The organism is Fibrobacterota bacterium (assembly GCA_019509785.1).
Lineage (GTDB): Bacteria > Fibrobacterota > Fibrobacteria > UBA11236 > UBA11236 > Chersky-265.
Genome location: JAEKLQ010000052.1, coordinates 1 through 88,279 on the forward strand (window position 1 = coordinate 1; position 88,279 = coordinate 88,279).

Sequence of the window (88,279 nt, forward strand, 5' to 3'; positions counted from 1 at the left end):
CGATGCGGAGCCAATTGCGCCACCAGGCTGCCGCTACCCAGGATGACCATGTCGGTGGGCCCTGCCTTCAGCTTCCGGATCGCGCCTAGGAGATCCTCCTTGATCAAACGGGTATTGGCCCAATCGACCTTGGGCAGAGTGCGCGAGAAGACGATCTTGGACCGCGAGTTCATGCGCTCGGCGACCACGGGCATCATCTTGGCCGCCATGGGCGTGGGCCAGAAGGCGGCCATCTCCTGATAGGTGATCCGGCCGAATACCAGCATCCCGCCCCCGCTGGCATTGCCGGAAACGAAGTCGGTCCATTCCTTGTCGTTGGGATCCTTGCGCGCGAATTCCATCTTCCCGTGCACGTCGGTGAAGAATCCGTCCAAGGAGATGTTTTCGAAAACCTTCAAGGTGGCCATAGCGTTCCCTTTCGTCCGGAGAGCAACCAGGCGGAAAATAAACTTTAGGGAGTAAGGCCGCTATCGCGGGTCCGGGATCCTGGGCCGAGGGGAGTATCGCGCCCCGGTCGCGACGGCTTAGCGGAGTTATGGGGAGTGGGGCCGGAATTCAGGGTCTTTGGGGGATAGGTCCGGGTCGAACGCGCAGGATACGGGCGATAAGGGCGTTTCGATTTACCTACGGCCGGCTTTTTTTTATCATGCACGCCCTGCTTCGCCCGGAAGGCTTGCAGCCATAGCCGGGAGTCTTATGTCGAAAGTCCTTTTCACCGAGTTACCCTTGTCCCGCGAAGTGCTGAAAAGCATCGAGGAAATGGGATTCGAAACCGCCACCGCCATCCAGGGCGAAGCCATTCCGCCCATCATGGAAGGCCGCGACGTGATCGGCCAATCCGGCACCGGCACCGGCAAGACCATCGCCTTCGCGGTTCCGGCCGTAGAGAAAATCGACGGCGCCAATTCCGCCCCGCAAGCCCTTATCCTTTGCCCCACGCGGGAATTGTGCATCCAGGTGGCCGAGCAGGTGGGCAAGCTGGGGAAGCATACCAAGGGCCTGCGGGCTTTGCCCATTTACGGCGGCCAGGCCTACGATAGGCAATTGTTCGGATTGAAGCGCGGTGCGCAAATCGTCATCGGCACGCCCGGGCGGCTCATCGATCATCTCGAACGCGGTTCGCTAAAGCTCGATCAGGTAAAGCTGGTGGTGCTGGATGAAGCCGACGAAATGCTGGATATGGGCTTCCAGGAAGACATGGACAAGATCCTGGAACGGGTTCCCGAGGATCGCCAGACCCTGCTCTTCTCCGCCACCATGCAGCCGGGCATCCGCCGCTTGGCCCAGCGCTATCTGAAAAATCCCCTGGCCATCAAGTCCACTCCCGAGAATCTGGCCATGCCCGCCATCGAGCAGGCCTATATGGAAGTGCGCGGGCCGCTCAAGCTGGAAGCGCTGGCGCGCGTGCTCGACTTCCATCGCGTGAAGCTCGGCATCGTGTTCTGCAATACCCGCATAGGCGTGGACGAACTGGTTCAGCATCTGCAGGCGCGCGGCTATTCCGCCGAAGGCCTGCACGGCGAGCATAAGCAGGCCATGCGCGACCGCATCATGGCGCGCTTCCGCAGCCGGGCCGTGGAAATCCTGGTCGCCACCGACGTGGCGGCCCGCGGCATCGACGTGAAGGACATCGAGATGGTGGTCAACTACGATCTCCCCAAGGACGAAGAGGATTACGTCCACCGCATCGGCCGCACGGGCCGCGCGGGCAAGAGCGGATTGGCCCTGAGCTTCGCGTCGGGCAAGGACCTGTTCCGGCTGCGCAACATCGAACGCTTTTCCAAATCCAAGATCACCCGCCGCGCGGTTCCGACCCTGGACCAGGTGGAATCGGCCCAGCATTCCGTGCTGCTCGACAAGGTGCGCGAGACCGTGGCTGCCGGCGGGCTGGAGCGCTATGCGGCCCTGCTGGATACGCTTTCCGAAGGCGAGATCTCGGCCTCGGACGTAGCTTGCGCGTTACTGAAGATGGCTTTGCCCGATGCGCCCGCGCGCGCGACCAAGGGCGAGGACGCCTTTCAGGGGGGCGGTTTCCCGGGCAAGTGGGAAGGCAACGGCAGGAGCGGCGGAAGCGACCGTGACGACCGCGGCGACCGTTTCGGCAAGGGCGGCAAGCCCTTCAAGGCTCGCGACGCCCATACGGGCCCGGATTCGCGCTTGTTCTCCGGCGGCATTCCGGCCCAGGTTTTCCTGAACGTGGGCCGCTTGCAAGACGTGCGCCCCAAGGATATCCTCGGCGCCATGGCGGGGGAGACCGGTTTGCCGGGAACCGCCTTCGGCAACATCAACGTGCAGTCCAAGCATACCCTGGTGGAAGTGCCGGAAGACCAATTGGAAATGATCCTGGAGAAGCTCAAGAAGGTGCGCATCAAGGGCGTGCCCGTTAAAGCGCGCAAGTCGGAGTTCTGAACCGGCTTCCGCCGTTTCCGGAGCCCGCCTTTCCGCTTTGCCCCTGCGCACGCACGGGAGGCGAGGGTGGCGAAGATCCTATATCGGCGCGAATGCCCGGATGGACTCCCACAAAAACCGCCCCATCTCCGGCGTGTAGATATCGCTGTGCGCTCCGCCGCCTTTCCCGTAGGGCCGCTCTTTCACGATGCTGGAAACGTCGATGGTGAATATCCTCCCCTTGACGTCCTTCGCCTCAGGGTTCCATCCCCGCTTCGGATCATATTGCCGTCCCTTCTCCCGGTAAGGCCAATCCCAGGAATTCATGCCGTCGGCGCCGTCCTTGTAGATGACGGGCCAGAAGGACTCCTGGTGCTGCAAGCAGAATTCGTTCCCGATTTTCCCCCCCATATGGTGGGCGCCGGTGACGTAGGCCGCGACCGGATTGGCCTTGTCGTTCTCGGCCCATGTGAAAATGAATCGCGTGGGCCGCTTAACCAATTCGGAATAGGGCGAACCTTCCTGCCATCCGCTGGTGAGCGCGCCCGTAGCCACGAATCGGTTGGCGCTGACGGCCCCCTGCAACCCGACGAACAGGTCGATTTTCTTGGCCGTCGTGTCCGCCAGCGAAGCGTGAACGATTGGGTCGTGAGGCTCCGGAACGCCCTTGATCCAATCGGGGTCGCTCGCGACGGCGCGGGTCAGAACGCGGGACCCGAAGCTATGGCCGATCAGGATCAGGGGGACCTTATGCCGGACCTTCAGCGGCTCCAGCACCCGCTTCAGCAGATAGGACCCCCAGACCAATCCGGTTTCGTCTGCATCCCCGGCCTTGGAAACGTAGCTCAGCGGTTTCAGGTAGCTCCATTCCGAAGGCCAGCTTATCCCGATGACGAGGGGACGGAACGGCTTTCCGCCGCCTAGCTTGTCCGCCGCTTCGGCCAGATACCCCATCAGGCTGTTATAGTTGCGGATCGATTCCTGCTGATCCGTATTCCATCCCATGCAATAGACCAGGATATGGGTATACGGCTTGGCTTTCTCCGGATCCGCCGACGTACCTGGTTCCGGAGGCGGAGCCTCCGCTTCCGCCATCTTCGATTCCAACCGCTCCCGCAGGGCATTTAGTTCGGTGAAACTGCGTGTGAATGCATGATCATATCGTGCGCTTTCATAGATGTTGTAGAGCATATTGGTTCGCACCATTTCGGCATTCGGGGCGGACTTGGCATCCCGGGTGCCCGGATCGCGGTCTTCGAATTCGACGATATGGGAAACGAAGGTACGCCGTCGATCATTCAGCAAGGCCGCGATTCCCTTGACGCCCTTTCCCGCCGCCGCCACGTTGTCGCCCGGAGGCACGTCGATCAGATACCGGTTGGTCTGTTCCACTCCGATCAAGTAGCCGGGAAACCGGAACGCCAGCCCGAAGGGCTCATCGGCCATGCGGTGGAAGACCATGGCGTTCCACTCGCGGGTCCCCAGGCGGTATTCCACCAATCTGCGATAGCGGCTCAACAAGGTATCCTTGTCCAAGGAAGCGGTGTTCTTCAGCTGCGCGTCCCGGCTTTCGTTTTTCCGCATGGCTTCGATCTGAATCGTCTTCTGCTGCAACTCCGAGCGCTTCTCGCGAAACAGGACTTCATACCAAGCCCAGGATCCCACGATAATCACCAATCCGGCCAAAGACCCGAACAGCATCGGTGAGATGAACCCATAAGCCTGGACGGCCAGGATGATGAGCCAAACGCATAACGCCGCGGCCAGGATTGAGCCATAGAAGACCGCGCAAGGCAGAACCACCTGGGCGTTCGGAAACCATTGGGGTTTGAAGTCGATCCCCAATAGATGGGGCAAGGCTTTCTCGCCCAATTGCTTGGGGAGGGCGTATAAGATGAGGACGGCAAGGGCCAGTATCAGCGTCTGCGCCCCCACCTTGATGAGCGTGGTCCAGATTTGGCCCCATGCGAATGCGGCACTCCGCGAATCGGAACCGACATGGGCCACTCCGGATCCCGCGTAAGCCGTCTTCCACCAAAAGCACAGGATCCCAACCGAGATGAACGCAAATCCCCCCCAGGCGATCACTTTGTACCATGCCGGCGCCTGCTGGGAAAATCGGTACGCAAGCACGCACATGAATGCGAAAACAATCCACCCGATAAAGGTCGCGATTTGGGAATAGTAGGATGTCATTTTCATGAACCAACTTTCTCCGGAAGCATCCGGGGGAGTTCAGCCAGTATCTTCCCATACTCGGACCGTCTTATGCAGCAGGATGACGCGACCTGGAGGCGATTCGACGACCCCTTTGCGTGGCGCGGACGCTCCCTTTCTGAGAGCAGAATGCAGCCTCATCCTCTTTTCCTTCCCCGGCCCTATCGTTAGGTTTTAACGGAAGGAATCGGGAGGCTTCCGGTCTCCCGCGAATCATGCCCCGGAATCGGGCGAGCGAGGAGGGAAGATGGACGCGAAACGGATACGGATGACGGCGGCGGCCCTGGGCGGAATTCTGATCGCGGCAGGGTTGGGGGCCTGCGTCGAAAGCGGTAAGGAGCCGGAGCAATGGATGGGCGTGGCGCGGAACACCTGCGGCCCCGCGGACGGGCCCGCGCTCGAAGTAGTGATCCGCGAAACAGGCACCGGCGGCTGCGCCGACACCGGAACCATCCAAGCCCGGCTCTTTCTGGATCGGCAACAGGTCGATTCCCTCGGTTCCGGCAAAAGTTTTCTGGATAGCGAGATGGTTTGCCAGTCAGGCGCTTGCCAATCGGCGGCGCTATACCGCCTCCAAATCGAATCCGCGGATGGAAAATCCGCCCAGGGAATCCTGGAGGTGCGCGAAAAGGCGGCGACCGGTAGCGAGACGGTGAAGCGGGTTCATGTGGATCTCACCAAGTGCCCCTCCACGATCCAGATGTGCGGATAGGGACGGCCGCGACCCTATAAGGCCAGCCGGGGTTCTTCTTCGTCGGTAAAGAGGCGGGGAATGCGGATGTCCAGGCCCGTGCGGGCTTTGAGACTGCGCAGGAAATGGACCGCCAGGTCGGCCGTTCCGTCCACGGGATCGAAATGGGGAAAGAAGTAGGCTTCGCGTAGGCCTTTCCCCATCCAGGCGGCGATCCGCTCCGCCCAGTCGTCCAAGCGGCGATGATCCGATTCGCCGCCATCGTGGCCATTGACGCGGATGAAGGCCCAGGGCGCCGTCAGCCGCATGTGGATCACGTCGCGGCGGCCCGGCGCATCCGTGATCACCATCGCGGCTTTATTTTCTTCTAACAAGCCGGCCAGCCGATCGGTCCAGGCCGGGTTCCGGAACCAAGCCGGATGGCGCACTTCCACCGCCAGGGGGAAGGATGGGCGCGCGATCGCCAGCAGGTTCGCGAGTTCGGGAAAACGGCTGGGGCCTAAGGCTTCCGGGAATTGCAACAGTACGGCGCCCAGGCGATCGTCGAAGGCGGCGAAGTCGCCGCATTGCCGCGTGAAGATCGCGTGGACGGCATCGAGGTTGGGGGCGAGGGTGACGTCCCTCGTGAACTTGGGGCAGAAGCGGAAGCCGGCAGGAACCGCGGCGGCCCAGGCCCGCGCCCGCCCGGGATCGAAACCGTAACCCGTCGAATTCAGTTCCGTGGTATCGAACGCCCGCGCGTATGCCGCCAGCCGTTTTGCCTTGGGGGTGCCCGGCGGGCAAACCTTTCTGGCCAGGGCATCGTCCTGCCAGACCGGGCATCCCGCGTAGATGCGAGGCGAGCCGAACGGGTTACCGGGCAGGATGCGCGCGTTCCCGGGGGCATCCGCAGGCAGGCGGAGATCCATCCCGGGCGAATCGGCGGACTTTCCGAATTCCATCGGTAGGTAAAATGCTTAATCCCGCGGCGGAATGGAATCGGATAATGCGCTGGGGAGCCTTGAGACTCTGGAATCGCCGGAAATACGGGAAGTCATTGTGCGCTCCAATCGGTCCACGGTGCAGGCTGGGCCTCCGCGGAAAATCGGATTACCTTCACCTGCGGCCGCCACGCCCGGCCGAAGGAGCCAGATGAATACCGCCGTCAAGTCCGCCACCGCCTCCGCCGGCCGGTCCACCGTCATTCCCCATCGCTGGGACGATAAGGCCGCCCAAGGTTTCACCGAAGAGCAACTCCTGCTCTACCGCAGCAATCTGCTCGGCTCCGACTTGCGGGTGACCAATTACGGGGGCGGCAACACTTCGGCCAAGGTGGCCATGAAGGATCCCCTCACGGCCAAGGAAACCGAAGTCCTATGGGTGAAGGGTTCCGGCGGCGACATCGGCAGCATGAAGCTGGACGGCTTCTCCACCTTGTACATGGATAAGCTGAACGCGTTGAAAGCCCTGTACCGCGGCCTCGCCCATGAGGACGAAATGGTCGGCTACCTGCCGCATTGCACCTTCAACCTCAACACGCGCGCGGCCTCCATCGATACGCCCCTGCACGCCTACGTTCCCCAGAAGCACGTCGACCACGTGCATCCGGACTCGGTGATCGCCATCGCCGCCAGCAAGAACGGCGAGGCCCTCACGCAGAAGATCTTCGAGGGCGAACTGGGCTGGATCCCGTGGCAACGTCCCGGTTACGATCTGGGGCTCAAGCTGGAAGCCATGTGCAAGGCCAAGCCGAACCTCAAGGGCATCATGCTGGGCGGCCACGGGTTTTTCACCTGGGGGAAGACTTCCAAGGAATGCTATCAGAATACCTTGCGCGTGATCCAGAAGGCGCAGGACTACATCGACGCCAAATCGACGGCGGCCCCTTACGGCGGGCCCAAGGTGGCGGCCCTGGCCCCGGCCGCCCGCGCCGCTTTCGCGTCGCGCATCATGCCCGCCCTGCGCGGCAAGCTCTCGAAGCTGTCCCGCAAGGTCGGCCATTTCAACGACTCCCCCGAAGTGCTCGACTTCGTCTGCTCCAAGCAAGGCAAGGCCCTGGCGGCCCTGGGCACGTCCTGCCCGGACCATTTCCTGCGCACCAAAATCTTCCCGCTCTTCATCGACGTGGATCCGGCGCAAGCGCCCGTCGATATCCTAATCGCCGATTTGGATAACCGCCTGGAAGGCTATCGCAAGGAGTACGAAGCCTATTACGACCGCTGCAAGCGGCCCGCTTCCCCCGCCATGCGCGATCCCTATCCGGTCATCATCCTGGTGCCGGGCGTGGGGATGTTCTCCTTCGCTTCCGACAAGGCCACCGCCCGCATCGCGGGAGAATTCTACGTCAACGCCATCAACGTGATCCGCGGGGCCGGCGCCATCGACGAATACGTGGCGCTGCCGGAGCAGGAAGCCTTCGACATCGAGTACTGGGCCCTGGAAGAAGCCAAGCTACGCCGCATGCCGAAGCCGAAATCCCTGGCGGCCCGCATCGCCCTCATCACCGGCGGGGCGGGCGGCATCGGCATGGCCTCGGCCAAGCGCTTGCTGGACGAAGGCGCGGTGGTCTGCCTCACCGATATCGACGCCGAAGGCTTGCAACAGGCCCAAACCGATCTGGCTGCCAAGTACGGCAGGGACGCGGTGCGCGTGGCCGTCTGCAACGTGACGGACGAGGGTTCGGTGATCGAGTCCCTGGCGGTTTGCGCGCGCGAATTCGGCGGCGTGGACATCCTGGTCAATAACGCCGGCATCGCTTCGGCCGCGGCTTACGAAGAAACCTCCCTGGAACTCTGGAACAAGAACCTTTCCATCCTCGCCACCGGCTACTTCCTCGTCTCGCGCGAGGCCTACAAGGTGATGCTGGGGCAGGGGATGGAAGCCTCGCTCATCTTCATCTCCAGCAAGAACGGATTGGCCGCGTCCCAAGGCGCATCCGCCTATTGCACGGCCAAGGCCGCGGAGATCCATTTAGCACGGTGCCTGGCTTTAGAAGGCGCTCCCAAGGGCATCCGCGTCAACGTGGTCAACCCGGACGCCATCATCCGCGGGTCCAAGCTTTGGCATAGCTCGTGGCGCAAGGAGCGCGCGGCCGCCAACAAGATCAACGAAGATCAGATCGAGGAACATTACCGCCAGCGCAGCATGCTGAAACGTAACGTCTTCCCCGAGGACGTGGCGGAAGCGGTGTATTTCTTCGCCAGCGATGCCAGCGCCAAGTCCACCGGCAACATCCTCAACGTGGACGCCGGCAACGTGCAGTCCTTCCCCAGGTAAGCGGCCATGGAAAAGCATTACCTCGCCATCGATCTGGGGGCCGAAAGCGGCCGCGTCATGCTGGGTTCCCTCGCGGAGGGTAAGCTGAACGTGGAGGAAATCCACCGCTTCCCGAATACGCCCGTTTTCATCCGGGGGACCTTACGCTGGGATCTGCTCGCCTTGTTCCACGGGGCCAAGGCCGGCCTCAAGAAGGCCGCCGATCGGGGTATCGCCATCAGCGGGATCAGTACCGATGCCTGGGGGGTCGATTACGTCTTGACCTCCAAGAACGAGCCCATGGTGGGCCAAGCCTTCCATTACCGCGACGAACGCTTGGACGGGGCTCCCGAAAAGGTTTTCACGCAGGTATCCGCGGATCGCATTTTCGCCGAGACCGGCATCCAGTTCATGCAGATCAACACCCTGTACCAGCTCTGGACCGACGCGCGCACGCGCCCGGAAGTGCTGGAGTGGTCCGAACGTTTCCTCATGATCGGCGACTTCTTCAACTATCTCTGCTCGGACCGGTTGGTCGGGGAAGCCACGCTGGCCAGCACCTCTCAGCTTTATAATCCCGTGAAGCATGACTGGGCCTGGGATCTGATCGCCGCGCTCAAGCTGCCGCGGAAATTGTTCCCCGAGTTGGTGCGTCCGGGCACGCGCCTGGGCCCGCTCTCCCGCGAGGTCGCCCTGGAAACCAATCTCAAGCAGGTCGAGGTGATCGCCGGCTGCTCCCACGACACCGCCGCCGCCGTAGCCGCCATTCCCGGCCAAGGCGAGGATTGGGCCTTCCTGAGCTCGGGCACCTGGTCGCTCTTGGGCACCGAGCTTCCGGCCCCCATCATCAACGCCGACAGCCGGCGTTACAATTTCACCAACGAAGCCGGCTATGCCGATACCATCATGTTCCGCAAGAACATCGTGGGGCTATGGATCGTGCAAGAGTGCAAGCGCGCCTGGGAAGCGATGGGCAACGCATACGGCTACGACGACCTCACCGCCATGGCCGAGGCCGCCGCGCCTTTGCGCAGCCTGATCCGGCCGGAAGACGCGCGTTTCGGGAAACCGGGCCGCATGCCGGGGAAGATCACGGACTATTGCCGCGAAACCGGCCAGCCCATCCCCGATTCCCCCGGAGCCTTCATCCGTTGCGTGCTGGAAAGCCTGGCCCTGTTGTACGGGAAGACCCTGGCCGAGTGCGCCGCGGTCACCGGCCGTTCCTTCCGCACCCTGCACGTGGTAGGCGGAGGCAGCCGCAACCGGCTCCTCAATCAGCTCACCGCCGACGCGGTGGGACTGCCCGTGCTGGCCGGCCCGGTGGAAGCCACCGCCATCGGCAACCTGCTCATCCAAGCCAAGACCCTGGGGCATGAGGCGGGGGACATCCGCTCGGTGGTACGCCGATCCTTCCCCGTGGAGACCTTCGTCCCGGGCGAATCGGGGCCCTGGAGCGGTGCCGCCAAGCGCTTCGAAGCCTTGCCGGTGGACGGCACGGTTTAATCCTTCCGGAGAGACGGCCTCCTTTAAGGCGGCCGCCTCCTTTCCGACCGCCGGTAATTTTTCAACGGCCGAGATCGCGGTCGATTTCCATCGGTAAACGAATTCTTTCCGACTCCTCATGCGAGGGATTTGCTTTTGGAGTAAATATGTAACTTGATATAATACGGTGTTTCCGTGATTCCAGACCCGGAGTAATCGCCTGTTCACTAAGACCCATCCGGCCGTGCAAAAATCCCTGGCCTACGTCCGCGGAGAGATCAAAGGCGGAGCCTGGTCTTTAGGCGATCGCCTGCCTCCCATCCGCATGCTGGCCCGTCAGGCCCAGGTTTCGGCGGCGGCCATGTGCGAAGCGCTGGGGATGCTTAAGGGCGAGAACCTGGTGACCATCGTCAAGAACCGCGGCGCCTACCTGGGCCATCCCCCCGCGGACGGGCGCAACGGTTTCCAAGCCGCGCGCCCGGGGGAATCCCAGCGTTGGCAGCGGCTTAAGATCCAGATCGAAAAGGATATTTTCAACGGCCAGTTCGCCCCCGGCGAAGCCATGCCTTCCCTGCGCGATCTGCAAAAGGCGTACGCCGTATCCTACAAGACCTTGCGCAAAGCCATGGAGGCAATCGCCTTCGAAGGCGTGGTCGTGCCCCACAAGAAGACCTATATGGTACCGCACCTGCGCCGCGCGCACGGCACCCTGGTATTCATCAGCGCCCCCGAGGCCGCGACCAAGATCATCTGCGGCGGCTATCCCGTCACCGAATTCCTTTCCACCCTGCGCCGCGAAGGCGGCAAAAGCATGATCAACGTCACGGTGGTTCCTTTTGATCCCGAGCGCCGCCGTGCCGTGTTCGGCAACCAGTTGGCTTTGCTGAGGGAAAAGCATTCCGTGGTGGGATACATCCTGTGGGCGTCCCTGCTGCCGGAACGGAAGCTGGAGCAGGCCCTGCAGACCTTGCGCGAGGCGGTGCGTCCTGAGCCTTTGCCGGTGGAAGGCCCCCACTTGCGCAGCGGGGACGGCAAGGCCGGGATGGAAAAGCCCGTGGCCGTGGTGGACACCACTTGGGACATGGCGGTGACCAACACCCTCCATCATCAGGCCGATCTGGCGGGCTGGGCCTTCCGCACCTTCACGGTGGCGGGCATCGCGGGCGGGCGCCAGGTGGGGCAATACCTGCTTAAGCTCGGGCACCGCAAGGTGGCCTTCCTCTCTTACTGCCATAAGGAACTCTGGTCCCAATACCGGTACCGCGGCCTGTTCCAGAGCTTCCAAGGCGCCGGCTTCGGCGACGGGGTGCGCAAGTTCGTGATCGAAGAGGTGGACGATCGCTTCCACGCCTTGCCCGGCCCGGATGATTTGGAAGAGTTCCGCAAGCAGGCGGACGGCTTCATGGCCTCCGCCCTGGCCGCGGGGACGGGGTATTACGCCGGTTACGCCTTGGAGCAAATGTCCGGTTCCATCTGGAACTACATCCATCAGCTCAAGATGGCCGCCCGCGTGGAACCCATCCTGGCGGCCGCCCTGCAGGAACCGGGCCTCACCGCCTGCGTGGGGGCCAACGATCGCATGGCCTTGCTGGCCCGGGATCATTTTTCCAAGCGCGGCTTGCGCATCCCGCGGGACATGTCCTTGATCGGTTTCGATGACAGCAAGGCCGCCACCGACAACGATCTCAGCAGCTACAGCTTCACCTTCTCCGAAATCGCGCGCAAGATCCTGGCCTACGTGCTTAGCCCGCGCCAGCGGGTCCATCAGCAGGAGGGGAACGTGGTGGAGTGCGATGGGCTCCTGATCGAACGCGGCTCCAGCGGGCCGGCCCGGGGCTAAATAAACTCTCACTCCTTAACTACCTGACTTCCCGCCTTGGCCTGCCGGATCGGATTCGGTGAAAACGGACGCGGGCCCAAGCTTCCCTAACGCGAGAGAAACGCCTTAGATGCGCTTTATACGCCGATTAAAAATCCCCGTGCGCCCTATATTAGGACTGTCCATCCGACATTGACAGAGCTCGGCTCCCAGCCGGGCATCGGAACGGGCACGGAGGTCGACCGGTGAAAGCTCGCATCTTATTCTTTGCTGCCTCGATATTGATCGGTTTCAATTTCGGGCGGGGGCAAGCGGTCAAACGTTGCGACCTGCTGATCAATTCCACGCCCGGCGCCGGCGCCGATACCGCGTGCCTGGACTTGGTCGCCCTCACCCAAACCGGCGGGCCCGCCATCCAGGTCGGGAACAACGTGACCCGCATCAGCAATGCGGGCCTGAAGCTATGCGCCAACGCCTTCAAGGTCAGCTCGGGCGGCTCGGCGGACATCGTGTTCATCTACGATAACAGCGGCAGCATGTGGAGCAACCGCGCCACCATCGACACCGTCGCGAAGGACACCACCTTCTGGGACGCGACCGGTTGCAATGGGACCGGCACCCCGATTAACTATGCGGTCCAGGATACCGATTTTACCCCTGTGGCCGGTAATCCGCCCCAGACCCTGGTGAAAACCATTCCCGTCCTATCCAGCGCAACGGCTTGCCGCGAATACGCGGGCGATCCCTACAATGCCCGCGGAGTGGTAATCCGCAATGCCATCAAGTACCTGGCCCAGAAGGCCCCCACCTCCACGGTGGGCTCGGTGGGTTTCGCGCAGACCACCGCATTCGAGCAGCCACCTTTACAATTGAACGACCCGGCCCGGGTCGCCCAGGCTACAGGCATGATCCGGTTGGACAGCATCCCGACCACGAACTACGCGCCGCCCTTAAAGCTCGCGAAGACCTGGCTTAGCGATACCACCCTCGTCAAGAACACCAGGCACGCCATCGTCTTCATCTCCGACGGCATCGCGTCGGATGGAAACTCAGGCTTGAATCTCGTCGACTCGACCACGCCGGTTTACAGCATTTTCCTGGGCAAGAAACCCACCTCGGATACGGTGAGCCTGAAGCAGCTTTCGGATAAATCGGGCGGGCTCTTCTTCCGGGTCGATCCCAGCAAGCCGGCCGCCATCCAGGTGGTGATGGACAGCATTATCCGGAAAATCACCGAGACCAGCATCCCCAAATCCATCGCCATCACCAACACCACCCTCGGGCAAACCTCGGTGGCGGGACCGATGTCCATCGGCGCCGGCGGGAATCTCGTCATCACCCTGGATAGCATCATCGCCTTGACCCAGGGGAAGAACGATTTCTCCGTGACGGTGACGAAATCGGACGGGACCGTAGGCAAGTACGCGTTCACCGTCAAAGCCGACGGCGCCGCCGAGCCCCAGACCACGAAAACCACCCAATGCTACGATCCCCCGGCCCTGACCATGCTGAATTCCCAGGGGCTAACGGACCCGCAGTATTCCCTCACCGCGACCTCTTATACCATCAAGCTCACGCGCTCGCCCTCCGACGTGGGTCCCGTAATCGTTACGGCTATCACGAAAGATTCCCTGGCGACTCCCGGCTGGGGCGACGCGGAATCGGTGACCTTGGCGGCCGCCGGCGCTTCCGGAGGCGCGTCGGTGTACCAAAGCCCGTATCCGTTCAATGGCTTAAGCGCCAAGCCCACGGCTGCCAACGGGACCTTGGAGGCCGCCGCCGGGGGGCAAATCGTATTGAGCTGGGTTTATCCCCGGGATACCCGCGACTTCGCCACCTACACCTTGCCCGGAAGCAAGATGCTGGTGACCCAACCGCCCACCGCCAATCCCCCCGGGGCCACCTTCACCAGCTTGGATCCGGATATCCCCGTGACCCTCGTCCCCGGGGAAGCGGGCTCGGTCATCCATTACACCCTGGACGGATCCATTCCCACCGCCAGCAGCCCGGTGTACGCGGCGCCCATTCTCGTATCTACCACGATGACCATCAAGGCCATCGCGATCAAGCCCAACCAAATCAACAGCGCCGTCATGGTGGCGGTCTTCACCGAAACCCAGGCCGCCAAGGTCGCCATGCCGGTCGCGACTCCGCCGGGGGCGTCGAACGCTTCGCCTAACGTGTATACGATTTCGCCCTTGGCGGTAAGCCTGACGGACGCCACACCCGGGGCGACCATCCACTATTCCCTGGACGGAGCGGCATGGGCGGACGGCGCGGCCTTGAACGTGACGAAGAGCTCTACCTTGAGGGTATACGCCACCAAAGTGGGACTCTACCCGAGCGATACCCTGACCCTCCGCTTCGATTACCAGGCGCCCAGCGACGTGACCGTGCTGTTTCCCGACGGGGGCAAAAACCCCGGAGCCACGGTTATCCCGGTGCCGACGTCCCCTGCGAACGTCATATTCATCCCGGTCGGTAGGACCGGCACGGCCTTACCCGGTAACGCGAACGGGAAGTGCGGGGGTTGCGTGGCGGGGAACGGTACGACCATCGTGGGGCCCATCATCAACCTGGACATTCCCGGACCCGTGGACTATGAGTTCAAGATCTTTTCGAACCTGGGCGAGTTCCTGGTCGGCGGCGCCGGCAAGGTGGAGGCGGCGGACATTCCCTTGCTGGCCTCCGCCGCGGACGGCATGCGCTACCGCCTACGCATCATTTGGACCGGCCGTTGCCAGAATCAGGAAAAAGCCGGCACGGGCGCTTACATCCTGAAAACCCTCATCCGCAACTCGGAAAATCCCAAGACGGCGGCGCAGTCCCCGCTGCAGAAAAAGCTCATCGTTTTCGGATACGAAAGGCACGGCATCTAGGAGCCCTCCTTTCGAAGGGGGGTACGGCTTGCTTGCGGCTGAGAGGGCGCGGCTAAGAAATTCCGGAATTACCTTCTCTCCGGAAGGCAAAAATCCCTGGACGAACGCTGGATTCGCATCGTTCGCGATTGGATACCTTTGCCCCGTGCCCTCGTCCTGAAAGCGCGGGCCGCATCCCATGCCCAAGCCTTCCAAAGTCCAACTCTTCCATACCTGCATCATCAACGAAGTCTATCCCGAGGTGGGCTTGGCGGTGGTCAACGTGCTGGAGCGACTCGATATCGCCGTCGAGGTGCCTTTGAACCAGACCTGTTGCGGCCAACCCGCTTTCAACGGGGGCTTCCATGCGGACGCCCGTAAGGTGGCCCGCCTGACCGTGGACATCCTCTCCGCCACCAAGGGGCCCATCATCATCCCGTCCGGGTCCTGCGGGGATATGCTTACGCATCAATACCACATGCTCTTCGCCGACGAGCCCGCCTACCTGGAAAAGTCCCATGCCCTGTCCGAGCGCTGCCATGAGTTCTCCATGTTCCTGGTCGATGTGCTGGGGATCCGCGATCTGGGGGCGCACCTGCGGGCCTCGGGACCCGGCGTGGCCGCCCCCAAGTCCGCCTATCATCCTTCCTGCCATCTCCTGCGCGGGCTGGGGGCCAAAAGCCAGCCGCAGACCTTGCTGGCCCAGGTCAAAGGCCTTGCCTGCGCCGAGGTGAAGGATCAGGAAGAATGCTGCGGCTTCGGCGGGATGTTCTCGGTGAAGAACTCGGCCATCTCGGGCGCGATGCTGGAGAACAAGATGCGTAACCTGGAGGCCTCCGGGGCGGAGACGGTGATCAGCTGCGATATGGGATGCCTGCTCCACCTGGCGGGCGGACTGCACCGGAAAGGCTCTACTCTCAAGGTAAAGCACCTCGCGCAAGTACTGGACGAGGGGATGTCGGGACGATGAGCTTCCCTGGGTTTTCCATGGGCTTTCTATAAGCATTTTATGAGCATCTTATGAGCCATTTCCTCGACCGCGTCGAAACCGCCCTGCGCGATCCCGACTTGAAGACGGCCCTGGGTAGGGCCACGGAGCGCTTGGGCTCCCGACGCTCGGTTTCCCTCGACTCCTTGCCCGACTCCGATGCCGTGCGCGACATGGCGCGCCGGGCCAAGCTTGGACTATTGCGCGATCTGGCCGGCAACCTGGAGACCTTCGAGAAGAACCTGATCAAGAACGGCGTCCAGGTGCATTGGGCCGAGGATGGCGCCGCCGCCAACCGCATCATGGTCGATATCGCCAAGAGCCGCGGCTGCAAACGCGCGGTCAAGTCCAAGTCCATGGCCACCGAAGAGACCCATCTCAACCACGACCTGCTGGAGGCGGGGCTGGAGGTGCTGGAAACCGATCTCGGCGAGTACATCGTGCAATTGGCCGAGACCACGCCTTCCCATATCATCCTGCCCATCATCCACATGACCAAGGAAAGCATCGGCAAGGTCATGCACGAGAAGATCAAGGTGCCTTATACCAGCGACCCGGAGAAGCTGGCCAAGATCGCGCGGGCCAAGCTACGGGAAGCCTTCCTGTCCGCCGACCTGGGGATCACGGGGGCCAATTTCGGGGTCGTCGATTCCGGCGCCCTGGTCCTGGTCAGCAACGAAGGCAACGCGCGCCTGGTCACCACCCTGCCGCGCGTCCACGTGGCCGTGATGGGCATCGAGAAGCTGGTGCCCTCGCTCTCCGACCTGGATCTGATGATCAAGATTCTGGCGCGTTCGGCCACCGGGCAGAAGATCACCACCTACACTTCCCTGGTCACCGGGCCGCGCCGCGAAGGCGAAGCCGACGGTTGCCAGGAAATGCACGTCATCCTCCTCGACAACGGCCGCAGCCGCATCCTGGGCGGCCCGCTCGCCGAAATCCTCGGGTGCATCCGCTGCGGCGCCTGCCTCAACGCCTGCCCGGTCTATAAGAACGTGGGCGGCCACGCTTACGGCGACACCTATCCCGGCCCCATCGGATCCATAGTAACTCCGGGGTTACGGGGGATAAAAGCCTGGAAGGAACTGCCGGACGCCAGCTCCCTATGCGGCGCCTGCCGCGACGTCTGCCCCGTGCGCCTGGACATCCCCCGCATGCTATTGGAACTGCGCAAGCAAGCCGTCGACGAGGCGAGCATCCCTTGGGCCTTGCGCATCGGGCTATGGGGATTCGGGGTGGCCGCCTCACGGCCCTGGCTGTACCGCGCCGGCGCCGGGCTCTTCCGCTGGGCCTCAGGCCTGATGGCCAAGAGCGGCTGGATCCGGAAGCTTCCGGGCCTGGCCGCGGGTTGGACCCGCTCGCGCGATCTGAAAGCGCCCGCGCCCAAGTCCTTCCAGGAACTCTGGCGCCAACGTCCCGTACGTCCGGCCCCCGCCGGCAAGGAGGCCGCCCCTGTCCGCTGACGCCCGGCTCGCCATCCTGGCGCGCGTGCGCCAGGCCCAGATCCGCGCCTACCTCCCCGAATCGCCGCATGGGCTGCCGGCGCGCCTGGCTTATCCGGCCACGGTTCCCGCGGCCCGCCGCGCGCGCTTTCTGGAAGAGCTCAAGCTGCTCGGGGTGGAAGCCTTCGTCGAAGAGGACGATGCGGGCGTGCGCGACCGCGTCAAAAACCTGATCGCCGGCAAAGCCATCCTCAGTTGGGATCCCGATCAGCTTCCCTATGGGGCGGGAGAAGCCTTGCAAGGGGAGGCGGTCTCCTTCGGCCGCGATCCGCGGGAACAACAGGCCCAGGCCGATATCGGACTTACGGGCTGCGAAGCGGCCTTGGCGGAGACCGGCAGTTTGGCCATGGTGTCAGGACCCGGTCGGCCGCGCACGGCTTCCTTGCTGCCGTTAACCCATATCGCCCTGATCCGCCAGGCCGATCTTATGCAAGGCATGGGCGAATTCTTCGAACGCTATCGGCAAAGCGCCGTTCTGCCCTATCTGGTTTTCATCACCGGGCCCAGCCGCACCGCCGACATCGAGTTGTCCTTGACCTTGGGCGTGCATGGTCCCGGAAAGCTGATCCTGATCCTGGGCCCGTAATTTTCCGTCCCCAGTCCCGTACTTGGCCCGATCGCAGTCTTGACTCGCGGCCCCGCGCTATGCGGAAATGGACCATGCCTTCGCAGCCCGTCCTCCGCATGGCCGCGGTCCTGGCCTTGGCCCTCATTGCCCTGAGCGCCTTGGCTTTGGCATCGGGCATGGCCCTCTCCGGTTGCGCGGCTTCGGGGTCGAGCGCTTCCGATTCCCATGTCGAGCCGGAGTGGCGCCTGGTCCCCGAGGGTACGGCCCTGGGGCAACGCAGGCAGTTCTTCCTCTATGGGCGCCACCTCGATAGCGTACGCGTTTCGGCCCCGCCCAGCGTAAGCGTGGAGCAGGGCGCTCCGCGTTCGGGAGGCCACGCCTTGCCCATGTATCTGACCGTAAACGCTTTATCCAAGGATTCCCTCGCCAAAGGGGAGTCGGTGGGCGGGCGCGAAATCCAGGTCAAGACCGCGGACACCTCCCTCACCTTCAAGCTCAAGATCGTGGACGAGAGCCTGCCGCGTTGATCGCGTTGAAGGCGTTAATCGCAGTCAGGCAAGTTTTCACCTTCGCCAGATCCTTCTTCCCCGGCGCGAACTCCACCTTGCTGTTCAGGTCCACCGCGAAGGGCTTGGCCTGCAAGGCGTCGGCGAGATTTTCCGGCCCTAACCCGCCGGCCAAGATGACGGGCAAGGGCAGGGGATGGGCCTTGAGCAGATCCCAATCGAAGGCCTGGCCGGTCCCGCCGAACGATTTGCCCGCCGCGGTATCGACCAGGAAATAAGCCAGGGGCGCCGCTAAGCCCCGCTCGCCTGCGAGCGCCCGCTCGCCTGCGAGCGCCGCTTCCAGGCCAGCTTTAAGCCCACCCCAATCGGCCAAGCGCGTATGCGGAATGGCCTTGATGACGGGCAGGGGCATCCGCCGTACGTAATCCCAATCTTCGCTCCCATGCAGCTGGATCCAAAGAATTCCGGTTGCTTTCGCGACGGAAATCACATGATCGACAGGCGCGTCCACGAAAACGCCCACCGGCTGGGAACGCGCCAGAGCCCGGACCATGGGCGCGGCGGCCTCCGGCGTTACATAGCGGGCGCTGCCGGGGTGGAAATTGAATCCGATCCAATCCACGCCCAGGGCATCCAAGGCGGCAGCCTCGCCGGGTTCGCGAACGCCGCAAATTTTTACTCGAACAGGGTCGGTTTCGGAGTGCATAAGCCGTTTGCCAAACTAACGAATTAATGGATTTTTTCCTAACTTTCCCCTAGGTTAGGGCTCCTATGGGGCATTTCGGGGGAATTCCGGCTATGAGCGAAATGAAGAAGATTGCGGCCCTGGAAGGCGTGGTTTTCAACTACCCCGCGGGGAACAACGCCTTAGACAAAATCACCATGGATTTGCGCCAAGGCGAAATCATCGGCTTGGTGGGGGCGAACGGCGCGGGGAAAACCTCGCTCATGAAGATCCTCGCCGGCTACATGGATAAGACCGACGGTAGCATCCTGTACAACGGCCGGCCCATCGAGGATTTCTCCAACAAGCGCCTGCACGAATACGTGAACCTGGTGGAACAGAATCCCGAAAGCCAATTGGTGGGCCCCACGGTCGAGGACGAACTGGCCCGCGCCTGCCGCTTGATGGGCTACGAGGGCCGCGTCATCCGCGAGAAGGTGGACTTCGTCCTCAAGCTGGTGCGCATGAAGCAAGCCAAGGAATGGTACTTGGACGAGATGTCCGCCGGCGAACGCCGCCGCATCGCCCTCGCGCTGGCCCTCATCGCCGATCCGTCCATCCTGCTTTTGGACGAGCCGCTTTCCGATCTGGATTTCGTGGGGGTGAGGGATGCCATCGCCACCCTGAAGGAACTCAAAGGTCGGGGTCTGTGCGTGGTGGTTTCTTCCCATCGCCTGGAGGATATCCTGGAGCTGACCGATCGCGTGGCGGTTCTGGGAGAAGGCCGGCTGCTCATGATCGACGAGCCGCAGAAGGTATTGACCAACGAAGAGATCCTCAAGCTCGCCGCCTTGACCTTGCCGGCCTTGCCGCGCCTGTTCCTGCGCCTGAAGGCCGAAGGCATCCTCGCCTCCGATAAGCTGCCCTTGAACATGGACGAAGCCGTGGCCCGCATCAGGGAAGCGGTGGACCTCCGCCTGGAAGCTTCCCAGGGCTTCGCGCCCGGTAATGAATTGGATAAGACCCAGGTGTTGCCGGCGAAGATCGTCGCCGCTGCCGCCGCGACTCCGGCCCAAGCGCCGATGGCAGAAGCGCCCGCTTCCTCAGAAGCGCCCGCTTCCTTGGAAGCGTCGGCTTCGGAATCCGCATCGGACCCCTCGGTTTCCGGCGGCCAGCCGCAGGCTCAGGATTCGGCGAATCCCATTACCTCCAAACTCGCCATTTGACCCTTTCCATTTGACCAGAGCCCGGCGCGCCGGGCATATGGGATCGCAACTCCACCGGGGCCCGCATGGAATCGCTATACCTCATCGACGTGATGGCGCTGGCCTACCGGTCCTTCTTCGCCTTCATCAACAATCCGCTTAAGAAGGGCTCCCAGGAAACCTCCGCCCTATTCGGCTTCGCATCGCATAGCTTGCGCCTCATCGCCGAATGCAAGCCGACCTATCTGGCCTACGTCCGCGATCTTCCCAAGCCCACCTTCCGTCACGAGCTTTACAAGGAATACAAGGCGCATCGCAAGCCCATGCCCGATTCGCTCATCAGCCAGTTGCCCCTGATCGACGACTTCGTGGCGAAAAGCGGGCTCCGCACCGTGGCCCTGGCCGGCTACGAGGCCGATGATTTGATGGCCGCCTTGGCCTGCACCGCGCGCGAGCGCGGCATCAAGACCTATATCGTCACCCGCGATAAGGACATGATGCAATTGGTGGACGATCGCGTGTTCCTCTTCGAGCTGGGCAAGGCCAAGCAGGATTCCATGATCGTCGGCGCCGAGCAGGTGAAGGAAAAGATGGGCGTGCCGCCCGAACGGATCGTGGATTACCTGTCGCTTATCGGCGACGCGTCGGACAACGTGCCGGGCGTGGCCAAGGTGGGCCCCAAGACCGCGGTGGAATTGCTGGAAACCTACGGCACCTTGGAGCGCATCTACGAGAACGTGGAGAACATCTCCAAGAAGGGCCTGCGCGAGAACTTGAAAGCGGGCCGCGAGAACGCGTTCCTCTCGAAGAAGCTGGTGACCCTGGATTGCGACGTGAAGTCGCCGGTGGCCTTGGAGGATCTTCGCTACCAAGGGGTGAACGCGGAAGCCACCACCGCTTACCTGATGGAATGGGAATTGAAATCGCTGGTCCGCTTGGTACCGGGCGGGGCGACCGCCGCAAAGTCCGCCACTGCCGGCCAAGCCGCCCTGGATCTGCCCAACCTCGCCACCGCTCCCGGCACCGCGCCCGCGGCCGCCATCGCGCAGGAAGTCGCCGAAGCCGCGGCCGATTATCCCGAGGAGCGGCCCGAGCCGGAGGCCCGCTATGAACTCGTCGATACGCCGGAAGCCCTGACGGCCCTGGCCAAGCGCCTGGAGGCCGCCGGCCGCATCGCGGTCGATACCGAGACCACCGATTTGGACAATAAGGTCGCCGCCTTGGTGGGTCTGTGCCTGTCCATCGAAGCCCATGCGGGCTATTACCTGCCCGTCGGCCACGTGGAAGGCCGCAACCTGCCCCTGGCCCTGGTGAAGGACGTTCTCGCTCCCATCTTCGCGGAGCCGACCAAGCTGCTGCTCTTCCATAATTCCAAGTACGACATGCCCATCCTGCGGCGGAACGGATTGCTGGCGGCCGATTTCGCCTGGCCGGGCACGCCCGAGCGCCGTCTGGCCGACACCTTGGTGGCCGCCCACCTAGCCAATCCCGGCGAGCGCAATCTATCCCTTGACGATCTCTCCCTGCGCCTGTTCGGCCACGAGATGATCCCCATTGAAGCGCTGATCGGCAAGGCCGCGCGCGGCCAAAAGCAGAAGAACTTTTCCGAGACCGCCATCGCCGACGCCTGCAAGTACGGGGCCGAGGACGCCGACATCACTTTCCGTCTGTGGGAGTATTACGAAAAGGAATTGCGCGAGAAGGGCCAGATCGATCTCTACTTCGACGAGGAGATGGCCCTTACCCCCGTGCTAGAGGCGATGGAGGGAAAGGGCATCACCCTGGACGTGGAGACCCTCAACGTGCTCTCGGGAAAGTTGGATACGGAGATCCACCGCCTCGAGAAGGAGATCCATGCGGCTGCGGGGGAGGAGTTCAACATCGGTTCGCCCCAGCAATTGCAGGTGATCCTTTTCGAGAAGCTGGGGCTCAAGTCGGGCAAGAAGACCAAGACCGGATTTTCGACCGATGCCGACGTGCTGGGCCGCCTGGAGGGCGAGCATCCGATCATCTCCATGCTGCTGGACCATCGCGAGTGCACCAAGCTGCAAAGCACCTACGTGGAGGCGCTGCCGCAGCTGGTGCATCCCAAGACCCATCGCGTGCACACCAATTATTCCCAGGTCATCGCCGCGACCGGACGCCTATCCAGCATCAATCCGAACCTGCAGAATATCCCCATCCGCACGGAACTGGGGCAGGCCGTCCGCAAGTGCTTCACCGCCTCCGCGCCCGGCCGTCTTTTGCTTTGCGCCGATTACTCCCAGATCGAGCTACGCCTCTTGGCCCATCTGTCTGGCGATCCCGCGCTTCGCGACGCCTACCAGCGGGGGTTGGACATCCACGCCCGCACCGCCGCCAGCCTTTACGGGGTTACGGAAGACAAGGTGACCGCGGACATGCGGCGTAACGCCAAGGTGGTGAACTTCGGGGTGCTTTACGGCATGGGCGCGCATCGCCTGGCCAACCAGCTCCGCATCCCCCGCGCCGAAGCCGCCCGCTTCATCGAGAATTACTTCGGCGCCTTTACCAAGGTGGATCAGTACATCACCGATACGGTGAACAAGGGCCGGCAATCGGGATACGTGGAAACCCTTTCGGGCCGCCGCCGCTACCTGCCCGATCTGCATTCCGAGAACCGCATGTTGCGTGAGAACGCCGAACGCATCGCGGCGAACACCCCCATCCAGGGCAGCGCCGCCGATCTCATCAAGCTGGCCATGATCCGGGTTCATAAGGACCTTTCCGATTCCGACCTCGACTGCGACATGCTGTTGCAAGTACATGATGAATTGGTCTTCGAAGTGGCTGAGAAGGACTTGGACGCCGCCTCCGCGCTTATCAAGCGGGACATGGAAGGCGCCATGCGGTTGGAAGTGCCCCTGGTGGTGAGCTTCGGCAGGGCGTTCAATTGGTTGGAAGCGCATAGCTAGCCCCCCAGGGGCACCATAACCGCTGGTCCTTGACCGGAGCGCTCCTCCGGGTTGCCTCTGTGATAAGGGTGCTGCCTTTCCAGGCAACCTGCTATTACTTACCTTCCGACCCGGACCCGATTCTTTCCGAACACTTCCGTTTTTCGAGGGTATTTTGCGCCTTTCGCGCTATTCCTTGCCTACGCGGGTCCTCCCATTGGCCCTGGCGCTGGCCGTTTTCCCTTTCCGGACCGCCTCGGCCGCCGAGGAAACCGGCGAAGCCTACGGGACCGGCCGCAATGCCGTGCTGGATCTGTACCAGGATTTCGTGTCCCCCGCCCGGGGCAGTCGCTGCGGCATGCATCCGTCCTGCTCGCAATACGCCAAGCTCGCCTTCGCCAGCCTCAATCCGGTGGATGCCTACCTGGCCACCATGGACCGCCTGATGCGATGCACCCAGGATGCCGGTACGTATCCGGCGCGTTATGTGGGCGGCCAGCGCCTGTCTTACGATCCCGTTTCCGCGCCCCCGGCCTTGGAGGAAGCCATCGTTCCGCCCGCTTCCCCGGCGGCCGCCTCGGCGCCCGCGGGCGAAGCCGCTCTCCCCGGCTGGCTGGAAGGCCTGGATTTCCCCTCGGACGCATTCGCCGTCTATGCCCGGGCCTACGCATCAGCGGCCGATCCGCAGGGCCGGGAGGCGGCGTTGCGGGGAATGTCCCGTTGCCTGCGCCACCGCGGCGACTACCGGGGGTTGGGACGCTTGCACCGGTTCGTGTTGGCCCACGAGCCGGGCTTGGCCTCGTTAGGAAAGGATCTTTACGCGGAGGAAGCGGCCGCCCTCTTCGATGCGGGCGAATATGAACGCTCCCTGTCCGTGCTACGCTTGCGCGCCTCCCGTCCCGAGGACCCGGACTTCGCGCGCGTACAATTGCTCCGCTGCCTGGACCTGGCCCGCCTACAGCGCATGCATGATCTCACCGCCGCCACAGCCCCGCTCTCGGGCCCCGATTACGGCAAGGCGGCTGAGGGCCTGCGCGCCCTTCCCGCGGCCGTCGACGCGTTGCCGCGTAAAAAGCCTGCCTTGGCCGGCATGCTGTCGGCGGTGATTCCGGGAGCGGGTTATGCCTATGCGGGTCGGCCCGGCGCCGGATTCGCGTCCTTCCTCATCAACGGCCTTTTCTTCTGGACCGTTTCCGAAGCCGTCCTCCATCGCAACTACGCCATCGCCGCCACGGCCGGGGCGTTGGGAGCCGGATGGTACGCGGGAGGGATCCGGGGAGCCTACCATTCGGCCCAGCAGGAAAACTACCGCGCCCGCCAGCAGGCGGCCGACGGCCCCGTGCAAACGGGCTACGATGCCTTCGAGCGCAATGAACCCACAAGGAGCGAATTATGAACCGGAAAAACCGCATCTTTTTCTTCCTCTCCCTGGCCTGCGCCGCCTTCTGCCATGCGGAAGGCGGAAACCCGGTCCCGGGAAAGGTGACCGTAACTCAAGTCGAGGCCGCCGACGGATCGGGACGGCATTTCGCCTTGGTCGACGCCGATGACAAAGCCATCAAAGCGAGCCTGCTCCAGGCGATGAGCAAGGAGTTTCCCGGGCAAGTGTACGTGGAAGCCGCGAAGGACGGGCCCCGGCAGGGACCGATCCTTTACGCGGAAAGCCATAGCGGATCCATGCAGCATTCCAAGGCCGGTCGCGATCTCGGGATTGGCGTGGCCATGTGCGCGGGAGCCTGCCTCTTCGTGCAGGCCGCGGGCGAGGATGCCGATAAGGTTCATGGGGATGGCTTGTTCGTCCAGGCGGGGAGCAAGGTGGTCACCGGCGGCGCCGCGGTGATTCCGTGCGCCTTGGGGGGCTTGGGCCTGGTTTTCCTCGGGCGTAGCGCCATCGAAGCGTTCCTCCCGGGGGAATCGGAGAGCCAATCCCCGAAAACCACCGAGACGATCCTGGCGGAAGGACGATTCCGGAAACTGGGAAGCTACGCTTTCGACGCGTCCCTCCCGGCGGAGGATCTGAAGTCGCAGGTCCTGCTCTACTGCGCCTCGACGATTTAGAATCCCTAACTTAAGGGGACAATTAGGCCGAAGGCCGTCCCGCCGAATCCTTGCTAGATTTTCCCGCTCGCCGCGGATGCCTTAGGGCCGCGGCAGCGAGGACGTTCCGTTTGGCCTGCATTCCCCATTCGCGTTCGCTTCGTCCGACCCCCGTGGAGGAGCCATGAGCCGATTGATTCTCGGGGTGACCGGGAATATCGCCAGCGGAAAATCCGAGACCGCGCGCCTTTTACAGCAGAAAGGTTGCGCCCTCGTCGATGCGGACGCCGTGGCCCATGAGCTATACGGCTACGATCGCGCCCTGGTGCAGCAAATCGCCGCGGAGTTCGGGCAAGACGTGGTATGGACCAACGGGAGCCTTAACCGCGGCAAGCTCGGCAGCCTGGTGTTCGGCCGCCCCGAAGCCATGGCCGCCCTGAACCGCATCGTCCATCCCGCCCTTATCGCGGCCATCCGGGAGCGCATGCGCTCCTCCATGCGCGTCATGAACCGGGTGGTGCTGGATGCCGCCCTCATCGTGGAGCTGGGCTTCGCTACCGAGGTGGATTACCTGGTGCTGGTTTCGGCCTCGGTCAAGGTGCGGCTCGCCCGCCTGATGGAGCGCAGCGGCCTCACCTCCGAGGAGGCCATGCGCCGCATCGACAGCCAAATCCCGGAAGAAGCCAAGCTGCAATACGCGGATTTCGTTATCAAGAACGAGACCACCAAGGAATACCTGCACGACCAGGTGGATGCCCTTTGGGAAGAGCTGATGGAACGCGAACGCGAGGAGAACGCTCCCTCGGAGCGCGATCCGGAGCAGCCGGAAGATCGTTAGAGACGGGCCGGCGGATTCGGCCCGGTTACCTTGATATCGTAACGGAGGAATCGTGGATAAGAAGATATGGATCCTGGGGATACTGGGCATTCTCGCCGGACTGGGCCTGGGTGTTTTCCGCACCATGAAAAACGGCGCGGTCGCCGCCAAAGCGGCCCAAGATCTGTTCCCGGCGGAGAAACTGAACGGCTACGTCCAAGGCACGCATATCGAGGTCCGCGGGGACGATAAAGGCGGCCGTCCCGTGATAGCCGTCGCGGTGACGCCATACGGGATAAAGCCGGATCAGGTTTCGCCCACCGGCTACGGGGCCCTCAAGGCCCTGCGCCGTTCCTTCCCGAAGGCCGATTGGATCTCCGTTTTCATCGCCGAGGATTCGGCCATGGCCGAGGCCAGCGAATGGGTGGGCGTGGCCGAAATGCGCGGGGGCAAGGTGACCGTAACCGGCGGGATACCCTCCGGCCGCGGGCTCGATTCCATTTCCCTACCGGGCGAAAAAGCGCATCGCCCGACCAAGGCTGATCTCAAAGCCGTCGCCGCCCTGTTCGATAGCACCAGCGGCCTTTCGGCCGAACGCTGGGACGAGTCCCAAGCCTTGCTCGGCGCGGGCTCGGGCCGGGTAGACAAATCCCGGTTCCTCACCCTGGATCTGCAAACCGCCTCCCTGCATGCCGCCGCCAAGTCCCTGGGCATGGATCCCAAGCAACTCCAGTCCCTGGCCCTCGGGGTAAACCGTTTCTATTGGTCCAAGGCCGGGGATCCCTTGTGAGCCTTGCGGCCGGCGCCTCCCGCGCGCCGGTTCCCGCGCGCCCCCCGCGCGGTCCTTTTCCCGCGGTCCGCGGGCCCCGGGAACTTTTCCGCGGATGCCATGTCTAAACCCGTTATGGGCATAATCCCATGACCTTGTCCCCGGGAAACGGGGAAAGCCTCGGGACGGGCGCGCCATCCGGCCCCGAGCCGGCCGAGGCGGAGGACAATGCATGGATCCGGGAATTCCAGGCGGGCCGCGAACTGGGTTTCAACCGCCTGGTACTCAAGCACAAAGATCGCGTTTACGGCCTATGCCTGCGCCTCCTGTCCGGCGACGACGCGGAGGCGGAGGACGCGGCCCAGGAGTCCTTCGTGCGCGGGTACCGCGGTTTGCGGGACTTCCGTATGGAAGCCAAGTTCTCGACCTGGATGTACCGGATCGCCGTGAACGTGTGCAAGAACAAGCTGGATTCGCGTTCCTGGCGGGAGTCGCGGCGGACCATCGCTATCGATTCGGACGAAGCCGGCGCGTCGACGGAAGCCTCTTCCCCGTCGCCCTCCCAGGTCCTGGACGCCAAGACCCGGCGGGTGCGCATCGAATCCGCCATCGCCCGCTTGCCGGACGATCAGCGGGAATTGGTGGTCTTGCGGGACGTGGAAGGCCGATCGTACGAGGAAATCGCCGCGGCGACCGGACTCAATCCCGGCACGCTGAAATCGCGTCTCAACCGCGGGCGGGGGCAGCTGCGCGAATGGCTCAAGGATATGCTATTGCCTTTGCTGCTTTTGGCGGCTGCCTGGATTGCGAAGAACCATGGATAAGCACCTCGACGTCGAAGCCTTAAGCGATTACGCGGAAGGCCTGTTGGACGGGCCCCGCCGCGCGGCCGCGGACGCGCACCTCGCGGGCTGCGCCGATTGCCGCCGCGGCCTTGCCGCCGCCCAGGCTTATTTCCGCGAGCTCGGAGGGCTCGAACCCGTGCCTGCGCCGGCCGATTTCCTGGCCAAGGTGCGCGCCCGCCTGCCGCAAAGCGCTTCCCCATGGAGACGCCTCTGGTCCGATCTTTCGGCGGCGATTCGGGTGGTTCCCACGCCCATCGCCGTCGGATTGATTTTGGGCGTTACGGCGATCACGGTTTACTTAAGGCATGGCGGGCCGGACCAAAACCGTTTGGTTCCGTTGTCCGCGACGAGTCGGGATGCCGCCCCCATGGCCGACCTTCCCAGGGCCCCTCAGGCCGCCCCGGCGCCGCTCCGTCCCCCCGCCCCCGTCGCTCGCAAAGTGCCGATGGACCTTTCCCGCCCGAACCAAACGCGCATCGGGGGAAGGAGAGAGCGATTTCCATCCGAGGAGGCCGCGCCGGCTCAGCCGCCGGCCTCGGAGCCAGCGCTTGTGGCCGCGCCCGGCCAAGGCGGCCAGGCCGCCAATGTTCCGGGAAATGTCCCCGCTCCGACCGAAGCGGCGGCTGACCGCATGCAGGCCGGGGCGGGGGAGGGAGTCGCGTCCACGCCTGAGCGCGGGAAAGCCACGTCCCCGCTTGCCGCCGCGAAAGCACAGCCGCGCCCCGCGGAAAAAAAGGCCGTTCGCGCCGATGACGAAGCCGCCGTTTCCCCTTTCGGATGTGCCTTGACCCTCAAATTTCCAGGGGATAGCGCCGCCATCCTTGCCGGGCTACGGTCCATGGGCATCCGCTACGAAGCCGGAAGCGGGGATCGGGGACTGCGCCAATACTTCCTGATCGTGCCCGCCCCCATGCTGCGCGGGCTGGTCCCGTACCTCTCGCGTTACGGGACCTTGATCCTGCAAGGCGAGCCCCCGGCCGCGCGGACCGACAGCATCGCCGTCCGCTTACGGCTTCGTCTTCCTGTCCCCTGATTGACCCCAAAATCCCCAATCATTCCTCGGCCCTCGGCTCTCTTTTCCGCCACCGGACCGGGGCAATATTTTTTTTCGCGATTCGTCGGGAACTTTTCCCGCGGGCTCCGGTCTTAAAGCCCGAACCCGCGGCCATCGCCGCCGGGGACCGCTCCGGGTCCCCGCAACGAGGAGAACGCCTATGAACCGACACGCCGCCTGCCTTTCACTAGCCGCCGTCCTGCTCTCCGCTTGCACCTTGAAGCGGGCCGAGCCCGAAGCCGTGAAAATCGTGCCACTGTCCTCGACTACGGCTTCCGATGCCGCTCCCGTTTCCGAAACCGTGGCCGCCGCGCCCGCCGGCGCCCTTAAGCTGAACGCCCCGCAACCCGCGGGAAAAAAGGCGGCCCTGGTTCCTCCCTCGGCGCTCTCCAATACGCGGATCGGGGGCAGGCGAGACTTTCCGGAAGGATCGGCTGACGCCTATAGCCTGCCGGTAATCCCGGCGGCCCCGGCGCCGCGAAGCCTGCAGGCCCCTTCCCGGAAGGAATACCGCGACGCCGAACGTTGCGCGCGCTGCTACCCCGAGCCTACCGTTCCCGCCGAAGCGTCTCCGACGCCGAACAGCGAAGAGTATGCCGCCATCTATGAGAACCCCTTCCTGGAATCGCGTAGCAATCCGTTATCCACGTTTTCCATCGACGTGGACGGAGCATCCTACTCCAACACGCGACGCTTCATCCAGGAAGGGCAGCTGCCGCCCGCCGACGCCGTGCGCATCGAGGAATTCGTGAACTATTTCGATTACGATTACCCGCAGCCCACCGGTTCCGATCCGTTCTCCATCTCCACCGAAATCGCCTCGACCCCCTGGAACGCATCGACCAAGTTGGTCCGCATCGGCCTGCAGGGGCGGCGCATGGAAGCCTCGCGTTTGCCGCCCAACAATTTGGTCTTCCTCATCGATGTTTCCGGCTCGATGAATACTCCCGAAAAGCTGCCGCTCCTCAAGGACGGCTTCCGCATGCTCATCGATCAACTCCGCCCCCAAGATAAGGTCTCCATCGTGGTCTATGCCGGGGCCGCCGGCATGGTGCTTCCTCCGACCCCGGGTTCGGACAAGGAGTCGATCCGCGAGGCCCTCGATCGCTTGGAGGCGGGCGGATCGACGGCGGGAGGCGCGGGCCTGCGCATGGCCTACCAGGCCGCCCAGAACGCGTTCATCCGCGGCGGGAACAATCGCGTGATCCTGGCGACGGACGGGGATTTCAACGTGGGCGTATCCAACGATGCCGACCTGATCCGGCTCATCGAATCGGAACGGGGCAAGGGCGTTTTCCTGTCGGTGCTAGGCTTCGGGACCGGCAATTACAAGGACGCGAAGATGGAGCAACTCGCCGACAAGGGCGACGGCAACTACTACTACGTCGACAACATCAACGAGGCCCGTAAGGTGTTGGTGGAAAAGCTGGCGGGAACGCTGTTCGCCATCGCCAAGGACGTGAAGCTGCAAGTCGAGTTCAATCCCGCCGCCGTGAGTTCTTATCGCTTGATCGGCTACGAGAACCGCGCCCTGGCGGCGGAGGATTTCAACGATGATCGCAAGGATGCCGGCGAGTTGGGGGCGGGCGCGAGCGTCACCGCCCTCTATGAAATCGTTCCCGCCGCCCCGGCCCGCCCCAAGGTCGATCCCCTCAAATACCAGGACAAAGGCGGATCCGGTTGGAATTGGGGATGGGGCAAGGCCCGCGACGCCGAGCTGCTGACGGTCAAGTTCCGTTACAAGCAACCCGGCGGCTCTACCAGCAAACTGATCAGCCGCAGCCTTAAAGGGAACGACGCGGCCTGGCAAGACGCTTCGGAGGACTTCCGTTTCGCGGCGGCGGCCGCCGGCTTCGGGCTGGTGCTGCGCGGATCCCGCTTCCGCGGGGACCTTGACTTCGATAAGGTGGCGGCCATGGCCAACGGCGCGCGCGGACGGGATACGCAAGGCCGCCGCGCGGAATTCGCGACCTTGGTGGACCAAGCCCGCGCCCTGGCCGGCAACGGCCGGGTGGGCTACCGCGGATACGGCGAATGAGGCCCGGCTTTCCATTGAGCTTCCCCGGGCCGTGAATTATATTTCCCCGTCCGGGTCGCTTAGCTCAGCTGGTTAGAGTACATCGTTCACATCGATGGGGTCGAAGGTTCAAATCCTTCAGCGACCACCACCCTTCTTCCTCCCCCGGGGGGAAGCATCCAGAACCCCTGCAACCGCGGGGGTTCTTTTTTTACCCCCCCACGCATTGATTCGATCATGGCCCGCCCACGTTGTTGCCCCCGCTAGAATTGTCGCCCACCCGGGTTACCCCTCCGGGAAGCGCCGTGACCGTCCTCACCCGATTCCTCCCTTCGCTTGTGATCGGAATCATGCATCTGGCTCACTTGGGAACTTAGCTTCCCTGTCACCATCAACCGGGAGGATCCCATGACCGCTACGACAGTTTCTGCCCCCGCCGCCGACCGCCGCCTGGCGGCCCTGGAAACGGTGGACTTGTTCTCCGTGCTTTCCGAGGAGGAATCGCGACGCTTGGCCGCGGCCCTGCTGGAGCGCTCCTACCCGGCCGGCTCCCCCATCGTGCATGCCGACGACCCGTCGGGCGGGCCTTTCTTCATCGTCGCGGAAGGGGAAGTGGCCGTGGTGCTGGAAACCGGCGAAGGCAAGGAGTCGGTGCTCGCGACCTTGCAACCAGGGGAGTTCTTCGGGGAGATGTCCCTGATCGACGAATCGCCGCGCGCGGCCACCGCCCGCGCCGTGCGTCCCTCGCGCTTGATGCTGCTGCGCCGGGAGGACTTCCGACGCGTGATGGCCGATTGCCCGCGCATTTGCCTGGCCCTCCTGATCGAGATGAACCGCCGCCTGCGCCAGAGCAACCGCCGCGTGGCGGGCTTATCCTACCGCTCCATGCGGTCCCGCGTGGCGGGGGCCTTGCTCACCTTGATGGATGAAAAAGGCCTGCGCCGGATGGACGAGGGCGGCATGCGCGTGGTGATCCGGGAAAGGCCCACCCAGAAGTACCTGGCCGAGATGGCGGGGACGACGCGGGAATCGGTCTCGCGCACCTTGGCCGCCTGGGAGCGGGAAGGCTTGCTCAAGCCCAAAGGCCGTGACTTGGTCATCCTCCAGGAGGAGGCCATCCGCTCGCAGCTCGGGTGAGGGGCGCCTCGGTGGGCGTGGGAAGCGGGTCATGGAAATGAAAGCGGCGCGCCAGGGGGGACCAGCGCGCCGCCGGGAGGGCGAAACCCGGGGGGAGGGTTTCCGCCGATTCAGGGCCCCGCAGGGGAACGGGGCGGCCCGGGTTCCCGGGTAAAGATCCCGCGGCCAGGCTATAATCTATCGCTTTCGCGGGACTGGTTTTGTCATGGGAAGGTAAGAGAAGGGTCCCGGGTTACCAATGACGCGGGCTTCCCGAAGGGGATCCCAGGGGCCAGGCCTCAATCGCAACGGAACTTGGTGCTGCCCGCGGGGATGTCTTCCGGGTAGTTGCCGGTGAAGCAGGCGGCGCAATAATTCTCCGGCCCACCCGGCGCCGTGCCCAAGAGGCCCTTGCTGCTCAGGTATTCCAGGCTATCGGCGCCCAGCAGCTTGCGGGTCTCTTCCTTGGTGAGGTTGCTGGCGATGAGCTCGGTCTTGGAGGGGAAGTCCATCCCGTAGAAGCAGGGGTTCACCACCGGCGGCGAGCTGATGCGGATGTGCACTTCCTTGGCTCCGGCGTCGCGCAGCATACGGGTCAGGAACTTGAGGGTCGTCCCGCGCACGATGGAATCGTCCACCAGAACCACCCGTTTGTTCTTGAGCACGCCGGCAATGGTGTTGAACTTCAGCTTCACCTTCTGCTCGCGCACGTTCTGCGAAGGATCGATGAAGGTACGGCCCACGTAGTGGTTCCGCAAGAGGCCGATGTCGAAAGGGATGCTCGCCTCCTGGGCGTAACCGATGGCGGCGGTGTTGCTCGAATCCGGGACGGAGATCACGACGTCGGCGGTAACGGGATGCTCCTTGGCCAGGGCCTTGCCGATCTTGCGGCGGATCTTGTCGCAGCTTTCCTCGAAGATGCGGGAATCCGGGCGCGCGAAGTAGACGAACTCGAAGACGCAGTGGGCCTTGTGCGGCTTGCTCGTGAACTGGGACGATTCCAGCCCGTTGTCGTTGATGCGGCACAATTCCCCGGGCTTGATGTCGCGCACGTAGCTGGCCCCGAGCAAATCGAGCGCGCAAGTCTCCGAAGCCACCACCCAGGTCTTGTCCAGGCGGCCCAGGCACAGGGGCCGGATGCCGAAGCCGTCGCGGGCGACGTAGATTTCGTCCTTGGTGAGGAACACCAGGCAGAACGATCCGGTGAGCTGGGCCAGCGTGTCGGAGATGGCCTCCATGAGGCTTACCTTCTGCGAGCGCGCGATGAGATGGAGGATGATCTCGGTATCCGAAGTGCTTTGGAAGATGCTGCCTTCTTCTTCCATCCGCTTGCGGATCTCCGGGGCGTTGACGATGTTCCCGTTATGCGCCACCGCCAACGGGCCGCGCTTGGTGGAGACCAGCATGGGCTGCGCGTTGTTGATGTTGGAATTGCCGGTGGTGGAATAGCGGACGTGGCCGATGGAGGCGACCCCCGTCATGGACTGGATTTCCTTTTCCTCGCGGTTGAGTTCGGTGACGAGCCCCATGCGCTTGAGGGCGTGGATCTTTTCGCCGTTGGAAGTGGCCACGCCGACGCTTTCCTGGCCGCGGTGCTGGAGCGAATACAGCCCCATCACCACCCGGCGGGTCACTTCCGGCCCGCCGAAAACGCCCATCACGCCGCATTCATCATTGATCCGTTCCAACTTAGGCCGCCTTTGTTCCCGGGCCGCTAAATATAGGTTCTGGGATCCCGGCCGCCGCCCGCAGCGCCCCGGAAGGCCAGACAAATTAAAAAACGGCCGGGTCCGGGCGAATCTCGTGGAAGGGAGCGATTGCCGCGCGTTATCATCCGGGGCGGAGCCGCCATGCCATTAACCCCAGAATCCCAAAGCGAATACGCCGGCCCCGGCCGCATCCTGGCCATTGGCGATTTGCACGGGAACCACGCCGGATTACGGCGTATCCTCCTGGATACCGGTCTTATCGACGGGAAGGACCGTTGGGTGGCGCGGGACGTCCATCTGGTGCTGATGGGGGACGTTCTGGGGCGGGGCGGCGAGCCTGGGAAGATCTTCGAGCTGATACGCCGCCTGGAAACGGAGGCTCCCGCCCTGGGGTCGCGCGTGCATCTGCTGCTGGGAAACCACGAGGCCTTGGCGCTCCTGGGGATCCTGCGTTACAACACCTTGGAAGAATTCCGCGATGTGGCCGCCGCGGATTGGGAAACCGACCGGCCCGGGTCGGAGTCCGCGGAATCCGGATCATCGGCCGTCGGCGAGGATCGAAGCGATCTGGACGCCAAATTCGGAAAGCGGCTCGACATGCTAGGGGCGCGCGAGTTCCAGATGGCGCTATCGCCGCGCGGGGGAATGGGCGCTTGGCTATTGGCGCATGCCAGCGCGGTCGCCCTCAACGGGCACCTATTCGTGCACGGCGGGCTTAACCGCGCCCATGGCCTTTTGCCCTTGCCGGAACTGAACGCCTTGGTTCGCGCCGCCATCGCCGCCGCCGCGGAGCGTCCTGACGGCGGCGCGCCTCTCCGCGGGGACGGCCCGCAATGGAACCGGGAATACATCCTGCATCCCGGCCCGGAGCGCGAGGAGGAATTGCAGGAGGTACTCGATTACCACGGCTGCCAACGCATGGTAGTGGGGCATACGCCCACGGCCTGCATCGTCCCGAAGCAAGCGGGGCGCATCCTGCCTTTGTACCACGGCAGCATGTATTGCATCGACACCGGCATCGGACGGGCCTTCGGCGGGCACTTGAGCGCCTTGAGCCTGGAAGACGATCGGCGGCCGAAAGCCCTTTACTTCGCCTGAACGACGGGACGCCCGCAAGGGTCCCGGAAACCGGAGGCCTGGAGACATTTCCGGGTAGGCCGATTATATTTGGGTCCGGTCCGCCTATCGGCGGCCGTCCGGAGCCCCATGGTCGCGCCCAACGAATTCGACGAAAATCCTCCCCAACAGCAGATCAACATCGAGCTGTCCGAAGCCGCGGCCGAGGGCATCTATTCCAACCTGGTGCTCGTCTCGCATTCGCCTTCCGAGTTCGTAATCGATTTCGCGCGCCTGTTGCCGGGGCCGCCCAAGGGCAAGGTGCATAGCCGCATCATCATGACGCCCATGCACGCGAAGTCCCTCATCGCTACCCTGCAGGAAAACCTGGCGCGGTACGAGCGCGCCTTCGGGCCCATCATGCCGCCCGCAGGGCCCGGCCCCCGCCCGCCCGGCGAGTTCGATCTATAATCCATCCGGTAATCTCTTCGGCGCGGGAAGCCCATGAAAATCGTTTGCCTGGACATGGAAGGGGTTCTCACCCCCGAGATTTGGATCCACGTTGCCAAGCGCAGCGGCATCAAGGAGCTCAACCTCACCACGCGCGACGTGAAGGATTACCGGGAGCTGATGGACAGGCGCGTCGAGATCTGCGCGCGTCACGGTGTGACCTTGGAGATGATCCAGGGCCATATCGCCGAACTATCCCTCTTCGAGGGCGCCCGCGAATTCACGGACTGGATCCGTGAACGCTACCAGCTCATCATCCTGTCCGATACCTTCGCGGAATTCGCCGACCACTTCATGAAGCTGCTGGGCCGGCCCAGCTTGTTCTGCCACAACATCGACTATGACGATGCGAGCGGTAAGCTGCGGTATACCCTCCGGCAGGAGAATGCCAAGGCCTCCGCCGTGCGCGCCATGAAGGGTTTGAATTTCCGGGTGCTGGCGGCGGGCGATTCCTACAACGACATCCACATGCTGCGCGAGGCCGATACCGCGACCTTCTTCCGCGCCCCGGCCAATATCAAGGACGAATTCCCCCAGTACGGAAACTTGCAGAGCTACGGGGAATTGAAACAGTTCATCGCGCAAAACCTGTGAAGAAGGGTATAGGCGGCGCTACGCGCCGGTGGGTCGATTGCAGGCCAGTCTCTGTACCCTGAACCCTATACCCTGAACCCTTATCCTATCCGCTCTTCCATCCACTCCCGGATGTCCCCGACTTCCTCCGGCAGCATGGTATGCTCCTTCGGGTACGATTTGAAATCGAGCCGGAGGCCTTGCGCCTTCAGGAATGCGCATTGCGTCTGGGTGACGCGGTAAGGCAGCAAGGGATCCCGTAACCCGTGGGTTACCAGGAAGGACTGCTCCCGCGCGACAGGCGAGAAGGCGTCGGGATACTCTTCCTGGAAGGCGAGCCATCCGGATACGCCCACGATTCCGCCCAAGCGTTTCCCGTAACGCAGTCCGGCGTCCAAGGCCATCAGGCAGCCCTGGCTGAAGCCGAACAGGAAGGTATCGGCGGCGGCGATGCCCTGGGACTCGAGTTCTCCCAATAGCCCTTGGATAAGGCCACGCGAACGCTTGATGCCGGCGATGGCAGGGCCCATGTCGGCGCCGCCTCCGGTGAAATCGAACCAGCTGTAGCCCCCGAAATAGTCGTCCGGGGCGTTCACGAGCAGGTAAGACAAGCCGTCCAGGCCCAGCGCGGAAGGCATCCAGGTGAATCCGTTCAGCGAATCGCCGAGGCCGTGGAAAACCACCATGACCCTCTCGCGCGGGCCCGGGGATTTGGCGGGCACGTATTTATGCGTGAAGAGGCTGGTCCTCAGTATGGCCCCCATCCGTTAACCTTGGGCCGCTTGCAGGCGCGCGATACGTTCCTCGAGCGGAGGATGGGTGGAGAGCAACGCGAACAGGCCGCCATGCCCGGAGATCTTCAGGGTGGCCAGGGCGGCGCCGCGGGGATCCTCGACCCGGCGCTCGTAGGCGCGCTGCAGGGCCTGCAAGGCCCCCATCATCCTGCCGCGGCCCGCCACGGCGGCTCCGCCGGCATCGGCGCGGAACTCGCGCTGCCGCGAGAACCATGCGACCACGAACATGCCCAGGAAGCTGAGTACGGTCTGGAGCAGCATCACCAGCATCCAATTGCCTCCGCTCGAGCGCTCCCCGTCGCGATCGCGACCGGAGATGGTGGCGGCGAGGATGCGCGAGAAAAAGATCACGAAGGCGTTGATCACCCCTTGCAGTAAGGTCATGGTCACCATATCCCCGTTCGCGATATGGGTGATCTCATGACCCAATACGCCTTCGATCTCGTCACTCTCCATGCGTTGCAGAAGCCCAGTGGAGACGGCCACCAGGGCCCGCCGCTTGGTAGGCCCGGTGGCGAAGGCGTTCAGTTCCGGGCTTTGATAAACTCCCACCTCGGGCAAGGCGGGCAGGCCCGCTTCGCGCGCCAGGCGATGGACCATTTCCACCAGGCCGGAAAATTCCCCGGGGTTCTCCGGATCGATCACCTGCACGCCCATGGCGAATTTGGCCATGATGCGGGATAGCCCCAAGGACAGGAAGGCGCCTCCGAACCCCCAAGCCAGGCAAGTGAGAAAGAAGCCGTCGTACCCGCCTCCCATGCCCGAGAGGTAGCGGCTGAGGCCGGTGAAATGCAGGATGACGGTGAGGGTCAGGACCACCAGGATGTTGGTGGCGATCAGTAAAAAGATGCGCTTGCTCATGATGATGGAATGCTCCTGTCGCCAACGAAAGTATTATTTTGCCCTGATCCGTACCATGCGCGCGCCCGCGATGGTTCCAGAATGGAACGAATCCCTTGATTTCGTAGGCACTCCGGTATTGAAAGCAAAACCGGAGCCAGGAGGATGAATGCACGCTCTCACCAATCCGCAAACCTGGATCAGCCTGTTGACGCTTACCCTTTTGGAGATCGTACTCGGCATCGATAACATCGTGTTCATCGCCATCCTGGCGGGAAAGCTGCCGGCCGCCCAGCAGCCCAATGCGCGCCGTTTGGGCCTGGCCGCCGCCTTGATCACCCGCTTGTTGTTGCTTGCCTCGTTGGCGTGGATCGTCAAGTTGACGCATCCGTTGTTCGCGATCGCGGGAAGGGAAATATCCGGGCGGGATCTGGTGCTCATCCTGGGCGGCCTTTTCCTGCTCTACAAGAGCACGACGGAAATCCATGAGAAGATGACGCACGAGGAGGATATCGCGGGCAAGGCCACGAAGCCGGGGCCCGGGAAAGGGGCCTTCGCGGGCGTCATCATCCAGATCATGTTCCTGGACATCATCTTTTCGCTGGACTCGGTGATCACGGCCGTAGGCATGGTAGACAATTTGTACGTAATGATGACCGCAGTCGTGCTCGCCGTGATCCTGATGCTCTTGGCCGTCAATGCCATTAGCCGCTTCGTGACCGAATACCCGACCATTAAAATGCTGGCTCTATCCTTCCTGATCCTGGTCGGGGTCGCGCTCATCGCCGAAGGCTTGGGAGTGCATATCCCGAAGGGATACATCTACTTCTCCATGTTCTTCTCCATGGCGGTGGAGAGCCTCAACATCCGTGCCTCCAAGACCCGGAAAAGAAGTCACTGAGCCCAGGGCAATCGCTTTATCGCTCGGGATTCCCGGTCGAAGACACGGTTCGGACTTTACCGATTCCTCCGGAGAGTTACCTTTCCGTCCGTGTCAAAGTTACCAATACCTCCCTGCCGGTATTCCTTACGTTCTGAATCAGGGAAGGGTCCAGGCCGAATCGGCGGGTGCACGGCCCGGAACGGGATTAGGATGATCTTGAGCATGGCCGGACCTGGACTAAAGACCCGAACTTCGCCGCCAGTTCGCTTTGCCTTGGCGGCCCTGGCTTTTTCCGCCCTGCTTTGCCTATCCGCCTGCAAAGTCCCCGAGCAGCGCCAGGCCTTCTACCCCAACGGCTTCCTCAAAGAGCGGTATTGGGTCTATCAGGAAGGCGGGCGCGAGGTGATGAACGGACTCTATACCGGGTATTTCCCCAACGGGGAGCCTCAAGTGGAGATCCTCTACCGGGACGGTTCCGAAGTCACCAAGACCTACTTCTCCGAGCAAGGCGCCGTGGTGGGTACGGTCGACCTCGCCTCCCTACGCGAACCATAGCGAAGATTCATCATGGGTAGCTTAGCGGTTACCCGATCGCCTGAGTGCCTTCGCTTTGACGCGGCCTTCCGTTTTCGAGGCACGGTACGCCGACGCCGCGACGCGCATGGTTTTGGAGACGGAAACCATATATCGGTGTAGAACCAGCGCAAGTAAAAAGGACACGAAGCCGGAATGTGGCGGGTGCTTTTTGAGGGCGCGGCAAGCGTCTTCGCGAGCGCGCGCCGAACCGCGATTTTAAAAGGTAAAATCATGGTAAATTGTGCCGCGCGACCCTGTGGGTTTGCAACGCGATTTCGCTTACTTTGACTCATTAATATCATGCGCGATTCGGGGAGGCTTACGAGGGGTAGCCTACAGGTTGCGGGGGCTGGGATCGCATTCCAGGCCCCGGATTCCCGCGACGACGCATCGGCTGAGCGACTCTTCCGGTTCACAGACTGGCCGGACTCACCACAAGCACGCAAGCGAGCAGGGACTACGACATTGAGCAACAAGTTCGAGAACGGCAAAGGGGCTTCCATGGGCGGCTTCGCGACCCGTTGGGATGAGCAGTGGGTGCGCCAGTACGGCCACCTGGTGCGATACCGTCTGAAGTACAACGATTCTTGGCCATCAACCCTAGAGGAATTCCCCAAGGGCAATCGGCTGGGGCAATGGGCGCATCGCCAGCGCGATCTGCATGGCCGCAGTAAGCTCGAAACCAACCGGGTGAAGCTGCTGAACAAATTGGATTTCCCTTGGGAAAAGCCGGATGAGCGGGAGTCCCACTGGACGCGCCAATTCCAGTACTTGAAGGATTACCGCAAGGCCCATCCCGGCGAGTGGCCTTTCGCCCGCGAGGAATTCCCCAAAGGCAATCGCCTGGGCCTATGGGTATGGCGGCAGCGCCAGAACCACGCCCGCAAGAAGCTCGGGAAGGATCGCCAGCAAATCCTCCTCAAGATGGGGTTCCCGCTGGTGTTGCCCGACAGTTGGGAAAGCCATTTCCAGACCTTGAAGGAGTATCGCGCCAAGCATCCGGGGCGTTGGCCCAAGGCCCGCGAAGAGTTCCCCGCCGGTAATCGGCTGGGGCTATGGTGCCATCTGCAACGCTGCGCCTACAAGGCCGACAAGCTGGACCCGGATCGCGCGTCCAAGTTGAACCGCATCGGTTTCCAGTGGAGCGTGAAAAACCTCGGTTGGATGCGTTACTACGAGATGCTGAGGGATTACAAGAAGCGGAATCCCGCCAAGTGGCCGACCCTGGAGGCCGCCGCGCTCGAGGACAAGAAGCTCATTTCCTGGTGCAGCGCGCAGCGCCACAAGCGTAAGCTGAAGAAGCTCGATAAGGAAAAAATCGATCTGCTCAACAAGCTCGGCTTCCGCTGGTAGGGTGGATCCGCATGACGACCAGCAATCGTTGTGTATTCCATTTCCAGCCAGGGATTTTCAGAATCCCGCTTCCAAACTGAATTGCTGCCCCCCGGCCAGGGGGGCATCCTCCTCAAGGCCGAACTCGAAGGCGTAGTCGAGGGACAGGCGCATCTTTAGCCCCGCTTCCTTGAGCCCGTCCGTGTCCAGCCCGAAGCCTACGGAAATGGCGCGGACCGTTTCGCGCCCGAAGGTTTCGTGCAACCCGCCGCGCAAGGCCAGCACGTCCCATAACGTCTCCTCGCCACCCACCCGCAAATGATCCGCCTGATCGGCCCAGATCCCCTTCTGCCCGTCGAGGAGGAATATCAGGCCGTGATCGGCCCGGTAGGCTGCGCCGACCTTCCATTCGACCGGCAAGATCTCGCCGTAAGATCGATCGGTGAAGGTGTTCTGGTGACGCAGGAATCCGAATGCGTCGCGTACGGAAAGGGCGGCCGTGATGCGTTCGCTCAAGGGCGCCTGCACGCCGAAATCCCATCCCATCCCGTAACTGTGCCCGGTGGAGCGATCCTGCCCGGTTCCGTCCATGCCGGCTTGGGCCAGGTAGAGCTTGGCCTGGGCTCCGGCCTTCACGCCATCCCACGCCGGCCAGAGCATCCCGAGATCGCAGGCCAGGGTCCCGAACACCGTGGTTTCGTTCGCGAGGCCGTCGCCTTCGTATTGCGCGCCTAGCCCCTGGTGCCAGCCTCGGAACAACGGGCCCGCGTAAGCGACGAAGAAGGAAGGCGTCCCGTCGGGCAGGCTCCGCTTGGCCATGACCACGTTTTCCCGCTGGGCCTGGGCCACGCCGGCCGGGTTCATGAGGAGGGAGATCCCGTCCGCGACGGCCGCCACCCCCGCGCCGCCCATGGCGGCGAAGCGCGCGCCGAGGGCGGGGGAAGCGAAGAACCCGCGTAAGTAGGAAGACGGGCCGGAAGCCGATGCCAAATCGCCCGCGGGCCGGGACGAATTGTCGTCGGCGCCCAGGAGTTGGCCTTGCGCATACGCCAAAGCCGCGCCGGCCGCGACCAGGCCGGCGCCGGTCCAACCGGTGCGGGCGCGATGGTCGAGGGAATCCTTGGGGTTGAGCCAAGGGATGGAGCGCCACGGGCCCGTGGCGAAGAGCGCGCCTTCGATGCTTGGGCCTTCGCGAACTGAAAGGCGATCGGTATCGCGAGCGGAGTCGCGATCGTAATCAGGGTTCCGATCGGGATCAGAGTTCCGATCGGGATCGGCCAGGCGCAGTCCCGCTTCCCGCGCGAAAGGGATAAGGCCGCCGGGCACGGCTTCGGACCAAACTTGCAAGGCGCGGCGGATGACTCCGCCCTGGGCCTGGGCCAGCACCAGCCGCAGGACCCATTGCGAGTCGCGCAAGGCGAGATGGGACGAGAGCACGAGCGGCACGGGGGCGGAGGCCGCGGCCCGGGCCACGCAGCGCGCCTCGAAGCAGGCGGAGGGAAGGCTTCCGCCGGGCCAGGCTTGCGAGGCCGCCTCTTGGGTGAGGATGCGAAAACGGCCGGACTCGGCCAGACCCAGGCGCAGGCCCGCGGCGGCTTGGGCCAGGGCGCCGGTATCGAGCCCGGTTACGGCCATCGGAAGCATGATAAGGCCGGGAGCGGTTCCGGAATCGGCAAATGGTCCGTCGGCGGGGCGGGCTTGTGGATGGGGCGCGACCTTGCGTGCGGAGACCGCGCTGTCGGCGACGGAGTCGAAGGCGTCGAAGCTTCCGATGTCTGCGCTATCGGACGGCGCGGCCGGGCCTGGCGCTTGGGCCGGGGTCGGGGTCGGGGTACGGGCGGGGGGCGCGGTTTGAGCCGGGGCCGGACGAGGATCGTCCCAAGCCGCCAGTCGCGGGTCTTCCGCCGCCGACCACCGGGCTTCCGGTTGGGCGAAAGTGAGGGTCGCGAATACGGAGCAAGCGGCAACGGCCGCGCCGGCCCGGATCGAAATGCCGCTTATCCGGTTCACCGGTACACCACCACCGGCTTCAAGGTGTAACGGGTGCGCGTGGATCCCGTCGCGTTCACGGCGACTTCCAGCAGGTACCGGCCATTGCGCGCCCAGCGTCCGCCGTCGGCCTTGCCGTCCCAGTAGAAATCCACCGGCCCCTTGGGAACGGTCTTATGATCGACCAGGATCCGCAGCAGTTCCCCGTCCAAGGTGTAGATCTTCAGCGTCAGGGTAACCTCGGAGCTACGATCCGATTCGGGTTCCACGCGGATGCGGGCCCCGTATTGGGTGTTCCCATCCCGGGAGGCCAGGACCAGCGGGCTGAACGGATTCGGGGTGATGCTCACCTGGCCCGCCGTGAGCGGCCGCGAAGCGCCCAGCAGGCCGTAATAGCTGCCGTCCAGATCGGCGATGTCGGCGGAGAGGACGGCTTCCCCGAAGCTATTGGTGTCGTCGACGGCGGAATCGGCCAAGGCCATCCAATCCAGCTTCAGGGCATAGAAGCGCTTGAGCGTATGCGACCGGCCCCCGGTGGGGATCCCGATGGAGATGCGCGGCTTCTTGGCGAAGGCGGCTCCCAACGGGTTGGCGATTTCCCACAGCGGCCCGTCGATGGCGTAGTCGCGCCCGCTGGAGAAGGATTTGGCCACGCTCCGCCGGAACAATCGCAAGGTCGCTTGGGGCTTATCGGCGAAGGCGGAATCGGGTACGCGCAGTTCGAAGCGTTTGTCGTGGAAGAAGAGGCGGGCGCTATCGCCGGCGCGCAGCGTTTGGCCCACGTTCAGGCCGCGCGTAGCCGAGTCGCGTTCGGCGCCCAACTCGGTTGCCGCCTCCGATCCGTCGGGATTGGACTGGCGCGCGATCACCCGCAAGGGCCCGATGAAACGGGGGTCGAGGGCGACGCGCATCTCGGACACGGTTCCGGCTTCGGGAGGATCGAGGCTGAAGGCGGGATCGGCCGCCAACTCGACGGCAGGCGTCAGGGTGGTATCGAAGCCGGTGACGAACAGGCCGAAAGGCGCCGGCGCATTGATGGCCTGGGTTTGGCCCAGGCTGGAAGACAGGACGAGTTTGTTGGCCTGCGCGTCCACCACCTTCGCCGGCAGGCTCAGGCTCTGTTCTACTCCGTCCAGGGTAACGCTCACGCGCAAGGAATCCCAAACCGCCGCCGCGGCGCGAAGGGACCCGCCCCGTTTGGCGGCCGCCCGGATGGGCGTGCCCGCGGTGGGCGCGGCGGTCTGGTAGGTCAAGGTGCGCTTAGAACGCTTATCGAGCTTCATGGACAAGGCGGAGTCGGCTTCCCAATGGATCTCCGCTTTGGCATCGACCAGGGAATCGAGGCGGCGGCCGGCGGCATCGTAGGCATGCAGGTAGAGATGGCCTTTGGTCCGCGCGGGAAGGCGGAGGCTGTCGCCGGAGGACAGTTTGAGGAAAGCCAGTTCGCGGGAAGGCTCGACATCGGCCTGGAAGCGCCGCGCGGCGTCCTGGTTGGAATAGAGAAGCCCGCCCGACTTGATGCGGAACCAATAGGTGAGCCTTCCCCCCTGGGGTGCGGGGCGGAATTTGAAGAAACGCGGTCCCGCGGGCCCGAACAATTGCGCCGATGGAACGCGGAAGGTATCGGCGGGGGCGCCGTAGCCATAGATGATTTGCACCGAGTCCAGGCGGGCTTGGGCTTGCAACGCCACCTCGACTTGGCCGTCGTTGAACGCGAGCGGAGCGGGGTGATGCGCGAAGGGAAAGGCCAGGTTGACGATGGTATCGGCGGCGCCGGACGCGGCCAGGGAGAAGGCGTAACGGGAAAGCGGGATCAAATCGCCGCTGTCGGGAACGGCATCCAAGGTATAGGTGCCGCCCGCCGCGGGCCCGAACTTCGCGCCGGCGGCCACTTGGGTCGCTTGCGGGGTGATCAGCCGAACGCTTCCCTTCACCGCCTGTCCACCGGCCGCGAAGGCGAAGGTCAAGGTCTTGGTGGCCTTCTTGAGGGTCAGATCCTGGCCGGTCTTCCAAAGGCCGTCCTTGATGATTACCGTGGGCTCGGCGTCGGGGCCGTAACCCCTGATGCCGCAGGCGAGGCGATAGGTTCCGTCCGGGACGCCGTCGAGGGAATAGGCCATGGCGCCCGCTTCCCCGGGGACAGGGGCCGATTGCGGGACGGCCGTAGCCGCTACGGCCAAGGTAGCGGCATCGAGCAGGGAGATCGTCACCGCGGCGGGATCCAGGACCGTATCCGGGGTAACGTGCAGGGTACCTTGGACGGAAGCGAAGCCCCGCAGGGAAAGGTCCGCGGCGTAGGTGGAACGCTGGGCGGCCACCCGCAGGACGGCCGAATCCGGGAGGCCCTTCCCGGCCTTGCTGGCGCGTACCAGGTATACCCCGGTATCCGCCGAGAAGGAGAATTCGCCGCGCAGATCGGCATCGGCCCTTTGCTCCCCGCCGCGGACGCGGTCGACAAGCTCGACCGAGGCCCCGGGCAAAGGCGCGGACTGCGGCGCGCCGGCGGTCGGCCAGGTGAGCAACGATACCCGGCCTTTCACGAGCGAAGCGCCCGACGTGAGGGCGAAGGCCAGGGACGCGGCATCGGTGAGCTGCACCGCCTTGGTATCGGAGGCGAAGCCGGCGCGGGAGGCGGTGACGGAGTAGGCGCCGGGCGACAGGAAAGCGGAAAAGCTTCCCTTGTCGTCGCTACGCAAGGCGCGGACGACGGCGCCGGCCGCGGTCTTCACCGTCACGTCGCAACCGGACATGGGCGCGCCCTTGTCGTTGGAAACCGTACCGGTCAAGGCGGACTGCGCTTGGGTAAGGACGAGTTTCCCCAGATCCAAGTCCTTGCCCGCGGCCACGGTCACCAGGGTATCTGGCCGGGACTGGTAATCGGGCTTGGCGATGGAAATGGCATAGGTCCCCGGGGATAAGCCCAGCAGGAAAAAGCCCTGCGCATCGGACTGGGCGATGATCGTGCGGCCGCCGCCGGTGGCGGTGGCCGCGGCATTGGGAAGGTCGGAGCCGGCCTTGTCGGATAGGCGTCCCGTGACGCGGCAATCGGCCGGCGCCAGGGAAATGGCCAGGGAAATGGGCGCGCTGGTTCCCAGGTTCACCGTCCGCGTTTGCGACAGGAACCCGTCCTTGGCGAAGGTGAGCGTGTATCCGCCCACCGCCATGTCCTTATCGGCAAAACCATCATTCGTGGTGAAGAGCGGAAGCGGATCCGCGCCGCCGTCCACGGGCGCGATGGCCACGCGCACGTCGGCCAACGGTTGGCCGCCGGCGGCGGAGGTGACCTTGACCGAGAGGGTCTGAACGTCATTGCGGTACTGGAAGGAAGAAGTGTCGCCCACCGTCCCCGCCCCCGCATCCGAAATGGCGAACACCTTCCAGACGTAACGCCGGGTAAGCAAAACGCGACGGCCATCGAGCCGGGCCGTGGTGTCGGTGACCTCGGTGCGCCAGATGGGGATGAGTACGTCCACGCCGGCCTGCGCTTCCAGGGAGTAAACGAAAAGCTGGTAGGTGTTGGCCGCGCCGCCTCCCGACGCGGCTTGCGCCCGCGTCCATTTGAAATCCACCACGCTATCCTGGGGCACGGCCAGGATTTTCCCTTCCGCCGGCGCCAGGTTCTTGGGCGGCGTCAAGGCAGGCCCAGGAGGCTGCACCGTGAAAAGTTTCAGCGCCTGCGCCTTGGACGAGGAAGCGAGCGCGCTACGGCCGTCGTAGTTATCCAGGATGACGAGGTTGTAGGGAACGCCCGGGGAAAGGGGCGGGGCCGGTACCTGGGAGAAATTCCCGGAAGGATCGGGGGTGCCGTAGGCGATGGAGGACTGGGTCGTGATCGCCTGCCAGATGATGCTGGCCCCCGAAACCGTTCCTTTGTTGGCATCGATATCGATGGCCTGATCGGAAAGCAGCAGATGGTAGGCCGGCACGCCCGGCACCGGGGTCCATGCGATGTCGGGGCTGGACGACGTTTCCTGCGCCTTGGGCGATAGGAAGGTCGGGGCCTGGCGGGTGGCCACCCACAGCGGCGCTTCGGGCGTGGTCTTGCCATCGGTGCAATAGCCGATCACGTAGTGGAAGCCCAGGCCCAGCTGCGGCCCGGTCTTACCCGAATCGACGTCTTGCGGTTTGAAAACGAAGATCCATCCCGTCGAGTCCGGAGTGCGCGACTTGATCGCGCGGATCTTGCCGGGATGCGTTTCGATGCGGGTTCCGGCGGGAACGGGGCTATGGTATAAACCACAGCTATCCGGCGCGCGCGCCGGAGGAATGGCGGACACGACGATGCGCACGCTGGAATCGGAGAAAACCTCGGCGCGCGGGAAGTCGGAGAAGAGCAGGGTCCCGGGCGAGGACGGGGTTTGCGACCATGCGGGGCGGGCGAGGCAGAACGCCGCCAATCCCGCCATCGCCAAGGCCGGGCCGATCCGGGCTTCAGAACGCATAGGCGATCCCCGAACGCACGGCGGGCAGCGGCGAGATGAAAAAATCGACCCGGAAAACCAATGGATTGCCCCAGGTGAATCCGAAGTCCAGGATGGGTACGATGGGATCGCCGTCCCATTCCAGCGGCGAGGCCCCGGATAGCAGATGGCCTTGCTTGCGATAGCTGACGTTGAGGCTATGCGCCCCGAGATCGCCGTGGAACCATCCGAATCGGCCGCTCAGGCAGATGACTTGATCGGGGAAAAGATCGAGATCGACGAAACCTTCCGTGTCAACCGCTTCGGCGCCCACCGCCCCGCTGTCGGCCGCCGCTTCGGACTTCCCGGACGATTCGTTGTGGATGGAGACATGGCCGAACACCTTGGTGTAGCTGAGGGCCAGCTTACCCGGCCATAAATCGACCGTGAGCGTATGCGATTGCGGCAGGGTGAGGATCAGGCGGTCGTCGATATGCAGGTTGCGTTTCGCGGTTTCGCCATCCAGCAGGCGCCGCAAGTTATCCGTGGTCAGGAAGGAATCGGGCGCGGTGAAACGCGGCTCGAAGGTATCCGGATCGATGAAGAAGGGGACGCTGTAGGCCAAGTCCAGATGGCCCCGGGCCGACATGCGCACTCCCATGCGCGAGACGAGGGACACCGGCCCGATGCGGATGGCCAGGTCCGGGCTCCAGGCATCGCCTTCGTACTGCCCTTGGGCGGTGCCGTACACCTTGTCATCGGGATACTCCACCTGGAAGGATGCGTTCCCCGCGTCCCCGCCCACCGCGATGCGTCCGGAAAGGTCGGGGCGCAAATCGCCCGCGGTATGCGCCAGGAAGGTGTGCTTATGGATCTGGAATCCCAAGGCCACGTAAGGCGTGGGCTGGAAGGCGTATCCGAAAGTCAGCGACCGCCACTCCATGTCGAAGGCGAGCGGCATATGGATGGCTCCGCGCAATAAGATGGACCCGGTATTCTCCAAGGTCGTGTCCAGATTGAAACGCGCGTCGCCCAAGGCCCCGTTCACCGATAGGCTGGCGTTCTCCCGCGCGGCGAAGAAAGCGATGCCCCCGAATACCGGAGCGGAGATGTCGACGTGGGCGTTCACGCGTTGGGATACCCGGGCGAAGAAATCGGGGATGACCACGGTGGAATCCGAGCTCGATCCCAGGAAGCGGTTGGCCTGCGCCGAGGCGCGGATCGGCAAATTGAAACTGGCGTTCGCCAGGCCCTCGTCGAAAGGCCGGGATAGGGGCGATGTCAGGAAATCGTAGGAGAAGGCGCCGGAAATCTCCGCATTGGATTTCCCGACCAGAAGCAAGGGCTGGGCCTGCGCTTGGAAAAGGAGCAGGGAGAGGGGGAATAGATGGCACGCGATGCGGGCGGAACGCACGGGCATAGTGTATCATGGCGCGGCGCTCCTCCGCACGTCCTCCGGCTGGGTCGGCCCGCGTCCCGGGGCTCAGACGGCTCCGGGCGCGGCTATTCGAGTGGATGGGTCGACGGCCGGGCAGGATTTCGGGCTTGGTCTTCAATCCCTTCGTAACGCGCACGCGGAAGCGATGAATGAAGTCACTGCGGGCGCTGCTGGGGTTCGCCTGCCCGGCCATGCCGGCGCCCTTCGCCGATTCGCCCCGGGCCGCGGTCCGCCCCGGCCTGTTCGCGCGGGGGAGAGCCGACGCTTTTTGGCGGGGGCAAGGTGATGTCTGGATTCGGAGGGGGAGAATGCGTGGGTCCTGGGGGCTCGCCGCGGTTGGGGGGATCGAAGGGTTGAAAGCCGCGCGGCGCCTGGGGTTGTGGCTATCTTGGGGTCGGGCGCATCGGGCGGAAGAGATTAGCGGTAGGCAATCGCGAAGAGGAGAGCGTATGGCGCAGGTTCTGGTTACGGGCGGAACGGGGTTCATCGCATGCCATTGCATGCTGCGATTGTTGGCCGATGGGCATTCGGTCCGGACCACGGTGCGTTCCCTCGCGCGTGAGAGCGACGTCCGCGCCATGTTGAAGGCCGGCGGCGCCGAGCCCGGGGACAAGCTGACCTTCGCGACGGCCGATCTCATGAAGGATGACGGTTGGGCGGCTGCGGCGGCCGGGTGCGAATACGTCCTCCACGTAGCTTCCCCGTTACCCATAGGCATCCCCAAGGACGAGAATGATTTGATCGGGCCCGCCCGCGCCGGCACTTTGCGGGCGCTCAAGGCCGCGCGGGACGCGGGGGCCAAGCGTGTGGTGCTGACGTCTTCCTTCGCGGCTATCGGATATGGGCATACGCCGCCCGGAAGGCCGTTCACGGAAAGCGATTGGACCAACCCCGAGGCGGCGGGCGTGAGCGCATATTCCAAGTCGAAAACCCTGGCTGAAAAGGCCGCGTGGGACTTCATGGCCAAGGAGGGCGGGGGTTTGGAATTGGCCGTCGTCAACCCGGTGGTGGTGCTCGGTCCGGTGCTGGGGCCCGATTATTCCACGTCCATCGAAATGATGAAGACCTTGATCCGCGGCGCCGTTCCAGGATGCCCGCGCTTATGGTTCGGCGTGGTGGATGTAAGGGACGTGGCGGATATGCATGTCCGCGCCATGACCCACCCCGCGGCCCGGGGCGAGCGCTTCTTGTGCGTGGCCGGCGATTTTCTGTCGGTGCGGGACATGGCCTTGATCCTCAAGGAACGCCTGGGGGAGGCCGCGCGTCGCGTACCCACCCGGGTGTTGCCGGATTGGCTGGTGCGGGTCGGATCGCTAATCAATCCGAAGGGCCGAGCTTACCTTCCCGAACTCGGCAAGCGCAAGAATGCGAGCGCGGCCAAGGCGCAGTCGTTATTGGGGTGGCAACCTCGGCCCATCCCCGAGACGATGGCGTCCACTTACGAAAGCTTGAAGCGATTCGGGCAAATCTAAAGACTCTTGAGGAGACGGGATTCAGGCGCCGGTGGGAAGCGCAGCTCCCGTTAAGGAGCGTCCGCAAGCGAACGGGCCGTGCGGCCCGCTGAACGGAAGATGACCTGCGCGCAGACGCGCAGATGGGGGCCTTAGTCGACGAAGGAAGAGGCGTCGGCCTGGAGGGCCTTGGCTTCTTGCTCGGCCCGCGACTGGGACAAGACCTCGGTCAGTTCCGGAACGTCCCGGATCTGGGTCTTCATGTCCGATGAGAACCGGAACAGGGCCACCTTGCGCCGGCCAAGAGGGCAGATCTCGCCGGTGCGCGGGTTCCGGGCCGGGCGGGGCTTACGGACCTTCGTATAGAAGGTGCCGAAACCGCGGATTTCGATGGTCTTTTCTTGGGCCAAGTACTCGCCGACGAGCCGCATAAACTGCTCGGCGACCTCCTTGATGACCAGATCCTGCTTGGTCACATTCTTCAAATTAACCTCCTACCCCTAGATATTGTGGTTAACACCCTGAAGATAACACGCCCTATGGGGTCTTTCAAGCACATTTTGAGAATTTTTGCAGGCTTGGGATCGGCACCCAATCCCCCGATTTACTTTCCTCCCCAACCGACGCTTCGATTTACCATGGGTATGGGGAGGAAATCATGGAATGAACGCCATGCGCATCTGGAAAACGAGCCATTCATTCAGGTCCTTTCTGCCTTCGTTTTTCAGAAGCTTTTTCTGCATGGCGCTTTTCTCCTTTATCGTAACGCATGCGGCCGTGACCTCCATCCAATCGGGAGTCGCTTGGGTCGATAACAACGGAAATCCGGTCAATGCCCATGGCGGCGGGATCTGGTTCGAAAACGGGAAATATTTTTTCTACGGCGAATATTTCTCCGGCGGCAACAATGATTTCAAGGCCATCGCCATGTATTCATCCACCGACCTGGCGAATTGGACTTGGGTCGGGAAGGTCCTTCCCGTGCAAGCGGGCGGGGAGTTGGGCCCGCAACGGATCGGGGAACGCCCCCATATCCTGAAATGCCCCGGCACCGGCGAATACGTCATGTTCATCCACTCTTCCGATCTCACCTATCAGGCCGATAAAGAATGCGTCTACGCCACCAGCCCCACCATCGACGGCATCTATACCTATCGGGGCGCATTGACCAATTCAAGTGGTACTAAAATCGTCCACAGCGACATGTCCGCGTTCCAGGACGGCGGCACGGGGTATGTCGTAACGGAAAGCGGGTACGCGTTCAAACTGTCCCCCGACTACCATAGTTGGGTGGAAATAACCTTGAACGGCGCATCGGCCCTGAGCGGTTCGGAGTCGCCCACCCTCTTCAAGATGAACGGCACGTATTACTGGTTGTCTTCGAGCAAGACAGGATGGAGAAGCAATGACAATAAGTATGCGACCGCCTCGTCCATCGCCGGGCCCTGGACGGACAAAGGGCTATTGGCGCCCAGCGGGGAACTTACCTGGAACTCGCAAAGCACCTTCGTGTTGCCGGTGACGGGTTCGCAAGGGACGATCTTCATGTTTTGCGGTGATCGCTGGAATGCCGACGATAATTCGAAGGCCACCTATGTCTGGCAACCCCTGGTCATCAAAGGCGCTGCGATCTCCATGCCGGCCTTCTACGCGGCCTGGTTCCTGAACGTCAAGACCGGGATGTGGTCCGCCGATGGAATGCCGGCTGCGCTTCGGCGTCCGAGGCCCGTCAGGCAGTCTTTCCCGGAAAGGGCCCGGGTGAATCTGAACGGAAGGGTTTACAGGCCCTGGGTTTCCGAATTCATGGAGCCCATGCTCTGGGGCAGGCGGTGATCGGGGCCGTACGCGAGGATCTTGGCGCACACCCCTTCGCAGTCCGAGCGCGTGCCGTAAAAGACGATGGTCTTCCCGGTCATATCCACCTCCACGGCGCAGCGGAAGGCGTTTTCGCGCGATAGCTTGCAGGCCGAGGTCAGCATCTCGACCACGTAATCGTAGGTATGCTCTTCATCGTTGAAAAGCACGACCTTCCAATTGAGGGAGGGCTTGGCCAGGGTCTCGGTTCCGGTTTCGCCTTCCGATTCCGGACTGGTCTTGCCGGGAAGATCGAGATCGCTCATTTCTCCATCACCTTTTCCCAGAAATATTCCCAGGCCAATTGCTGGTCGCCGGGAGCGAAGGCGTGCTTACGCTTGAAGACGCCGTTCAGGTATTCGTTGATGGTATCGATGGTCTGCCGGAGGAAGAAGGCCTGCCGGCTTTGCACGAAAGCGAGATCGTCGAAGGTGTGACCGGGCAAGTAGACTTCCAGGGGATTGAAATGCTCCCCTTCCTGCACGCTGGAGAGCACCACCTTCAGGTAGCGCGAGAAGAAGGCGTCCACCAATCCGCGGTTTTCCTCTTCATGATCGCCCATCAGTTTTTCGAACAGCCGTTCGCCGGATTGGCCGCCCTTGAGGAGTTGCACGAACAGACCCAGGGCGGAATCGTCCACCTTCTGGGAGAGCTGGAGGAGTTCGTGGGAGGATAGACGGTTCAGATCTTCGGTCTTGCGGAAACCGGGCCCATCCACCAATCCGGAGAGGTAGATAAGCATCATCTTTTCGTAGTCTTCGGAGAGCATGGGCCGAGGGACGCTCCGATCTAAGAGTTCAAGACCGGCGTTCGCGCGCCGGCGCGCCTGGCCGCGGATAGGGCACGCAGTTAATATAACCTATTGGGCCTTGGCCCCAAGACCGGAATCACAATCCTGCCACGAGCTTCTTGAAAGCCTTGCCCCTTTCCTTGTAGTTCTCGAACAGGCCGAAGCTGGCGCAGGCGGGGGAAAGCAGAAGGGATCCCTGCGGCACGCGGTCCATGAGGAATGCCGTCGCTTCTTCCAAGCCCGCGCAGGTTTCCAAGGCGGGCGATCCGTCCGGGCGGGGAATCCCGGCCGCGCGTAAGCTCGCCTCCAGGCGCCCCGCCGTTTGGCCGATGAGGGCGACGGCCCTGACATGAGGGGACGCGGCCACGACGGCGGCAAGTTCGGAAAAATCCGCATGCTTCTCCGAGCCGCCCAGGATAAGCCCGAGGGGCCGATCGGACAGGGCGCGGATGGCCCCGATGGCGGCCTCCGGGCGCGTGGCGTAGGAATCGTTGTAGAACGAGAGCCCAGCGCGCTCGCGCACGAACTCCAGGCGATGCTCGAGGCCGTTGAAGGTCATGGCGGCGGCCACCACATGGCGAGGTTCGGCGCCGGCTTCCAGCGCGAGCGTACCGGCGGCGGCGATGTTCTCCAGGTTGAATGCTCCCGTGAGGCGGGTGGCGGCGAGCGGTACGCGGAAACCGCGCTTGATCCAGGTCACCGAGTCCCCGTCGATGCGGATTTCGGATCCGGAGCCGAAGGGCAGCTTGCGGGCGGGGGAGCGGGCGGCGATCCAGGCGCTGCCCTCGGCATCGGCGCAAAAGGCGAGCGCATCGGAGGGGGATTGGAACGAGACCAGGCGCGATTTGTGCAACCAATATTCTTCGCGATCGTGGTGCCAATCCAGGTGCTCGGAGGTGGTGCGCAGCACGGCAGCCAGGCGCGGGCTCTGCGATAGGGTGGAGAGCTGGAAGCTGGATAGCTCCAGGATCAGCTTTTCCCCGGGGTCGAGGGCGCCGGCCAATTCCAGGGCGGGCACGCCGATGTTACCCCCCAGGCGGGCGGCGATGCCGGCCTCCCGGAGCATGGCGTCGAGCAGGGAGCAGCAGGTACCCTTGCCGACCGTACCCGTAACGCCGATGATACGGTCGGCGCCGACCAGGGAAAATGCGAGGCCGGTCTGGGAGGTCAGGATCCCGCCGCGGGCCAGGAAATCGGCCAGGGGGGGGAGATCAGGACGTACGCCCGCGGATCGGAAGACGGTGCGCATCGAACCCAAACCGCTCAGGTATCCGTAGGGGGAACCTTCGCCGCTTCCCGCGTAACGAACGCCCCGATCCAGGTCCTTGGGCGGATTCCGATCGAAGACGGTGATATCCGTGAAGCCTCGCGCGAGCAGGAAGCGGCAAGTGCTGGCGCCTTCCACGCCGTATCCGAGGATCCCGATGGGCTCGGCGAGCGCGGGCTGCGCGCTTTCCAAGGTCGCGGAAGGGGGCATCACGCCGAAAAATAGCAACCCCAGCGGCTTGGAGCCCCTCGCCCCTGATTTTATATTCCTGCACGCTTTCGAGATATCTCGTCGAAGGAGCGTGGATGAAGAACGACTTGCTGCTGCTGACCCTGCTTTACGCCGTCGCATGCACCGCCTTCATCGGCGCCATCAATGCCCGCGGCCCCGCGCGGGTCGTACTCTCCTACTTCCTCGCCATCCTCACCCTGTGCGCCGCCGTCTTCCATACCAGCCAACTGGTGGCGAGCGGCGATCTGGGCAAAGGCGACGTGGTCGTAGCGCCTCCCCCGGCCCCGGAGCCCGTCAAACCGCCCGAGCCTCCGCCCGGCCCGGATACCGCGGCTATCAACACTTCGCAACGCGATGCCGCCGTCGCGGAAGGCAAGAACGAACTCAAAGGCGTGTTGGAAGCGGCCCGTCATACCGCCCGCAGCCTGGCCTCGCTCAACCTGGGCGCCGTCGCCGATATTTCGGACGAGGAATACGAGGGTTTGCAGAACCGCGCCATCGGTTACCTGGCGGAAGCGCGTAAGGACAAGGATAAGCTAGGCGCCGTGGCCGCCAAAATGCCGCCGCAGTTGAAAGGCGCCGTGGACGCGCTTTCCAAGGGCATGGAATCCCTGATCGCCGCCGCTTACAATGCCGAGCGTTTCTTCAAGGCCGAGAACGATACCGAGGAAAAGCAGCATGCCGCCGCTTTCCGGCACGGCGCCCAGGAAGCCAATGCCGAATTCAAGAAGGCCGGCGAGATGCTGGGCGCCCAGGATTCCGGCGAGTAGAGCCCATTTACTTAGGAGGACGCGATGTCCCTTGTTCCCGATGGATTGAAGTACACCAAAGATCATGAATGGGCGAAGTTCGAGAGCGCCGTCGCCACCATCGGCGTCACCGACCATGCCCAGCGGGAATTAGGTGATATCGTCTTCGTCGAGCTGCCCAAGGTGGGCGCGACGGTGACCGCGGGCCAAAGCTTCGGGACCATCGAAGCCGTAAAGACCGTGGCCGAACTGTACGCGCCGATTTCCGGAACCGTGGAAGCCGTGAACACCGCCCTGGCCGCCGATGCCGGCGTCATCAACCAGGACCCTTACGGAAAGGGCTGGATCATCAAGGTGAAGGGAACCGGCGGCCAAGACGGCCTGCTGGATGCGGCGGGATATAAAGCCCTGATCTAAGGCGTCGCGCGCAGGATCGGAAGCCGCGGCCCTTCCGCCCGGCCCGGGATCCCGTCTTTCCACCAACGTCCATCGGCCCGGAAGGATTTCATCGCCCTGGGGCGCAGATCCAGGCGCGGGCCCGAACGCAGCGCGGTCGTACCGGTTTGCGGCCAGGCGCGGCCGGGGATCTTGAGATCCAAAGAATACAAGCCGCCGTCACCGGTGCAATACAAGGTCTTCCAGTCCTTCCCGCCGAAATGGCAATTGTCGACATTGCCCGCCTTCCCTTGCGATGGATCATAAGGGGCGGTTTGGCTTTTGAAAGCGATGCTCCCGATCTTGGTTCCGGCGGCGTTGACCACGTAGACCGTGCCTTCGCCGTAATCGACCAGGTAGAAGTTGCCGTGGCTATCCACCTCGCAGCCGTCCCCGATGCTGACGGGGAAGAAGTCGCGCGGATTGGCAAGTGCCCCGTTCGCGCCCACGTCGTAGCGGCGATTGACCCCGGTCGACTGCACGTTCACCACCTTCTCGTCCTCCAGCCATTCGATACCGTTGGCGCCGTTCACTCCCGTGGCCGCGATGGTGGTCGTCCCATGCGCGTCGGCGTAGAAGATGTTGGCGCCCAGGTCGGTGAAGTAGAAGGAACCGTCCTTGCCCATGCTGAAATCGTTGGACTGGTTGAAAGTGGCGGTCTTCCCGCTCGTCGCCAGCTCGGCATCGACGGTCGCGTCCTTCTTATAGCGTACGACCTTACCCTTCTGCGCCGCGATGACCCTGCCCTGCCCGTCCACGAAAAGGCCGTTGCTCTGGTTGCTGGCCACGATCCACCGCGTTCCCGTGTCGCTGGGAACGGCGGGATCGATTTTCCAGATGGGCCAGTTCAGGGTGCTGTTGGAAAGCTGTTCGGTGAAGTAGACCGTACCGTCGATGGGATCGACCGAGGCGCCCTCGCAATATTGGGGGACCTTCTTGACCCATTTCATCTGGGTGCCGGTGGCCATGATGGAATCCGGAAGCGTTAGCGTCGGCGGGACGAAAGTCTGGGCGAAGGCGGAAACGGGTAGGGCAAAGGCCAGGACAAGGCTATGGCGCAGGCGCGAGTCGGACATTCTGATTCTCCCTGATCCCCTCAGGTGGCCGATGGGCCTAGCGGCCTATCGGAGTAAAGGAATATAACGCCCCGGGGAGGGTTTCGTGGTCCTATACGTCCGACTTCCTCAGACGTACGATTCGATGGGCGGACAGGCGCAAACCAGGTTCTTGTCCCCGTAGGCGGCGTTGATCCGTCCCACGGCGGGCCAGAACTTATGGGATTTCACCCAGGGCAGCGGATAGACCGCCTGCTCCCGGGAATAGGCATGTTTCCATTCGTTGGCCAGGGCGTGGGCGGCCGTATGGGGCGCGTTCTTAAGGGGGTTATCCGACTTGTCCGCTTGGCCCGCTTCGATGGCGGCGATCTCCTTGCGGATGGCGATGAGGGCGTCGCAGAAGCGATCCATCTCGGCTTGCGATTCGCTCTCGGTGGGTTCGATCATCAGGGTGCCGGCTACGGGGAAGGAAACCGTGGGGGCATGGAAGCCGTAGTCCATCAGGCGCTTGGCGATGTCCTCCACCTCGATGCCGGCGGTCTGCTTGAACTTGCGGCAGTCGAGGATCATCTCATGTGCGACCGTGCCGTTCTCGCCCACGTACAGCACGGGATAATGCGCCTCCAAACGCTTCATCATGTAATTGGCGTTGAGGATGGCGACCTTGGTCGCGCGCGTCAGGTTGGCTCCGCCCATCATGCGGATATAGGCCCACGAGATCGCCAGGATGCTGGCGCTGCCCCAGGGCGCGGCGGAAACCGCATGGATGGCCTTCTCGCCGCCAGTCTTGACCACGGCGTGGCCGGGCAGATAGGGCTTCAGGTGCGCGGCCACGCAGATGGGGCCCATGCCCGGTCCGCCGCCGCCATGCGGGATGCAGAATGTCTTGTGCAGGTTCAGGTGGCAGACGTCGGCGCCGATGGTGCCGGGGCTGCACAGGCCCACTTGCGCGTTCATGTTGGCGCCGTCCATGTAAACCTGGCCGCCGCACTCGTGCACGATGGCGCAGACTTCCTTGATGCCTGCTTCGAACACGCCGTGGGTGGAGGGGTAGGTGGCCATCAGGCAGGAGAGATTGTCCTTGTGGGCCAAAGCCTGCTTGCGCAAGTCCGCCAAATCGATATTGCCCTTGGCATCGCAAGCGGTCACCACCACCTTGAAGCCGGCCATCACCGCGCTGGCGGGATTGGTGCCGTGGGCGGATTGCGGGATGAGGCATACGTCGCGATGGCCTTGCCCGCGGCCCTTATGGTAGGCGCGGATGACCATCAGGCCGGCGTATTCGCCTTGCGAGCCGGCATTGGGCTGGAGGGAAACGCCGGGCAGTCCCGTGACGGCGGCCAGATCGCGATCGAGGTCGGCGAACATGCGGCGGTAGCCTTCGGCCTGGTCGGCGGGGGCGAAGGGATGCAGGTTCCCGAATTCGGGCCACGTCACCGGGATCATCTCGGAGGTCGCGTTGAGCTTCATGGTGCATGAGCCCAAGGCGATCATGGAATGGGTCAGCGACAGATCCTTGTTCTCCAGGGATTTGATATAGCGCAGCATCTCGGTTTCGCTGCGGTGGCTGTTGAAAACGGGATGCGTCAGCACGGCGTCCGCGCGGAGCAAGGCCTTGGGCCAGGCGAGGGAGAGACCCTGCGCCCAGGCTTCGGCGGCGCCCTGGGCCGGGACCGGTTTCCCCAAGGCATTGGCGAAGATGCCGGCCAGCGCGGCCACGTCCTCGAGGCCGGAGGTTTCGTCCAGGGTAACACCCACGCTACCGTCTTCCAGATAGCGCAGGTTGCGGCCCGCGGACAGGGCCTCGGTGCGGACCTTGGCGGCCGCCCCGGAATCGAGGGCCAGATGCAAGGTGTCGAAATAAGCGGCATTCGCTTGTTTGATCCCGAGCGAGGCCAGGCCCTGCTCCAGGGCGCGGGCCAGCGCATGGGTGCGCGCTGCGATTTGCTTCAAGCCTTCGGGGCCATGGTACACGGCGTAGAATCCGGCCATCACGGCCAACAGCACCTGGGAGGTGCAGATGTTGCTGGTGGCCTTGTCCCGGCGGATGTGCTGCTCGCGGGTCTGCAAGGACATGCGGTAGGCGCGCTGCCCGTGCACGTCGAGGGAGACGCCGATGATGCGGCCGGGCATCTGGCGCTTGAAGGCGTCCTTGGTGGCCATGAAGGCGGCATGCGGGCCGCCATAGCCCATGGGCACGCCGAAGCGCTGGGCCGAGCCCACCGCCACGTCGGCGCCGAAGGATCCGGGCGAGGCGAGCAGCATCAGGGCCAGCAGATCGGTGGCGACGGCGACCTTGACGCCGGCGGCATGCGCCTTGCGGACCAGTTCCGCGTAGTCGGCGGCGTTGCCGAAGGTGTCCGGATATTGCAAGAGCATGCCGAACGAGGCGGTCGAAGCGACCGCGGCGGTGCCGCCGGTGATAGCGGTAACCATTTCGCTTTCATCGACGATGCGCAGTTCGATTCCCAGGGGTTCCGCGCGCGTGCGCAGCACGTCCAAGGTCTGCGGATGGCAGCGTTTGCCCGCCAGGAAAACCCCGGCGGCGGCGTTCTCGCGCAGAGCATGCAACATGGTCATCGCTTCCGCGGCGGCGGTGCCTTCGTCGAGTAGCGAGGCGTTGGCGATTTCCATCCCCGTCAGATCCATCACCAGGGTCTGGAAATTGATCAGGGCTTCCAGGCGGCCCTGGGCGATCTCGGCCTGATAAGGCGTGTAGGCGGTATACCAGCCCGGGTTCTCCAGCACGTTGCGTAGGATGACGCCGGGCGTCACCGTACCGTAATAGCCTTGCCCGATATGGGATTTGAGGATCTTGTTCTTGGAAGCCAAGGCGCGCGCTTCGCTCAGGAAGCGCTCTTCGTTCTCCCAAGCCGGCAGGTCCAAAGGCGCGGGCAAACGGATGGACGCGGGCACCGTCTTGCGCGCCAGCTCATCCAGGCTTGCCGATCCGACGACCTTCAGCATATCGCTAAGCTGGGACTCATCCGGTCCGATGTGCCGGTTCACGAAAGCGCCTTGGTTCTGTACGCTCAATTCCATTTGTTTCTTTCCTGGGAGATGTCGGCCTGTCTTATGGGGAACGGCCTCGGTGCGTTCCGGGAATCCGCAATAATTTATTAAATTCGAGCAGTTGCCGCAGCCTCGGAAACCCCGCGGCTATGGACCGCCCGGGCTTTTCCGGAGCTCAGTAAGGAATGGATATGGGAGTCAGGGTCGCGATCATGGGCGCCACCGGCGCGGTGGGCACGGAGCTTTTGGACATATTGGCAGAACGCAATTTCCCGGTTTCGGAATTGCGGCTCCTGGCGTCGGCCCGGTCCGCCGGAAAAACCCTCAAGTATCAGGACAAGGACATCAAGGTCCAGGAGCTGAAACACGATTCGTTCCAAGGCATCGATCTGGTGCTGGCCTCGGCCGGGGGCAAGATCAGCAAGGAATTCGCGCCTTCGGCCGTGAAGGCCGGCGCGGTCGTAGTCGACAACACTTCCTATTTCCGCATGATCGAAGGCGTGCCGCTGGTGATCCCCGAAATCAATCCCGAGGACATCGCCAAGCATAAAGGGATCATCGCCAATCCCAACTGCTCCACCATCATCATGGCGCTTCCGCTCTTCCCGCTGCATAAGCGCTACAAGGTGAAGCGCGTGGTCGCCGCCACCTACCAGGCCGCCAGCGGCGCGGGCGCGGTGGCGATGGACGAACTGGTCCAGGAAACAGCCGCCTACATCCAGGGGAAGGAATTCAACCGCACGGTCATTCCGCATCCGTACGCATTCAACCTCTTCCCGCACAACTCGCCGATGACGGACAACGGGTATTGCGAAGAAGAACTGAAGATGGTGAAGGAGACGCAGAAGATCTTCCATGAGCCGGGAATCCGTATCACGGCCACCTGCGTACGGGTGCCCGTACTGCGCGCCCATTCCGAAGCCCTCAACATCGAATTCGAGCAAGAGCCCGATATCGAGGAAGTCTACCGCATCCTGAAAGCGGCCCCCGGCGTGGAAGTGGCCGAGGACCGCGGCAATAACCGCTGGCCCATGCCTTTGGACGCCTCGGGCCGGGACCCGGTGCTGGTGGGCCGCGTCCGCAAGGACCTCACCCAGCCGAAAACGCTGGATATCTGGGTGGTAGGGGATCAGATCCGCAAGGGCGCGGCCTTGAACGCGGTGCAGATCGCGGAGAAGTTGTTCAATTGAGACCGGACTAGGTCTTTCCTTCGTTAGGGTACAGGGTAAAGGGGACAGGGTAAAAGAAGACGGGGAACCGTCTACTGCCCTTAACCCTTAACCCTTAACCCTTTACCCTTTACCCTGTCTTACTTGTCTCCCCCGACGGGTGATCGTACACTCTCCCCATGTCCGTCATCCTCGGCCTCCTCATCTTCTGCCTCGGCCTCTATTTCCTCAGCCTGTTCTTCCAGCTCGCGCGGCTCGAGAAAAGCATGACCGAAGCGGTCACCGTGCTCGAGAAGTTCATGATGGCCAAGTACTCCCTGGGGGACGACGGGAAGACGAAAGCGGAAGCGGCGGCCGCCACGGCGGCGGCGGAAAAGGCGCTGGCCAAAGAAGGCGGCGCGGCTACTCCGTAAACCGGATACGCCCGGGTCCCCGACGTAACGGCGGCGCTGCGGCCCCGGCCCGCCGGGCTCGGCGGACCTGCCGGGCCGGGCGCGGAACCCCCCTAATTTCCTTGCTATCTTTCCCCGCCGGAGGATCCCCGGCCCATGAAGAACCTGCTCACCCAAATCGGCTCCCTGCCGATCCCGCAACTGGCGCAACGATTCGGGACCCCCGTATTCCTCTACGAGCGCGAAGTGATCGAGAAGCGCATCGCCGAGCTCAAGGCTTTCGAGGTCATCCGCTTCGCCCAGAAGGCATGCTCCAATATCGCCATCCTGGCGCTCATGAAGAAGAACGGGGTAGCGGTCGATGCGGTCTCCGCCGGAGAAATCTACCGCGCCCTCAAGGTCGGCTACACTGGAGGCTCCCAATTAGCGCAATCCGCCGCAGGCGGATTGCAAGGCGCCGCGAATGCGGCGCCCTCCATCGTATTCACCGCCGATCTTTTCGACGAAGACGCCTTGCGGCTCATCCGCGAGCATAAGATCCCCGTCAACGTGGGTTCGCCGGACATGATCGCGCAATTGGGCCGGGCCTGTCCCGGCGCGGAAGTCACCCTGCGCATCAATCCCGGTTTCGGCCATGGGCATTCGCGCAAGGTGAATACCGGCGGCAATTATTCCAAGCACGGGATTTGGCATACCGAAGTGGAAGAATGCCTGCGCTTGGGCGAAGCCGCCGGCGTCAACATCCACGGGCTCCACATGCATATCGGCTCGGGCAGCGATTACCACCATCTCGCCACCGTATGCGATGCCATGGTGAAGACCGCCAAGCGCATGGGCCCGCGTCTCAAGGTCATCAGCGCGGGAGGCGGACTGCCCATCCCTTACCATAAGGACCAGGCCCGCATCGACATCGCCGCCTACCATGGCCTTTGGGACAAGGCCCGTAAGGCCATCGAACGCGAGATTGGCCACGTCGTTTCCCTGGAAGTGGAGCCCGGGCGTTACCTGGTGGCGGAGTCGTGCTCGCTGCTGACCCAGATCCGTTCCGTGAAGAACACCGGCGGCAACGTATTCTATCTGGTGGACGCCGGCTTCGACACCCTGATCCGGCCCGCCATGTACGGGGCCTACCATGAGATCTCCATCTGCACCGCCGACGGCCGCGTTCCGGAAGTGGCCCAGGACGTCATCGTGGCGGGGCCCCTCTGCGAATCGGGCGACGTGTTCACCCAGGAAGAAGGCGGCGTCGTCACCACCCGCAAGCTCCCCGAAGCCGCGGTCGGCGATTACCTGATCCTGCACGATGCCGGCGCTTACGGCGCGGCCATGTCCTCCAATTACAATACGCGCAAGCTGGCCCCCGAAGTCCTGATCCACGGCGATAGCGCCGAAATCATCCGCGAGCGGCAGACCTTCGAGGCCATCCTCCAGTTCGAACGCATCCCCGCCGGCCTGGCCTAATCGGCTCCCGGATTTCGGGCGCCGCCGTCGTACTCTAAAGCGCCGCCGGCGCTACCCAGGGGGCGAACCGCCCCGGGTTTTTTTCCGCCACCGGTTTCCACGGCATTTATTTTCCCCTTGGGCATACCTTCCCGCGGAGGCTTATGCGGAACCTCGATTGGCGAAAGCTCGATTTCGCGGCCTGCGCTTGCATCGCCGCCCTCCTTTGCTGGTCCGGATGCGATAACCCATTCACGACGACTGGGAGCACGGGGAACTTGCCCGCCGATACGGGCGCGGGAACCCTCCATCCTCCTCCGGACTCCGCCGATACCGGGGTTTCCGTGCGCCCCGCGGATACCATGACAACGCCCGTGGGATTGGATTCCGGATTTGTCGCGGGGGGCGGCATCCGCGCGGTGCCGGTTTTCGATAAGGCCAAGGTCCCCCTTTCCAATCCGGTCTGGTTCGGGGCGCTCCCGGGCCGGGCCGATGCCTATGTAGCCCTGGAAGAGTATTCGGGGACGGTGGTCCTGATCAGCCGGACCGATACGGGCTGGGCCCGGTCGGAATTCCTCAAGCTCCCGGTGCGGGGCGATGGGGAGATGGGGCTGCTCGGCATCGCCTTCCATCCCCGCTTCACGGAAAACCGGAAGTATTACCTGCATTACGTTCCGAAGAGCGGCGACCTGGCCACCGTCATCGAAGAGCGCGAGGCCGATGCCACTCTGCTCAAGGACTCCGGCAAACCGGGACGCCTGGTCCTCAAGAACGTGCAGCCGCCGCACCCGAACCATAAATCGGCCTTGCCCATCTTCGGGCCCAAGGACGGTTACCTGTACGTCGCGACCGGGGACGGCGCGAACACCAACTCGGCCCAAGATCGATCGCAACTGTTGGGGAAGATCCTCCGCATTGACGTCAACGCGCCCGATTCCTTCCGGGTCCCCGCGGACAATCCCTTCGTGGGGCAAACGGGCACGCGTCCGGAGATCTGGGCCCTGGGGGTGCGCAACCCCTGGCGGTGGAGCTTCGATGCGGCCACGGGCGATATGTGGATCGGGGACGTGGGCGAGGACGTGCGGGAGGAGATCGATATCGCGCATGCGGGCGATAACCTGGGTTGGGGATGGATGGAGGGGAATTCCTGCCATCAGTCGGACAGTTGCCATGCCGCCTTCCAGGCTCCCCTGATCGATTTCACCCGCGACCAACTGACCGTCATCATCGGCGGATACGTGTACCGCGGGGATCCGGCTTCCCCGTGGTACGGCGCCTATTTCTTCGCCGATTTCGCCGGCCATACCCTGTGGTCCCTGCGCCGCGGCTCCGACGGCAAGCCTACCGATGCGAAAAAACTCCTGACCCTGCCCGCCTCCCCGTCCTCCTTCGGGACGGACGGGGCCGGGAACCTGTACGTGGTCGGCTACTCGAACGGGGTCATTTACCGATTGGAAGCCGATGCGGGCCCCGCTCCGGGCCGGGGACGCCTTTAAGCGAACCGGTAGCCAGGTCCTTCTCCGTACCGCCCGAGGTCCGCGGAGACCTAGGTATCGCGCATGTTACCCCTGGGTATCACCTATGTTCCCCAAAGCGGAGGTAGCATCCGGGTTTCCCGATTGGCGGAATCCGCGTATCACCTCGCGCGAATACCATCCTATCCGCCAGCGCGCAAGCCTTTTCCGCCGTTTGCGGAATTCGAGGGCGACAAGCTGAAATCCGGGCGATTGAGCGGGGAATTCCGGGATGCGAGGTCGGAATAGGAACGGGATCCGGCCGCCCGGAGAGCTGCCGACGGAGAATGGGGATGATTATTCCCGCGCTGGAATCCCGCGATGCCCTTATTATATGCCCCATGCTCACCTTGGCTTTCGCCTTCGCTGCCTTGAGCCTGCTCCTCGCCGGGAGTTTCTTCCGCAAATACCAACATCGGGTCCGCATGGAGACCCTGAACGCTTTGCGGTACCATCGCATCGCCGACTATCTCGGACGTCCCATCCCGCTGGCCTTCGAATACCGCCCCGACGGCGGCCCGGCCACTCCGGTGAATGTCGACGTGGACGAAATCTACCACTACGGGCGGGATTATTTCCTCAAGGGGCACGAGCCCGAGGGCAAGCGCAGCCAGGTTTTCAGATGGGATCGCGTCTCCCGCCCGCGCGTGCGGCACGGGGACCGCGATTTGTCATCCCTCGATGAACTATTCCAAGCCGCGGGCGGGCAGGCCCGGGCCGCGGCCTGAAGGAGGTTTCCCCAGGTATTCTGCGTGTTACGTCGGACCGGGCCGGTGCCACTACTGGCCAAAAAGCCCGGCCAATGCTTGACAAACCGGAAAGCCGACGGCGAAACCGCGGCGCTTCCGGAATCTTCGGGACAGGAACGGTCTTTGCTTCACTTCCAATTGGCGCCCAACGGCGTCGGCCGGCCCGGCGAAAACGGCCCCGGCCTAGGAGGTCCCATGGAACGGGAAAACGAAGAACTCTGGCGGGCCCTGCTTTCCAATCGGAGACTCCGTTCGCGCTTGATCCGCGATCTCGAGGTACAGTCCATTACCAGCCGGTCGGCGGAAGATCTCGCCTACCGCCGCCGCGATGAGGAACTGGTAGCCCGTAAGGAGTATTCCGGTCAGAATTCCGCCGCTACGCTGATGTGATACGCCAGATCGCCGGCGATGCCGTCCGGCGTCCAAGGTAGGCGCAGTTTCTGCTCAATCCATAATCCTTTTCCGCCCAGCCAGCTTTGCCGCAGGTCCACCCGTTGCGCGCGGCCCGGCCGGCGTGCATCCGCCGCGGACCAGGCCACCGTCCAGATCGCGCCCCGCCAACGGCCTTGAGGCCCGCGGGACAGGGACAGGTCCAAGGGCATAGGACGCGATCCCGAGTAATCGGGAGCGCGACGGGACAATACCGCCGCGGCCCCCCAAAACCCCTGCCGCCATTCCAAACCCAGGCCCCACCCCCCGGCCGGCGGGGCCCCGCTCCCGGGCTTTCGCCATGCCAAGCCTCCGCCCAAGGTCCAGGTGAAAGGCCCGTAGGCCTGGATCAGGAAGGCTTCGCCCCGTCCCGCGTCCAGGCCGGCCTCCGAAGCCTCCGCGTCCGCGCCGGCCCCGGCCCAATCCGCGGCGGCCGAAGCGCGCAGCCCGGCCGCGTAATCTCCGTACCGGGCCAGGGGAAAAGAGGATTCGGCCCGCGCCCCGCCCGCGCCGGGCGCTTCCATGGCCCATCCGCCCACCGTATCGCGCAAGCTACCCCGGGGAGACTGCAGGGGATCGGCCCATTCCCGGAACGCTTGACGTAGACGCAACCGACCGCTGGCCGCCACGGGATCGGCGGCGGTATTGCGACCGGTAATCCAATCGTGTATCGCGGCGTGATTCGCATCGTGATTCGCATAGCGATTCGCATCTTGAAAGGAGGTATCCTGCGCGTTCCGGAAGGACAAGGCGGCTTCCGCGTAGGCCCCGAAGCGCCGGAACCGATCCCGGGACGGGCCGGCCGAGATCGCCGCCGCGGCCTTCCCCGACCAGTCCCCCGCCCGCGCCGCCGCTTGCGTTCCCGCCACCTCGAGCCAGGTCGCGGGAGCCCCACCCGTTTCCAGCCGTAAGGCCATGACCTGCGCCCGCAGATCCGGGCCTTCGTCCCGGGCATGGGCCAAGCCCGCGGCCACGAGCCCCGCATCCCTCCTCGGAGTAACCGCGAGGTTACCCTGGAGGGGCGCTCCGGCGAGCCGGTTCCACGCGCCGGCAGCCTGCGCGCGCCAAGGCCCGGAACGTCCCGAAAAAGCCAAGCCGTCCAGGCCCGGATATCCCGAGGCCAAGGGCCCGGAAATTCCGGAGGAACCGCCTTCGCCGGCATAGTCGCCGTTCCCGGCCACGCAGGCGATACGGGTGGGTTCCAGGAACCGGCCCAGGTGGCCGGCTTGCGCCGTGAAGCCGCCGATGCCGATGCGGGCGGATCGCCGCCGCAATTCCCCGCCTTGCCCCGAAACCTCCAGAGCCGCACCGGCATCCCGGCCCTTGGCCGACCATCGCGTCGGGGCCGGGCCGTCTTCCCGGGGGCGGGCCGATTGGGAGGCGGATAGATCAAGCGCGGGTCCTCCGTGCGCCCGCCGGTCGAGGCGGCCATCGCTGACACGGGATCTTTCCCCGGAAGCTTCCGGGCAGACGGAGCGTAGGCTTTCTTCCCAAGCGGGATCCTCGTCGGCCCCGCCGTCGGCTTCGCCGCCTTCCAGCCACTCCTCGCAGCCGCCTTCCGGATCCGCATCCAGCATCCGCAACGCTTCCTGGTAGGCGTCTTCGCCGCCTCGCCCGGATGCCATATGGTCCCGCAAGGCTTCCAGCAAAGCCTCTCCCTCCGGCCCGTAGGCCCGCACGGGCGCGATACCCGCCAGCCCCGTTAAAGCAAGGGCGCGGACCCAGTTTTTTGGGGATTTCGGGAAGGAATGCAAAACTTGCCCCTTTTGCGGTCCAGCCGCTATGATGGAGAAAACCTAAGGATCGGCCGCCCGCGTGGCCGGGATGCCAATCACGCTATGCCGAAGATCTTCGCCACATTGCGATTCCAGTTGCCCGCCGTCGTGTTGGGCGTGTTCGTGGGCATCCTTTTCCTGCTGATGTTGTTTTTCCATGAAATGACCATCATCCTCGTTAAGACGCGGCAATTGGCCGAATCGGCCGAGGTGAACGACCGCGTATCCAGCTGGATCAATACCCTCTCCGCGAGCGCGCGGGAGAGGACCAAGCTCATGTCCCTGGGGAACGAAAGCTACCTGCGTTCGTTCCAGGTGACGTTGAACGAAGCCAGCGATATCTATCGGGAGATCGAAAACATCGGGCCGGATACCCTGGCGGGTTCCACCCGGCAGCTGCATGAGCTCCACGACAAGCACCTGGAGTACATGGAACTGCTGGACGGCTTCGCCAAGGACCAGGCCATCCGGCGCATGACTGCGCGCGCCGATTCGGCCCGGACCGCGGCGGCGGCCGTTAGCGCGCCATCCCGTTCCCAAGCCGGGATGGAAGGGATTAAGCGCGGCGGAAAACACGCGAAGGCTTCCCGGATCGCCTCGCGGCCGGCCCGGGTGCGCGGGGGGGCCAAGGGGACCCCCTCGCCCATGCGGGCGACCGCGTCGTCCTTTCGAGGGCGCTCCGCTTCCAAGCGGGCGGCCCTGGCGCCTTCCGAACCGCCCAAGCAGGTCGAGTTGGACTCGGCGACCAACGAGACCTTCAAGAACTACGAGCAGGTGCTGCGCGAAGGCCTGTCGGCGGCCCAGGAGCTGATGCGCGGGGAGCGCAAGGATAAGCTACTGAGCCTGCGCAACAGCTTGGGCCGCGCTAAGGACCGCCTTATCTATTCCCTGCTGCTGTTGCTGGCCATCGTAGGTTACGTGGCCGTCATCCTGAAATGGAAAATCCTCGATCCCATGGGCAAGCTCAAGCAGGGGGCGATGGAGATCGGCAAGGGATCGTTGGGCTACCAGGTGAACGTGACTTCGCGCAACGAGATGGGGGAACTGGCGGAAGTCTTCAACCACATGTCCCTCCAGCTCGATCAAAAGCGCAATGCCGAGGTGCGGCTCAGGCGCCTGGAGGCCATCGAGCAGATCGTGCGGAGCGTCAACCACGAAATCAACAACCCGCTCATGATCATCAGCGGCAATGCGGAGTTCCTGCTGGCCGTGCTGGAGAACGCCGACGACAACCTGCGCTCCAAGCTGGATTCCATCATCGCCGAGGTGCGCCGCATCTTCCTGGTGACCCAGCGCCTGAAGGAGATCCGGGAGCCGATAACGCAAGACTATATCGGCGATAAGGACCAGATGATCGATCTGGCGCGGGCCAGCCAGGTGCGGCCGAGGGAACAATGATGCGCCGTCTGCCTCACCGTTTCCTCTGGGCCCTCCCTTTATCCGCGGCGCTTCTGGCCGCTTGCGCCACCGCCCCGGCGACGGGCCCCGTCGGGGATTCCGCGCCGCCCTCGCTCGATCGCGCCCTGGCGCGCACGGCCGCCAAGGGCGAATGGGAGAAAGCCTTGCGCATGGCCGACAGCGCCTTCGCTACCGGCAAGACGTCCGATCGCGAGGCCGCCGCGTATTGGAAAGTGGTGGCCTGGCTGTATCGCGATCAACCCGAATCGGCCCAGGCCTTGTTGGAAGCCTCGCAGGGCAAATGGGCGCCGGGGCCCCGCAAGGTGCACGCCATGCTGCTCTTGAAGCTGGTGCGGGAATCCTGCGCAGCCCATGCCCTGGCCCGCGCGCGCCCGGAAGAAGCCGAAGCGAAGCCGGTAGCTTCGGATCGGGTCTTGCAGGAACGGGTGGAATCCCTGGAAAGGGAAAGCACCGATTTACGCACGGAGAACCAGCGTCTCGAGACCGAAAAGCAAAAGTACCAGAAGCTGCTGAAGGACCTGGAGACGATTCGGTAAGGGCTCCGGGCGGTCTTCCGCGCCGTCCCGGGAGGGCGACCCCTGCATTTTCCCGGCCTCTGATCTAGATTGTCCCCCGATGGACGACATCCGCAAAGACCTCTTCCGCTCCTTGCACCGCCTGGTCGTGAAGGTGGGCACCAAGATCCTCGTGGACGAGGACAACGCTATTTCCAAAGAGCTCGATCATCTGGCCGGGCAAATCTCCCTCTTGCATGATGGCGGGTACGCCGTGGTGCTCGTGACCTCCGGAGCCGTTGGCGTGGGCATGGGGGCCCTCGGTTACGCTTCGCGTCCGCAGGAGTTGCCCGAGAAGCAGGCCTGCGCCGCCATCGGCCAGATCCGCCTGATGCATATGTATTCCGAATCCTTCGCGCGCCGGGGGAAGACGGTGGCCCAGATCCTCCTCTCCGGGGACGATTTCCGCGACCGCACCCGCTTCAACAACATCCGCAAGACCGTAGGGACCCTGCTCGACAAGGGCGTCATCCCCATCATCAACGAGAACGACACCATCACCACGGAAGAGATCAAGGTCGGCGATAACGACAAGTTGAGCGCGGACGTGGCCCATTTCCTGGAAGCCGATCTTCTGATCATCCTTTCGGACGAAGCGGGGCTCTACACGAAGAACCCCAAGTCCCATCCCGACGCGGAAGCCATCGCCGTGGTCCCGCGCATCACGGCGGACATCCTGAAACTGGCCGAGGAAAAGCCGGGATCGAAAGTGAGCGTCGGGGGCATGAAGGCCAAGCTTCTCGCAATCCGGCAAGCCGCGGAGGCGGGCACGCCCGCGGTCCTGACCCGCGGCCATGGGGCCCGTCTCCTCGACCTGGTCCAGGGCGAGGCCATCGGCACCTTGTTCCTCCCCAATCCCGACAAGATCGGCCGCGACAAGCGCTGGCTGGCCTTCGTGTCCAAGGCCCGCGGCCAATTGCTTCTCGACGAAGGCGGCGTCCGCGCCATGAAGACGCGCAAGTCCAGCCTGTTGCCGGCGGGCATCCGGGAATGCCGCGGCAATTTCAAGGCCGGGGACTTCGTGGAGGTATGCGCTCCGGACGGGGAAGTGATCGGGCGGGGGCGGGCGGCCTATGCGGCCTCGGAAGTGCAACTCATCCGCGGGCAGAAAAGCGCGCGCATCCCGGAACTCTTGGGCCGCAAAGGACCCGACGAGGTGATCCACCGGGATCAGCTCGTGATTTATTGAACGCCTGATTCAGATAAACGACCGCCGCCGCCGCCCGAACAGGCCCGCCAGGCCGTGGCCATGGAGCGGATCGTAGTAGTTGGCTCCGCCCCAGCCCCGCCGTCCCATGGCCGGCCAGCGAGATCGCCTGCGCCCGCGCATCCAATTGAAGAGCCGGAATGCGATGAAAATCCGCAAGAGTTTACCGAACATGGTTACCTCCCGAGGCCTGCTCTCTTCGAAGATACCTTCCTGCCGAACCCCTTCCTAGCGCCCTCGGCGCGCCTTTCCGTCCGCGCGGAGCCTTCTTACATTGGCATTAATGGAAGATCTCACCGCCTACGCCCGGGTCCTGGGCGAAAACGCCCGGGAAGCCTCCCGCCAGGTCCGCGGGCTGCCCCGAGCCAAACGCGATGCCGTATTGAAAGCGGTCGCCGCCGCCCTCGTCGCGCGCCAGGAGGAAATCCTGGGGGAGAACGCCAAGGACATGGAGGATAGCAAGGAGCGCGGCCTTTCCTCCGCCATGCTCGATCGCCTGATGCTCAATCCGGCCCGCATCCAGGCCATCGCCAAAAACGTGAAGGACATCGCCCTCCTGCCCGATCCCTTGGGCCGGGTCCTGAGCCGCGCCAAGCGCAAGGACGGCCTCAAGATCGCGCGGGTCAGCGTGCCTATCGGCACCATCCTCTTCATCTTCGAGTCGCGCCCCAACGTCACCATCGACGGCGGGGCCCTCTGCCTCAAGAGCGGCAACGCGGTGATCCTGCGCGGCGGCAAGGAGGCGGCCCGTACCAACGCGGTCTTCGCGGACATTTTCCGCACGGCCCTGAAGGCCAAGGGCGTGGACGAACGCGCCGTGCAGTTGGTGGCGAAACCCGATCATCTCCTCGTCGACGAGCTCTTGCGCGACGTCCGGCACATCGATCTGGTCATCCCGCGCGGCGGCGAACGGCTCATCCAAAGCGTCGTGGAAAAGGCCCGCGTCCCGGTCATCAAGCATTACAAGGGCGTATGCCACATCTACATCGACAAGACCGCCGACATGCCGGCGGCCGAGCGCATCGTGGTGAACGCCAAGGCCCAGCGCCCCGGCGTCTGCAACGCCATGGAGACCCTGCTCATCGACGGCCACATCAAGCCGGCCCAGGTCAAACGCATCCTGGACAGCTTGGTGGAGCATAACGTGGAGCTGCGCGGCGACGAGTTCATCCGCAACCTGCATCCCGGCGTGAAACCGGCGGTGGAAGCCGATTGGGGCGAGGAGTACCTCGACCTCAAGCTGGCGGTGAAGATGGTGGACGGCGTGGACGAGGCCATCGCGCATATCGCCAAGTACGGGACCGGGCATACCGATGCGGTGCTTGCCAAGAGCCCCAAGGTCAAAAAAGCTTTCCTGGCCGGCGTGGATTCCTCTTCGGTGATGGTGAACGCTTCCACGCGCTTCGCCGACGGCACCGAATACGGCCTGGGCGCAGAGGTGGGGATCAGCACCGACAAGCTGCATGCGCGCGGCCCCATGGGCCTGGAAAGCCTCACCACCTACCGCTGGGAAGTGGAAGGGAACGGCCATGTCCGCCAGTAACCCCGCCGTTACCCCCGATGCCGAGGCCCTCCTGGGCGCGGTCAAGTTCGGGCCCGACGGCCTGGTCACCGCGGTGGCCGTGGACGATCGCGACGGCGAGGTGGTCATGCTCGCGCATATGAACCGCGAGTCGTTGGCCCTGACCCTCTCCACCGGGTTCATGACCTATTGGTCGCGCTCGCGCAAGAAACTTTGGATCAAGGGCGAGACCTCGGGCAATACCCAGAAGGTGGTCGCCGCGCGCCTCGATTGCGACGGGGACGCCCTGCTGTTCCGCGTGCTTCCCCAGGGCATCGGCGCGGCCTGCCACGAAGGCTACAAGAGCTGTTTCTTCCGCGAACGCAAGGGCGCGGCCTGGGAAGTCCAAGGAAAGCCCCTGGCGGCCCCGGACGCCCGATAAATCCGCCCTCGGCGGACCTTTCGCGAGGTTTTGTTCCCCGGGACCAGCCCATGCCCACGCCTTCCGCAACCGAAGTTTTCGAATCCGCCCTGCGCGCCGACTGGGCGCGCCGCGGCTGGGATCCCGCGGGCCTGACCCTTTTAGTTGGTGTTTCCGGAGGCGCCGATTCCATCGCCCTCCTGAACGTCTGCCACCGCCAGGCTCCCCGGCTCGGCCTTCGCCTCCTCGCCGTCCATATCGATCATCGTCTCCGCCCCGAATCCGCCCAAGACGCCGCCTTCGTCGCGCACGCCTGTTCCGAACTGGGGGTCGGCCTGCAGACTTTCGTTCTCGATCCCGCGTCCCGGGCGCCGCGCGAATCGATCGAGATGTGGGCGCGACGCGAACGCTACGCCCGCTTCGAGGCCGCCGCGACGGAGACCGGGGCCGACTTCATCCTCACCGCCCATCACCGGGACGATCTCGTCGAGACCTTTTTCCAGCGCCTGTACCGCGGCACCGGTCCCCGCGGCCTAGCCGCCATCCCTTTCCGCCGCGGCCGCATCGTCCGTCCTCTGCTCGATCGTACCCGCGGCGAGATCCGCGCCTACGCCGCTGCCCTGGGCTCCGCCTGGCGCGAGGACGCCAGCAACGCCGACGTTACCCTTAACCGCAATTGGTTCCGCCACCGATACCTGCCGGCCCTGCGCGCCCGCGAGCCCGATATCGATGCGCGCGTGGCCGCCATGGCAGCGGACATCGCCTCCATCGGCATCGGGTTCGATTCCCTGGAAGCCATGGACCAGGCGATGCGCAAGGACGATGCGGGTTCGGCGTATCTCGATCCGGCCGTGGTTGCCGAAAAGGTCCACGGGGAAGATCGCGAATCCCTCCGTTACTGGTTGCAATCCCTGTCTCGCGCGGCCGCGCCTTCCACCGGATTGGAAACCGCGCCGACGGTTACGCCCGCGATACTGCGCGAGTTCCTGCGGCAATGGGCCTTAGATTCCGACGCGCTGCGGGTGCAAATCGCGCCGGAGCTCGCCTTCGTCCGGGAAAAACGCGGGATTTATTGCGTGCGCGCTGGTTCCCTCTCGGAAAGCGGCGATCCGCAGGCAAAAAAAACCTGCTCCCCCCAGGCCCAAAGGGTTATACTGGATAATGGCTCGGTCTTGGCCACATGGCGTTGGGGCGAGCGGAAGTTTACCTTAACGGCGCGCCGGTATCCCAGGCCCGCGGACCTGGCGTACCCGGCGTCCTCGGAGGAGAGGGCGATCTTTGATGCGGACCGTATTTCGTGTACATTACAGGTACGAATCCGGAAGGACGGCGATCACTTTTCTCCCTTGGGAACCCAAAGCCGGTCGCGCAAATTGAAGACTTTTTTCAACGAGGAGAAGGTTCCTGCCGCCCTGAGGGATTCGCTTCCCATCGTCGTGTCATGCCATGGGGCGGGCGGGACGGCGGATGGCGAATCCGATAAGCACTCCGACGATGCCGGAATCCCGACGGGAGATCATAGCGCGGGAGAAATCCCGGCTTGGGTCCCCGGTTACGGGATTTCAGATTTCTTCAAGGTCCGTGGCAGTACCACCCACATCCTGGAATTGGTGATGATATGCGAGAACCCCTAGACGACCAGAAGAGCAAGCTCGTGGAAGACAAGAAGAACGCGCCCATTAACCGGAAGTTGCCGGACACGAAACAACCCGTGCCTCCCGGCGGCAACAAGTGGAAGAGGAAGAACCTTTCCCTCATCCTCATCATGGTGCTGGTCTCCATCTTCCTGGTCCAGCTGCTCGACTCGCAGAATCCGGTGGAAGAGAAGAACTACTCCGAGTTCCGCGCCATGGTGGCGGATACCAGCATCCAAATCACTTCGGTAGAACTGCAGCGCATCGGCGAAGGCTACGTCCTGGTGGGCGAACGCAAGCTCACGCCGGACGAACAGGCCCACCGCAAGGAAACCCATAGCGCCTTCAGCGCCCGCACCATCAAGTTCAAGACCCTGCTGCCGGATATCGACGCGCCCATGCTCAAGCTGCTGGACGAACTCACCTCCCGCGGCGTCAAGGTCGAATTCATCAAAGAGACGCGGTGGCTCAGCTACCTCTCCACGCTGTTTCCGCTTTTCCTGCTGATCGGCTTCTTCTGGTTCATGATGGCGCGCCAAGGCGGCGGCATGGGCGGTCCGCGCGGCATCTTCTCCTTCGGCAAAATCAAAGCGCGCCTGATGGACGAGAACCGGCCCAAGGTGACCTTCCGTGACGTGGCCGGCGCCGACGAGGCCAAGCAGGAGTTGGAAGAGATCATCGCCTTCCTAAAGGATCCTTCCAAGTTCAGCAAGCTGGGCGGGCGCATCCCCAAGGGCGTGCTCCTGTTGGGCCCTCCCGGGACGGGCAAGACCCTCTTGGCGAAGGCCGTGGCCGGCGAGGCCGAGGTTCCTTTCTTCAGCATGTCGGGCTCCGACTTCGTGGAAATGTTCGTGGGCGTGGGCGCTTCGCGCGTGCGCGACCTGTTCGAGCAAGGCAAGAAGAACGCCCCGTGCATCATCTTCATCGATGAAATCGACGCCGTGGGACGCCATCGCGGCGCCGGCCTGGGCGGCGGTCATGACGAACGCGAGCAGACCCTGAACCAATTGCTCGTCGAGATGGACGGATTCAACAGCAACGAAGGCGTGATCCTCATCGCCGCCACCAACCGCGCGGACGTGCTGGACCCGGCGCTTCTGCGCCCCGGGCGCTTCGACCGCCAGGTGGTCGTCGACCTGCCCGATTCCAAGGGCCGCGAAGGCATCCTGCGCGTGCATCTGGACAAGCGCAAGGTCCCCGTCCGCGAGGACGTGGACATCGCCAAGATCGCCAAGGGCACGCCCGGCCTTTCGGGAGCTGATCTGGAAAACCTCGTGAACGAGGCCTGCCTCCTGGCCGCCCGCTTCGGCGGCAACCAGGTGGCCATGATCGACTTCGAGGAGGCCAAGGACAAGATCATGATCGGGACCGAACGCCTGTCCCGCATCCTGACCGAGGAAGAGAAGAAAACCACCGCCTACCACGAGGCCGGCCACGCCGTGGTTTCGCTGTTGGTGAAGTATTCGGATCCCCTGCACAAGGTGAGCATCATCCCGCGCGGCCGCGCGCTGGGGATAACCTTCCAGCTGCCCGAGAAGGACATGTACACGGTCGACTCGCGCTTCGTGCTCGACAAGATCGCCATCCTGATGGGCGGGCGCGGCGCCGAGCTCCTCGTCTTCGGGCAGAAGAATACGGGCGCCTCCAACGACATCGAACGCGCCACCGAGCTGGCCCGCAAGTACGTATGCGAATGGGGCATGTCCGATCTGGGGCCGCTCTCGTACGGCAAGAAGCAGGAAGAGATCTTCCTGGGCCGCGAGATCAACCAGCATCGGGATTACTCCGAGGCCACCGCCATCCAAATCGACCGCGAGGTGCGCAAGCTCGTGGAAAACCAGATGGACCGCGTGACCCAGTTGCTGGGCGAGAACCGGCAGAAGCTGGTGAACCTGGCCGAAGCCCTCATCCAGCATGAAGTGCTGGAGAAGGACGAGATCATGAAGGCCATGGACGGCGAGATGCTGACCGACACCCGCAAGAGCCGCTCCTACCTGAAGGGCGTTCCCGAACGCCGCCTGCGCGAGGCCACCGCCGCGGCGCTGGAAGGCGAATCCAAGCCGGCGACGGGATCCGGGATGCCCGATGGCGACCTGAAGGAAGGCGAAGACGACAAGGGCAAGGGCGGCCGCTTCGACGCCGAGGCCTGATCCCATCGGATTGAACTTCCAGAAGACCCCGCGCCCAGCGGGGTCTTTCTTTTTCCGGGATGTTTTAGGGAGAACAGGGGAGAGCGGAAGCGTGAGCGAGAGGAATCCCTGGGGCGCCCCCATCGTTACCGTACAGCCCCGTCCCTGGCGGGCCGGGGATATAATCCTGGGCGGGGACCGGCCGCTGTTGATGGGTATCCTCAATGTTACCCCGGACTCCTTCTTCGACGGGGGCAAGCACGCAGGCGTGGACGAGGCCTTGCGGTTCGCCGAAGCCTTACTGGAAGCCGGGGCGGACATCCTCGACGTGGGCGGGGAGTCGACCCGGCCCGGGGCCGAACCGGTCGCGGAGGCCGAGGAACTGGCCCGTACCCGGCCCGTGGTGGACGCCATCTGGAAGCGCTTCGCGGTTCCCATCTCCATCGACACGATGAAAGCGAACGTGGCGCGGGCGGCCCTGGAAGCGGGCGCCAGCATCATCAACGATATCAGCGCCATGGAGCGGGATCCCCTGATGCTGGAGGTTCCCCAGGCCTTCGGCGCCGGCCTGGTCCTGAACCATATGCGCGGCACCCCTAAGGATATGCAGCGCGCCCCGTCGTACCTGGATGTCGTGGTCGAAGTGCGGGACTACCTGATGGGACGGGTGCAGTTGCTGGCCGCCATGGGAGTGGCGGCCGATCGCATCGCGGTGGATCCAGGCATCGGATTCGGGAAACGGCCGAAGGACAATTACGCCTTGCTCGAACATCTCGAAGCCCTGGACGGATTGGGCTGTCCCATCATGATCGGCGCTTCCCGCAAGTCCTTCATCGGTAAGACCGAGGGATTGGCGGATTCGGATCGCCTCATCCCCAGCGTGGCGGTCGCCCTCTTTGCCGCCCTCAAGGGTGCTTCCATCCTGCGCGTACATGACGTGGGGGAGACGCGCGAGGCGCTGGCCATGATCGCGGCCGTGCGCGGGTAAATTCCCCGCGATGGTTCGGCCCGCAAGCCCTGGGGCAAACCCCCGGCATCGCCGTAGGCACTAAAAAGGCCTCGGGAGGAGAGCAATGGTACGTAAAGCGATAGCCTTCGGATTGGCCGTCCTGGGCGCCGCCGTAACGATCCGCGCGGATGGGTTGATGGAAAGCCCGCCCGCCCGCAATTGGTACTGCGGCTTCACCACCAAGCCGGATGAAATCCTGAACAACCGCGCCCAATTCCCCGCCTGCTCTACCGCTTTCGCGGCCATCCCCATGGCCGGCTACAACTTCATGACCGTGGTGACCCATTCCTGGGGCCGCGCCAAGACCACGCCCTTGCCCGAGCACGTGTGCAGCTTCAATAGCGAAACGTGGAAAGGGGCGCAAACCCCCTGGGACGTACCCATGGATTGGTTCACGACCCCGATGAAGCCCGGCCTTCAATCCATTACCTGGAACGTCGCCTGGGGCCCGCATTACGACGACACGCGCGATTTCAGTTATTGGATCACCAAGGCCGGCTTCGTATTCTCGCCCACCCGCGAATTGACCTGGGACGATTTCGAGACCGAACCCTTCTGCATGGAACTCTATGACGACAAGAATCCCGCGGCCAACCCCAACATCATCGTGGACAAGACGCTTCAGAAATTCACGACCCGATGTACCGTGCCGGCCCGCAGCGGCCATCACGTGATTTACGGCGAATGGGGCCGGAACGAATCCACCTTGCAGCGATTCCACGGTTGCATCGACGTGGCCTTCGGGGCCGATCCGATACGGCCAAGCGACCGGCGGGCAGGGCGGGCCGAGATCGCGCCTAGCGCGGTGGATGTCTTGGGGCGCGTCCAGAACCGGGCAAAGGTTCGGACCTGGAAAATCCCGTTGAGGCCGCCCGATTAGAACATTCCGCCACGGATGCGCCGGGTAAAAATCCGCTCCCTTCCTGCGGTTCCCTTCCCTAGGGGTCCTCGAATTCGGTTGTTTTCATCTGGAAATGCTAATTCCGGGATGAAGCCGCCAAACTGGGCGCGATAGCGTTATCTTCTTCGGAGGGGCGGATGGATCGAGATCTTCCGCGCGAATGCCAAAGCCATCCGGGGGCCGGTGTATGGGCGATGGCGTTTTCATTTGGAAATGTTTATTTCGAGGACTGCCCAAGATACGTACGTCTTCGGCAGTATTATGCCTGAAACGGGTTAAAGGGGACAGCATGGTAAATCGCTTTTTTGTGAAGTCGGCCGCGGCCGGCGCGGCTCTTGCCGTTGTGATCGGCATCGCGGCACAAACCGCCCAAGCCCAAACCATCCCCACGGTGACCCTTCCCAAGCCCGATTCAGCGGGCTGGATCAAGGTATTCCGCGGCGACAACCAAAGCGACTTCTCGTTGTACACGGGAAACGGGTCGCCCGCCCAGGAAGCCTCCGCGGCGCCCTTCGGGAAAGTCTTCTTCGTCCAGGGCGGCGACACTATCCGCACCGTAGGCCAACCCAACGGTCAGCTCATCTTCAAACAGGTTTTCTCCCATTACATCATGGAAGTGCAGCTCCGTTGGCCGGGTAACGTCTACAATACGGGGTCGATGGAAAAGGTCCAGTGGAATGATCAGGGCCAAGGCGGCGGGCTTCCCGAATGCATCGAATCCCAAGGCGATCCCAACCAGGGCATCGGGCAGGTCTGGTGCCTGGGGGCCAACGGCGCCCGCCCCTGGATCACCTTCCACGGGAAGTCGGACGCCACCCATGGCGCCCAAGTCGACAGCACCCAGCCGGTGATGAGTTTCGGGGGCGCGGGCGGTTTGAATTGCATCGTCGGTTTCCCGGGTTGGCAAAAACCCTATCCTTCCACCGTGGCATCGCATGGCTGGGTCACCATGCGGACGGAGGTCCACGGCAAGGACACCACGCGCCATTTCGTCGACGGACAGAAGGTGATGGAGTACTGGAATCCCCGCATCGCGCATACCAATGACGCCAACAACGTGGTGAAAACCCTCACCGAAGGCATGATCACGGTCCAATCCGAAGGCGGCGAAGTCTGGTATCGGGGCTGGCGCATCAAGCTTTTGCCGGAGGACCCATTGTACAAATCCCTGTACCCGAGTACAGGACTGCTAGCGGCCTCGCGTCCGGTGCGTATGGGCCCGGAGGCTTATCATTTGGGGTTCAATGGCTCGACGCTGACGATCCTTTCGGAGGGCCGCGAAGTTTCGGACCTGACGGGAAGGAAGATCGAGAACCTGGTGCCTAAGGGCCTTCTGAAGCCCTGAGGGGATGGGCCGGCCCTTGCGCGGCTTGGGCCATCTTCCCCTTCAGGAACTCCTTCTCGGTCCCCGACGCGGTCAAAGCGAGGGCCCGGCCGAAATGATCCGAGGCGGGCATGCATTCCCCCAACCGCAAATACGCTTCCCCCAAGCTCGCATGCAGCAAGTAGTAGTCCTTCATTTTGGGATGCGCTTCGAGCTCTTTCAACAGCGCGAGCGCCGCGCCGGGACCTGAGGTCTGGAACAGGATGATGGCCCGGTTCAGTTCGATCACGGGATTGTCTTTCAATTCCGCCAGGGCGGCGTAGAACTGGTCGATGGACTTCCAATCCGTCGATGCGAAATCCGCGGCCGAGCAATGCGCCGCCGCGATCGCGGCCTCCAGATGGTACTCGCTCAGTTCCTCGCCTTGCGCGGCCTCGGCAAGGTAATGATGCCCCCAGGCGATCAATTCCCCGTTCCACCGAGAGCGATCCTGGCTTCCGAAGAGGACCAGCGCGCCATGATGGTCGATACGGCTATCCAGCCGGGCGGTATGGAAGCACATCAGGCTCATCAGGGCCAGGGAAGATCGGTGGCTCGGTAGCTGATCGATGATCAGGCGGCAGAGACGCATGGCTTCGCCGCAGAGATCCTTGCGAATCAGGATTTCCGGATGGGACGAGTTGTAGCCTTCGTTGAACAAGAGGTAGATGCAGGTTTGCAGGCTGCGGATGCGGGTGGCGAAGTCCTCGCCGGATGGGATTTCCATCGGCAGGTTGCGGCGGCGGAATTCCTGCTTGGCGCGGGACAGGCGCTTTTCGATCGCGTCCGGCTTGGACAAGAGCGCGGAGGCGATCTCGCGGATGCTGAACCCGCACAGGATGTTCAAGGCCAGGACCACGCGGCTTTCCGGCGGCAGCGCCGGATGGCAGCAGACGAACATCATGCGAAGCATGGAGTCGCCCACCTGCTTTTCCTGGAAGATGGCGTCCAAGTCGGCGGGAGCGGCGATCTCGTAGGCGATGGCCTCCGCGTTCTTTTCCAGGAAGCGATCCCGCTTCAGGTGGTTCAGCACCTTGCGCTTGGCCACCGTCAGGACCCACGCGCTGGGATTTTCGGGAATAGGCCCGAAGGACCATTGGTTAAAGGCCTGGAGCAAGGTCTCCTGGACCATGTCTTCGGCCAATGCGAGATTCCGGATGCCGAAAATCCGGGCCAGCAGGGAAAGGATCCGGCCCGCTTCGTGCCGGAAAAAATGATCCATGGAAGGGAAGGCGCCCGGGCCCCCGGGCTTTCCCGGGCCGCCCCCGGCCGGATCTACATCTTGGGGCCTAATTTCCTGACCTCCAGTTGGCAGTGATCGAGAAGGGGGCAATCTTTCACCAGGCCCACGGCCTCGTCATAGTCCTTGGCGAGAAGGATGACGTAGCCGCCTATGATGTCCTTGCTTTCCAGGAACGGCCCGTCGGTCAACACCGTGCGTTTGTCCTTGAGCAAGCGGCCCGTTCCCGGTTCCAAAGGGTTGCCGCCCTTATAGCGACCGGCGGCGGTCATCTTCTCCATCCAGGGGCGATAGGCGTTCATCCGTTGTTGCATGATTTCGGGCGAAACGCCGTTGTAGTCGTATCCGCGGACCAACAGCAAGAATTCTTCCATGATGGGCTCCTTTCAAAAGCCGGAGGTCCCGAAAAGGTCCCTTCCATCGCTATGACAATCAGGCCCGGCCGGGGCGGACATCTTTTCAAAGCTAATCTTTCCGGTTAAAACGGGGCGATGTCCAAGGTCAGTTTCGCCGAGGCCGAGGTGCCGGTTCCTTGGATGGCTTCGATCTTGAGCCAGACCAGGTTGCTATCGGGGGTTTTTACCAGGAAACCGAGCCCGGCCGTCACGCTTGCCGTATCCAGCTTGCTTCCCTTTGCATAGGCCGCCAGGCCGCTATCGGGCAAGGCGGGCTTGGTAGCCGATTTCACGAACCTCACGTCATGGAGTTTGGCGGTATCGAAACTGTCCGCGTAGGTGATGTCCTTCGCGCGCTTGGCCGCAAGGGCGTTCATAAGCTTGAGCTTGCCCGCGCTGTATAAGAGAAGCAGATCGATAAGGGCCGGTTTCTTGTTCGCCTCGTCGTAGAAAATGGCCCGATGGGCATCGAGATCGAGGGAGGTCCCGTAGGTGGAATTGGCTTGGGCCCCGACGTAGACGGTATAGTCGGAACTCCAACGCTTAACCGGATTGGGGGTGAAGCCAACGGTGAAATGGTTGGATAACGCGGTTTCCGTAGTGTCCGAGGCGTTGGATACCTCCAATTGATAAAGGCCGGTATCCCGCGCGCCGAGGGAATCGAACTTGAGGGCGGTATCCACGGAAACGGTAATCCCGTCCTTCATCCAACGGAAGAGCAAGGAATCGGATCGGGTGATGACCGGGCTTACCGTAAGGGCGCTCCCGGCGGGGGAGGACTGCGGCTTGATTTCGGAAATGCGCGGAAGCATTTGCTTAACCGTCAGCTTGAACGTCATCGAATCCCGTCCCGCCCGGTTCGCGGCCGCGAAGACATAGGCCCCGGAATCCGCCAGGGCCAGGGATTTGAAGCCGAGAACGCTATCGCTTCCGAGCAGTTTCCCCGCCCGGGACCAGGCGAAGTCGGCTTCCGGCGTATAGACTTCGGCACCGCCGCTATCCGCTTGGCGATAGATCCCGGGGCGCGTTTCCCAAACGGGATCCAATTCGATCGCGTCCCCGATGCGGCCCGCGAGAGCGAGGGGAAGGTCCGGCAAGGCCGGCGCCGCGAGGCGATAGTCCCGTACTTGGGCTTGGGCTTTGCCGCCCGCGATGGCGGTGCGGCTCTGGTAGACCAGGATGCCCTTGATGTATCCCCGCACCAGCAGGGTGAAGGCCGCCTCCAGTCCCGGCGGATAAGCGGCTTCGGCCGGGAAGTCCTCGCCCTTGAGCCAATGATGGATGAGGAGGGTATCGCCTTTGCGCGCGTTTACGCCCCAGACGTTCAGGGAGTCGAATCCCGCCGTCAACTCGGGATTCCGGAAGCTTAAGTAGGATTGGCCCTCGGAGTCGGGACCCAGGCAGCCGGACTGGACGAGAACGAAGGCGGTGGCAAGCGCCGTGAGCGCGCCTGCCGCAATCGGCGCCCGCCCGCGCGGAACCGCGCAATCTCCGATCATAAGTTTACCGGCACCACCGTCCGTCCGGGACTCTCCGCCGCATGCGAGAACGCGAACCAGACGGCGAAGCCCGCGGCCACGGCCGTTCCGCCGGCCCCGATCCAAAGCCATTTGCGCCGGCCGCTCCGGCCCATGGGCGCGTCGTCCTCCCGCTTCACTTCCCCGAACATGCGTTCGATAGCCTCGCTGGCGTACATCCCGGAAAGATCGGCGTCCGGCGACAGGAGCAGCAAGCGGTGCATCCAGTACTTCCCGGCTTCGACGGAACGGGGATCAGCGGCGAGGACGACGGCGAGATGTCGGGCTATGAAGAGGCTGTCATCGCGGGAATGGTCGGGATTTTTCTGCCGGAAGGTCTCGATCCGCTTGAGGACGATTTCGAAATTCCCGTTGATGTACTCGTCATGGATGCCTTTTTGATCGATGCGGGGGATAGGGGCCGCAGGCGCCGGTTCCTGGCGCGCATCGCTGGCGCCGGCTCCCGATCCGGAGCCCAGGAACAGGACCAGAACGAAGAGGCGTATCGAAAGGCGAAGACGGTAAGGCATGGAAGACCAAAAGTCGGTCTTCCGAATCTAGTTTTTCGCGGGGCTTTTCAAACCGTATCCATTCTCAGGTGGCGCTGGCGAAACCCCTTTAAATGGATCAGATGGCGTATCACGGTCGCCCGGGATATCCCCAGCACCTTGCCTATTTCGACTTGGGTCATCCTTTCGATATGGAATAGGGAAAGGATTTTCCGCGTGCGCTCCGGGCACCGGTCCAAGATCTTCTTCAAGGTGATCCTGTCCAACAGAAGGCTTTCGTTATCATGGGTTTCGGCGGGAACGAATTCCAACTCCTGCTCATCCAGATACCGGATCTTTTCCTTTCTCCACCGCTGGATGCCGAGGTTGATGGCGACCCTGTACATCCAGGTCGATGGGCACGATTCGTGGCGGAACTTCTCGAAGTTCTGGAAGTACTTCACGAATACGTCGTGGGCCAGATCCTTGGCGTCATCCGATTTGGGACTGTAGCGCAGGCAGATCAGATAAATTTTCCGGTAATACTTCTTGTACACGTTTTCGAAATGCTTTTCATCGACTCCCGCCCGGCCGAGCCGATCGGGACGCCCGGCTGGATACAGGCCTATCGTACTCATCATGCTTCCCCCTCCTAAGCCCGTTGCAAGCTAGCAGGGCCGGGCCGGGAGTGGAGCATCGATGGGGTGAAACGCGATAATCCGGGGTCAAGCGCACTAGGCAAAGGGGCCGCGGGAACGCGGCGCATGGGCGCGCTTTTTTCAGTCTAAATGGATGTTCTTGAAATTCTTATAAAGGGTTCGGCTAAGCGGCAATTTCGCGCCTCCCGTGAGCTCGACGTCGTACATTCCGCCGCCATGGGAAAGCACGGATTTGACTTCCCGCTTGTCCACGATATAGGAACGATGGATCCTGGAGAACTGGGGCGGAAGGACCTTTGCGAGCGAATCGAGGGTTTGTCGGTGATATTCCGAAACCCCCTTCTTAAGCCGGATTTCGACGTAATTCCCGTCCCCGCGGAAATAGGATACGTCCTCCAATTGGATGAGGGCGATGCCTTGGGGTTTGCGGATGGGCAGGTATTTCGCGTGCTTCCCCGCATAATTCGCGTCCTTAACCCGGTTGATCGCTTTTTTCAGGCGCTCCTCGGAAACGGGCTTGGGAACGAAGTCGAGGACGCCGTATTCGAAGGCCCGCAGCGCCTGGTCTTCGTTGGCCGAGACGATGATGGTATGGAATGAGCCGGCCACCGCCCCTTGCAGAAGCTCGAAGCCGCTTTCCCCGTTGAGATTCAAATCCAGGAACAGCAGGTCCACCGGATTTTCGGCCAAGGCGAACCGGGACGCGTCCAGGGTCGCTTCGCAACCGATCCAGGAAATTTCCTTGCCCAGGATTTCCTGCACCATGCGCTGTAGCCCGCGGGCAGCCACCCGTTCATCTTCCACTATTAAAATCCGCATCGTGATTCTCCCGGTGGTATCGCGCGGATCAGGCTGGCGAATCCGCTTTAGCGAGGGCCGCCGAACGGCGATCCCTGGAAGGAAGCATAGGGTTCGTCTCCTTTTCTATGGAAATGGTTACCGCCCAGCCCCCGGACACCGCTCGCGAGTCCAGCCGCCATCTCGGCCCATAGGCTTCTTGCAACCGGGCCCGGACGTATTTCAGGCCGAGTCCGCCCGATTCGGCGCTTTTGTTCCCGGCAATGCCGTCGTTGAAAAGGGTGAAATGGATATCGCCCTCATCCACGCGTCTGCTTAAGACGAACACCCCTCCCTCTTTGCCCGCGTAGCCATGCGTGAGCCCGTTCTCGACTAAGGTATGGAAAACCATGGGCGGGATCCTTTCCCCGGCTTCGATGCCTTCGAGGCGAAGCGTAAAGCACTTGTCGTGGCGCAGGCTCATCACCTCCAGATGCATACGGCAGATCCGGATTTCCTCATCGATAGGGATGACCTTTTCGCCGACTATTTTCAGCAGCTGTTTCAATTCCTGCGACAAGGCATGCAACAGCTTTTCCGCGGTAGCCGGATCCTCCTTGATCCACATGGTCGCGGCGTTGATCGAATTAAGCATGAAATGGGGATGGATGTTGGCTTTAAGGAGTTCCAACTCCAACCTCATCGAGCGGATCTGCTCATCCTGGAAGGCGTGTACGGCCGCCTGCTGGCGCCGATGCCTTTCTTGCGCCTCGGACTTTATGGCCTGGATGCTTTCCCCCAGGCTGATGAAGAGCAGGCACATTTCCCCGACCGATCCGAAAAGGATCCCGTATTCGGTGAAAATATTCGAGGGCAAAACCCCCGCGAATTTCAAGGCGTACAGGATCAATCCGGACACCATGAAAATCCACGCGAACAGGAAGGTTTTCGCGGCCGGAACCTTGTTCCACAGGCATCGGACGTTGATCATGAAAATGGCGAGGGTGAAGGCGGAGAAATAGAATGCCGAAACCGCCAAGGTCGCCCTGGGATCCAGGGCCAATGCGCGCGGCAGCCAGCCCAGGAGGGCCAAAACCCGGTAGGCGGCGAAAAGGATCGGCGCCGCCAGGAACCCTTTCAGCGCCTTGTGCAATCGCGGCGCGTTTCTTCGGCTATCCAGCACGGACATGGTGAAGAGAAGCCGGCAGAAAAAGGCGCACCCGAGGAAGACGGGCACGTTATGGTTGGCCCACCACGTCCATGTTGGCCATAAATATTGGTAGGCAAGCCCGTATAGGCTGAATTGGAACAGCCCGTAGCCGGTTATGTACATGAAGTAGAAGAGGTATCCGGATTCCCGGACCTTGACGAAAAGGATCAGGTTGTAAAGCGATAAGACGAGCATGAATCCGAAGAAAACCCCGAAGACCAACTGTTCTTCCAGGGCGCGGCTTTGATACCGTTGCGTGGAATAGAGCTTGAGGGGAAGGGCCATCCCCCCTCCGTTTTGATAGCGGAGATAGAATGTCTTCTCTTTGCCGAAAGGCAAGGAAAGCTGGAAAAGGAGATTGCGGTTGATGATGAACCGCGAGGAGAACGGCAACGCTTGCCCCAATTCCTGGACTTCCCAATCCGGACCCTCCCCGGTATACAGCTCCACGTTGTCCATATCCGGATAAGCGGCCTGGAGGATCCAGGGATCGGAGAAGGTGAGGTTCTTTACCTGGAAGCGGACCCAAACGGCGGATCGGGTAAAGCCCAGATTGGGGACGATGTCCCGGCTCATGCGGAATCCCGCGGAATATTCGGGCGACGTGACTTGCCGGATGTTCAGCCCGCCGGTGGCGTCCTCCAGGATATCCGCATGGTTTCCCACGCCGGCGATCATATTTTCATCCGTGAGAGTCGTCGCGGCTCCGACGATATCGGGCGGAAACAGGAAGAAGACGGGAATAAGGAGGGGGAGATAGTGCCGCACGTTGACTCGGAAATTAGCTTTTCACATCGGCGGTTTTAAAATTAAAAAATAGCCTGGGAGGGGGCAATGGCGGATACCGAGAGCAAATGGAACAGACGGGAATTTTGTAAGACCAGCTTACGTTTGGCGGGGGTCGGCCTGGGGTCGGCGTTCTTCGGCCCATGGGCGATCAATCGCGTCTACGCCTCCGCCAAGGACAAGCCCATTACCATCGGCATCACGACCGATATCACCGGCCAGTACGGCAGCAGCGGGGCCAGCGAAATGCTGGGGATCCGCATGGCCATTTCCGAATTCAACGAGCGGGGCGGGCTGCTGGGGCGGAAAATCCAATGGATCCACCAGGATACCGAAACCAACCCCGCGACCGGGTCCCGGGTGGCGGAAAAAATGATCTCGCGCTATGAATGCAATTTCCTGATCGGGGGCGTCAGCTCGGGAGTGTCGGATTCCATCGCCCAAGTCGCGCAAAAATACGGCGCCATCTACTTGGATACCAATTCGAGTTCTCCCAGCGAATCCGGGGCCCATTGCCATCGCGTCAAATTCGTATGGGACGGGAACGGGAACAATTTCGGGCGGGCCATCGTGAAGTACGCCATCCAGACCGTGGGAAACAAGTGGATGCTGTTGACCAGCGACGATGAATGGGGGCCCCAAATCCACGGCGCCGTCCGTAAAGCCGCGGAAGCCCGGGGCGCCCATATCATGAACGAGCTGATGATCCCCAAAGGCACCGTCGATTTCACCTCCTACCTTCAAGAGATCACGCGGCAGAAGCCGGACGTGGTCGGGGCCGCGTTTTGCGGCGACTATTTGAAGGCCCTCAGGGCGCAGGCTTCGCATTCCGGCTTACGGGAGAAGCCGGCCTGGATCTTCAACCAACAAGATTGGCCGGACATCTACGGGCTGCCCAAGGGGAGCCTGTTCGGGACCTTCGCCACCTGCTGGTACCACAAATTCGATCTTCCCGGAGTAGCGGATTTCATCCGGAAATACCGGGCGGCCTATCCCCAGGAGCGCATCCCGGTCCCGGGTAACGTCTATTACAACGGCTATATGGCGACACGGGAGCTCTTGCGGGCCGTGGAAAGGGCGGGCACGGTGAACAACATCGCCGTCATCAAGGAGCTGGAGCGGCTACGCATAACCGCCCGCGACCGCATGCAGCATCATGACGCCTATATGGATCCGAAGACCCATCATTTGCAGCAGTCCGTTTACGTGGCCACGGAAAACCTGGAACGGCGGGAAGATGACGATGTCTTCAAGATCCTTTCGCGCGTGGCCCCCGAGGATGTCGCGGACGAGGCGGCCGACTGCGCATGCAAGTTGGAGCCCTATGAGGCGACGCCGACTTACGAGGTTTAGCGTCCCCAACGGGATGGGGATTCGGCTGCGGCGCTAAGGATTCATTACCCGTTTCTCGACCAAGGTGTAGGTCGCGCCCGGGATGGTCGCCACTATGAAATCCATATCCGAAGTTCCCGTGGCGCCGATTTCCGCCAAGCGGCGGAAGTTGCTGAAAATCGGGGAGTGATCCCAATTCTGTACGTCTAACCCGCCATCGGATTTGTTTTCGACGAAGAAGGCCCCGGGCGCATCGGTCGGAGGCCCGCCGCCGGCGCCGGGAAGGCCGTGCAGATTGATGGCTACGATATTGTCTTCTACGAAGTAAAGCTCGAGGCGCGTGCGCACGCCACGCGTGTCGTCGCCCGGATAGGGCGCTTCGAAGAGATAAGTCTCCCTCCATATCCGCTGGCCCTGGCGGTAGGGAACCGCCGTTGCGGTCAAGGGGGGAACATGCATGTTACCCAGCCCGTCCGGCCCCCTGAAATCGGCCTGTTCCATGCCGCCCATCATGGAAGAGGTGCCGCGGGAAGAATCCCAAGCCGTGATGAAGCCGTCGGGATTGAAGATGAGCATAACGCTGAGTTGGCCGGCGGCGACCAAGGTGTCGAAGGGGACGGCATGCCCGGCGGAATCATGGTGGGTCACGGTGTCATGCACCATCAAGGTCGAATTGAGATCGCTTTCCTTGATGGAGAGCGGTTTGAGAAAACGGAAAAAGGTCCCTCCGTTAGGATGTACGGCCATGACGGTTTCGGCCGGACCGGTGAACATCGAGGTGGCCGCCGTAGTTTGATGTAGCGCTGAATCGTAGGTCCCCGCCTTGGTATAGACGGTATTCCCATCGCCCAAATCCACCGAAGCCCGCACGCGGAATCCTTCGGTCCAATTGATCAGGACGAAATTGTAATCGCCCACTTCCTGTTCGGTGAACGGCGCCGTCGCCGCCAGTTTCGCCCGACCCGCCTCGGTCATGAAATCGATATAGTCGCTATCATGGGGCACGTTATAGTCGTGGTACATGCTGTCTTGCATGCGCATGGACAAGGATTTGTTTTCGAAGATGGGGAAGTTACCCTCGGGATTATGCGTACCGGTTCCGCTCAGCTCCACCGTTTTGACCAAGGTGATGCCTGCCACGGCGACCTGGAAACTTTCCAGCCTCTCCGTGGTATTGCCCGCGCCAAGCCGGGCCAAAGCGGCATCCTGCGTGGGAGCGCTCAGGGTTACGAGACGTATCGAGGCCGTCTTGCGGCTGCCGCCCGAATCGTTGCCGGTAATGCCCAGGCAGGAAATCAGGGCCGACGCGCAAACGGCTGCGAGAAGGAGAAGGGATAGGGATTGGGGTTTTACCGTCATAGGTTCCGCCTTGGGTCTATTGGCTTTGTCCAGTATATCGGTGGCGGAAGCGAAAGGGGACATCAGGGCGGGAAATACTTCGGTTTATATTTCCTCCATGAACAGTATCTCCCCAAAGGCATCCTCCGTTGTTGTGCCCCGCGGGATTCCGGTTGACCTCACTTTGCTCGATTTCCTTTCAAAGCGCTTTCCGCACATCGAGACGCAAGCCTGGGAAAGCCGCATCGGGGAGGGGAAAGTCCGGTTCGGCGATGGAACCGCCGCGTTCGCCCTATCC

73 protein-coding genes and 1 tRNA gene are annotated in these 88,279 nt (G+C 63.1%); 48 read left to right on the plus strand and 26 right to left on the minus strand.

Annotated features, from left to right (window positions below):
* Window positions 1-407: dihydrofolate reductase family protein (locus JF616_15540; GenBank protein ID MBW8889167.1), on the minus strand; the 407-nt coding region annotated here is incomplete at its 3' end.
* Between the two features lie 289 nt (window positions 408-696).
* Between JF616_15540 and JF616_15545 the strand changes: the two genes are divergently transcribed.
* The gene (locus tag JF616_15545; GenBank protein MBW8889168.1) at window positions 697-2,409 is read left to right on the plus strand and encodes a DEAD/DEAH box helicase; all 1,713 of its coding nucleotides are present in this window, start codon (window positions 697-699) and stop codon (window positions 2,407-2,409) included.
* Window positions 2,410-2,487: 78 nt separating this feature from the next.
* On the opposite strand, the gene JF616_15550 is transcribed toward JF616_15545, so the two are convergent.
* Entirely contained in the window at window positions 2,488-4,590 is a 2,103-nt protein-coding gene (locus JF616_15550) for a hypothetical protein (protein MBW8889169.1), read from the minus strand.
* Between the two features lie 262 nt (window positions 4,591-4,852).
* Between JF616_15550 and JF616_15555 the strand changes: the two genes are divergently transcribed.
* Entirely contained in the window at window positions 4,853-5,317 is a 465-nt protein-coding gene (locus tag JF616_15555; GenBank protein MBW8889170.1) for a hypothetical protein, read from the plus strand.
* Between the two features lie 14 nt (window positions 5,318-5,331).
* On the opposite strand, the gene JF616_15560 is transcribed toward JF616_15555, so the two are convergent.
* Window positions 5,332-6,237 (minus strand): DUF72 domain-containing protein, encoded by a 906-nt coding sequence (locus tag JF616_15560; GenBank protein MBW8889171.1) that lies wholly within the window; start codon window positions 6,235-6,237, stop codon window positions 5,332-5,334.
* 190 nt (window positions 6,238-6,427) lie between these two features.
* Between JF616_15560 and JF616_15565 the strand changes: the two genes are divergently transcribed.
* The 8 genes from JF616_15565 (at window position 6,428) to JF616_15600 (ending at window position 18,274) form a co-directional block, all read left to right on the plus strand.
* Window positions 6,428-8,551, plus strand: a complete 2,124-nt coding sequence (locus JF616_15565) for a bifunctional rhamnulose-1-phosphate aldolase/short-chain dehydrogenase (GenBank protein ID MBW8889172.1) — start codon at window positions 6,428-6,430, stop codon at window positions 8,549-8,551.
* A 6-nt stretch (window positions 8,552-8,557) separates the two neighbouring features.
* Window positions 8,558-10,033, plus strand: a complete 1,476-nt coding sequence (locus JF616_15570) for a rhamnulokinase (GenBank protein MBW8889173.1) — start codon at window positions 8,558-8,560, stop codon at window positions 10,031-10,033.
* A gap of 223 nt (window positions 10,034-10,256) precedes the next feature.
* Window positions 10,257-11,852, plus strand: coding sequence for a GntR family transcriptional regulator (locus JF616_15575; protein ID MBW8889174.1), 1,596 nt, complete (start codon window positions 10,257-10,259; stop codon window positions 11,850-11,852).
* Between the two features lie 1,484 nt (window positions 11,853-13,336).
* Entirely contained in the window at window positions 13,337-14,710 is a 1,374-nt protein-coding gene (locus JF616_15580) for a chitobiase/beta-hexosaminidase C-terminal domain-containing protein (protein MBW8889175.1), read from the plus strand.
* Between the two features lie 178 nt (window positions 14,711-14,888).
* Window positions 14,889-15,659, plus strand: a complete 771-nt coding sequence (locus tag JF616_15585) for a (Fe-S)-binding protein (protein ID MBW8889176.1) — start codon at window positions 14,889-14,891, stop codon at window positions 15,657-15,659.
* 50 nt (window positions 15,660-15,709) lie between these two features.
* Window positions 15,710-17,140: an iron-sulfur cluster-binding protein gene (locus tag JF616_15590; protein MBW8889177.1), complete on the plus strand. Its 1,431-nt coding sequence runs from the start codon at window positions 15,710-15,712 to the stop codon at window positions 17,138-17,140.
* 25 nt (window positions 17,141-17,165) lie between these two features.
* Window positions 17,166-17,765, plus strand: coding sequence for a lactate utilization protein (locus JF616_15595; protein ID MBW8889178.1), 600 nt, complete (start codon window positions 17,166-17,168; stop codon window positions 17,763-17,765).
* A 74-nt stretch (window positions 17,766-17,839) separates the two neighbouring features.
* Window positions 17,840-18,274, plus strand: a complete 435-nt coding sequence (locus JF616_15600; protein MBW8889179.1) for a hypothetical protein — start codon at window positions 17,840-17,842, stop codon at window positions 18,272-18,274.
* Here the strand turns inward: JF616_15600 and JF616_15605 are convergent.
* Window positions 18,243-18,959: a phosphoribosylanthranilate isomerase gene (locus tag JF616_15605; protein ID MBW8889180.1), complete on the minus strand. Its 717-nt coding sequence runs from the start codon at window positions 18,957-18,959 to the stop codon at window positions 18,243-18,245. The two genes, JF616_15600 and JF616_15605, sit on opposite strands and share 32 nt — an antisense overlap.
* 92 nt (window positions 18,960-19,051) lie before the next feature.
* On the opposite strand from JF616_15605, the gene JF616_15610 reads away from it, so the two are divergent.
* The 11 genes from JF616_15610 to JF616_15660 all read left to right on the plus strand — a co-directional run bounded on the left by JF616_15610 (window position 19,052) and on the right by JF616_15660 (window position 31,710).
* A complete protein-coding gene (locus JF616_15610) occupies window positions 19,052-20,143 on the plus strand; it encodes an ABC transporter ATP-binding protein (GenBank protein ID MBW8889181.1) in 1,092 nt (363 codons plus the stop codon).
* 65 nt (window positions 20,144-20,208) lie between these two features.
* Window positions 20,209-23,055 carry a DNA polymerase I gene (gene polA / locus JF616_15615; protein MBW8889182.1) on the plus strand — a complete coding sequence of 949 codons (2,847 nt, stop codon included), beginning with the start codon at window positions 20,209-20,211 and terminating at the stop codon, window positions 23,053-23,055.
* 154 nt (window positions 23,056-23,209) lie between these two features.
* Window positions 23,210-24,430 carry a membrane protein insertion efficiency factor YidD gene (gene yidD / locus JF616_15620; GenBank protein ID MBW8889183.1) on the plus strand — a complete coding sequence of 407 codons (1,221 nt, stop codon included), beginning with the start codon at window positions 23,210-23,212 and terminating at the stop codon, window positions 24,428-24,430.
* Window positions 24,427-25,092, plus strand: a complete 666-nt coding sequence (locus JF616_15625; GenBank protein MBW8889184.1) for a hypothetical protein — start codon at window positions 24,427-24,429, stop codon at window positions 25,090-25,092. Before yidD ends, JF616_15625 begins: the two co-directional genes overlap by 4 nt.
* 163 nt (window positions 25,093-25,255) lie before the next feature.
* A complete protein-coding gene (locus JF616_15630; GenBank protein ID MBW8889185.1) occupies window positions 25,256-25,909 on the plus strand; it encodes a dephospho-CoA kinase in 654 nt (217 codons plus the stop codon).
* A 52-nt stretch (window positions 25,910-25,961) separates the two neighbouring features.
* On the plus strand, window positions 25,962-26,678 hold the full coding sequence (locus tag JF616_15635) for a hypothetical protein (protein ID MBW8889186.1): 717 nt from the start codon (window positions 25,962-25,964) through the stop codon (window positions 26,676-26,678).
* Window positions 26,679-26,806: 128 nt separating this feature from the next.
* Window positions 26,807-27,481, plus strand: coding sequence for a sigma-70 family RNA polymerase sigma factor (locus JF616_15640; protein ID MBW8889187.1), 675 nt, complete (start codon window positions 26,807-26,809; stop codon window positions 27,479-27,481).
* Entirely contained in the window at window positions 27,474-28,535 is a 1,062-nt protein-coding gene (locus JF616_15645) for a zf-HC2 domain-containing protein (GenBank protein MBW8889188.1), read from the plus strand. The genes JF616_15640 and JF616_15645 overlap by 8 nt, the downstream gene beginning before the upstream one ends.
* A 181-nt stretch (window positions 28,536-28,716) precedes the next feature.
* On the plus strand, window positions 28,717-30,594 hold the full coding sequence (locus JF616_15650; protein ID MBW8889189.1) for a von Willebrand factor type A domain-containing protein: 1,878 nt from the start codon (window positions 28,717-28,719) through the stop codon (window positions 30,592-30,594).
* Between the two features lie 53 nt (window positions 30,595-30,647).
* Window positions 30,648-30,724, plus strand: a tRNA-Val gene (locus JF616_15655).
* A 257-nt stretch (window positions 30,725-30,981) separates the two neighbouring features.
* Window positions 30,982-31,710 (plus strand): Crp/Fnr family transcriptional regulator, encoded by a 729-nt coding sequence (locus JF616_15660; protein MBW8889190.1) that lies wholly within the window; start codon window positions 30,982-30,984, stop codon window positions 31,708-31,710.
* Window positions 31,711-31,988: 278 nt separating this feature from the next.
* Here the strand turns inward: JF616_15660 and JF616_15665 are convergent, their stop codons facing one another.
* Window positions 31,989-33,347 (minus strand): amidophosphoribosyltransferase, encoded by a 1,359-nt coding sequence (locus tag JF616_15665; GenBank protein MBW8889191.1) that lies wholly within the window; start codon window positions 33,345-33,347, stop codon window positions 31,989-31,991.
* A gap of 192 nt (window positions 33,348-33,539) precedes the next feature.
* Here JF616_15665 and JF616_15670 point away from each other — a divergent pair, with 192 nt between their 5' ends.
* The 3 genes from JF616_15670 (at window position 33,540) to thrH (ending at window position 35,558) form a co-directional block, all read left to right on the plus strand.
* A complete protein-coding gene (locus tag JF616_15670) occupies window positions 33,540-34,496 on the plus strand; it encodes a metallophosphoesterase (protein MBW8889192.1) in 957 nt (318 codons plus the stop codon).
* Window positions 34,497-34,604: 108 nt separating this feature from the next.
* The gene (locus tag JF616_15675) at window positions 34,605-34,925 is read left to right on the plus strand and encodes a DUF3467 domain-containing protein (protein ID MBW8889193.1); all 321 of its coding nucleotides are present in this window, start codon (window positions 34,605-34,607) and stop codon (window positions 34,923-34,925) included.
* Window positions 34,926-34,958: 33 nt separating this feature from the next.
* Complete coding sequence (gene thrH, locus JF616_15680) at window positions 34,959-35,558, plus strand: bifunctional phosphoserine phosphatase/homoserine phosphotransferase ThrH (protein ID MBW8889194.1); 600 nt, start codon at window positions 34,959-34,961, stop codon at window positions 35,556-35,558.
* Between the two features lie 80 nt (window positions 35,559-35,638).
* Here thrH and JF616_15685 read toward each other — a convergent pair whose 3' ends face one another.
* Both JF616_15685 and htpX read right to left on the minus strand, forming a co-directional pair.
* A complete protein-coding gene (locus tag JF616_15685) occupies window positions 35,639-36,301 on the minus strand; it encodes a hypothetical protein (GenBank protein MBW8889195.1) in 663 nt (220 codons plus the stop codon).
* Window positions 36,302-36,304: 3 nt separating this feature from the next.
* The gene (gene htpX / locus JF616_15690) at window positions 36,305-37,195 is read right to left on the minus strand and encodes a protease HtpX (GenBank protein MBW8889196.1); all 891 of its coding nucleotides are present in this window, start codon (window positions 37,193-37,195) and stop codon (window positions 36,305-36,307) included.
* Window positions 37,196-37,340: 145 nt separating this feature from the next.
* On the opposite strand from htpX, the gene JF616_15695 reads away from it, so the two are divergent.
* The 3 genes from JF616_15695 (at window position 37,341) to JF616_15705 (ending at window position 39,983) form a co-directional block, all read left to right on the plus strand.
* Window positions 37,341-38,072, plus strand: coding sequence for a TerC family protein (locus JF616_15695; GenBank protein MBW8889197.1), 732 nt, complete (start codon window positions 37,341-37,343; stop codon window positions 38,070-38,072).
* A gap of 204 nt (window positions 38,073-38,276) precedes the next feature.
* A complete protein-coding gene (locus JF616_15700) occupies window positions 38,277-38,609 on the plus strand; it encodes a hypothetical protein (protein ID MBW8889198.1) in 333 nt (110 codons plus the stop codon).
* Between the two features lie 486 nt (window positions 38,610-39,095).
* Window positions 39,096-39,983, plus strand: coding sequence for a helicase associated domain-containing protein (locus tag JF616_15705; protein ID MBW8889199.1), 888 nt, complete (start codon window positions 39,096-39,098; stop codon window positions 39,981-39,983).
* A 57-nt stretch (window positions 39,984-40,040) separates the two neighbouring features.
* On the opposite strand, the gene JF616_15710 is transcribed toward JF616_15705, so the two are convergent.
* From JF616_15710 to JF616_15720, 3 genes are read right to left on the minus strand one after another with little or no spacing between them, the layout of a single operon-like run.
* The gene (locus JF616_15710; GenBank protein ID MBW8889200.1) at window positions 40,041-41,972 is read right to left on the minus strand and encodes a hypothetical protein; all 1,932 of its coding nucleotides are present in this window, start codon (window positions 41,970-41,972) and stop codon (window positions 40,041-40,043) included.
* Window positions 41,969-46,393 (minus strand): carboxypeptidase regulatory-like domain-containing protein, encoded by a 4,425-nt coding sequence (locus tag JF616_15715; protein MBW8889201.1) that lies wholly within the window; start codon window positions 46,391-46,393, stop codon window positions 41,969-41,971. The genes JF616_15710 and JF616_15715 overlap by 4 nt, the downstream gene beginning before the upstream one ends.
* Window positions 46,383-47,771 (minus strand): hypothetical protein, encoded by a 1,389-nt coding sequence (locus JF616_15720; protein ID MBW8889202.1) that lies wholly within the window; start codon window positions 47,769-47,771, stop codon window positions 46,383-46,385. The genes JF616_15715 and JF616_15720 overlap by 11 nt, the downstream gene beginning before the upstream one ends.
* 467 nt (window positions 47,772-48,238) lie before the next feature.
* On the opposite strand from JF616_15720, the gene JF616_15725 reads away from it, so the two are divergent.
* Window positions 48,239-49,261, plus strand: coding sequence for an aldehyde reductase (locus JF616_15725; protein ID MBW8889203.1), 1,023 nt, complete (start codon window positions 48,239-48,241; stop codon window positions 49,259-49,261).
* A gap of 131 nt (window positions 49,262-49,392) precedes the next feature.
* Here the strand turns inward: JF616_15725 and JF616_15730 are convergent, their stop codons facing one another.
* Window positions 49,393-49,725, minus strand: a complete 333-nt coding sequence (locus JF616_15730) for an HU family DNA-binding protein (GenBank protein ID MBW8889204.1) — start codon at window positions 49,723-49,725, stop codon at window positions 49,393-49,395.
* Window positions 49,726-49,903: 178 nt separating this feature from the next.
* Here JF616_15730 and JF616_15735 point away from each other — a divergent pair, with 178 nt between their 5' ends.
* Entirely contained in the window at window positions 49,904-51,073 is a 1,170-nt protein-coding gene (locus tag JF616_15735) for a family 43 glycosylhydrolase (GenBank protein ID MBW8889205.1), read from the plus strand.
* On the opposite strand, the gene JF616_15740 is transcribed toward JF616_15735, so the two are convergent.
* From JF616_15740 to murD, 3 genes are all read right to left on the minus strand, one after another.
* Complete coding sequence (locus JF616_15740) at window positions 51,019-51,360, minus strand: ATP-dependent Clp protease adaptor ClpS (GenBank protein ID MBW8889206.1); 342 nt, start codon at window positions 51,358-51,360, stop codon at window positions 51,019-51,021. The two genes, JF616_15735 and JF616_15740, sit on opposite strands and share 55 nt — an antisense overlap.
* Window positions 51,357-51,863: a hypothetical protein gene (locus JF616_15745; GenBank protein MBW8889207.1), complete on the minus strand. Its 507-nt coding sequence runs from the start codon at window positions 51,861-51,863 to the stop codon at window positions 51,357-51,359. Before JF616_15745 ends, JF616_15740 begins: the two co-directional genes overlap by 4 nt.
* Window positions 51,864-51,981: 118 nt before the next feature.
* The gene (gene murD, locus JF616_15750; GenBank protein MBW8889208.1) at window positions 51,982-53,364 is read right to left on the minus strand and encodes a UDP-N-acetylmuramoyl-L-alanine--D-glutamate ligase; all 1,383 of its coding nucleotides are present in this window, start codon (window positions 53,362-53,364) and stop codon (window positions 51,982-51,984) included.
* A gap of 92 nt (window positions 53,365-53,456) precedes the next feature.
* On the opposite strand from murD, the gene JF616_15755 reads away from it, so the two are divergent.
* Both JF616_15755 and gcvH read left to right on the plus strand, forming a co-directional pair.
* Window positions 53,457-54,152, plus strand: coding sequence for a hypothetical protein (locus JF616_15755; GenBank protein ID MBW8889209.1), 696 nt, complete (start codon window positions 53,457-53,459; stop codon window positions 54,150-54,152).
* A 24-nt stretch (window positions 54,153-54,176) separates the two neighbouring features.
* Window positions 54,177-54,548, plus strand: a complete 372-nt coding sequence (gene gcvH, locus JF616_15760) for a glycine cleavage system protein GcvH (protein ID MBW8889210.1) — start codon at window positions 54,177-54,179, stop codon at window positions 54,546-54,548.
* On the opposite strand, the gene JF616_15765 is transcribed toward gcvH, so the two are convergent.
* The gene (locus JF616_15765; protein MBW8889211.1) at window positions 54,545-55,642 is read right to left on the minus strand and encodes an SMP-30/gluconolactonase/LRE family protein; all 1,098 of its coding nucleotides are present in this window, start codon (window positions 55,640-55,642) and stop codon (window positions 54,545-54,547) included. The genes gcvH and JF616_15765 overlap by 4 nt on opposite strands.
* Window positions 55,643-55,750: 108 nt before the next feature.
* Entirely contained in the window at window positions 55,751-58,663 is a 2,913-nt protein-coding gene (gcvP, locus tag JF616_15770; protein ID MBW8889212.1) for an aminomethyl-transferring glycine dehydrogenase, read from the minus strand.
* A 155-nt stretch (window positions 58,664-58,818) separates the two neighbouring features.
* Here gcvP and JF616_15775 point away from each other — a divergent pair, with 155 nt between their 5' ends.
* From JF616_15775 to JF616_15800, 6 genes are all read left to right on the plus strand, one after another.
* Window positions 58,819-59,823, plus strand: a complete 1,005-nt coding sequence (locus tag JF616_15775; GenBank protein MBW8889213.1) for an aspartate-semialdehyde dehydrogenase — start codon at window positions 58,819-58,821, stop codon at window positions 59,821-59,823.
* A 158-nt stretch (window positions 59,824-59,981) separates the two neighbouring features.
* On the plus strand, window positions 59,982-60,215 hold the full coding sequence (locus tag JF616_15780) for a hypothetical protein (GenBank protein MBW8889214.1): 234 nt from the start codon (window positions 59,982-59,984) through the stop codon (window positions 60,213-60,215).
* 135 nt (window positions 60,216-60,350) lie between these two features.
* On the plus strand, window positions 60,351-61,655 hold the full coding sequence (gene lysA / locus JF616_15785) for a diaminopimelate decarboxylase (protein MBW8889215.1): 1,305 nt from the start codon (window positions 60,351-60,353) through the stop codon (window positions 61,653-61,655).
* Between the two features lie 143 nt (window positions 61,656-61,798).
* Window positions 61,799-63,130, plus strand: a complete 1,332-nt coding sequence (locus tag JF616_15790; protein ID MBW8889216.1) for a PQQ-dependent sugar dehydrogenase — start codon at window positions 61,799-61,801, stop codon at window positions 63,128-63,130.
* Window positions 63,131-63,441: 311 nt separating this feature from the next.
* Window positions 63,442-63,876 (plus strand): hypothetical protein, encoded by a 435-nt coding sequence (locus tag JF616_15795; GenBank protein MBW8889217.1) that lies wholly within the window; start codon window positions 63,442-63,444, stop codon window positions 63,874-63,876.
* A 216-nt stretch (window positions 63,877-64,092) separates the two neighbouring features.
* Window positions 64,093-64,287, plus strand: coding sequence for a hypothetical protein (locus JF616_15800; protein ID MBW8889218.1), 195 nt, complete (start codon window positions 64,093-64,095; stop codon window positions 64,285-64,287).
* Here JF616_15800 and JF616_15805 read toward each other — a convergent pair.
* Window positions 64,260-65,975, minus strand: a complete 1,716-nt coding sequence (locus JF616_15805; GenBank protein ID MBW8889219.1) for a hypothetical protein — start codon at window positions 65,973-65,975, stop codon at window positions 64,260-64,262. The genes JF616_15800 and JF616_15805 overlap by 28 nt on opposite strands.
* Before the next feature lie 189 nt (window positions 65,976-66,164).
* On the opposite strand from JF616_15805, the gene JF616_15810 reads away from it, so the two are divergent.
* The 3 genes from JF616_15810 to proB all read left to right on the plus strand — a co-directional run bounded on the left by JF616_15810 (window position 66,165) and on the right by proB (window position 69,263).
* A complete protein-coding gene (locus JF616_15810; GenBank protein ID MBW8889220.1) occupies window positions 66,165-67,499 on the plus strand; it encodes a HAMP domain-containing protein in 1,335 nt (444 codons plus the stop codon).
* Window positions 67,496-68,056, plus strand: coding sequence for a hypothetical protein (locus JF616_15815; protein MBW8889221.1), 561 nt, complete (start codon window positions 67,496-67,498; stop codon window positions 68,054-68,056). Before JF616_15810 ends, JF616_15815 begins: the two co-directional genes overlap by 4 nt.
* Window positions 68,057-68,135: 79 nt before the next feature.
* The gene (gene proB, locus JF616_15820; GenBank protein MBW8889222.1) at window positions 68,136-69,263 is read left to right on the plus strand and encodes a glutamate 5-kinase; all 1,128 of its coding nucleotides are present in this window, start codon (window positions 68,136-68,138) and stop codon (window positions 69,261-69,263) included.
* A 9-nt stretch (window positions 69,264-69,272) separates the two neighbouring features.
* On the opposite strand, the gene JF616_15825 is transcribed toward proB, so the two are convergent.
* The gene (locus JF616_15825) at window positions 69,273-69,455 is read right to left on the minus strand and encodes a hypothetical protein (GenBank protein MBW8889223.1); all 183 of its coding nucleotides are present in this window, start codon (window positions 69,453-69,455) and stop codon (window positions 69,273-69,275) included.
* Between the two features lie 109 nt (window positions 69,456-69,564).
* Here JF616_15825 and JF616_15830 point away from each other — a divergent pair, with 109 nt between their 5' ends.
* From JF616_15830 to JF616_15860, 7 genes are all read left to right on the plus strand, one after another.
* Entirely contained in the window at window positions 69,565-70,824 is a 1,260-nt protein-coding gene (locus JF616_15830; GenBank protein ID MBW8889224.1) for a glutamate-5-semialdehyde dehydrogenase, read from the plus strand.
* Window positions 70,811-71,224 (plus strand): phosphoribosyl-AMP cyclohydrolase, encoded by a 414-nt coding sequence (gene hisI / locus JF616_15835; GenBank protein MBW8889225.1) that lies wholly within the window; start codon window positions 70,811-70,813, stop codon window positions 71,222-71,224. Before JF616_15830 ends, hisI begins: the two co-directional genes overlap by 14 nt.
* A 50-nt stretch (window positions 71,225-71,274) precedes the next feature.
* Entirely contained in the window at window positions 71,275-72,837 is a 1,563-nt protein-coding gene (gene tilS, locus JF616_15840) for a tRNA lysidine(34) synthetase TilS (protein ID MBW8889226.1), read from the plus strand.
* A gap of 131 nt (window positions 72,838-72,968) precedes the next feature.
* On the plus strand, window positions 72,969-74,987 hold the full coding sequence (gene ftsH, locus JF616_15845; GenBank protein ID MBW8889227.1) for an ATP-dependent zinc metalloprotease FtsH: 2,019 nt from the start codon (window positions 72,969-72,971) through the stop codon (window positions 74,985-74,987).
* A gap of 190 nt (window positions 74,988-75,177) precedes the next feature.
* Window positions 75,178-75,954 (plus strand): dihydropteroate synthase, encoded by a 777-nt coding sequence (gene folP, locus JF616_15850; GenBank protein ID MBW8889228.1) that lies wholly within the window; start codon window positions 75,178-75,180, stop codon window positions 75,952-75,954.
* A gap of 85 nt (window positions 75,955-76,039) precedes the next feature.
* Window positions 76,040-76,855, plus strand: coding sequence for a lytic polysaccharide monooxygenase (locus JF616_15855; GenBank protein ID MBW8889229.1), 816 nt, complete (start codon window positions 76,040-76,042; stop codon window positions 76,853-76,855).
* A gap of 310 nt (window positions 76,856-77,165) precedes the next feature.
* Window positions 77,166-78,221 (plus strand): DUF1080 domain-containing protein, encoded by a 1,056-nt coding sequence (locus tag JF616_15860; GenBank protein ID MBW8889230.1) that lies wholly within the window; start codon window positions 77,166-77,168, stop codon window positions 78,219-78,221.
* Here the strand turns inward: JF616_15860 and JF616_15865 are convergent.
* The 7 genes from JF616_15865 to JF616_15895 all read right to left on the minus strand — a co-directional run bounded on the left by JF616_15865 (window position 78,199) and on the right by JF616_15895 (window position 85,203).
* The gene (locus tag JF616_15865) at window positions 78,199-79,461 is read right to left on the minus strand and encodes a sigma-70 family RNA polymerase sigma factor (protein MBW8889231.1); all 1,263 of its coding nucleotides are present in this window, start codon (window positions 79,459-79,461) and stop codon (window positions 78,199-78,201) included. The genes JF616_15860 and JF616_15865 overlap by 23 nt on opposite strands.
* 53 nt (window positions 79,462-79,514) lie before the next feature.
* Window positions 79,515-79,853 carry a hypothetical protein gene (locus JF616_15870; GenBank protein ID MBW8889232.1) on the minus strand — a complete coding sequence of 113 codons (339 nt, stop codon included), beginning with the start codon at window positions 79,851-79,853 and terminating at the stop codon, window positions 79,515-79,517.
* A gap of 104 nt (window positions 79,854-79,957) precedes the next feature.
* The gene (locus tag JF616_15875) at window positions 79,958-81,373 is read right to left on the minus strand and encodes a hypothetical protein (GenBank protein ID MBW8889233.1); all 1,416 of its coding nucleotides are present in this window, start codon (window positions 81,371-81,373) and stop codon (window positions 79,958-79,960) included.
* Window positions 81,370-81,921, minus strand: coding sequence for a hypothetical protein (locus tag JF616_15880; protein MBW8889234.1), 552 nt, complete (start codon window positions 81,919-81,921; stop codon window positions 81,370-81,372). The genes JF616_15875 and JF616_15880 overlap by 4 nt, the downstream gene beginning before the upstream one ends.
* A gap of 47 nt (window positions 81,922-81,968) precedes the next feature.
* Window positions 81,969-82,520: a sigma-70 family RNA polymerase sigma factor gene (locus tag JF616_15885; protein ID MBW8889235.1), complete on the minus strand. Its 552-nt coding sequence runs from the start codon at window positions 82,518-82,520 to the stop codon at window positions 81,969-81,971.
* Window positions 82,521-82,658: 138 nt separating this feature from the next.
* On the minus strand, window positions 82,659-83,357 hold the full coding sequence (locus tag JF616_15890; GenBank protein ID MBW8889236.1) for a response regulator transcription factor: 699 nt from the start codon (window positions 83,355-83,357) through the stop codon (window positions 82,659-82,661).
* Window positions 83,358-83,385: 28 nt separating this feature from the next.
* Window positions 83,386-85,203 (minus strand): histidine kinase, encoded by a 1,818-nt coding sequence (locus JF616_15895; protein ID MBW8889237.1) that lies wholly within the window; start codon window positions 85,201-85,203, stop codon window positions 83,386-83,388.
* Between the two features lie 156 nt (window positions 85,204-85,359).
* Between JF616_15895 and JF616_15900 the strand changes: the two genes are divergently transcribed.
* A complete protein-coding gene (locus JF616_15900; GenBank protein MBW8889238.1) occupies window positions 85,360-86,664 on the plus strand; it encodes an ABC transporter substrate-binding protein in 1,305 nt (434 codons plus the stop codon).
* 33 nt (window positions 86,665-86,697) lie between these two features.
* Here the strand turns inward: JF616_15900 and JF616_15905 are convergent, their stop codons facing one another.
* Window positions 86,698-88,002: a hypothetical protein gene (locus tag JF616_15905; protein ID MBW8889239.1), complete on the minus strand. Its 1,305-nt coding sequence runs from the start codon at window positions 88,000-88,002 to the stop codon at window positions 86,698-86,700.
* Window positions 88,003-88,279: the final 277 nt, after the last annotated feature.

Bases quoted from the DNA above. Each gene is read 5' to 3' on its own strand.
- JF616_15545 (MBW8889168.1), top strand. From the start codon at position 697: ATGTCGAAAGTCCTTTTCACCGAGTTACCCTTGTCCCGCGAAGTGCTG.
- JF616_15550 (MBW8889169.1), bottom strand. From the start codon at position 4,590: ATGAAAATGACATCCTACTATTCCCAAATCGCGACCTTTATCGGGTGG.
- JF616_15555 (MBW8889170.1), top strand. From the start codon at position 4,853: ATGGACGCGAAACGGATACGGATGACGGCGGCGGCCCTGGGCGGAATT.
- JF616_15560 (MBW8889171.1), bottom strand. From the start codon at position 6,237: ATGGAATTCGGAAAGTCCGCCGATTCGCCCGGGATGGATCTCCGCCTG.
- JF616_15565 (MBW8889172.1), top strand. From the start codon at position 6,428: ATGAATACCGCCGTCAAGTCCGCCACCGCCTCCGCCGGCCGGTCCACC.
- JF616_15570 (MBW8889173.1), top strand. From the start codon at position 8,558: ATGGAAAAGCATTACCTCGCCATCGATCTGGGGGCCGAAAGCGGCCGC.
- JF616_15580 (MBW8889175.1), top strand. From the start codon at position 13,337: ATGCTGAATTCCCAGGGGCTAACGGACCCGCAGTATTCCCTCACCGCG.
- JF616_15585 (MBW8889176.1), top strand. From the start codon at position 14,889: ATGCCCAAGCCTTCCAAAGTCCAACTCTTCCATACCTGCATCATCAAC.
- JF616_15590 (MBW8889177.1), top strand. From the start codon at position 15,710: ATGAGCCATTTCCTCGACCGCGTCGAAACCGCCCTGCGCGATCCCGAC.
- JF616_15600 (MBW8889179.1), top strand. From the start codon at position 17,840: ATGCCTTCGCAGCCCGTCCTCCGCATGGCCGCGGTCCTGGCCTTGGCC.
- JF616_15605 (MBW8889180.1), bottom strand. From the start codon at position 18,959: ATGCACTCCGAAACCGACCCTGTTCGAGTAAAAATTTGCGGCGTTCGC.
- JF616_15610 (MBW8889181.1), top strand. From the start codon at position 19,052: ATGAGCGAAATGAAGAAGATTGCGGCCCTGGAAGGCGTGGTTTTCAAC.
- polA (MBW8889182.1), top strand. From the start codon at position 20,209: ATGGAATCGCTATACCTCATCGACGTGATGGCGCTGGCCTACCGGTCC.
- JF616_15625 (MBW8889184.1), top strand. From the start codon at position 24,427: ATGAACCGGAAAAACCGCATCTTTTTCTTCCTCTCCCTGGCCTGCGCC.
- JF616_15630 (MBW8889185.1), top strand. From the start codon at position 25,256: ATGAGCCGATTGATTCTCGGGGTGACCGGGAATATCGCCAGCGGAAAA.
- JF616_15640 (MBW8889187.1), top strand. From the start codon at position 26,807: ATGACCTTGTCCCCGGGAAACGGGGAAAGCCTCGGGACGGGCGCGCCA.
- JF616_15645 (MBW8889188.1), top strand. From the start codon at position 27,474: ATGGATAAGCACCTCGACGTCGAAGCCTTAAGCGATTACGCGGAAGGC.
- JF616_15650 (MBW8889189.1), top strand. From the start codon at position 28,717: ATGAACCGACACGCCGCCTGCCTTTCACTAGCCGCCGTCCTGCTCTCC.
- JF616_15660 (MBW8889190.1), top strand. From the start codon at position 30,982: ATGACCGCTACGACAGTTTCTGCCCCCGCCGCCGACCGCCGCCTGGCG.
- JF616_15665 (MBW8889191.1), bottom strand. From the start codon at position 33,347: ATGGGCGTTTTCGGCGGGCCGGAAGTGACCCGCCGGGTGGTGATGGGG.
- JF616_15670 (MBW8889192.1), top strand. From the start codon at position 33,540: ATGCCATTAACCCCAGAATCCCAAAGCGAATACGCCGGCCCCGGCCGC.
- JF616_15675 (MBW8889193.1), top strand. From the start codon at position 34,605: ATGGTCGCGCCCAACGAATTCGACGAAAATCCTCCCCAACAGCAGATC.
- thrH (MBW8889194.1), top strand. From the start codon at position 34,959: ATGAAAATCGTTTGCCTGGACATGGAAGGGGTTCTCACCCCCGAGATT.
- JF616_15685 (MBW8889195.1), bottom strand. From the start codon at position 36,301: ATGGGGGCCATACTGAGGACCAGCCTCTTCACGCATAAATACGTGCCC.
- JF616_15695 (MBW8889197.1), top strand. From the start codon at position 37,341: ATGCACGCTCTCACCAATCCGCAAACCTGGATCAGCCTGTTGACGCTT.
- JF616_15700 (MBW8889198.1), top strand. From the start codon at position 38,277: ATGGCCGGACCTGGACTAAAGACCCGAACTTCGCCGCCAGTTCGCTTT.
- JF616_15715 (MBW8889201.1), bottom strand. From the start codon at position 46,393: ATGCGTTCTGAAGCCCGGATCGGCCCGGCCTTGGCGATGGCGGGATTG.
- JF616_15720 (MBW8889202.1), bottom strand. From the start codon at position 47,771: ATGCCCGTGCGTTCCGCCCGCATCGCGTGCCATCTATTCCCCCTCTCC.
- JF616_15725 (MBW8889203.1), top strand. From the start codon at position 48,239: ATGGCGCAGGTTCTGGTTACGGGCGGAACGGGGTTCATCGCATGCCAT.
- JF616_15735 (MBW8889205.1), top strand. From the start codon at position 49,904: ATGAACGCCATGCGCATCTGGAAAACGAGCCATTCATTCAGGTCCTTT.
- JF616_15740 (MBW8889206.1), bottom strand. From the start codon at position 51,360: ATGAGCGATCTCGATCTTCCCGGCAAGACCAGTCCGGAATCGGAAGGC.
- JF616_15745 (MBW8889207.1), bottom strand. From the start codon at position 51,863: ATGCTCTCCGAAGACTACGAAAAGATGATGCTTATCTACCTCTCCGGA.
- JF616_15755 (MBW8889209.1), top strand. From the start codon at position 53,457: ATGAAGAACGACTTGCTGCTGCTGACCCTGCTTTACGCCGTCGCATGC.
- gcvH (MBW8889210.1), top strand. From the start codon at position 54,177: ATGTCCCTTGTTCCCGATGGATTGAAGTACACCAAAGATCATGAATGG.
- JF616_15765 (MBW8889211.1), bottom strand. From the start codon at position 55,642: ATGTCCGACTCGCGCCTGCGCCATAGCCTTGTCCTGGCCTTTGCCCTA.
- gcvP (MBW8889212.1), bottom strand. From the start codon at position 58,663: ATGGAATTGAGCGTACAGAACCAAGGCGCTTTCGTGAACCGGCACATC.
- JF616_15775 (MBW8889213.1), top strand. From the start codon at position 58,819: ATGGATATGGGAGTCAGGGTCGCGATCATGGGCGCCACCGGCGCGGTG.
- JF616_15780 (MBW8889214.1), top strand. From the start codon at position 59,982: ATGTCCGTCATCCTCGGCCTCCTCATCTTCTGCCTCGGCCTCTATTTC.
- lysA (MBW8889215.1), top strand. From the start codon at position 60,351: ATGAAGAACCTGCTCACCCAAATCGGCTCCCTGCCGATCCCGCAACTG.
- JF616_15790 (MBW8889216.1), top strand. From the start codon at position 61,799: ATGCGGAACCTCGATTGGCGAAAGCTCGATTTCGCGGCCTGCGCTTGC.
- JF616_15795 (MBW8889217.1), top strand. From the start codon at position 63,442: ATGATTATTCCCGCGCTGGAATCCCGCGATGCCCTTATTATATGCCCC.
- JF616_15800 (MBW8889218.1), top strand. From the start codon at position 64,093: ATGGAACGGGAAAACGAAGAACTCTGGCGGGCCCTGCTTTCCAATCGG.
- JF616_15810 (MBW8889220.1), top strand. From the start codon at position 66,165: ATGCCGAAGATCTTCGCCACATTGCGATTCCAGTTGCCCGCCGTCGTG.
- JF616_15815 (MBW8889221.1), top strand. From the start codon at position 67,496: ATGATGCGCCGTCTGCCTCACCGTTTCCTCTGGGCCCTCCCTTTATCC.
- proB (MBW8889222.1), top strand. From the start codon at position 68,136: ATGGACGACATCCGCAAAGACCTCTTCCGCTCCTTGCACCGCCTGGTC.
- JF616_15825 (MBW8889223.1), bottom strand. From the start codon at position 69,455: ATGTTCGGTAAACTCTTGCGGATTTTCATCGCATTCCGGCTCTTCAAT.
- JF616_15830 (MBW8889224.1), top strand. From the start codon at position 69,565: ATGGAAGATCTCACCGCCTACGCCCGGGTCCTGGGCGAAAACGCCCGG.
- hisI (MBW8889225.1), top strand. From the start codon at position 70,811: ATGTCCGCCAGTAACCCCGCCGTTACCCCCGATGCCGAGGCCCTCCTG.
- tilS (MBW8889226.1), top strand. From the start codon at position 71,275: ATGCCCACGCCTTCCGCAACCGAAGTTTTCGAATCCGCCCTGCGCGCC.
- ftsH (MBW8889227.1), top strand. From the start codon at position 72,969: ATGGTGCTGGTCTCCATCTTCCTGGTCCAGCTGCTCGACTCGCAGAAT.
- folP (MBW8889228.1), top strand. From the start codon at position 75,178: ATGGGTATCCTCAATGTTACCCCGGACTCCTTCTTCGACGGGGGCAAG.
- JF616_15855 (MBW8889229.1), top strand. From the start codon at position 76,040: ATGGTACGTAAAGCGATAGCCTTCGGATTGGCCGTCCTGGGCGCCGCC.
- JF616_15860 (MBW8889230.1), top strand. From the start codon at position 77,166: ATGGTAAATCGCTTTTTTGTGAAGTCGGCCGCGGCCGGCGCGGCTCTT.
- JF616_15865 (MBW8889231.1), bottom strand. From the start codon at position 79,461: ATGGATCATTTTTTCCGGCACGAAGCGGGCCGGATCCTTTCCCTGCTG.
- JF616_15870 (MBW8889232.1), bottom strand. From the start codon at position 79,853: ATGGAAGAATTCTTGCTGTTGGTCCGCGGATACGACTACAACGGCGTT.
- JF616_15875 (MBW8889233.1), bottom strand. From the start codon at position 81,373: ATGATCGGAGATTGCGCGGTTCCGCGCGGGCGGGCGCCGATTGCGGCA.
- JF616_15880 (MBW8889234.1), bottom strand. From the start codon at position 81,921: ATGCCTTACCGTCTTCGCCTTTCGATACGCCTCTTCGTTCTGGTCCTG.
- JF616_15885 (MBW8889235.1), bottom strand. From the start codon at position 82,520: ATGATGAGTACGATAGGCCTGTATCCAGCCGGGCGTCCCGATCGGCTC.
- JF616_15890 (MBW8889236.1), bottom strand. From the start codon at position 83,357: ATGCGGATTTTAATAGTGGAAGATGAACGGGTGGCTGCCCGCGGGCTA.
- JF616_15895 (MBW8889237.1), bottom strand. From the start codon at position 85,203: ATGATCGCCGGCGTGGGAAACCATGCGGATATCCTGGAGGACGCCACC.
- JF616_15900 (MBW8889238.1), top strand. From the start codon at position 85,360: ATGGCGGATACCGAGAGCAAATGGAACAGACGGGAATTTTGTAAGACC.
- JF616_15905 (MBW8889239.1), bottom strand. From the start codon at position 88,002: ATGACGGTAAAACCCCAATCCCTATCCCTTCTCCTTCTCGCAGCCGTT.